At 71.2% G+C, this 112,808-nt stretch carries 103 protein-coding genes, 3 pseudogenes and 1 riboswitch (2 of these 107 cut by a window edge); of the genes and pseudogenes, 54 read left to right on the forward strand and 52 right to left on the reverse strand.

All coding sequences use genetic code 11. The annotated features are described in order from the left end of the window. Together PSH03_RS19130 and PSH03_RS19135 are read left to right on the forward strand one after the other, a co-directional pair. On the forward strand, positions 1–249 hold the end of the coding sequence (locus tag PSH03_RS19130) for an IlvD/Edd family dehydratase (protein WP_210781497.1). 1,479 nt of this gene lie to the left of the window's left edge; 249 of the gene's 1,728 nt are visible here — the last part of the coding sequence; its start codon lies beyond the left edge, outside the window; the stop codon is at positions 247–249. A 112-nt stretch (positions 250–361) separates the two neighbouring features. Beyond that, positions 362–1,348, forward strand: a complete 987-nt coding sequence (locus PSH03_RS19135) for a LacI family DNA-binding transcriptional regulator (RefSeq protein ID WP_210781547.1) — start codon at positions 362–364, stop codon at positions 1,346–1,348. 102 nt (positions 1,349–1,450) lie between these two features. Here the strand turns inward: PSH03_RS19135 and PSH03_RS19140 are convergent, their stop codons facing one another. Beyond that, positions 1,451–3,154 carry a cellulose binding domain-containing protein gene (locus PSH03_RS19140; RefSeq protein ID WP_238689940.1) on the reverse strand — a complete coding sequence of 568 codons (1,704 nt, stop codon included), beginning with the start codon at positions 3,152–3,154 and terminating at the stop codon, positions 1,451–1,453. 174 nt (positions 3,155–3,328) lie between these two features. Continuing rightward, a complete protein-coding gene (locus PSH03_RS19145; RefSeq protein ID WP_238689941.1) occupies positions 3,329–4,264 on the reverse strand; it encodes a hypothetical protein in 936 nt (311 codons plus the stop codon). A gap of 257 nt (positions 4,265–4,521) precedes the next feature. On the opposite strand from PSH03_RS19145, the gene PSH03_RS19150 reads away from it, so the two are divergent. Next, a complete protein-coding gene (locus tag PSH03_RS19150; protein WP_238690126.1) occupies positions 4,522–5,349 on the forward strand; it encodes an SAM-dependent methyltransferase in 828 nt (275 codons plus the stop codon). 73 nt (positions 5,350–5,422) lie between these two features. On the opposite strand, the gene PSH03_RS19155 is transcribed toward PSH03_RS19150, so the two are convergent. After that, the gene (locus PSH03_RS19155) at positions 5,423–5,947 is read right to left on the reverse strand and encodes a MarR family winged helix-turn-helix transcriptional regulator (RefSeq protein ID WP_210781494.1); all 525 of its coding nucleotides are present in this window, start codon (positions 5,945–5,947) and stop codon (positions 5,423–5,425) included. Positions 5,948–6,090: 143 nt separating this feature from the next. On the opposite strand from PSH03_RS19155, the gene PSH03_RS19160 reads away from it, so the two are divergent. Then, positions 6,091–8,370: an LLM class flavin-dependent oxidoreductase gene (locus PSH03_RS19160; RefSeq protein ID WP_238689942.1), complete on the forward strand. Its 2,280-nt coding sequence runs from the start codon at positions 6,091–6,093 to the stop codon at positions 8,368–8,370. On the opposite strand, the gene PSH03_RS19165 is transcribed toward PSH03_RS19160, so the two are convergent. Further along, positions 8,367–9,077: a DNA alkylation repair protein gene (locus tag PSH03_RS19165; protein WP_238689943.1), complete on the reverse strand. Its 711-nt coding sequence runs from the start codon at positions 9,075–9,077 to the stop codon at positions 8,367–8,369. The two genes, PSH03_RS19160 and PSH03_RS19165, sit on opposite strands and share 4 nt — an antisense overlap. Before the next feature lie 644 nt (positions 9,078–9,721). Here PSH03_RS19165 and PSH03_RS19170 point away from each other — a divergent pair. From PSH03_RS19170 to PSH03_RS19180, 3 genes are all read left to right on the forward strand, one after another. Further along, positions 9,722–10,255, forward strand: a complete 534-nt coding sequence (locus PSH03_RS19170; RefSeq protein ID WP_238689944.1) for a hypothetical protein — start codon at positions 9,722–9,724, stop codon at positions 10,253–10,255. A gap of 63 nt (positions 10,256–10,318) precedes the next feature. Further along, complete coding sequence (locus PSH03_RS19175) at positions 10,319–11,203, forward strand: pyridoxal-phosphate dependent enzyme (protein ID WP_238689945.1); 885 nt, start codon at positions 10,319–10,321, stop codon at positions 11,201–11,203. A 259-nt stretch (positions 11,204–11,462) separates the two neighbouring features. Further along, positions 11,463–12,092, forward strand: coding sequence for a VOC family protein (locus PSH03_RS19180; RefSeq protein WP_210781488.1), 630 nt, complete (start codon positions 11,463–11,465; stop codon positions 12,090–12,092). A 5-nt stretch (positions 12,093–12,097) separates the two neighbouring features. Here PSH03_RS19180 and PSH03_RS19185 read toward each other — a convergent pair whose 3' ends face one another. Further along, positions 12,098–12,706: a TetR/AcrR family transcriptional regulator gene (locus PSH03_RS19185; protein ID WP_238689946.1), complete on the reverse strand. Its 609-nt coding sequence runs from the start codon at positions 12,704–12,706 to the stop codon at positions 12,098–12,100. A 116-nt stretch (positions 12,707–12,822) separates the two neighbouring features. Between PSH03_RS19185 and PSH03_RS19190 the strand changes: the two genes are divergently transcribed. Then, entirely contained in the window at positions 12,823–13,833 is a 1,011-nt protein-coding gene (locus tag PSH03_RS19190) for an aldo/keto reductase (protein ID WP_238689947.1), read from the forward strand. Between the two features lie 15 nt (positions 13,834–13,848). Here the strand turns inward: PSH03_RS19190 and PSH03_RS19195 are convergent, their stop codons facing one another. Beyond that, positions 13,849–14,676, reverse strand: coding sequence for a GNAT family N-acetyltransferase (locus PSH03_RS19195; RefSeq protein WP_238689948.1), 828 nt, complete (start codon positions 14,674–14,676; stop codon positions 13,849–13,851). A 7-nt stretch (positions 14,677–14,683) separates the two neighbouring features. Then, positions 14,684–16,264, reverse strand: coding sequence for a helix-turn-helix transcriptional regulator (locus PSH03_RS19200; protein WP_238689949.1), 1,581 nt, complete (start codon positions 16,262–16,264; stop codon positions 14,684–14,686). A gap of 198 nt (positions 16,265–16,462) precedes the next feature. Between PSH03_RS19200 and PSH03_RS19205 the strand changes: the two genes are divergently transcribed. Next, a complete protein-coding gene (locus PSH03_RS19205; RefSeq protein ID WP_210781485.1) occupies positions 16,463–16,723 on the forward strand; it encodes a hypothetical protein in 261 nt (86 codons plus the stop codon). Between the two features lie 13 nt (positions 16,724–16,736). Next, complete coding sequence (locus PSH03_RS19210; RefSeq protein WP_210781484.1) at positions 16,737–17,870, forward strand: oxalate decarboxylase family bicupin; 1,134 nt, start codon at positions 16,737–16,739, stop codon at positions 17,868–17,870. A gap of 48 nt (positions 17,871–17,918) precedes the next feature. On the opposite strand, the gene PSH03_RS19215 is transcribed toward PSH03_RS19210, so the two are convergent. The 6 genes from PSH03_RS19215 to PSH03_RS19240 form a co-directional block, all read right to left on the reverse strand. After that, positions 17,919–19,394: a PepSY-associated TM helix domain-containing protein gene (locus tag PSH03_RS19215; RefSeq protein WP_238689950.1), complete on the reverse strand. Its 1,476-nt coding sequence runs from the start codon at positions 19,392–19,394 to the stop codon at positions 17,919–17,921. Between the two features lie 137 nt (positions 19,395–19,531). Continuing rightward, the gene (locus tag PSH03_RS19220) at positions 19,532–19,696 is read right to left on the reverse strand and encodes a hypothetical protein (RefSeq protein WP_210781551.1); all 165 of its coding nucleotides are present in this window, start codon (positions 19,694–19,696) and stop codon (positions 19,532–19,534) included. A 14-nt stretch (positions 19,697–19,710) separates the two neighbouring features. Beyond that, positions 19,711–20,292, reverse strand: coding sequence for a copper resistance CopC family protein (locus tag PSH03_RS19225; RefSeq protein WP_238689951.1), 582 nt, complete (start codon positions 20,290–20,292; stop codon positions 19,711–19,713). Further along, on the reverse strand, positions 20,289–21,503 hold the full coding sequence (locus PSH03_RS19230) for a Dyp-type peroxidase (protein ID WP_210781482.1): 1,215 nt from the start codon (positions 21,501–21,503) through the stop codon (positions 20,289–20,291). The genes PSH03_RS19225 and PSH03_RS19230 overlap by 4 nt, the downstream gene beginning before the upstream one ends. 23 nt (positions 21,504–21,526) lie before the next feature. Beyond that, positions 21,527–22,129, reverse strand: coding sequence for a copper chaperone PCu(A)C (locus tag PSH03_RS19235; protein WP_210781481.1), 603 nt, complete (start codon positions 22,127–22,129; stop codon positions 21,527–21,529). A 65-nt stretch (positions 22,130–22,194) separates the two neighbouring features. Beyond that, positions 22,195–24,303, reverse strand: coding sequence for a copper resistance CopC family protein (locus tag PSH03_RS19240; RefSeq protein WP_238689952.1), 2,109 nt, complete (start codon positions 24,301–24,303; stop codon positions 22,195–22,197). Positions 24,304–24,432: 129 nt separating this feature from the next. Next, positions 24,433–24,645: riboswitch (cobalamin riboswitch) on the forward strand. Positions 24,646–24,725: 80 nt separating this feature from the next. Between PSH03_RS19240 and PSH03_RS19245 the strand changes: the two genes are divergently transcribed. Next, on the forward strand, positions 24,726–25,202 hold the full coding sequence (locus tag PSH03_RS19245) for an acyl-CoA thioesterase (protein WP_238689953.1): 477 nt from the start codon (positions 24,726–24,728) through the stop codon (positions 25,200–25,202). 108 nt (positions 25,203–25,310) lie between these two features. Further along, on the forward strand, positions 25,311–26,303 hold the full coding sequence (locus tag PSH03_RS19250) for a zinc-dependent alcohol dehydrogenase family protein (protein WP_238689954.1): 993 nt from the start codon (positions 25,311–25,313) through the stop codon (positions 26,301–26,303). Between the two features lie 379 nt (positions 26,304–26,682). Here the strand turns inward: PSH03_RS19250 and PSH03_RS19255 are convergent, their stop codons facing one another. Continuing rightward, positions 26,683–27,693, reverse strand: coding sequence for an Acg family FMN-binding oxidoreductase (locus PSH03_RS19255; RefSeq protein ID WP_210781478.1), 1,011 nt, complete (start codon positions 27,691–27,693; stop codon positions 26,683–26,685). A gap of 179 nt (positions 27,694–27,872) precedes the next feature. On the opposite strand from PSH03_RS19255, the gene PSH03_RS19260 reads away from it, so the two are divergent. Next, the gene (locus PSH03_RS19260) at positions 27,873–30,209 is read left to right on the forward strand and encodes a heavy metal translocating P-type ATPase (protein ID WP_238689955.1); all 2,337 of its coding nucleotides are present in this window, start codon (positions 27,873–27,875) and stop codon (positions 30,207–30,209) included. Positions 30,210–30,457: 248 nt separating this feature from the next. On the opposite strand, the gene PSH03_RS19265 is transcribed toward PSH03_RS19260, so the two are convergent. After that, a complete protein-coding gene (locus PSH03_RS19265; protein ID WP_210781476.1) occupies positions 30,458–30,850 on the reverse strand; it encodes a PPOX class F420-dependent oxidoreductase in 393 nt (130 codons plus the stop codon). Between the two features lie 126 nt (positions 30,851–30,976). Then, positions 30,977–31,225 (reverse strand): hypothetical protein, encoded by a 249-nt coding sequence (locus PSH03_RS19270; protein WP_238689956.1) that lies wholly within the window; start codon positions 31,223–31,225, stop codon positions 30,977–30,979. A gap of 255 nt (positions 31,226–31,480) precedes the next feature. On the opposite strand from PSH03_RS19270, the gene PSH03_RS19275 reads away from it, so the two are divergent. Beyond that, positions 31,481–31,894, forward strand: a complete 414-nt coding sequence (locus PSH03_RS19275) for a hypothetical protein (RefSeq protein ID WP_238689957.1) — start codon at positions 31,481–31,483, stop codon at positions 31,892–31,894. A gap of 31 nt (positions 31,895–31,925) precedes the next feature. After that, positions 31,926–32,177 carry a DUF7710 domain-containing protein gene (locus PSH03_RS33170; protein WP_441005698.1) on the forward strand — a complete coding sequence of 84 codons (252 nt, stop codon included), beginning with the start codon at positions 31,926–31,928 and terminating at the stop codon, positions 32,175–32,177. A 186-nt stretch (positions 32,178–32,363) separates the two neighbouring features. On the opposite strand, the gene PSH03_RS19280 is transcribed toward PSH03_RS33170, so the two are convergent. The 11 genes and pseudogenes from PSH03_RS19280 to PSH03_RS19335 all read right to left on the reverse strand — a co-directional run bounded on the left by PSH03_RS19280 (position 32,364) and on the right by PSH03_RS19335 (position 40,946). After that, positions 32,364–32,933 carry a CbrC family protein gene (locus tag PSH03_RS19280; RefSeq protein WP_238689958.1) on the reverse strand — a complete coding sequence of 190 codons (570 nt, stop codon included), beginning with the start codon at positions 32,931–32,933 and terminating at the stop codon, positions 32,364–32,366. A 177-nt stretch (positions 32,934–33,110) separates the two neighbouring features. After that, positions 33,111–33,479: a cyclic-phosphate processing receiver domain-containing protein gene (locus PSH03_RS19285; RefSeq protein WP_210781473.1), complete on the reverse strand. Its 369-nt coding sequence runs from the start codon at positions 33,477–33,479 to the stop codon at positions 33,111–33,113. A 156-nt stretch (positions 33,480–33,635) separates the two neighbouring features. Then, positions 33,636–34,063 (reverse strand): annotated as a pseudogene (locus PSH03_RS33065) (aspartyl/asparaginyl beta-hydroxylase domain-containing protein). 218 nt (positions 34,064–34,281) lie between these two features. Next, positions 34,282–34,812 (reverse strand): AAA family ATPase, encoded by a 531-nt coding sequence (locus PSH03_RS19300; protein WP_238689960.1) that lies wholly within the window; start codon positions 34,810–34,812, stop codon positions 34,282–34,284. Between the two features lie 289 nt (positions 34,813–35,101). Beyond that, positions 35,102–35,680, reverse strand: coding sequence for an HD domain-containing protein (locus PSH03_RS19305; protein WP_210781471.1), 579 nt, complete (start codon positions 35,678–35,680; stop codon positions 35,102–35,104). Next, positions 35,677–35,808 (reverse strand): annotated as a pseudogene (locus PSH03_RS19310) (transcriptional regulator); the annotation flags it as partial. The pseudogene PSH03_RS19310 and the gene PSH03_RS19305, both read right to left, overlap by 4 nt. 4 nt (positions 35,809–35,812) lie before the next feature. Continuing rightward, positions 35,813–36,493, reverse strand: a complete 681-nt coding sequence (locus tag PSH03_RS19315) for an ABC transporter ATP-binding protein (protein ID WP_238689961.1) — start codon at positions 36,491–36,493, stop codon at positions 35,813–35,815. Beyond that, on the reverse strand, positions 36,490–37,494 hold the full coding sequence (locus PSH03_RS19320) for an ABC transporter ATP-binding protein (RefSeq protein ID WP_238689962.1): 1,005 nt from the start codon (positions 37,492–37,494) through the stop codon (positions 36,490–36,492). The genes PSH03_RS19315 and PSH03_RS19320 overlap by 4 nt, the downstream gene beginning before the upstream one ends. Beyond that, positions 37,491–38,375, reverse strand: a complete 885-nt coding sequence (locus PSH03_RS19325) for an ABC transporter permease (protein ID WP_238689963.1) — start codon at positions 38,373–38,375, stop codon at positions 37,491–37,493. Before PSH03_RS19325 ends, PSH03_RS19320 begins: the two co-directional genes overlap by 4 nt. Then, positions 38,368–39,387, reverse strand: coding sequence for an ABC transporter permease (locus tag PSH03_RS19330; protein ID WP_238689964.1), 1,020 nt, complete (start codon positions 39,385–39,387; stop codon positions 38,368–38,370). The genes PSH03_RS19325 and PSH03_RS19330 overlap by 8 nt, the downstream gene beginning before the upstream one ends. Further along, the gene (locus PSH03_RS19335; RefSeq protein ID WP_238690127.1) at positions 39,357–40,946 is read right to left on the reverse strand and encodes an ABC transporter substrate-binding protein; all 1,590 of its coding nucleotides are present in this window, start codon (positions 40,944–40,946) and stop codon (positions 39,357–39,359) included. The genes PSH03_RS19330 and PSH03_RS19335 overlap by 31 nt, the downstream gene beginning before the upstream one ends. A 187-nt stretch (positions 40,947–41,133) precedes the next feature. On the opposite strand from PSH03_RS19335, the gene PSH03_RS19340 reads away from it, so the two are divergent. Then, positions 41,134–41,643: a signal peptidase II gene (locus tag PSH03_RS19340; protein ID WP_238689965.1), complete on the forward strand. Its 510-nt coding sequence runs from the start codon at positions 41,134–41,136 to the stop codon at positions 41,641–41,643. Here the strand turns inward: PSH03_RS19340 and PSH03_RS19345 are convergent. The 4 genes from PSH03_RS19345 to PSH03_RS19360 are packed head-to-tail and all read right to left on the reverse strand — an operon-like array spanning position 41,632 to position 45,224. Next, a complete protein-coding gene (locus PSH03_RS19345; RefSeq protein WP_238689966.1) occupies positions 41,632–42,327 on the reverse strand; it encodes a LutC/YkgG family protein in 696 nt (231 codons plus the stop codon). The genes PSH03_RS19340 and PSH03_RS19345 overlap by 12 nt on opposite strands. Continuing rightward, positions 42,324–43,769: a LutB/LldF family L-lactate oxidation iron-sulfur protein gene (locus tag PSH03_RS19350; RefSeq protein ID WP_238689967.1), complete on the reverse strand. Its 1,446-nt coding sequence runs from the start codon at positions 43,767–43,769 to the stop codon at positions 42,324–42,326. Before PSH03_RS19350 ends, PSH03_RS19345 begins: the two co-directional genes overlap by 4 nt. Then, positions 43,766–44,476 carry a (Fe-S)-binding protein gene (locus PSH03_RS19355; RefSeq protein ID WP_238659206.1) on the reverse strand — a complete coding sequence of 237 codons (711 nt, stop codon included), beginning with the start codon at positions 44,474–44,476 and terminating at the stop codon, positions 43,766–43,768. Before PSH03_RS19355 ends, PSH03_RS19350 begins: the two co-directional genes overlap by 4 nt. A 28-nt stretch (positions 44,477–44,504) precedes the next feature. After that, entirely contained in the window at positions 44,505–45,224 is a 720-nt protein-coding gene (locus PSH03_RS19360; protein ID WP_238689968.1) for a GntR family transcriptional regulator, read from the reverse strand. A gap of 111 nt (positions 45,225–45,335) precedes the next feature. On the opposite strand from PSH03_RS19360, the gene PSH03_RS19365 reads away from it, so the two are divergent. The 5 genes from PSH03_RS19365 to PSH03_RS19385 all read left to right on the forward strand — a co-directional run bounded on the left by PSH03_RS19365 (position 45,336) and on the right by PSH03_RS19385 (position 49,349). Next, positions 45,336–46,175, forward strand: a complete 840-nt coding sequence (locus PSH03_RS19365) for a fumarylacetoacetate hydrolase family protein (RefSeq protein ID WP_210781464.1) — start codon at positions 45,336–45,338, stop codon at positions 46,173–46,175. A gap of 26 nt (positions 46,176–46,201) precedes the next feature. After that, positions 46,202–46,963 carry an SDR family NAD(P)-dependent oxidoreductase gene (locus PSH03_RS19370; protein WP_307850453.1) on the forward strand — a complete coding sequence of 254 codons (762 nt, stop codon included), beginning with the start codon at positions 46,202–46,204 and terminating at the stop codon, positions 46,961–46,963. A gap of 138 nt (positions 46,964–47,101) precedes the next feature. Next, positions 47,102–47,884: a hypothetical protein gene (locus PSH03_RS19375; protein WP_238689969.1), complete on the forward strand. Its 783-nt coding sequence runs from the start codon at positions 47,102–47,104 to the stop codon at positions 47,882–47,884. Positions 47,885–48,010: 126 nt separating this feature from the next. Beyond that, positions 48,011–49,009, forward strand: coding sequence for an RNA polymerase subunit sigma-70 (locus PSH03_RS19380; protein WP_210781461.1), 999 nt, complete (start codon positions 48,011–48,013; stop codon positions 49,007–49,009). 4 nt (positions 49,010–49,013) lie between these two features. Then, complete coding sequence (locus PSH03_RS19385) at positions 49,014–49,349, forward strand: hypothetical protein (protein ID WP_238689970.1); 336 nt, start codon at positions 49,014–49,016, stop codon at positions 49,347–49,349. 95 nt (positions 49,350–49,444) lie between these two features. On the opposite strand, the gene PSH03_RS19390 is transcribed toward PSH03_RS19385, so the two are convergent. After that, complete coding sequence (locus PSH03_RS19390) at positions 49,445–50,233, reverse strand: FadR/GntR family transcriptional regulator (protein ID WP_210781460.1); 789 nt, start codon at positions 50,231–50,233, stop codon at positions 49,445–49,447. 183 nt (positions 50,234–50,416) lie between these two features. Between PSH03_RS19390 and PSH03_RS19395 the strand changes: the two genes are divergently transcribed. The 10 genes from PSH03_RS19395 (at position 50,417) to PSH03_RS19440 (ending at position 61,902) form a co-directional block, all read left to right on the forward strand. Continuing rightward, the gene (locus PSH03_RS19395; RefSeq protein ID WP_238689971.1) at positions 50,417–51,655 is read left to right on the forward strand and encodes an ABC transporter substrate-binding protein; all 1,239 of its coding nucleotides are present in this window, start codon (positions 50,417–50,419) and stop codon (positions 51,653–51,655) included. Positions 51,656–51,730: 75 nt separating this feature from the next. Then, the gene (locus PSH03_RS19400; protein WP_210781459.1) at positions 51,731–52,684 is read left to right on the forward strand and encodes a carbohydrate ABC transporter permease; all 954 of its coding nucleotides are present in this window, start codon (positions 51,731–51,733) and stop codon (positions 52,682–52,684) included. Continuing rightward, a complete protein-coding gene (locus PSH03_RS19405; RefSeq protein ID WP_238683956.1) occupies positions 52,681–53,496 on the forward strand; it encodes a carbohydrate ABC transporter permease in 816 nt (271 codons plus the stop codon). Before PSH03_RS19400 ends, PSH03_RS19405 begins: the two co-directional genes overlap by 4 nt. Positions 53,497–53,503: 7 nt before the next feature. Next, positions 53,504–54,652, forward strand: a complete 1,149-nt coding sequence (gene dgoD, locus PSH03_RS19410; RefSeq protein ID WP_210781457.1) for a galactonate dehydratase — start codon at positions 53,504–53,506, stop codon at positions 54,650–54,652. A gap of 31 nt (positions 54,653–54,683) precedes the next feature. Then, entirely contained in the window at positions 54,684–55,913 is a 1,230-nt protein-coding gene (gene manD / locus PSH03_RS19415; RefSeq protein ID WP_238689972.1) for a D-mannonate dehydratase ManD, read from the forward strand. After that, a complete protein-coding gene (locus tag PSH03_RS19420; protein WP_238689973.1) occupies positions 55,903–56,493 on the forward strand; it encodes a gluconokinase in 591 nt (196 codons plus the stop codon). The genes manD and PSH03_RS19420 overlap by 11 nt, the downstream gene beginning before the upstream one ends. Before the next feature lie 54 nt (positions 56,494–56,547). After that, positions 56,548–58,254, forward strand: a complete 1,707-nt coding sequence (locus PSH03_RS19425; protein ID WP_238689974.1) for an ABC transporter transmembrane domain-containing protein — start codon at positions 56,548–56,550, stop codon at positions 58,252–58,254. Further along, complete coding sequence (locus tag PSH03_RS19430; RefSeq protein ID WP_238689975.1) at positions 58,251–60,077, forward strand: ABC transporter ATP-binding protein; 1,827 nt, start codon at positions 58,251–58,253, stop codon at positions 60,075–60,077. Before PSH03_RS19425 ends, PSH03_RS19430 begins: the two co-directional genes overlap by 4 nt. Before the next feature lie 170 nt (positions 60,078–60,247). Beyond that, the gene (locus PSH03_RS19435) at positions 60,248–60,826 is read left to right on the forward strand and encodes a sigma-70 family RNA polymerase sigma factor (RefSeq protein WP_238689976.1); all 579 of its coding nucleotides are present in this window, start codon (positions 60,248–60,250) and stop codon (positions 60,824–60,826) included. A gap of 17 nt (positions 60,827–60,843) precedes the next feature. Then, positions 60,844–61,902 carry a threonine aldolase family protein gene (locus tag PSH03_RS19440; protein ID WP_238689977.1) on the forward strand — a complete coding sequence of 353 codons (1,059 nt, stop codon included), beginning with the start codon at positions 60,844–60,846 and terminating at the stop codon, positions 61,900–61,902. Between the two features lie 150 nt (positions 61,903–62,052). On the opposite strand, the gene PSH03_RS19445 is transcribed toward PSH03_RS19440, so the two are convergent. Further along, positions 62,053–67,515 carry an ATP-binding protein gene (locus PSH03_RS19445; RefSeq protein WP_238689978.1) on the reverse strand — a complete coding sequence of 1,821 codons (5,463 nt, stop codon included), beginning with the start codon at positions 67,513–67,515 and terminating at the stop codon, positions 62,053–62,055. Between the two features lie 326 nt (positions 67,516–67,841). Here PSH03_RS19445 and PSH03_RS19450 point away from each other — a divergent pair, with 326 nt between their 5' ends. The 3 genes from PSH03_RS19450 (at position 67,842) to PSH03_RS19460 (ending at position 69,458) form a co-directional block, all read left to right on the forward strand. After that, positions 67,842–68,066 carry a hypothetical protein gene (locus tag PSH03_RS19450; protein WP_210781450.1) on the forward strand — a complete coding sequence of 75 codons (225 nt, stop codon included), beginning with the start codon at positions 67,842–67,844 and terminating at the stop codon, positions 68,064–68,066. After that, a complete protein-coding gene (locus PSH03_RS19455; protein ID WP_210781449.1) occupies positions 68,066–68,233 on the forward strand; it encodes a phosphodiester glycosidase family protein in 168 nt (55 codons plus the stop codon). The genes PSH03_RS19450 and PSH03_RS19455 overlap by 1 nt, the downstream gene beginning before the upstream one ends. 127 nt (positions 68,234–68,360) lie before the next feature. Further along, a complete protein-coding gene (locus tag PSH03_RS19460; RefSeq protein WP_238689979.1) occupies positions 68,361–69,458 on the forward strand; it encodes a winged helix DNA-binding domain-containing protein in 1,098 nt (365 codons plus the stop codon). A 37-nt stretch (positions 69,459–69,495) separates the two neighbouring features. On the opposite strand, the gene PSH03_RS19465 is transcribed toward PSH03_RS19460, so the two are convergent. Then, positions 69,496–70,569 (reverse strand): hypothetical protein, encoded by a 1,074-nt coding sequence (locus PSH03_RS19465; RefSeq protein ID WP_210781447.1) that lies wholly within the window; start codon positions 70,567–70,569, stop codon positions 69,496–69,498. Positions 70,570–70,766: 197 nt separating this feature from the next. Here PSH03_RS19465 and PSH03_RS19470 point away from each other — a divergent pair, with 197 nt between their 5' ends. Beyond that, complete coding sequence (locus PSH03_RS19470) at positions 70,767–71,489, forward strand: cellulose binding domain-containing protein (RefSeq protein ID WP_210781446.1); 723 nt, start codon at positions 70,767–70,769, stop codon at positions 71,487–71,489. A 55-nt stretch (positions 71,490–71,544) separates the two neighbouring features. Here PSH03_RS19470 and PSH03_RS19475 read toward each other — a convergent pair whose 3' ends face one another. The 4 genes from PSH03_RS19475 to PSH03_RS19490 form a co-directional block, all read right to left on the reverse strand. Continuing rightward, positions 71,545–72,342 (reverse strand): SAM-dependent methyltransferase, encoded by a 798-nt coding sequence (locus PSH03_RS19475; protein WP_210781445.1) that lies wholly within the window; start codon positions 72,340–72,342, stop codon positions 71,545–71,547. A gap of 128 nt (positions 72,343–72,470) precedes the next feature. Then, positions 72,471–73,127 carry a response regulator gene (locus PSH03_RS19480; RefSeq protein ID WP_210781444.1) on the reverse strand — a complete coding sequence of 219 codons (657 nt, stop codon included), beginning with the start codon at positions 73,125–73,127 and terminating at the stop codon, positions 72,471–72,473. Continuing rightward, positions 73,124–74,419: a sensor histidine kinase gene (locus PSH03_RS19485; RefSeq protein ID WP_210781443.1), complete on the reverse strand. Its 1,296-nt coding sequence runs from the start codon at positions 74,417–74,419 to the stop codon at positions 73,124–73,126. The genes PSH03_RS19480 and PSH03_RS19485 overlap by 4 nt, the downstream gene beginning before the upstream one ends. 42 nt (positions 74,420–74,461) lie before the next feature. Beyond that, positions 74,462–76,498, reverse strand: coding sequence for a serine hydrolase domain-containing protein (locus tag PSH03_RS19490; RefSeq protein WP_238689980.1), 2,037 nt, complete (start codon positions 76,496–76,498; stop codon positions 74,462–74,464). Positions 76,499–76,748: 250 nt separating this feature from the next. On the opposite strand from PSH03_RS19490, the gene PSH03_RS19495 reads away from it, so the two are divergent. After that, on the forward strand, positions 76,749–77,216 hold the full coding sequence (locus PSH03_RS19495) for a hypothetical protein (RefSeq protein WP_210781441.1): 468 nt from the start codon (positions 76,749–76,751) through the stop codon (positions 77,214–77,216). Here PSH03_RS19495 and helR read toward each other — a convergent pair. Both helR and PSH03_RS19505 read right to left on the reverse strand, forming a co-directional pair. Beyond that, positions 77,162–79,297, reverse strand: coding sequence for an RNA polymerase recycling motor ATPase HelR (helR, locus tag PSH03_RS19500; RefSeq protein ID WP_238689981.1), 2,136 nt, complete (start codon positions 79,295–79,297; stop codon positions 77,162–77,164). The two genes, PSH03_RS19495 and helR, sit on opposite strands and share 55 nt — an antisense overlap. Before the next feature lie 154 nt (positions 79,298–79,451). Then, the gene (locus PSH03_RS19505) at positions 79,452–79,832 is read right to left on the reverse strand and encodes a YccF domain-containing protein (RefSeq protein ID WP_210781439.1); all 381 of its coding nucleotides are present in this window, start codon (positions 79,830–79,832) and stop codon (positions 79,452–79,454) included. A gap of 239 nt (positions 79,833–80,071) precedes the next feature. Here PSH03_RS19505 and PSH03_RS19510 point away from each other — a divergent pair, with 239 nt between their 5' ends. Next, the gene (locus PSH03_RS19510) at positions 80,072–80,668 is read left to right on the forward strand and encodes a hypothetical protein (protein ID WP_238689982.1); all 597 of its coding nucleotides are present in this window, start codon (positions 80,072–80,074) and stop codon (positions 80,666–80,668) included. A 50-nt stretch (positions 80,669–80,718) separates the two neighbouring features. On the opposite strand, the gene PSH03_RS19515 is transcribed toward PSH03_RS19510, so the two are convergent. The 7 genes and pseudogenes from PSH03_RS19515 to PSH03_RS19545 form a co-directional block, all read right to left on the reverse strand. Further along, positions 80,719–82,635 carry a glycerophosphodiester phosphodiesterase gene (locus tag PSH03_RS19515; protein ID WP_238689983.1) on the reverse strand — a complete coding sequence of 639 codons (1,917 nt, stop codon included), beginning with the start codon at positions 82,633–82,635 and terminating at the stop codon, positions 80,719–80,721. A gap of 101 nt (positions 82,636–82,736) precedes the next feature. Further along, on the reverse strand, positions 82,737–83,474 hold the full coding sequence (locus PSH03_RS19520; protein ID WP_238689984.1) for a cellulose binding domain-containing protein: 738 nt from the start codon (positions 83,472–83,474) through the stop codon (positions 82,737–82,739). 74 nt (positions 83,475–83,548) lie between these two features. Further along, positions 83,549–83,893 (reverse strand): annotated as a pseudogene (locus PSH03_RS19525) (DUF742 domain-containing protein); the annotation flags it as partial. 13 nt (positions 83,894–83,906) lie between these two features. After that, positions 83,907–84,356, reverse strand: coding sequence for a roadblock/LC7 domain-containing protein (locus PSH03_RS19530; RefSeq protein WP_210781435.1), 450 nt, complete (start codon positions 84,354–84,356; stop codon positions 83,907–83,909). Then, positions 84,353–86,305: a sensor histidine kinase gene (locus tag PSH03_RS19535; RefSeq protein ID WP_238689986.1), complete on the reverse strand. Its 1,953-nt coding sequence runs from the start codon at positions 86,303–86,305 to the stop codon at positions 84,353–84,355. The genes PSH03_RS19530 and PSH03_RS19535 overlap by 4 nt, the downstream gene beginning before the upstream one ends. Then, a complete protein-coding gene (locus PSH03_RS19540; RefSeq protein ID WP_238689987.1) occupies positions 86,302–88,863 on the reverse strand; it encodes a helix-turn-helix transcriptional regulator in 2,562 nt (853 codons plus the stop codon). The genes PSH03_RS19535 and PSH03_RS19540 overlap by 4 nt, the downstream gene beginning before the upstream one ends. A 5-nt stretch (positions 88,864–88,868) precedes the next feature. After that, on the reverse strand, positions 88,869–90,125 hold the full coding sequence (locus PSH03_RS19545; RefSeq protein WP_210781432.1) for an Hsp70 family protein: 1,257 nt from the start codon (positions 90,123–90,125) through the stop codon (positions 88,869–88,871). Between the two features lie 302 nt (positions 90,126–90,427). Between PSH03_RS19545 and PSH03_RS19550 the strand changes: the two genes are divergently transcribed. The 7 genes from PSH03_RS19550 to PSH03_RS19580 all read left to right on the forward strand — a co-directional run bounded on the left by PSH03_RS19550 (position 90,428) and on the right by PSH03_RS19580 (position 98,784). Then, complete coding sequence (locus tag PSH03_RS19550) at positions 90,428–91,309, forward strand: IniB N-terminal domain-containing protein (RefSeq protein ID WP_238689988.1); 882 nt, start codon at positions 90,428–90,430, stop codon at positions 91,307–91,309. A 115-nt stretch (positions 91,310–91,424) separates the two neighbouring features. Further along, positions 91,425–93,281, forward strand: coding sequence for a dynamin family protein (locus tag PSH03_RS19555; protein WP_238690128.1), 1,857 nt, complete (start codon positions 91,425–91,427; stop codon positions 93,279–93,281). Further along, entirely contained in the window at positions 93,278–94,738 is a 1,461-nt protein-coding gene (locus tag PSH03_RS19560; protein ID WP_238689989.1) for a P-loop NTPase family protein, read from the forward strand. The genes PSH03_RS19555 and PSH03_RS19560 overlap by 4 nt, the downstream gene beginning before the upstream one ends. 138 nt (positions 94,739–94,876) lie before the next feature. Then, positions 94,877–95,899, forward strand: coding sequence for an ABC transporter substrate-binding protein (locus PSH03_RS19565; protein ID WP_210781429.1), 1,023 nt, complete (start codon positions 94,877–94,879; stop codon positions 95,897–95,899). A 31-nt stretch (positions 95,900–95,930) separates the two neighbouring features. Beyond that, a complete protein-coding gene (locus PSH03_RS19570) occupies positions 95,931–96,938 on the forward strand; it encodes a FecCD family ABC transporter permease (RefSeq protein ID WP_238689990.1) in 1,008 nt (335 codons plus the stop codon). A gap of 5 nt (positions 96,939–96,943) precedes the next feature. Next, a complete protein-coding gene (locus tag PSH03_RS19575) occupies positions 96,944–98,014 on the forward strand; it encodes a FecCD family ABC transporter permease (protein WP_238689991.1) in 1,071 nt (356 codons plus the stop codon). After that, entirely contained in the window at positions 98,011–98,784 is a 774-nt protein-coding gene (locus tag PSH03_RS19580; protein ID WP_238689992.1) for an ABC transporter ATP-binding protein, read from the forward strand. Before PSH03_RS19575 ends, PSH03_RS19580 begins: the two co-directional genes overlap by 4 nt. Positions 98,785–98,847: 63 nt before the next feature. Here the strand turns inward: PSH03_RS19580 and PSH03_RS19585 are convergent, their stop codons facing one another. Together PSH03_RS19585 and PSH03_RS19590 are read right to left on the reverse strand one after the other, a co-directional pair. Beyond that, positions 98,848–99,138, reverse strand: a complete 291-nt coding sequence (locus tag PSH03_RS19585; RefSeq protein WP_112678265.1) for a DUF1540 domain-containing protein — start codon at positions 99,136–99,138, stop codon at positions 98,848–98,850. Between the two features lie 136 nt (positions 99,139–99,274). After that, entirely contained in the window at positions 99,275–100,006 is a 732-nt protein-coding gene (locus PSH03_RS19590; protein WP_238689993.1) for a DUF2470 domain-containing protein, read from the reverse strand. A 41-nt stretch (positions 100,007–100,047) separates the two neighbouring features. Here PSH03_RS19590 and rpsD point away from each other — a divergent pair, with 41 nt between their 5' ends. From rpsD to PSH03_RS19615, 5 genes are all read left to right on the forward strand, one after another. Next, positions 100,048–100,656: a 30S ribosomal protein S4 gene (gene rpsD / locus PSH03_RS19595; RefSeq protein WP_210781424.1), complete on the forward strand. Its 609-nt coding sequence runs from the start codon at positions 100,048–100,050 to the stop codon at positions 100,654–100,656. 255 nt (positions 100,657–100,911) lie between these two features. Continuing rightward, the gene (locus PSH03_RS19600; protein ID WP_238689994.1) at positions 100,912–104,853 is read left to right on the forward strand and encodes a ThuA domain-containing protein; all 3,942 of its coding nucleotides are present in this window, start codon (positions 100,912–100,914) and stop codon (positions 104,851–104,853) included. A gap of 764 nt (positions 104,854–105,617) precedes the next feature. Beyond that, complete coding sequence (locus PSH03_RS19605; protein ID WP_238689995.1) at positions 105,618–106,277, forward strand: HAD family hydrolase; 660 nt, start codon at positions 105,618–105,620, stop codon at positions 106,275–106,277. 325 nt (positions 106,278–106,602) lie between these two features. Next, positions 106,603–106,950 carry a PadR family transcriptional regulator gene (locus tag PSH03_RS19610; protein ID WP_210781421.1) on the forward strand — a complete coding sequence of 116 codons (348 nt, stop codon included), beginning with the start codon at positions 106,603–106,605 and terminating at the stop codon, positions 106,948–106,950. Further along, positions 106,947–108,023 (forward strand): hypothetical protein, encoded by a 1,077-nt coding sequence (locus PSH03_RS19615; RefSeq protein ID WP_238689996.1) that lies wholly within the window; start codon positions 106,947–106,949, stop codon positions 108,021–108,023. The genes PSH03_RS19610 and PSH03_RS19615 overlap by 4 nt, the downstream gene beginning before the upstream one ends. Here the strand turns inward: PSH03_RS19615 and PSH03_RS19620 are convergent. Beyond that, the gene (locus PSH03_RS19620) at positions 108,017–108,331 is read right to left on the reverse strand and encodes a hypothetical protein (RefSeq protein WP_210781419.1); all 315 of its coding nucleotides are present in this window, start codon (positions 108,329–108,331) and stop codon (positions 108,017–108,019) included. The genes PSH03_RS19615 and PSH03_RS19620 overlap by 7 nt on opposite strands. Before the next feature lie 118 nt (positions 108,332–108,449). Between PSH03_RS19620 and PSH03_RS19625 the strand changes: the two genes are divergently transcribed. After that, entirely contained in the window at positions 108,450–108,902 is a 453-nt protein-coding gene (locus PSH03_RS19625) for a MarR family winged helix-turn-helix transcriptional regulator (RefSeq protein ID WP_210781418.1), read from the forward strand. Between the two features lie 36 nt (positions 108,903–108,938). On the opposite strand, the gene PSH03_RS19630 is transcribed toward PSH03_RS19625, so the two are convergent. After that, positions 108,939–109,403, reverse strand: a complete 465-nt coding sequence (locus tag PSH03_RS19630) for a septum formation initiator (RefSeq protein ID WP_210781417.1) — start codon at positions 109,401–109,403, stop codon at positions 108,939–108,941. A 102-nt stretch (positions 109,404–109,505) separates the two neighbouring features. Here PSH03_RS19630 and PSH03_RS19635 point away from each other — a divergent pair, with 102 nt between their 5' ends. The 4 genes from PSH03_RS19635 to PSH03_RS19650 all read left to right on the forward strand — a co-directional run bounded on the left by PSH03_RS19635 (position 109,506) and on the right by PSH03_RS19650 (position 112,701). Next, positions 109,506–110,201: a response regulator transcription factor gene (locus tag PSH03_RS19635; RefSeq protein WP_091399570.1), complete on the forward strand. Its 696-nt coding sequence runs from the start codon at positions 109,506–109,508 to the stop codon at positions 110,199–110,201. Next, positions 110,198–111,484: a sensor histidine kinase gene (locus PSH03_RS19640; RefSeq protein ID WP_210781416.1), complete on the forward strand. Its 1,287-nt coding sequence runs from the start codon at positions 110,198–110,200 to the stop codon at positions 111,482–111,484. The genes PSH03_RS19635 and PSH03_RS19640 overlap by 4 nt, the downstream gene beginning before the upstream one ends. A 28-nt stretch (positions 111,485–111,512) precedes the next feature. Further along, positions 111,513–112,067 (forward strand): DUF5872 domain-containing protein, encoded by a 555-nt coding sequence (locus PSH03_RS19645; protein WP_210781415.1) that lies wholly within the window; start codon positions 111,513–111,515, stop codon positions 112,065–112,067. A gap of 106 nt (positions 112,068–112,173) precedes the next feature. After that, positions 112,174–112,701, forward strand: a complete 528-nt coding sequence (locus tag PSH03_RS19650; RefSeq protein WP_238689997.1) for a PepSY domain-containing protein — start codon at positions 112,174–112,176, stop codon at positions 112,699–112,701. Between the two features lie 104 nt (positions 112,702–112,805). Here the strand turns inward: PSH03_RS19650 and PSH03_RS19655 are convergent, their stop codons facing one another. After that, positions 112,806–112,808, reverse strand: partial view of an ABC transporter ATP-binding protein gene (locus PSH03_RS19655; RefSeq protein ID WP_238689998.1) — the 3' end only. Its footprint extends 1,890 nt past the window's final position; 3 of the gene's 1,893 nt are visible here — the last part of the coding sequence; its start codon lies beyond the right edge, outside the window; the stop codon is at positions 112,806–112,808.

Here is a 112,808-nt window from a genome sequence, read left to right on the forward strand (position 1 = left end):
GGTGGCCCGCTCGCGTTGGTACGCACCGGCGACCTGGTCTCCGTCGACGTTACGACGCGCCGGCTGGACCTCCTGGTCGACGACGCCGAACTCGCCCGACGCCGCACCGCCTGGCAGCCTCCGCAGCCGGTGGCCGACCGGGGTTGGGTACGGCTCTACAGCGAGCACGTCCTACAGGCAGACAGCGGCGCGGACCTCGACTTCCTCGTCGGGGGCAGCGGCAGCGCGGTGCCCCGTCACTCACACTGACGGCCACGATCGGACGAGGCCCACGAGGAACTGATTCCATGGAAGAACGGACGGCCCGCCAGTGCGAGTTCACGCAAAGGCCGCTGTGACAGCGGCCGACCGGCCCCCGGTCATGGCCGACGTCGCTCGCCTGGCGGGCGTGTCACACCAGACGGTGTCCCGGGTCATCAACGGGGCACCCAGCATCAGGCGCGAGACGCGGGAGCGGGTCCTCGAGGCCATCCGACGACTCGACTACCGCCCCAACACGGCCGCCCGTGCGCTGGTGCGCGGACGGTCCGGGATGATCGGCATCATCGGCACGGCCAGGACGCTGTTCGGTCCGACGAGCATCCATCGCAGCGTCGAGGACGCCGCCCGCGCGGCCGGCTACTTCGCCACCTCGGTGAGCCTCTCCGAGGTGACGGTACGGGCGCTCAGCGACGCCACCGAACACCTCATGCGCGTCGGCGTGGAGGGCGTCGTGATGATCGCCGGCAACGACGAGGCCCTCGAGGTGGTGCGGATGACGCGCTCGGGTGTCCCCTTCGTCGTCGTGGAGGGCGACCTGTCCAGGGCCAGCGTGACAGTCGGTGTCGACCAGGTGCTCGGCGCCCGGATGGCCACCGAGCACCTCCTCGACCTCGGGCATCGAGAGATCGTGCATGTGAGCGGCCCGCTCAACTGGGCGGAGGCCCGCGCTCGCCTCGAAGGGTGGCGTCGGGCGATGAGTGCCGCGGGCCTACGCCCGCCGGAGCCGGTCGAGGGGGACTGGAGGGCGCACAGCGGCTACGCCGCCGGGCTGCGGATCGGTGCGATGCGCGCAACCACTGCGGTGTTCGCCGCCAACGACCAGATGGCCATCGGTGTACTGCGCGCGTTGCACGAGCGTGGCCGGCGGGTGCCACACGACGTCTCCGTCGTCGGATTCGACGACGTGCCCGAGGCGCCCTTCCTGATCCCGCCGTTGACGACGATTCAGCAGGATTTCGACGCGGTCGGTCGGCGGGCCATCACGGCCGTCACCCAGGCCATCGACGACACGGTGCCGCAGCGTCTGCCGCTGGTCGTTCCCAAGCTCGTGGTGCGACAGAGCACGGCGCCGCCGACCGCTACCTGAACAGCCGACGATCTGGAGCGGCCGGCCCGCCGACGGGCGGGAGCCCCAGGCGTGTGACCGGGACCCCCGCGACGTCGATGGTGCTCGGGGCGAACGAGGTGTTCAGAGGGTGAAGACGAGCGTGGAGATGCTGCGGGCGCCGACGTTGATGGTGGCCTGGCCGCCGTTCACGCTGGTCGGCTGGCTGGCCGCGTTGGCGTTCTGTGAGGTGAGATAGTGCTCGGCCCGGCTGACGTTCTGCGGGGCCTGGATCACGGCGTTGTTGACCGCGCTGTTCGAGCGGTTGAGGATCACCAGGGTGATCTTCCCGTCCCCCTGGTAGGCGGTCACCTCCAGCGGCGAGGCCTTCGAGCTCTTCGTCAGGGCAACCCGCTGGTAGCCGGGGCGGACGTACTTCGCGTACTGCGAGAAGGCGTACCCGCGCTTGAGCGGAGCGCCCGCGACGGTGCCGAACGCCGACTCGCCGTCACCGATGAAGGAGTAGTAGCGCTTGCCGTACCACCAGATGTAGGCGTTCCAGTTGGCCTCCATCGACTTGTGCACGGTGCGCATGATGTCGTCGAGGGTCTCGTTCCAGACCGCCGCGTTGGCGGGGTTGCCCCAGATGTTGGAGCCGCCACCGTCGGCGGCGTGCAGGTTCCACTCGGTCATCCACACCGGCTTGTTGTGCTGCTCCGCCAGGGAGTACGGCCGCAGTCGGCCCGACTCCTCGGTGCCGTACAGGTGCCCGCCGACGTAGCCGATGTTGTTGCGGGCGGTCGCGTCGTTGAGGGTCGGATCGGTGTAGCCGTAGTTCATGTTGACCGCCTCGGCCACCATCAGCTTGGTGTTCTGCACCTTGGTGCCCTGGTCGCGGACGAAGGTGCGCAGCTCGGTGCCGCTCCAGTCCATCGAGTCGTAGTCCGGGTGCCAGTCCGGCTCGTTCTGCACCGACGTGACATCGACGGGTACGCCCTGGCCACGCATGTACTGCACGTAGCTGTTCAGATGGTTGGCGTAGTCGTCGTAGTAGTCGGTCCTCAGTTTGCCGCCGTTGACCCGGCTGTTGTTGGTCTTCCACGCTGCCGGCGCGGTCCAGGGCGAGGCGAGGATCTTCACGTTGGACCCGTACGACTTCGCGGTCTTCAACGAGTTCACGTGCGTCGCCCACTCGTTGGATTCCGGCGACAGGCCGGTCCGCACGATGGAGAGCCCCAGCTGGTTGGCACCCATCCCGACCAGCGTCTGGGTGTCCGTCGTCGACCAGGCGCTACCCCAGATGGACTGTGCGGCCCCGAACCCGTCGACAGTCTGGTATTTGGTCGCGCTGTTCACAGTGATGTCCGCCGGCCCGTTCGGCGGCGGGGTGGTGGTGGGCGGCGGGTCCGTCGGTGGCGGGGTCGGCTCGGTGCCACCGGTGCAGCCCACGCCGTTCAACGCGAAGATGGTCGGATCGGGGTTGCTGCCGGTCCACGAGCCGTTGAAACCGAACGAGACGGTCCCGTTGGTCGGGATGGCCCCGTTGTAGCTGACGTTCTTGGCGGTGACGGCGGTGCCGCTCTGCGTCAACGTCGTGTTCCAGGCCTGCGTGACGGTCTGACCGGCGTTGTAGTTCCAGGTCAACGTCCAACTCGTCAGCGCGTCACCGAGGTTGGTGATGGTGACGTTGGCGCCGAAGCCGCCCTGCCACTGCGACGACACGCTGTAGTTCACCGAACAGCCGGCGGCTGCGGCCCCCGCCGGCATCGCCACGGCGACCGCCGCCGACGCCAGCAGGACGGCGCCGGCCGACACCAGGGCGGCGTTTGTCACTCTGCTTCTTCTCATGAAACTCCTCCTGAAGTGGTGGTGGCTTCCACGCCTCGGGAGGGCTCGTCTGCGGTGAGATTCAGCGACGGTGTGAGCGGCGGAAAAATTGGGAGCGCTCCCAGGTGGTGACTCAGAAAGCTAATTCGTATAACGAATCCTGTCAATGCAATCGGCCTGGGCGCAGTGGTGCCGTCACCGGCCGCAGGCGCCGCACTGCCTGCGAGTGCGCAGGTGGTAGTCGGTGGACGCGATCACCAGGCCCACCCCCATGACGAGGTACGCCGACATCGCCACCCACAGGAACGCGTCGGAGAACTCGCTGTGCGAGCCCGACGTCACCTGCACCATCCCCATGCCGAAGTAGGCCACGATGCCCGTGCCGAGCCCGAAGCCGGGCACCAGCAGCAGCAGACGAGAAATGGTGCGCCCGGCGAGCAGCGGCACCCACCCCGGCCAGACCTCACCCCAGTGGTACACCAGCGCCAGTGGCAACAGCACTCCTGCCAGCACCAGGCCGATCTCCAACCCGAGCAGGGAGGCGCTCTGGTCGACGCGGTCGAACCCCACCGCGAACTGGGCCGCGAAGCGGGTCACGAGACCGCCCACAGTGGCCCACGCCGCCCAGCGCGCCCACTGCGTGGGTGCCGAGCGCCGCGTACCCGGTCGGACCGTCCGGCAGCAGGCTGGGCAGTCGCCCCGGGTGCGCCGCTGATAGCGCGCGGTGGCCAGAGCGAGCAGGACCGCTCCGGTGGCACAGGTCAGCCGACTGACGAACGCCAGCGGGTCGAAGAACGGCCCGACGGCGAACAGCAGGAAGCCCACCAGCTCCGGCAGCAGGATCGCGGCTGCCGCGACCAGCGCTGCGGCGACCGTCCAGGCGAGCCCCGCAAGCGCCGGCCGCCAGGTCGCCTCCCGGTCCAGGGCAACCGCCAGCCCGCCCGCGGCCGCGCACAACGCCACCGACCACCAGCCGGTGAAGCCGAGCAGATCCAGCCCGAGCCTCCCGAACTCCGGAGCCTCGTCGACCGTCCAGGCCAGACGCACGCCCCCGTATGCCACGGCCCAGCCGAGCACTGCGTACGTCAGGCCATGGACGCCCCGCCCGACGATCCGTGTCGATGTCGTCATGCGCCGATCCTGCCGGCGTCCCCGGGTGGGCGGACCCCGCTGACAGGGGACGTCGCTCCCTCGCGGGAGGGACCGGCCGGACAGTGGGTGCGCCGAACAGGGCGCGTCAAGCACCGTGCGTCTCCTGTGGAGTGACCGGGTGTGGTGCGAATCCTCGGCCTTCTATACCGTGGCACGATCACGGGTGGCCACTTCCTCGACCGGGCCGCCCGCGACGACGTCGCGTACGCGTTCGACATGGGGGATTCGTCGTGAGCATGGAATCGCCGACGACCGGCCGGCACGAGGCCGGTGAGGCCGACGTGCAGCAGAAGGTCGACACGTCGGTGCCGCATTCGGCGCGGATCTGGAACTACTGGCTCGGTGGCAAGGACAACTTCGCCGTCGACCGCGAGGCCGGGGACCAGTATCGCCAGGTCTTCCCCGGCGTCGTCGACGTGGCCCGGGCCTCCCGGCAGTTCCTGGTCCGCTCGATCATGTTCCTCACCGCCGACGCGGGCATCCGCCAGTTCCTCGACGTCGGCACCGGGCTGCCGACCGCCAACAACACGCACGAGGTGGCCCAACGGATCGCCCCGGACGCGCGGATCGTCTACGTCGACAGCGACCCGCTGGTGCTGGTGCACGCTCGCGCGTTGCTGGTGGGCACGGCCGAGGGCAGGACCGCCTACATCGACGGTGACCTGCACGACCCGGCCGCGATCATCGCCGAGGCCGGCAAGACGCTCGACTTCGCGCAGCCGATCGGTCTCATCCTCAGCGGCGTTATGGGCCACGTGCCCGACTACGAGGCCGCCCGCTCGATCACCCGGCAGTTGGTGGCGGCGCTGCCGAGCGGCAGTTACCTCTCGCTGAACGACGGCACGAGCCTGATCAGCGCCGAGATGCAGCAGGCGCAGGACGACTACAACGACAGCGGCGCTACTCCGTACACCCTGCGCTCTCCCGACGAGATCGCCGGCTTCTTCGACGGCCTGGAGCTGGTCGAGCCCGGCGTCGTGCCGTGCCCGCAGTGGCGGCCGGACGACGCGGTCGACACGCCGGCCGACATCGACGCCTTCGGCGGGGTGGGCCGCAAGCGCTGACACTGTCGTGCGGCGGCGGTCGGCACCACTGTGGGTCGTTCCTGGTGGCTACGCCGCCGCGCGGTAAGGACGGTCAGCCGGACTGGTCGGCTGGCGGAAGGACGCTCTGCACGGCCACGCAGGGGTCCGTGGCGGGTGCGGCGGCGTGGATCGCTTCGGCGGCCCGGGCGGCGAGGTCGCGAAAGACCTCGCGCTGCTCCTCGGGTAACCCGCCCAGCACGTGGTCCTCGGCGTGGGCGACCCGCCGTTCGGCCTCGGCGAGCGTCTGGCGTCCGCGTTCGGTGCCCACGACGCGTCGGGCCCGCCGGTCCTGGGGGTCAGGTCTGCGCTCGATGAGGCCGGCGTTCGCCAGGTCGTCGATGACGTAGGTCAGTACGCTGCGGTCGATGGCCAGGCGATCGGCCAGGGCGCCCTGCGTGGGCACATCTTCGTGCACGACGACGGCCAGGATGTGGTAGCCCCGACTGCCGTGCGGCAGGTCCTTCAGTAACTCCTCGACGCGCTCGTGCCAGCGGCGCAGCACCATGCCCAGCGACCAACCGAAGTTCGAGCCGCGCTCGCGGTCGGCCGGCAGCTCGCACGGGTCGGTCACGGACATGTCCCGATGCTAGTGGCCGGTGCGTTGATCATGATCCGACATCGCGGCAGCCAGGAATGATTGGCAGCTAAGATAGGTTGCCTGACAAACGATAGATGTAGAACATCATGGGTTGATCAAACGATCGCGTGGATGGTGAAGCAATGTCGGATTACGGGCACGAACTCCGGTTTGGGTCGTTCCTGACACCCAGCGTGCACGACCCGGATCAGGTGGTGGCGCTGGCCGAGTTGACCGAGGCGGCGGGGCTGGACCTGGTCACCTTCCAGGACCACCCGTACAACGCGGAGTTCCTCGACACCTGGACGCTGCTGAGCTGGGTCGCCGCCCGCACGGAGCGGCTCCGGATCTCCGGGAACGTCCTCAGCCTGCCGCTGCGCCCGCCGGCAGTGCTGGCCCGGGCCGCGGCGAGCCTGGACCGGTTGTCGCACGGCCGTTTCGAACTGGGCCTGGGCGCCGGCGCGTTCTGGGACGGGATCGAGGGCATGGGCGCACGTCGGCTGACAGCGGGGCAGGGAGTCGCGGCCCTGCGGGAGGCTATCGACGTCCTTCGCGGCGTCTGGGACGACACCGCCACTGGGCCGCTGCGGCTGGACGGGGAGTACTACCCCGTACCCGGCATGCAGCGCGGCCCGAAGCCGGCACATGACATCGACATCTGGCTCGGCGCGTACCAGCCGAAGATGCTGGCCCTGACCGGTCAGAAGGCCAACGGCTGGCTGCCGACGCTGGAATACCTGCGATCTCCGGACCGGGTGACCGCCAACCGGCTCATCGACGGGGCGGCCATCGCCGCGGGCCGCGACCCCCGGGAGATCCGGCGGCTGCTCAACCTGTTCACTGTCGACGTCTCGTCGCGCAGCCGCGGCTTCCTCCAGGGGCCCGTCGAGCAGTGGGTCGACCAACTCCTTCCGCTGGTCGTGGAGGAGGGGTTCAGCACCTTCCTGATCGGGCGCGACGACCCACGTCTCATTCAGACCCTCGGGCAGGAGATCGCCCCCGCGCTGCGGGAGGCGGTCGCCAAGGAGCGCACCGGGGGTGAGGTCGGCACCGGGCCGGTCCGCACGACCGTCGCGCTGGCCGAGCGGCACCCCGGCCTCGACTACGACGCGCTGCCGCCGTCGCTGGCCACCAGGTCCGTCGAGCCCGGTGACCAGGAGTACGAGCGGGTACGCCACACCTACAGCTGGCACGGCTCGCCGGCCCTGGTGATCCGTCCGCGCAACGCCGCCGAGGTGGTCGACGCCGTGTCGTACGCCCGGACGCAGGATGTTCCGCTGTCGGTGCGCAGCGGCGGGCACGGCATCAGCGGCCGGTCGACGAACGACGGGGGAGTCGTCATCGACATGTCGAGGATGAACAGGGTCGAGGTGCTCGACCGGGCGACCCGTCGGGTGCGCCTGGAGCCGGGCGCACGCTGGGGCGAGGTGGCCCAGGCGCTCGCTCCGTACGGCCTGGCCATGAGCTCGGGCGACTACGGAGACGTGGGCGTCGGTGGTCTCGCCACCACCGCCGGCGTCGGATACCTGGCGCGCAAGCACGGCCTGACCATCGACCACGTCGTCGCCGCCGAGATCGTCACCGCGGATGGCCGTCTGCTCCGCGTCGACGACGAGCATCACCCCGACCTGTTCTGGGCCGTCCGCGGCGCCGGTGGAAACTTCGGTGTGGTCACCGCGCTGGAGTTGGAGGCGTACGAGGTCGACAAGGTCGTCTACGCCCAACTCGTCGCGGACGCGACCGACACCGCCCAGTTACTGCGCCGGTGGGGCCAGCTCGTCGAGGACGCGCCACGGGAGCTGACGAGCTTCCTCTCCCTCTTTCCCGCTCGCCGTGGCAGCCCACCGGCTGCCCAGGTCACGCTTGTCTACGCCGGCGACGACGTCGAGGCGGCGCAGTCCGCTTTGAGCCCGTTCCTGGAGATCGGGCCGATCCTCGACCAGCAGGCGCAGCTCGTGCCGTACCCGGCGATCGTCGTGCCGCCGGGCAACCACCATCGGGGTCAGGGGCTGCGCGACACCCGCAGCGGCCTGTTGCACCACGTCACACCGCAGGCGGCCGACCTCATGGAGAACATGATCCATTCCGGCGACGTGATGATCATGCAGCTCCGGTCCGTCGGCGGGGCGGTCAACGACGTCGCCCGCGACGCGACCGCGTACCCGCACCGGGAGCAGAACTTCTCGGTGCTCGCCGCCACTGTCCCGGACCGCCGGCCCCAACTCGACAAACTGTGGGCCGAGCTGTACCCGCACCTCGACGGCCTGTATCTCAGCTTCGAGAGCGACACCGATCCGGCTCGACTGCTGGATGCCTGGCCCGAGCCCACCCTCGGCCGGCTGCGCGCCGTCAAGGCCAGCTACGACCCGGACAACGTCTTCAACCGGAACTTCCCCATCCCACCGGCCGGGCCGGTCGGCTAGAGGGCACCGGACAGGTAGTCGCGGCGACGCTGCGGTTCGAACTTCTCGATCGCGTACCGCAGCATGACCCGTGGCATGACCCGGTAGCGGCGGGCGAGGAACTCCTCCTCCGCCGCTCTGTCCCGGTTGCCCACCTCGCGCAACATCCAGCCCACCGCCTTGCGGACGAGGTCGTGCGGGTCGTGCAGGAGCCGGTCGCCGAGTCGGAAGGTCCACTCGAAGTCACCGGCCTTGATGAAGGCGAAGGTCGCCATGATGGCGATGCGCCGCTCCCACACGAGGCTCGACTCGGCCAACCGGTCCAGGACGCTCCGGTCCCTGTCGAGCAGCCAGGGCCCGACGATGTACGGCGCGGACGAGTCCACCAGGTCCCAGTTGTTGATGCGGTCGGTGTTGGCCAGGACGATGTCGAAGATCTGACCCCGTTCCGGCTCGTCGCCCTTGACGAACTTCCGCACCAGGATGAGCAGCGCTGTCAACCGTTCCTCGTGGGCGCCGCCGGTGAGCAACTGCGTCGTCTCGGCCAGCGAGAGGTCGAGCCAGAACCGGGCGGCCACAGTGCGCTGGTCGGGCACTGAGACACCGAGGGCCCGGTCGCCCTCGCCGTACCCACCGGGGACCATCCGGAGGAACCGGCTCGACGCCTCGGCTCGACGTGGATCGGCGAGGCTGGCGAGTGCCCGACGCACGTCGACGTTGGTGGCCATGACCGTCGACGCTACCGGGGGTCAGCCGGCATGGCGGAGGCGTCCGACCTTCGGCATGGTGTGAGTGGGTGATTCAAGGGGTACGACCCTGCGATGACGCAGCCGAGGACGGATCCCGCCGACGCGTTGGCCGAGCTGGGCCGGGTCAGACTCGACGAGGTCAGCCTCGACGACATGCTGCTCCGGGTCGCTGAACTCGCCAAGGGGAGCATTCCCGGGACGAGGGAAGTGACTGTCACCCTGGTGCGGGGGTCGGGTCGGTTGGACCGGGGCATTCACCGGCGAGCTGGCCCGTCAGTTGGACGAGTGGCAGTACGAGCAGCACCGGGGCCCCTGCCTGGATGCCTCCGCCAGCGGTGACACCATCTCCGTGCCGGACATGGAGACCGAGGAGCGCTGGCCGGCATGGGCGGAGAGGGCGCGCGCCGCCGGCGTGCGGAGTCTCCCTGGACACCAACCGGAAGGTGCGCGAGGTCGCGGAGGCCCTGGTCGCCCAGGCGGTGGGAAAGTCTCAAGGGTGAGTCTCGCCCGGACCTGACCGGCGCCGCACCCACCCCGGGTGGTGGCAACCGGGCAGTCGTCCGGCGCGAAGTCCGGTGACGAGTCGCGGGTGTGGGTGCCTGAGCGGTGGGTAGGGCTGAACCATGCTGAAGCGAGCGGTGTGGCAGGGGCTGGTGGCGGGCCTGGCCGGGGCGGCGGTGATGACGGCCGCCGAGAAGATCGAACAGCGGGTGACCGGTCGGCCCGACTCCTACGTGCCGGCCCGGGTTCTGGCCAGGCTCACCGGCCTGCCGGAATCCTCCGGGCAGCAGCCCCGGTGGCAGAACCTGGCGATGCACTACGGCCAGGGCGCGCTGGTCGGCGTGCTGCGCAGCGCCATGGCGCAGGCCGGGCTGCGCGGCGCCTGGGCCTCGACGATGTTCACGGCGGTGCGCCTGACCAACGACCAGATCCTGGAGAACGCCACCGGCGTGGGGGCGCCCCCACCGACCTGGCCCCGCCCCGAACTCGCCATCGACGTGTTGCACAAGTCCATCTACGCGTTCGCCACCGGGGCGGTGGCCGACGCGCTCGCCGCCCGCGACGGAGCGGGTCCCGGGCAGCGGCACGCCGCGCTGCGTCCCGGTCGTCACTCGGACGTCGGTCCGCTGCCCGGGGCAGCAGCACGCCGGGCATAGCGGCGGAAGAGCGCCCACGGCCAGGAAGCTGCGTGCGCGGCCGGGGAGTGTTTAGCTGCACGGATGATCACACCCGTTCCCCTCGGTACCTGGCCGACGCCGTTGGAGGCCGCGCCCCGGCTCGCCGCCCGGCTGGGGCTGGCCGAGCTCTGGTTCAAGCGTGACGATCTCACCGGCCTCGGCGGGGGCGGCAACAAGATCCGCAAGCTCCGGTACACCTGCGCGCAGGCGATCGCCGACGGCGCCACCACGCTGATCACCTCCGGGGCGCCGCAGAGCAACCACGCCCGGCTCACCGCGGCCGCCGCCGCGCGGCTCGGCCTCTCCTGCGTGCTGGTGCTCGCCGGCCCGCCCCCGGAGCGTCGACGAGGCAACCTGCTGCTCGACGCACTCGCCGGCGCGGAGATCGTCTGGAGCGGAGAGCGTCCGCTCGCCGAGGTGGTGGCGGCCGAGGCGGAGCGACGATCGGCGTACGTCATCCCGTTCGGCGGCACCGCTCCCAACTCGATTCAGGGCTATGTGGACTGCGCTCGGGAGCTGCGGGACCAGTTGCCGGACGCCGACGGGGTCGAGGTGGTGGCGGCGCTCGGTTCCGGCGGGACGATGGCCGGCCTGGTGCGGGAGTTGGGCGCGCAGCGGGTCGTCGGCGTGGATGTGGGCGCCGTGCCGGACCCACGGGCGACCGTCGCCGGGCTGCTCGGCGGCGAGGTCGAACCGGACGCGCTGCGGATCGACGGCACTCAGGTGGGTGCGGGGTACCGCACGCTGACCGACGCCGTCCGGGCGGCGCTGGAGGTGACCGCGCGTACGGAGGGGGTCTTCCTGGACCCGACGTACACCGGTCGGGCGATGGCGGCGCTGCTGGCTGGCAGCTTCCCGCACGGCGACCGGGTCGTCTTTCTGCACAGCGGCGGTCTGCCGGGACTCTTCGGCCACCCCGAGCTGTAGGGGCGCCGGCCCGGGCACGCACGGCGGTGCCCTCCGGCGGAGTCGCGCCGAAGGGCACCGCGCCGAGCTGTCGACGAATCAGACGCCGGCGAAGTGCTCGCGGTGATCGCGAACGAACTCGGCGAAGGTCCGCGGCTGCCGGCCGATGATCGCCCTGTTGGGGTGCGCAGGGCCACCAGGATGGCTCCGGGCTGATGCCGGAAAGCCGCCGCCGAACAGGGGCGCAAGCAGTAGCGTGATGATCAGGAAGGGGGCGGCGATGAGCCCGAAGGTTGCCCAGGGCGACGCGAGTGCGACGTCGCGCATCGAGAGCCTGGACGTCAAACTTGAGGTGGTCGTCATCCCGGTCTCGGACGTCGACCGGGCGAAGGCGTTCTACGAACGGCTCGGGTGGCGCCTCGATCAGACCCCGCCCGGCATCGTCCAGTTGACGCCGCACGGCTCCGCGTGTTCCGTGCAGTTCGGCCCCGGGCTCACGTCGGCGGCACCCGGCTCGGCCACGGCGTACCTGATCGTGTCCGACATCGAGGCGGCCCACGACACCCTCGCCGCCGCCGGTGTCGAGGTCGGCGACGTCTTCCACGTCAGCCCGGACGGCCCGGTCGACGGGCCGGACCCGCAGCGGCGCAGCTACTTCTCGCGCGCCACGCTGCGCGACCCGGACGGCAACACCTGGCTGATGCAGGAGATCACGACCAGGCTTCCCGGACGCATCGAGGGCGGCCTCACGTCGTTCGGCTCCACGAGCGACCTGGCGAGCGCGCTTCGGCGCGCGGCCGCCGCGCACGGCGAGCACGAGAAACGTACGGGCGAGCATGACGACAACTGGCCCGACTGGTACGCGGCGTACATGGTCAGCGAGCAGTCGGGGGCCAAGCCGCCCGAGTGAGCCGGTCAGCGCAGTCCGCGGATGAGGTTGTCGACCAGGGTGCGGGCGAAGTCCTCGGTGAGCGGCAGGTCGGCGATGAGAAGCCGGTGGTAGCAGGCGCCCCAGAGTTGGTCGACGACGGATTCGGGGTCGATGTCGGCGCGTAGCTGCCCCCGGGCCATGGCCCGGGTGAGGGTTTCGACGGCGAGGGCCCGACGGGGTGCGGAGTAGCGCTCGCGGTAGGCGGCGGCCAGTTCCGGGTCGGTCTGCGCCTGCCCGATGAGTTGGCTGATGACCCGCCCGGCGGTGGTGTCCCGCACCAGGTGGACGAAGGCGACGAGTTGGTTGGTCAGGTCGGCGACGATGTCGGCGGTGTCGGCGAAGGCCAGGGTGGGCGCGACGACTGTGAAGTAGCCGTCCAGGGCGAGCGCTCCCTTGGAGGGCCACCACTTGTAGACGGTCATCCGGCTGGCTCCGGCGTGGGCCGCGACCTTCTCGATGGTGAAGCCGGCCATGCCCTCGGCGAGCAGGAGTTCACCGGCGGCCGTGAGGATCTCCGCGCGTACCTGATCGGTGGGGCGGCGGCCGCGACCACGGCGTGCTGGCGTCTGGGCATCCGGCGTGAGTTCGGCCACTGGTCCTCCCGGTTATATGGACATGCTGTCTACTTGCTGGTTATATGGACACAGCGTACACAGCGGTGCCCGCACACCGCGACGCACCGCGACGACGACCGGAGGAGACGAGGGACATGGCGGGTCTACGACGGCGACGGTTGGGTGCCTCCGGGCCGGAGGTGTCGATCATCGGGCTCGGCGCGATGGGCATGTCCGACCTGTACGGGCCGGCCGACGAGGCGGAGAGCGTCGCGACGCTGCACGCGGCTATCGACGCCGGTGTGAACCTGATCGACACCGCGGACTTCTACGGGTCAGGTCACAACGAGATGCTGATCGGCCGCGTGCTGCGGGAGCGCCGCCGGGACGAGGTGGTGCTCAGCGTGAAGTTCGGCGCACGCCGGACACCCGACGGCGGCTTCCAGGCGGCACCGTACGACGTGTCGGCGGCGGCGGTGAAGGACCGGCTCGCGTACTCGCTGCGACGGTTGGGCACCGACTACCTCGACATCTACCGGCCGTCACGGCTGAACCCGCAGGTGCCGGTCGAGGAGACAGTGGGCGCGCTGCTGGAGATGCAGCAGGCCGGCTACATCCGGCACATCGGGCTCTCCGAGGTGGGCGCGGACAGCATCCGCAGGGCCGCGGCGGTGGCGCCGATCAGTGACGTGCAGATCGAGTACTCGCTGCTCTCCCGGGGCCCGGAGGCCACCATCCTGCCGGCGCTGCGGGAGCTGGGCATCGGGTTGACCGCCTACGGGGTGCTGTCCCGAGGTCTGCTCAGCGGCCACTGGTCGGCGGACCGTGCGCTGACCGGCACGGACTTCCGGGCCAACAGCCCACGGTTTCAGGGCGAGCACCTGGCCGCCAACCTGCGCCTGGTGGACGCGCTCGGCCGGGTCGCGCAGCGGCTGGGGGCGACCACCAGCCAGGTGGCGATCGCCTGGGTGGCGGCACAGGGCGAACAGATCGTGCCGTTGGTAGGGGCGCGGCGACGCGACCGGCTGACCGAGTCGCTGGCCGCTGTCGACCTGGTGCTCGACCAGGACGCGCTGGACGAGATCGAGCGTGCCGTGCCGGCCGGCGCCGCCTCCGGCCAGCGGTACGCGACCGCCATGATGGCGCTGCTCGACAGCGAGAAGTGACAGCGGCGGGCGGGGTCAGGAAGCTGCTCGCCAGACCCAGTTGCGGCGTTCGTAGAGCGGCACCAGCCCGGCCCGGCGCATGTTGTTCAGCGACGGGTTCTGCTGACCGGGCGCGGGCTTGCCGGTCTCGGCGAACAGCCACCGGCATCCCGCCTCGGCCGCAGCTCGGGCGCGGGCGGCGATTAGCGCCGACTGCGCCCCGAGCCCGCGGTGCCCGGAGGCCGTCGCGGCGGCGTTGAGCGACGCGGCCTCGCCGTGCAGGAACAGGTTGCCGCCCGCGACCAGTTCGCCGTCGTCCCAGGCGGCGTACGGTCGCCACGCCGGCTGGCCGACCGTCGCGGCCAGCATGTCGGTGAGCCCACCGGTCGGCATGCCGAACCCGGTGAGCAGCACGTCGGCCCAGCGTCGCGCCTCGGCGGCCGGCACCGGCGCGACGTGCAGACGGGTCTGCGCCGCGGCGACGTCGCCGGGTCGGGCGGCGAGCTTGACCCAGGTGCTTCCCGGCTCGAGCCCGCGCGCGGCAGCGACCTCGTCGAAGCCCGCCGGCAGCACCGACGGAACGAGCTGGAGGACCGCCTGGTCGACGCCGTGCTCCCGGTAGAAGTCGAGCACGCGATCCAGGGTCTGCACTGTGAACGGCTCGGTGGTGCCGAAGCCGAGGGCCTTGTTCCAGTACCCGCCGGAGGGGTCGTTGCGCATGGCGAGGGCGACACCGCCGTCGATGCGGGTGGTCGCGATCCCGAGATCGGTGTACGTGGGCCCGGGCGCCTGCGACTCGTAGGAGTGCATGAATTCGCACTCCACGGCCTCGGCGAGCGGGGTCAGGTCGGCTGGCGCTGTCATCGGCTGATTATCGTCTGGTCCGTTCCCAGGCCCGCACCAACTGCATCCGATTGTGAATGCCCAGCTTGTGGTATATGGAGCGGAGTTGGGTGTCCACGGTGTGGAAGGAGACGAAGAGGCTCCTGGCCGCCTCCTTCTTCGTGGCACCTGCGGCGAGCATCTCGGCCACCCGCTCCTCGGCGGGGGTGAGCGCGCCGATGCCCCGGCTTGGCGACTCGTCGACCGGCGGCCGGTGGCGCGGGGTGGCGGCGAGGTCGGCGCAGCGCCGGTCCGCGATCGCCTGGTCCCCAGGAGCGCCGATCCGGGCGTAGAGGGCAGCAGCCTCGTGCGCGGCATCGCGCGCCTCCCCGGATCGCGCCCGAGGGCTGTTCGCGAGGTCGAGCAACGCGTCGGCCAGCGCCGGCCGCGCGGCGGTGGTGCGCAGCCGGTCCACCGCCGACCGGAGGGCGTCCGGGTCGCCGTCGCGCAACCCTCGGCTCTGGTCGGCCAGCGCGTGCCACAGCGGCACCGGGGTACGAGTGGAGACCAGCTCGACTAGTTCGGTGACCCGCCGGGCGGCCCGGGTGTCGTCGGCCGCCACCGCCGCGCGTACCAGTCGGGGGCCGAAGTGCGGCACGGGCAGAAGTGACCGGACCGACCGGTGCAGGTCGGCGACGACAGTGGTGAGCAGGCCGGCCGGCGCGCTGAGGGCGGGGTCGCGCACCGCCACACAGAACGCGAACGTCCACATCGTACGGTCGGGCCAGCGGTCCTCGGCGAGGCAGGCGCGCAGGATGGCACGGGCGTCGTCGTGTTCGCCCCGTCGGTAGCGGACCTCGCCGATCACCGCTACCAGCAGGGCACGCACCTCCCTGCTGAGGTCCGCAGAGTCGGAGCTGAGCGTCGTGACGGCCAGCGCGGCGGCCTCGGGCAGCTCTCCCACTGCCACCATGCGCAGGCAGTCCAACGCGGTCAGCCCGGTGAGTGAGGCGTCGGTCGCCTCGGGCGCCTGGCGGGTCGCGGCCCGCGCGTCCTGGTGGCGGCCCAGACCGAGCTGCACGAGGATCCGTTCCGCCCGGATGGACGGGGCGTCGGCGCGTGCCGTCCAGGAGTCCGGGTCGAGGGTCGCCAGCACGGCCTGGGCGCCCGGCAGATCACCGTGCGCGAGCGAGCGGGCGGCCCGGCCGAGCGCGAGCTGGCGAGCGGACGCCTGGTCACCCGACGCGGCGTGCGCGGTGCCCGCGTCGCGCAGTAGGGCATCGGTGTCCGGATGTCCCGTGCGGGCCGCGATCGTGGCGGTCAGGGCGAGCAGGGTGCCGTGGCTGCGGGCGTCCAGTCGGAGGTTCAACGCCTCCCGCAGGCCGGCGAGGGCGATGGTCGGCTGCTCCAGTGCCACGATCTGCGCCACTCGCCCGAGCAGGTGGGCGCGGTGGCGCTCGCCGCTGCGACTCGTGGCGATCTCCGCGGCCAGGACGTGCAGCGCCTCCATCCCGCGTCCGGCCAGCCGGAGCTGGTCCGCCGTGGCGAACAGCCGGTGCCGTCGTTGCTCGGCGTCGGTGGCGATGTCGTCGGCCGGGAGCGTTCCGGCGTTGAAGGGTGATTCGGACAATGGCGTTCTCCCCGGTTGTTACCAGGCGCGTCGAAAGGCCGTCCTGCGACCGAGCCTAGCTATGCCGCCAGGTACGGGCGAGCGGATCGACGAACCGGTGGGATTGCGCCGAATGGCCCCCGCCGTCCGGGATTTGACCTGCGGTAATGGCGCGATCACGTGATGCGACGGGCGACGTTCGGCGCCGATCATCGAATCATGGCCCAGCTCACCGAACTTCCCGGTCTGCATCGGCTCCGGGTCGTACTGCTGATGTTCGTCCTCTACGCCGGCACCGGGGCGGGTGGTCACGCTCCGGCGTGGACCCGCCTGGTGCTGATGGCGACCGCCGCGGCGATCCCGGTCGCGATCACGGTCCAGTACGGCTGGCCCGGACTGCGCGCCCTGCTGGGGATCTCGTCCCGGCTACGGCTGCGGGGCGGGTCCGTTCCCGCGCCCCGTCCGATCCAACCCGAGTGAGGAGACAGCGATCATGGCGAACAGCGATCCCGAGCCTCGGCGCGGCGGCCAGGGCGCCCCGCCCTTCGCGGGCCGCAACGTCGAGCTCGAGCGGCAGAACCCGGACCTCCTGGTTCCACCGACGACCGACAGCCGGCTGGTGCCCAACCTCAAGTTCTCGTTCTCGCAGGCGCACACCCGGGTGGAGAAGGGCGGCTGGACCCGCGAGGTAACCAACCGGGACCTCCCGATCGCCAGTCAGTTGTCCGGCGTCCAGTTCGGTCTCGAGCCGGGCGCGTACCGGGAGATCCACTGGCACCAGCAGTCGGAGTGGGCGTACATGCTCAGCGGTAGCTGCCGGATCAGCGCTGTCGACCACGAGGGCCGCAATTTCATCGAGGACGTGAAGGCCGGCGATCTGTGGTTCTTTCCGCAGGGCGTGCCGCACAACATCCAGGCGTTGGAAGACGGCGCACAGTTCCTGCTGGTCTTCGACGACGGGGCGTTCTCGGAGAACAACACCTTCCTGCTCAGCGACTTCTTCGCCCACACCCCTCGACACGTGCTGGCCAAGAACTTCGGCTGGACGCTGGAACAGATGGAGAATCTGCCCGAGCGGGAGAAGTACATCTTCCAGGGCGACGTCCCACCGCCCCTGCAGCAGGATCGGGTGGTCAGCCCGACGGGTGACATCCCCCGAAGCTTCAAGCACCGGATGCTCGCGCAGACCCCGCAGCGATTCCGCGGCGGGACGGTCCGGATCACCGACTCGACCAACTTCGCCGCCTCCGTTACCACCGCCGCGGCCCTGGTCGAGGTCGAGCCGGGAGGGATGCGCGAATTGCACTGGCATCCCACCACCGACGAGTGGCAGTACTACATCTCCGGCACCGGGCGGATGGGCGTCTTCGCATCCCAGGCCGCGGCCCGGACGTTCGACTTCCAGGCCGGCGACGTGGGTTACGTCCCGTTCGCGTACGGCCACTACATCGAGAACACCGGCGACGAGCCACTGGTGTTCCTGGAGATGTTCCGCCATCCCCGGTTCGAGGACATCTCGGTGATGCAGTGGATGGCCAACACGCCCCACGAGATCATCGCCGACACGATCAACGTGCAGAAGTCGATCGTCGACAGCCTGCCGAACACCAAACAGGTAGTGATCTGAGCGAAGCGTCCGGCCGTCCGTTCAAGCACGGACGGCCGGTCCGTTGGATCAGCTCCCCGCAGGGGCCGGGGAGGTGGGAGCCACGGCAGGTCGCCGGCGTCGAGACAGCGCACCCACCACCACGTCGATGACGAGGAAAGCGAGCAGGGTGAGCCCGAACAGGGGCAGCGTCCAGCCGATCGCCACGGTCACCGGTACGCCGATCAGCAGCGCCCAGAGCGGCAGACCGCGTACGCCGCCGCGGGCTGGCGGGGTGCCGGCGATCGCACGGCGGTCGGCGCGGGTGGGCCGGCGTTGCCACCACATGCGGTAGCCCCAGAAGATGACGCAGAGCAGGCCGAGGGCGAGCGCGGCGAGCAGGATCTGGTTGACCAGGCCGAAGAGGATCCCCATGTGGGCCTGGATGCCGAGGCCGCTCAGTTTGGCCAGCAGGGGCCAGTCGGCGAAGTCGCTGCGGGCGGTGACCGTGTCGGAGGCCGGGTCGACGGCGATGCGGTCCTTCTTGACCGGCCAGGTGTTGTCGACCTGCGTGACGGTCCAGGCGGAGCCCGGCTCCGGCGCGGGGCTGATCTCGACCGGCCCGGAGAGGCCCGCGCCGCGAGCGACCGTCAGGACCCGATCGAAGGCCGCCGACTCGACGACGCCGCCCGGCCCGGCGGCGCCGTGCTCGTGGCCCCCGCCGGTCTCGGCAGGGGCGGGGGGACCGGCGGTGAGGCTGGTGGAGATCTCCGGGGTGCGGGCGTTCAGCGCGTCGAGGCCGGCGGTGAAGTTCGCGCCGGCGTAGCGGGACCAGGTCAGGCCGGTGATCGAGAGGAAGAGCAGTCCGACGGTGAGCCAGATGCCGGTGGTGGCGTGCCATCCCCGGGTACGGCGGACACCCTTACCGGTGGACAGGTCCGGCACGAGCAGGTGCCGAGCGGCGGCTCGGGCGGCGCCGCGTCGACGCCACCAGAGGATGACCCCGCCGAGCGCCATCACCCACAGCCAGCTCGCGGCCAGCTCGGAGTAGTGCTCGCCCACGGTGCCCAGGTGCAGGTGGCGGTGCAGGTCGTCCAGCCAGGTGGTGGCCGGCGTGGACCCGAACCAGGTGGTGAGCTGCCCCTGGGACTCGCCGGTGTACGGGTTGATGTAGACGGTGTGCTGGTTCTCGCCGAGTTCGGGCAGGGAGAACACCACCTTTGTGGTCCGGTCGCCGTCGCCGGGTTGCACTGTGGTGATGCTGCCGTCGGGGTGTGCGTTGCGCGCGGCCCCGATCTGCTCGGCCAGCGGGAGCTGACGGTCACCCACCTGGGCGACGGTCAGGTGGTCGCCGTAGAGGACGGTGTCGAGTTGCGGGGTGGTGGTGAAGGCCAGGCCAGTCAGTGCGGCGACCACCAGGAACGGGGCGACGAGGATGCCGGCGTAGAAGTGCAGCCGCAGCAGCAGCGCGCCGAACGGTGACGCGCGCCGGGCGGGTCGGGCCGGTTTCTCGGTGGTAGTGGCGGGCTCCGGCGTCGGCGTGCCGGACAGTTCGGTGAGAGACATGGTGATCCGATCGGAAGAGTCGGGAAGCACGAAGGTGATTCCCGTACTGGTCTGGTCGCCCGGTGAGGTGTCGCGTCGGCCCTGACCGGTAGTCGGGGGAGAGACGCCGGTGGTTCCCGAAAATCGGATTCCCGGTGTCAGGGCTGGTCCGGCCGGACCGTGCGGCGCGAATCGCTGTCGGTCCGTCCGGCCGCGGCGAGAAACGCGTTGTAGCGGGAGAGGTCGTCCTCCGCGCCGGTGGCGTCGGCCCGGTCGGCGGCCCGGTCGAGGTGCGGTGAGGTGATGGGGCGAGCCGACCGCACGCGGGCGGGTCGGATCAGCGCCGGGCCGCCCGCCGCCACAGCAGCCCGGCCGTCAGCAGGACGAGGAGGGCCAGCGCGGCAGCCGCGACGAGTAGGCCGGCGCTCGGACCGCCGCCGGACTTCCCGGCAGCGGCGGACGGGGCGGGCGCTGACGCGCTCACGTCGGCAACCGGCGCGGCGCTGGACGTCGGATCGGCCACAGTGAACGGATAGGAACCCTGCACCGGGTGCCCGTCGACGGAGACGACCCGGTAGGCGACCGTGTACGTCCCGTTCGGCAGGGTGTCGGTCACCTGGACGGTGCTCTTTGCTCCGGTGACCACCGGTTCGCCGGTGGGAAGCTTCCGCTTGGCGGCGTCGGTGAGCACGATGGTGGTGAACGCCGGGTCGAGTCGCTGCATGAATTCGAGCGTGACCTCGGTCGGTGCGCTCGGGACTGTCGCGTCCCGAGCGGGCGTGGCCGTCTTGAGCGAGTTGTGCGCCCAGGCCGGGCTGGCCGGGATGAGTACCGCCACGAGGGCGGCGAGCACCGCCGCGCCGAGCCGGACGGCGGTGGGGCGGGACGACGGTACGGTCATGACGGTTGACGTGCTCATCCGAGCACCTGCTCGCCGATCCACCCGCCCGGTTGACATCCGGGCGGGATGGCGAAGACGGCGGACCCGATCGGCGTGGTCCACTCGTTGAGCAGGTCCCGATCGGCCAGCCGGCGCTGGATGGGCAGGAACTGTCGGGCGATGTCGGCCTGGTACGAGGCGAAGATCAAGCCGCTGTCCGCGTGGCCCTCCGCCGTCGGCACCCCGTCGTAGTTGTAGGGCCGGCGCAGGATCTTCAGCCGGTCGTCGGTGACGTGGGCGCGGGTCAGGTGCGAGAAGTCGGGGATGACGGTGAGGCCGTCGGCGTCGGTGGCGGCGAAGTCGGGTTCGTCGTGTTCGGCGGTGCCGGTGAGCGGGGCGCCGGTGTCGAGCCGTCGCCCGACGGCGAGTTCGCGGTCGGTCCGGCCGAGCAGGTCCCACGTTTCCATGTTCATGCTGATCCGCCGGAGTACCACTGTGGTGCTGTCGCGCAGCCATGCCGGGCCGTCCGGGACCCAGAGGGCGGTGTCCATGGGCGCGCCGGGTCGGGGGTTGGCGGTGCCGTCGAGCTGACCGAAGAGGTTGCGTTGGGTGTGGCCGCCCGGCTCGACACCGGGGCTGCGCCGGAAGCCCTGCTGGGCCCACCGCACTGTGGCGAACGGTCGGCTGTCCTTGACCAGGACCCGCTGGGCGTGGGCGACGGAGATCGCGTCGTCCGCGCAGATCTGCAGCAGCAGGTCGCCGCCGGACCAGGCCGGCTGAAGCCGGTCGATGCGGAACGACGGCAGGTCGGTGACCGATGCCGGCCGGCGGTCGTCGACGCCGGCCGCCCGGTACAGGCCCGGCCCGAAGCCGAAGGTCACTGTCAACCGTGCCGGCAGCAGCCCGAGTTCGGCCTCGGTGTCGGCCAGCGCGGGTCGGCCCTGGGTGAGCCGGGCGGCGTCGTCGGTGAGCAACCGCAACATCCGGCCCAGCGCGGCCCGGTCGACGCCGGCCCGCACTGTGAGTGCCACGAACGACGCGTGCGCCTGCGGTTCGGTGGCCACCCCGGCCTGCCGGGCGCCGTGGAACGGCTCGACCAGCCCTCCGACGGTCGCCACGGGCGTCGTGTCGGCGGCGGTCGCCGTCGGCGGCCCGGTCCTCCCCGCGCGGGTGCCGGCGATCGCGGCACCACCGGCCAGGGCTCCGCCGGCGGCCAGTGCTCCGCCGGTGAGCAGGCCGCGCCTGCTCACCGGCCGGACCTGTGGTGTCCGCGTCACGATGCCGGGCTCATGCTCATCTCCGGCGTGGCGCTCATGCTGGGCATCGGCTCGCCGTGCCCGGGGGCGTAGCTCTCCTGCGCGCCGGTGAACGGCTTGGCCATGGCGCGGAACTGCTGGTTCTTGCCGTCGGCGAAGGTCAGGGTGAAGGTCAACTCGTCGCCGGCCTGAACGGGCTTGGTGAGGTTCATCAGCATGAGGTGGTCGCCCCCGGGCTCCAGGGCGTGCGTGCTCTTGGCCTTGATCACGATGCCGCCCTGCTTCTGCCGCATGACCATCTTGCCGTCCTTCATGGCCATCTCGTGCAACTCCATCGGCGACAGGGAGGTCGTGGCACTCGTCACCGTGACATCGGTGTCGCCGTCGTTGACCAGGGTCCCGAAGGCCGCCGTCATGCCCTTGTCGGCCGCCTTCACCCACGGGTCACGAATGCCGAGCACACCAGCGTCCGGGTTGGCCGAGGTCGACGCGGGCGGGCCCGCCTGCGCTGTCGACGGAGAGTCGGACGAGCCGCAACCGGCGACGCCCACCGTCAGGATCGCGGCGGCGAAGATGGCGGCCGAATGGCGGCGTGAAGCGTTTGGGCTGGTGGTGCGCATGTGTTCTTCCTCCGATGGTTGCTGCTGGGAGGTTGGTCGGCCGCAGCTCGGAGAAAGTTCCGGAGTCAGGGAACGTTGATCGTGAACTCCCCGGTGTGCACCTTGCCGGCGACCTGGAAGTCGAAGAAGGCCCGGTACCGGCCTGAACTCGGCGCGGTCAGCCAGAACTTGACGGTCCCGTCGACCAACTCCTGCTCGGGGTGGACGTGCACGTAGCCGAGGTCGCCCTCACGAACCACCACCAGGTGCCCGTACGCGCCCAGGTACCGCTCCAACTGCGCCGGTACGGTCGGGTCGGCGCTGACCTGGAAGTGCATCGGCGCCGTCACCCCCACCGTCGGGGTGCCGGTCATCGACACCGCGTACGGACCAGCTGTCGCCTGCGCCTGTGCCGGCGGCAGTGCGGTCGGGGTGTGCGCGCCGGGCACCGTGTGGTCGACGCCCAGCACGAGAGGCTGCTGCCTGCCGTCGGCCGCGGTGACGGAGAAGTCGGCGTAGACGCGGTAGCCGCCGGGCCGGGCCAGCGTCAGGGGGACGCTCCAGGTGCCGTCGGGTGCCATCGTCGGGTGCAAATGCTGGTAGCCGGACAGGTCCCGGCCCACCACGATCATGTGCAACGGCTTGTCGTGGACGACCGCGAAGGTCGTTGCCGGCTGCCGGTCGGTCCCGACGATGCGGAACCGGTAGTCGGCGCGTACACCAGGGGGTTGGGACCGCTCCAGCGGCTGCAGGGTGTACCCACCGGCGCTGACCGTCGTCCCGGTCGCCAGCGTCGCGCCCGGCGCGTCGTCACCCCGATGCGTGTGCGGCCCCGTACCAGCCGGGTGTTGGTGCCCGTCGGTCGCGGAGCCCACCTGCCCCGAGTCGGACGCTCCACCGGCCGACGGTCGTGCGTTGCCGGTCGCCGGACTCTCGTCGGCGGTGCCGATACGGGCCAGCCCGAACCCGGCCAACAGGGCCACCACCAGCCCGCCGACGAACAGCGCCAGGTGGGTGTTGCTCAGCCGGGACCCAGGCGTCGCGGCGGCGAGGTCCGTGTCGGGCCGTGGCCCGGGGTCGACCGTCGGCTCGCCGTCCGTGTTGGCGAGGGCCTCGGTCACCTGATCGGTAGGCGTCGGCTCGACGGTGACGCCCGTGCGGGCCGTGACGACCGTGTCGCCCTTGCGCGCCGCCGGCACGGTGGCGGGCCGCTGCCTGTCGCTCGCGGTACGCGCGACGACGCCGGTCGCCGCGCCGGCCCTGCCCCCGCCGACCTTGCCAGCGCCGACCTTGCCCCCGACGGTCTTGTCCCCGGCAGCCTTGCCGCCGACGGTCTTGTCCCCGGCAGCCTTGCCGCCGACGGTCTTGCCAGTGCCGGCCCTGTTCGTGGCACGGGCGCCACCGCCGCGTCGACCGGAGGTCGCCGCCGAGGTACGGCCCCGGCCGGTGGGTGTGCCGGCGGATCGGCGACGCCAGACGACGAACCCGGCCACCGCCCCGACCGCCGCGACCGCCGCCGCCCAGCCGGCCCAGGCCGGTGCCCCGGGACCGCTCTCCTCGGTCGACCCGGTCGACGGGGCCGCCGCAGCCGGCGGGGTCGACGGATCGTCCGCGGTGGTCGGCACCGCCGAGGCCTGCCCGGACGTGTTGTGCTGCTCGGTGGCGGCCACCAGCGCCGGGTCCGGTTGGGTCGATGGCGGGCTCCACCCCTTCGGCGCTGCCGTCACCCGCCCGTCGTAGCGGAAGGTCAGGGTGCCCCGCACGGTGTCGCCGTCCGAGGCGACCGACAGGTAGCTCACCGAGTACTGGCCCTTTGCGGGCAGGTGGGCGACGGACACCACCGCGGGGAACCCCGTCGTGTACTCCCGTGGCTCGAACTGCCCGTTGACCAGGAAGTACTCCCGCACCGGCTTTTCCAGCGGCTTCGGCTCCCCCTGCGACCAGCCGTTGTCGACACGGGCGCCGCCCGGGGCGGTGATAGTGAAGAACGCGTTGGCGGCGGCCTTCTCGGTGAAGTACAGCCGCACCTCCGTCAACGGCTCGCGCACGGTGGCGCCGCTCGCCGGTGTGGACGTGGCGAGGGTCCCGTGCGCCGCGGCGGGCTGGGCGGACGCGAGGAGGGCGACAGCCGAGGCGAGGAGGAACGCGAGGAGGCCCGAGACCACCCGCCCGCAAGTCTGGGGGAGACGACGCATCTGGATATCCTCACCCTCGCGAGACTTTTTTCAATAGGTGGCGATCTTCTTCCTCGGACGACAAAAGTTGACGATGAGGCCGTCCGCCGCCGCGGCAGGACGCCCTCGTGGACAGATCCCCTGGCCAGCTATGCTGCCGACGGCGCTGGTTCGCCCCGTCGTGACCGGCTGGGCGTCGTAAGAGGGAACCGGTGGAAATCCGGGGCTGCCCCGCAGCGGTGAGTGGGAACGACCGCCGTCATCAGCACTGGGCCAACGGCCTGGGAAGCGACGGCCAGTAGGGGACCGGCGCGACCGGTCAGGCCCGCGAGTCCGAAGACCTGCCGGCGCCGCGTACACAACCGTGTGCGCTGCCGTCGGCCTCGCGGGTGGGCTGAGCGGGTGACGGGCCGTGCGTGTGGTGCACGGCCAGGTCCTCGCCAGTGTGTGTCCGCGACCCGGCGGTGTGGTTTCCCGACCAGCACCACACCAACCTGATGGGTACGGTGCACGGCGGCCGGATCCTCAACCTCATCGACTCCGTCGCCGGTGTGGTCGCCGCCCGACACTCCGACGGGCCGGCGGTGACCGCCGCCATCGACGAGACGGCGTTCCTCCGCGCGGTGCGGGTCGGCGACGTCGTGCACGTCGACGCCCGGATCACCTGGGCCGGCCGCAGCGCGATGGAGGTGGCCGTCAAGGTGACCGCCGACCGGTGGGACCGGGCGGTGCCTCCCACCGACGTGGCAACCGCCCACCTGGTCATGGTCGCCATCGACGACGACGGCCAGCCTCGTACCGTGCCGCCGCTGCTACCGGAGACCGACGGGGACCGCCGACGGTACCGGGAGGCGGAGATCCGCCGGAAGCACCGACTGGCGTTGCGACGCGCGCTACTCGATGGTGCCGAAGACGACTGACCCACACTCGGTCCGCCCGTCGCGGCGCCGGCGCGGTCCGAGGAACCCGCCCCGCCGCCGACCCGGTCGGATAGCGTCCACGTGAAGCCTCGATCACGGAGAGTATGGATGGTTATGCGCGCCGCGTTGTTGCGGGAGTTCGACGCTCCGCTGACGGTCGAGGAGATCGATCAACCCGCCCCCGAGCGCGGGCAGGTGCTGGTGCGGATCGTCGCCAGCGGGGTCAACCCGCTCGACACGAAGATCCAGGCAGGAAAGGCCGCGCACGCGCGTGTCGAGCTGCCCGCGGTGCTCGGCCTGGACCTTGCCGGCGTCGTCGCGGCGGTCGGCGCGGACGTGGCCGGCTTCGAGCCGGGAGACGAGGTGTATGGGCTGTGCGGGGGCGTCGGCGACCTACAGGGCTCGCTGGCCGAGTACGCCGCCGTGGACGCTCGACTGCTGGCCCACAAGCCGAGGAGCCTCTCGATGCGGGAGGCCGCCGCGTTGCCCCTGGCGGCGGTCACCTCCTGGGAGGGGCTGGTCGACCGGGCCGGAGTCCGCGCCGGGCAGAAGGTCCTGGTGCACGGAGGCGCCGGAGGTGTCGGGTACGTGGGTGTGCAACTTGCCCAGGCGCGAGGCGCCGAGGCGTACGCCACGGGCGGGCCGGCGAGCCTGCGGGTGATCGAGAGTCTGGGTGCCGTGCCGATCGACTACACAGCGAGCAAGGTCGAGGAGTACGTCGAGAGGTACACCGGCGGCGAGGGATTCGACATCGTCGTCGACAACGTCGGCGGCGCGACGCTCGACGCCTCGTTCGCGGCGGTACGCACCTACCACGGGCACGTCGTCAGCGCACTGGGCTGGGGCTCACACTCGCTCGCCCCGCTGTCGTTCCGGGGTGCGACCTACTCCGGCGTGTTCACCCTGCTGCCGATGCTCACCGGGCGGGGCCGGGAACACCACGGCGACATCCTGCGCGAGATCGCGGCGCTGGCCGATGCCGGCGCGCTGCGCCCCCGACTGGACGAGCGCAGGTTCACGCTCGACACGGTCATGGACGCCCATCGGCTGGTCGCCGACGGCACCGCCGAGGGCAAGGTCGTCGTGGACGTCGCCGGTTGAGCCGAGCCGTTCGTCGACACCGAAGTGGTCAGGGCTCGCTGCTTGCAGCGTTACTCGTGGCTCCTGGTCCCGGGTCGCTGGTCGTCGCAGTGACAGGTCGGCATCGGTCTGGTGGTGGCTGTCAATCCCAGGCAGAGCTCATCCGCACAGCGCGGAGCGCGGCCCGCAAAGCGCCGCTGTTGTCGATCAGCAAGCCACCTTGGCACAGCCCACGACAGCCCATCGAGGCTTGTCCTCACGTCTTTGAGGAGTTGGTCGATCGGCTGTCGTGGGTCATGCCCGGCCGGCATGGTTTTGTCACGCGCATCCCGTGGTGGCTTCCGCGAGACGCTCGTTTCCTGGGCTTGGCCCCCCCGGTGAGCGTCCGGGGACGGGCACGCTACCTGGTGCCGGAGTCCACCGCGGAGGTGTCGACGACCTGCTCAGTGGGCAGGCGCGGAGTGTGGGGTGGCGCGGCGTGCGCCCGGTCGGCGATCCCCAGCCGCATCGCCAGATACGGAAAGCCGAGCCCGGCCAGCATCTGGCGCAGTGTCTGCCGGGTGCCGTCGGTCTCGACCACGCCGCTGAGCGGCACCATCGAGACGCCGAGCCGGGTGGCGGTCAGCCAGGCGGCGGAGAGCCCCTCTCCGGCGCGCAGCCAGCTGTCCGGCTCGTCGTCGATGTTCCAGAGGATGGCATAGGCGGCCGCACGGTCGTGTCCGGGGCTGATCGGCAGGGTTCCGGATTTGCCGAAGTCCCGTACCGGCACGGTGGTCTGCGGGGGCTGCTCGGGCAGCACCTCGGGGGGCAATCCGGCGCCGGCTGCGGCCCGGCTGGTCCAGTACGCGAGCTCCTCCCGCAGCTCCGGCTCCTCCGCCGCGACCACCGCAGCGTGGGCCGCCGCGGCCGCCAACTCCATCACCTGGTCGGAGTCGAGCAGTTGGAGTCGGGCGCCCTGCGCGCCGGTCGACTTGACGATCTCGTCGAGTGTGCCGTTGGGCACCGGCTCGTCACTGACCGGCCGCCGGTCGGTCTGCCGAGTCCGCATGCACGGCACGAGGCGGGTCGCGTCCGCGTCCGCCTCGGTCTGCTCGAACCGGCTGAATCGGGCGAGCAGCTCAGGCTGGCCCGGGTCGGGTAGCCGCTCCACCTCTGCGGCCCAACCCTCGGCGGCCAGCGCCACGCGCGCGTGGTGCAGCGCCAGGCCGCAGCTCAACGTCACCAGCCGATTCTCCGGATCGGTTGCGGCGAGTTGCGGCTCGTGCACCATCCGCAGCTCCAGCGCGTCGGGGAGGACCGTCCAGCGCCACGGCTGGCTGTTGTGCACCGACGGGGCGAGACCGGCCGCCGCGGCGGCCTGCGTGAGTGCGGTGGTCAGCGGGCGGTCCCTGGCCGGCGTCTCGTGGCTCATCGTCACGACCTTTCGTTTTCCACATCGTGCCCCACTCCGGACCTGTTCCGGGCGGTGTTGCCGCTCCGTCCTCCGGGGATGCCGGTCAGCCGGCATACCCCGCCTCGGGGATCGTCCGGCCCGCAACGGATCACGCCGGTTCCCGCTTGCAGGGACCGGTGCGCTGAGACGATCCGCAGGTGGGAGCGGAACCGGACGAGTGCGTGCCGGAACAGCCGGTGCGGGGGCGGCGGGTGGACTGGCGGGAGTGGGCACCGCTGACCCTGATCACCCTGGCCGCCCTGCTGGGCGGCGGGCTGTGGGTGGCAGGGTTGCGGACGGCGGCCCAGCTGGTCTGGGCGGCGGTGACCCTCGTTGCGCTGGTGCCGGCCATGTGGGCGACGCTACGGCAGCTGTGGCGCCGGCAGTTCGGGGTGGACGTCATCGCGGTGCTGGCGCTGGTCGGCACGCTGCTGGTCCGCGAGTACCTGGCTGGCGCGGTGATCGCCGTGATGGTCGGCACCGGGCAGGCGCTGGAAGGCTACGCACAGCGCCGGGCCAGCCGTGACCTGCGCGCCCTGCTGGAAAGGGCCCCTCGACAGGCCCGGCGGCGCACTCCGGACGGCGCGATCGAGGTGGTGCCGCTGGACCAGGTTGCGACGGGAGACCAGCTGGTGGTTGGCCCCGGCGACGTGGTGCCGGTGGACGGGACGGTCGAAAAGGCTGCGACGCTGGACGAGTCGGTGGTGACCGGCGAGTCGCAGCTGGTCACCCGCGCCGCGGGCGAGCAGGTCGCCAGCGGCGTAGTCAACGCCGACGCCGGGTTCGGGCTGCGGGCGACGAAGAACGCGGCGGAGAGCACGTACGCCGGAATCGTCCGGCTGGCCGAAGAGGCCACCGCGCACAAGGCGCCGATGGTCCGGCTCGCCGACCGGTACGCTGCCGCGTTCGTGCCGTTCACCCTGCTGCTGGCCGGAACCGCCTGGCTGCTCACCGGCCAGTTCCTGCGGGCGGTGGCGGTGCTGGTGGTAGCCACCCCATGCCCGCTGCTGCTGGCCACCCCGATCGCGATCGTCTCTGGACTGTCCCGGGTGGCCCGGCGCGGGGTACTGGTCCGCGACGGCGGGTCGCTGGAGCTGCTGGGCCGGGCCCGCACCGTACTGATGGACAAGACGGGCACACTCACCGCAGGCCGCCCCCGCGCGACCGAGACGGTGGTCGCGCCGGGCGGCGACCGGGACGACGTGCTGCGCCTGGCCGCCTCCGTCGAGCAGCTCTCCACGCACGTGCTGGCCGCCGCCCTCGTCCGGCAGGCCAACGAGCGGGGGCTGCGGCTGGTTGAGCCGACGGATGTCACCGAGGAGCCGGGGCGCGGGGTGACCGGACGGGTGGACGGGCGCTTGGTGCGGGTGGGCCAGCTCGCCGGTGAGGCGCCCGAATGGGCGCAGCGGGTACGTGAGCGCGCCGAACTGGCCGGCCACTCCACCGTCTGGGTCAGCGATGACCGCGGCCCGCTCGGCGCGATTCTTCTCGAGGACCCGGTACGCCCCGACGCTCGGCGCACCGTGCGGCGGCTTCGGGAGGCCGGCCTCAGCCGGCTGATCATGGTCACCGGCGACCGGCCGCGTACCGCCCGGCAGGTGGCGCAGACCGTCGGCGTGGACGACGTGATCGCCCAGTGCTCGCCGCAGGAGAAGATCGACCGGGTTAGGGAGGAGTCCGCTCGGGCGATCACCGTGATGGTCGGCGACGGCGTCAACGACGCCCCGGCCCTGGCAGAGGCGCACGTCGGCGTGGCGATGGGCGCAACCGGGGCCACCGCCTCCGCCGACGTGGCCGACGCGGTGCTCACCGTCGACCGGCTGGATCGGCTCGCCGACGCCGTCGAGATCGCCCGGTACGCGCGCCGCATCGCGGTACAGAGCGCCACCGTCGGCATGGGTCTCGCGGTGGTCGCGATGGTCGCCGCCGCCGGCGGGCTACCCCCGGTCGCCGGCGCGTTCCTCCAGGAGGGCATCGACGTGCTGGTGATCGCCAACGCGCTGCGAGCCCTCCGCGGCGGCCTGCGCCGCCGCAAGGTCTCACCGGAGACCCGGGAACTGCTCGACCGGTACGCCGGCCAGCACGCCGGGGTGCGGGACGTGCTGGCCCGGCTGCGGGACACCGCCGACCTGGTAGCGACCCGCCCCGACGCGCCGGAATGCGTACCGGCGTTACGTGGGGTGCACCGCCGGCTGGTCGACGAGGTGCTGCCACACGAGGCGGCCGAGGAGCAGCGGCTCTACCCCGCGCTGGCCGATCCTCTGGGCAGCGACGAGGCGACCTCCACCATGAGCCGGGGGCACGTAGAAATCAGCCGTCTGGTGGACCGCATCGGCGGCCACCTGGCCCAGCACCCGGACGGCCGGCTGCGCCCCGACGAGGTGCCCGACCTTCTCGCGGTCCTGTACGGGCTGGACGCCGTGCTCCGGTTGCACCTCCTGCAGGAAGAGGAGGACTACTTCTCACTGAACCCCGCCGACACCCCGCAGCAGTGAACAATGACGTACGACGACATGGCCGGCGAATGGGGCCTCGGCGAAAGCCGCGACCGGCGGCCCCGACAGGCCGAGCCACCTGATCGCTCAGCAGCCTCACCCTTCGGGTGGGGACGCCGCTCGCACCCACCCCTGCCTGCGGCTCACGTTGCCGTAGGTCAGAGTCGGTGCGGCGTCCTGCTTCACACCGGAGTGCTCCGCAATTCTCCACAGCGGTCGACAACGTTCTATGTCGCCTGGCGGGGGTGCTACACCGAGTCGAGGCTAATCTCGAGTCCGACAGCCCGCCCGCCGTGCTTGCGGAGGCGACCGACCAGCGTCACGATCGTGAACCAACGGAATTTGTTTCCGTACTTTGCGGTCATCGCGCGCTTGGCGATGCGCAACTCCGACGCGGGGAGTACCCGCGCGTGGCCCGGTCGCCACTGGTCGTGAGGTTCACCGGCAAAGTTGGACGGCGCCACCTCGACTTTCGAGTTCCGCCGGATCCGCCTCACTTTCCAGGAGCGGCCGGGTGTGTACGCGTACAGGTTCCCTCCGGCTGACGCCAGCCAGACCGGCGTCGACACCGATGACCCATCCTGACGGAACGTCCGCAATGCAAAATAATCATGCCCATCAGCATTGACTTGACTTGTCATGAGGTCAGTCTTCCCGAGATCGGCTAGGGGCAGCAAGCAATCATCCGCGGCGCATCCACGCCGCGGACTCTCATGCCGCAGACAGAGCACACAGGTTCAAGGTGTTGCCCGGGACCGGGCCGATGGTCAGCCGGTGAGGATGATGTTGTGGAGGTTGGCGATGCCGGAAGCGGCGTCGGTCAATGTGTGGCCGGCGCGGCGGTAGTCGACGCTGAGGCCGTCGAGATCCTGCACGAAGGCAAATCCTCGCGCGCGGGTGGCTATCTGCAGGACAGGGCCATCCCACGACGGCTTCCAGTTGTTCGGCAGACGCGAGGCGATGGTGCCCCGCACCCGCTGGTCGTGCAATGCCCGAAGCTCGCTCCGTGTAGTCATCGGGGCGGAGCGTGGCATTGGCGCCGCCTATCGGCAAGCCGTTTCCGTCATCCTCCTCTGCCGCCGACCGTGCGCGCTGCGCCTCGGCGCCCCCGCTCGCGTTGGCCAAACGTCGGCCTCGCACTGCTCGGTGAAACGTGCCGATACGGAGCCCCAAGGCGCCTGGGCGACGTCACGCCCCCAGAGTCCGCGTCGTCAGTTGGTGGTCACGTCCGTGTCGGGGGCGCTTACAGCAACATTCTGCCGGCAGGGGCCGTGCGTGATGCCACGGCGTCCGTCTACGCCGAGATCGCGCATCGCCTCGGTTGGCTTGAGCTGGAACGGGCGCTGTCCGAGGCAGAGTATGAGCAGCTCCACGCGGACGTTAGCAGCTGGCTGTCGCGGGATCGGGCGCTGCGCGAAGTCATTGAGACGTTCGGGCCACCGTCGCTCTGGATCGGGGGAACTAACCCGTTTTACCCCAAGACGCTTGCCTACACCACGGCCGATCGTGACCGCGACCTCATCTGCATCCATAGGTGGAATGCCTTCGCGAACTCTGCAGCCGAGACGGGGCTGCGGGGCGTACACCCCGAACCGGCGCTTCTGGCCGTACGCCATCGATCGGGCAAGTTTCCCGATTCGTTCTCCATTACGCCGGAGGGCCAGCGGCGCAGGCCATACTTCTGATCAGCGGAGCCCGCTCAGGTCAACCGTCTGGATCTTCCACGGTGACTCCGCCCGATATGCCTCCGGAGTGTTCGACAACCTGGACGCTGGACTCGCTTGGGCTGCCGAGCGCCAAGTGTCTGGAATCCTGGCCGAGTACGCCATCGGGGGCGCCTACGACGCCGCAGTCAGCGAAGGCCGGTTCACGCCATCGAAAGCGCACCACGGCGCCTCGGGCCACGTCGCCGCCTTCAGTCCCTGGTTACGTCACATCCATCTGACCGGTGGCCGCCAAAGTCAATAGACATCCACTCATGCCGCCGATCGGGCGTCACAGTTCGTCACGAGCAGTCCGCGCAGCGAACACCCGGCCCTGCCGATGAGCGGGGGTGTCATCGACGGCCTGCTCGCCAGGCTTGCCATCCTGGCGTGACGGCGTGGCGACCGGATCTGCCGAGGAGTGCGTCTGCGTCTCGGCGTGAAGGCGCGGTTAACCGATGTCCCAGGACGAGAGGTGAGTTCCGCAATGCAGGCATTGGAACAGATACGCGGTGGGCTCACCGTTACGGTCGAGCCGGTGCAGGAACTCTTCGGTCTCCTCGGGTGACCAGCCGCGTTGCCGGTGGCCCGCGCGAAGCATGTTCAGGGCGTCCGGATGAGGTTCGAGATCGCGGTAGCCAACTGGGCCGAGAAAGGCCGCGCCATCGCCGCAGTGGTAGAGCCATGACTGTTGCTGCCAACCGGTGAAGCCGGGGGTCCGGCGAGTGATCTCCTCGATGACGTGATGCGGCACGTCGTCAGGTACGTCGACGGCGTCGCTAAGGTTAGCGGGCATCTCCAGGATGTCGCTGCCATCCGTGGCGGCGACGACGCCGAGTGCGCTGGAAGCCGCTCCGGAGTAGATACAGTGCAGGCAAAGACTCTCGGGTTGTCTGCCGTAGACCGGTCCCCGGTAGCGAATTTGCCGAAGTTGACCGCAGACGCTGCATTCGTGCTGAATCGGCACCGCCGAGCCCGTGGCCAAGGGATCAGGATGGTATCGAAACACCGGCTCGGTCACCAGCCCATCATGCCAACTGTTGGTCACCGGCCCGACGGCGGCTGGTCCCTACCGCCTCGCGCACGCCTTCAGGCAAAGTCGGAGGACGGCCAATTTTGATGGGATCGATGCGCCGTCGGCTTCCTCTTCTGCCGCCGTCCGAGTGCGGCAACCAGCTGGCGGCGCGTTTTGAGCCGGTCAGTTCACTGCGTGGCCGTCGAGATAGCCGACCTCGGTTGAGCACGACGCGACACGGACGTAATACCCCCAGCGTCTTAGGACCAGGGCGACCTTCGCGGCGCCGGCCGGATTGGCGGAGTGGATGTTGATGACGCCGACGTCAAAGGGGCGTTTGTCGAAGGCCGCCCGTTCCAGGACCTCCACGACCGGCCAGATCGTGTCATCCCCGCCGAGGTCATGGTCCAGCCACAGTTCATCCAAGCGCCGGCCTCGGTACCGACCGAGGAGTTCAACTCCGGCGTCGCTGGTGCGGGCCACCTCGGCGATACGGCCATCCACAAACGAACGTAGGTCATCCACCAAGACGACGGTTCGGCGGGCGTTCACACGATGATGATGCCTGGCACCGTCATGATCCGACATCCGGACTTGCCACGTACCGCGCTGCATTGAACGTGATGCCTCGGGGCGCTGCCGGCGGTTGGCGGGGTTCTCGGGACGGGAGGATGAGACGGGCCTTGGAGTGCTCTTGTGTGGTCTGGCTCATCCGCCGCGTCGTACGAAGCCGGCCACTGAGGCCGGCAGTTCATCCTGCGGCCTGTCCTCGCAGCCGGGACGGACGAAGTCGACCAGGAGCACAACGCGGTCAAGGGTGCCGTAGTTCCACGCCTCATGCGTGACGGTGTCGTCGAAGACGAGGGTTTCGCCCTCGCGCCACTGTCGAGTCTCGTCGCCCACTCGCAGCGCGCAGTCCTGCGGCACGACGAGTCCGAGATGCGCGCGTAAACGGTGGTGACCCATCCCTGATGGGGCTTGATTTGGGTGCCAGGAGTCATCCGAGAGAACCCAGCGGTCGTCAGGTGAGGGACCTTCGTCAGCGCGGAGGCAGTGTTCGGGCATGCCTCGAGCGCCTCCTCGATCCGCTCCCCGAAGGCAACGAGTCCGTAGACGCTCCAGCCCTGGCCGTACATCTCGCGTTGGACCCACGGCTGGTAGGTCTCAGGCGGGAGAGCAAGGCATTCATTAGGGGTTCAAGCCTCCGACTCACGAGCGCGTGCCCGATCCGCGCCCGATGCGGCGGTCAACATCGGCCAGCAGTGGCCCGCCCCGCCATTTGACTCGGTCGTCTGCCGCTCCACCGCCAGCAGGCGCTAAGCTCGTCCGCCCTGACTCAACCGCATTCCTCAGGTTAGACATCTGAGCCTTCCGTGGTAGCTCGGACGATCTGCACGGCGGCCTGGGCGGGAGTCAGGTTCGTAGTGTCGACGACCTCGGCCTCGGCATGTAGCCACGTGCGGGCCGCCTCGGCGTAGGGCTTGAGGTACTTGAGGCGGAACGGGGAGGGGACGGGGTGTTCCCCCTCGATACGCCCGCGGAGGGTGTCTTCGTCAGCGTGGAGAACGAAGTGCCTTACCGGGATGGCATGTTGGGCAAGGCCTGTGCTGATTTCGCGCCAGTACTGCTCGACCAGGACGGTCATGGGCATCACCAGAGTGCCGCCGGTGTAGTCGAGCACGCGGCGGGCGGTCTCGACGACGAGTTGCCGCCATGGCGGCCAGTGCTGGAAGTTGTCCGTGGCGGGTAGCCCGGGTGTGATGTCCATGAGTGTCTCGCCGACCTTCTCGGCGTCGAACACCCGTGAATCCGGTATCAGATGCTGCACGAGCGCGCTGGTCGTCGTCTTGCCCACGCCGTGGGTGCCGTTGAGCCATACGATCACGGGACACGGTAACGCGCTTGAGCAACCGGATAACGTGCACAGGACTTGTGAGCGACACGTCAGGCATCGAGGTGGCAAGAGCCGGCAGCTCGCCTCTGCATCCCTCGGCGGAGAGCGGAGCCCTTGGAGATGGCGTCAAGATCAGGCCGTCTCCAGGCTGTCTGAGGTGAACTAGCAGTGACCACCGATGACCGTCTATGACCTCTTCAAGCCCAGGTCACAGGGCGTCTCCTCCAGTTTGATCGACTACGCCCATCGCCGAGATCAATACAACGCCAAGTGATGACGCTTACTCCTGCGGCGGGGGAGTGAGCCAGGCCAGGGGTTGTCCGCTGAGGGCGGCGTCGGCAAGGCGGTGGGCGCTGGCGGTCTTCAGAGCCGCTCGTGAGCTGTCGATCCAGCGCTGCACGTTGTCGATGCCCTGGTGGCGGTACTCGACGGCTTGGACGAGGCATTCCAGCTTGTCAGCGTCACGAGCGACGACAGCTTCTAGTGTCTCGCCAGCTTCGTATTCGGCGACGGCAGCGGTGATGACGTCGGCGACGGCTGGGGGACAGTCGGCGACCTGGTCGGCGGTGACGGCGGTGTTGGGTACGGCGGTGAGGTAGCGCTTGGCGATGTGTGGGATGTCGGTGATTCGGGTTTCCTGGGTGTCGTGCAGGGCGCAGAGCATTGACACTCGGGCTGGGTCGGCGCCCTCCATGGCGGCGAGCATCATTCCGATGAGCGCTGTTCGGAAGGAGTGCTCGGCGATGGATTCGGGTTGCTTGACGCCGGCGAACCACCAGCCGGTGCGGGCGGCGCGTTTGAGGACGCCGGCTTCGAAGATGAAGTTCATCGCTCCGGCGGCGTCGTGGTCGTCGGTCATCTGCCCGTCCCTGTGCCGGTGAGTCCGTCCGCCCGCAGGCTGTAGACGATAGAGGTTAGTTCCTGCCGCGACTGCGCGGAGATCCGGTCACTGTCCAGGAGAGGGACACTGCGGTCGAGGAGCGCCCGAGGGTCAGGCGCGTGCCCCCGCTGTGGCGGCCAGGTCGACGATCCGGTCGCTCCAGCGGTCCAGCAGGGTCTGGTCGTGGGTGACGACCAGGACACCGGCGCGCTGGGTCCGCTGATAGTCGCGGATGACGGCGGCGACGTGCGCCTGGGTCGAGGCGTCGAGCATGGCGGTGGCCTCGTCGCAGAGCAGGTAGTCGGGGCGGTGTACGAGGGCCCGGGCGAGGCAGGCGCGTTGCAGTTGCCCGTCGGACACCGCGTGGGGGCGCCGGCTGCGCAGATCCGCGGTGAGGCCGACGAGGTCGGCGAGTTCGGCCACCCGTTCCCGGACCGCCGACTCGGGCGTCCGGGTGGCGCGTAGCGGTTCGGCGATCAGATCGGTGAGGCTCAGTCGAGGATCGGCGGCGGCGCGCGGGCTCTGGAAGAGGGCGGCGACGCGGGTCCGTAGGGCGACCGGCACGGCGTACCGGACGGCGTCGACAGCGGTGCCGTCGATGCTGACCCGGCCCTGATCGGGGCGGTGCAGCAGGGCCAGGACCCGGACCAGTGTCGATTTTCCGCAGCCGGACGGCCCGCGCAGCCCGACCGTCTCTCCGCGGCCGATCCGCAGTGTGACGCCGTCGAGGACGACCTGGCGGCCGTATCCGACGCTCACCTCGTCGGCGAGCAGGTGTTGCGCGCTGGTCACGTGGTGGCTCCGGTGGGGATCGGGTGGTGGCAGGCCACAGTGCCGCCACCGGTGAGCGGGGTCGACAGTGGTCGGTCCGCGCAGGTGTCGGTGCGGCGTGGGCAGCGGGGCGCGAACGCGCACCCGGGGGGCAGCGCGGTGAGCATGGGCGGGTCGCCCGGCACCGGCCGGAAGGCCCGGTCCGGCAGGGCGTCGAGCAGCGCCGAGGCGTACGGGTGGGCCGGCGCGGTGAAGAGCTGGTCGCTGGCGCGGTGTTCCACGATGCGACTGGCGTACATCACGGCGACGGTGTCGGCGACCCGGCGTGCGGCGGCCAGGTCGTGCGTGATGAGCACGACGGCCGCGCCGTTCTCGCAGCGACGGCGCAGCAGGTCGAGGGTGTGGTCCACCAGCGGCCGGTCCAGCCCGGTGGTGGGCTCGTCGGCGATGAGCAGCGACGGGTCGGGCGCCAGCGCGAGCGCGGTGACCAGACGCTGTGCCATGCCACCGGACAGCTCGTGCGGGTAGCGGTCCAGGTCCGCCGGGTCGAGCCCGACATCGACAGCGAGTTGGTCGGCATCGGCGCGGTCGCGGCCGTGCGCCCGCAGCGTCTCGGCGAGCAGTCGCCGCCCGGTGCGGACCGGGTTCAGGGCGGTGGCCGGGCTCTGCGGGACCAACCCGACGCGGCGTCCGCGTACCCTGCGGGCCAGCTGGCGTTGGCCGCAGGTGACCAGGTCGACCGGGTCGGCGCCGGGGTGGTGCAGCACGGCGTGACCGGTGGTCGTGGCGTTGCCCGGCAGGAGGCCGAGCAGGGCGTGGGCCAGGACGGACTTGCCGCAGCCGGACTCGCCCACGACGGCCAGCAGTTCGCCGGGCCGGACGGTGAGGCTGAGTTCGCTGACGGCACGCACGCGCGCGTCGCGGAGCCGGAACTCGACGCCGAGGCCGTCCACGGCGAGCAGCGGCCGAGTCACCACGGTGCGGGAAGGCACCGAAGCGGAAACGGATTCGGTGGTGGTCACAGGTGCAGCTCCGCTCGGACCCGGGGATCGAGGCGGTCGCGCCAGCGGGCGGCGAGGACCGCGATGGCGAGGGTGACGACGACGATGACCCCGCCCGGTGCCAGGCTGGCCCACCAGGCGCCGGTCAACAGCGACCCCTGCCCGTCGTTGATCATGTTGCCCAGCGAGGCGAGGTGCGGCGGCAGACCCAGACCGAGGAACGACAGGGCGGTCTCGTGCCACACCGCGTGCGGGATCATCAGGGTGGTCGCCAAAGCCAGCCGGGGCAGGACGTGCGGCAGCAGGTGCCGGGTGAGGACCCGGAGCCGGCCGGCTCCGCCGCTGATGGCGGCGTCGATGAACGGTCGGGTCCGAAGGCTCAACAGCTCGGATCGGACGATGCGGGCGGTGGAGAGCCAGTGGGTGAGCCCGACGGAGGCGATCACGGCACCGAGGCTGGGACGCAGCATGGCGACGATGAAGATGCCCAGCAGCAGGTGCGGCATCGCGGCGATGGTGTCCACGATCCGCATCAGGATCCGGTCCACCCGGCCGCCGAGCGTGCCGGCGATCCCACCGACCACGCCGCCGAGGACGGTGGCGACGAGCGCGGCGACAGCGCCCACGAGCAGCGAGACCCGCAGCCCGTAGACGGCGCGGTGCGCCACGTCGCGGCCCAGGTCGTCGGTGCCGGCGAGGTGGGTCCAGGACGGTGCCAACCGGGTCTGGTCCAGCGCGACAGCGCTCTGGTCCAGCGGCCAGACCAGCGGAGCGAGCAGCGAGCCGGCGATGGCCACGAGCAGGACCAGGCCGGCCGTGACGGCACCGGCCCGACCGGGCCGCAGCCGCATCCGCGACCGGGCGACCTGGAGCAGCGGCGGTCGGGCAGCGAGGTCAGCCATCGAGTCGTACCCTCGGGTCGGCGGCGGCGTAGGCGAGGTCGGTCGCGAGGTTCGCGGCCAGCACCACAGCTGTGGTGACCAGCGTGATGGCCGCCAGCAGCGGGAAGTCGCTGCCCAGTGCGGCGGCGACAGTGACGGCGCCGAGGCCCGGCAGCGAGAAGACCGTCTCGACCAGCACCGCCCCGCCGACCAGCTCGGGCAGGTGGGTGCCGACCAGGGTGAGGAACGGCAGCAGCGCGGTCCGCAGCGCGTGCCCGAACAGCACCGTCCGACCGGGCAACCCGCGTGCCCGCGCCGCGAGCACGTGGTCGTCGCGCATGCTCTCCGCTACCGCGTCCCGGACGAACAGCACGAACCACGGCGCCTGCGACACGGCCAACACCGCGACCGGCAGGATCAGGTGGTGCGCCACATCGGGCCAGGACGTGCTGGTCGCTGTGACGTCGGTGAGCCCGCCCGCCGGCAACCAGCCCAGGGCCAGCGCGAACACGGCGATCGCGGCCAGGCCCAGCCAGAAGACCGGCATCGACTGCACCGCGTACGCGGCCGCCCGCAACGCGCGGTCGAACAACCCACCCCGCCGGTACGCCGCCAGCGCGCCCAGCAGGAGGCTCGCGACCAGGACCAGGGCGAGGGCCACACCGATCAGGAGCAGCGTCCAACCGGCCCGGGCGGCGAGCACCGAGGCGACCGGCTCGTGGCGGCTGGTCGACCAACCCAGGTCGCCCTGGACCAGGTTGCCGATCCAGCGCAGGTACTGCACCGGCAGGGGGTCGTCGACGCCCCAGTTGGCGCGCAGTTGGGCCAGGTTCTCCTCGCTGGCGGTGAAGGCCGCCGCACCCGCGTACTGCTTCGCGGGGTCGACCGGCGAGGCGGCACCGAGGGCGAACATTCCGACGCTGGTAGCGGCGAGCACCGGCACGGCGACGAGGAGCCGCCGCCGGACCACCGCACCGGCCCCGGCCAGTCGACCGGAGCGGGTCACGACCGCGTCCAGGTGTCGATGTTCCACCAGAGGCTGTTCGCCACCCCGTGCTCGTGCGCCTCGACCCGTGGCACCACGCCCTGAACCGAGGACTTCAGCACGTAGGTGTGCCGCAGGTAGGTGAGGAACAACCACGGTACGTCGGCGGCCAACTGCTTCTGGAACTGCGCGTACGCGGCCTTGCGGAGGGCGGGGTCGATCTGGTCGCGGCCCTCCTGCAGGGCCCGGTCGGTCACCTCGGAGCGGTACGAGCCGGGGTTGAAGTAGCCCTGCCCCGCGAACCGCGAGCCGAACAGCTTGTACGAGACGAAGTCCGGGTCGTACGGGGTGCCGTAGCCCATCAGCAGGGCGTCGGACTTCATCCGCGGGTCGATGGCGTCCCAGGTCAGCCCCGCCGGAGTGACCTCGATGCCGACCTTCTTCGCGTCGGCGGTGACGGCGAGGGCCAGGTCCTTGCGCAGCGTGTCGCTCGCCGGGTACATCAGCGTGAACCGGGCCGGTCGGCCGTCCTTGACGCGTACCCCGCCGGGACCCTGGGTCCAGCCGGCCGCGTCGAGCAGCCCTTCGGCCGCTCTCGGGTCGGCGGTCGGCTTGCCGATGATCGACGGGTCGGCGAACTCGGAGGTCGGGGGGATTGGCCCGAACGCCGGTTCGCCGGCGCCACCGAGGAGCCCGGTCACCATCGCGGCCCGGTCGACGGCCAGGTTGAGCGCCCGGCGGACCGCCGGGTCGGCGAGGACCGGGTTGCCCGTCGGCAGCATCACGCCCCGGTAGTCGGCGGTCGGCACCCGCTGCACCCGGAACGTGGTGTCGGCGTCGAAACCGGAGGCCAGCTTCGGCGGCAACTCGGCGGCGTCGAACTCGCCGGCGCGCATCCGCTGGGCGCGGACGTTGTCGTCGGCGACGAACGCGACCACTACCCGGTTGTTCTTCGGCCGCCCACCGAAGTAGCGCTCGTTGGCGGTGAGCACCAGGCGGTCGCCCGGCGTCCAGGAGTCGATCCGGTACGGCCCGGTCCCGATCGGCTTGCGGTTGAACCCGGCGGTGTTGATGTCCTGCCCGCTGAGCAGTTTGGCCGGCACGATGCCGAGGGTGAGCCGCTGCACGAACGGCGCGTACGGGTAGCGCAGCCGGAACACCACAGTGGCCGCGTCGGGTGCGGTCACCGACTCCACCATGTCCAGGTCGGAGCGGAGCGTCGAGTCGACAGTCGGATCCAGCACGGCCTGGTACGTGAAGACGACGTCCTGGGCGGTCAGCGCGGTGCCGTCGTGGAACTGCACGCCGTCGCGGAGCTTCGCGGTCACCGTGCGTCCATCGGGGGACAGCTCCGGCAACGCCGCGGCCAGACCGGCGACGAGGCGGTTGTCGTCGTCCCGGCTGACGAGGCCGTCGAAGATCAGCGAGGCGCCGTCGACGCCGTAGTTGAGCACCGGGTTCAACGCGTCCGGCTCGTCGGAGGTGGCGACGACAAGCGTCGCGCCGCCGGATGAGCCGTCGGGATCGGCCGGGGCCGAGCATCCGACGAGGACGAGCATCCCCGCCGCCGCGGTCGACGCCACGAGGCGTCGGAAGGTCGGACGCATCCGGGTCACAGAAGGCTCCTGTGGTGTGGGGAGGATCGTTTGTCGGGTGGGCGCGGCGCCGCAACCGTTGATCATCACGGTGGCACAGTTGCCAGTCATTTGCAATTACCAGAGTTATGCATCATGTGGTTGATCAGGAGTCGTCCGTCGGTGGTGACGGTCACCAGTGACCGGCTAGGGTTCCGGGATGTTCCGCGCCGTCGTGTTGATCGCTGCTGTGGTGCTCGCCGCGGATCAGCTCACCAAGTACTGGGCCGAGTCCGCGCTCTCCGGCGGGCAGACCATCACCGTTGTCGGTGACCTGCTGCAACTGCGACTCCTGTACAACCCGGGCGCCGCCTTCTCGATCGGCTCCGCGTACACCTGGATCTTCGCGGTGTTCGCGGCGGCGGCGGTGGTCGCGGTGACGGTCGTCGCGTGGCGGGTCACCTCGCGCGCCTGGGCGGTGGCGTTGGGCCTGGTGCTCGGCGGCGCGACGACGCACCTGCTGGACCGCCTCTTCCGGGAGCCGGGGTTCGCTCGCGGGCACGTGGTGGACTTCATCGACTACGCCGGGTTCTTCGTCGGCAACGTCGCCGACATCGCCCTGGTGGTCGGCGTGGGCATCGTCATGCTGCTCAACGTGCGCGGCGTTCCGCTGCGCGCGACGGCGGGCGAGACCCGCAGCGACGAGCAGGTGGCGTCGTCAGGCTCCTGAGCCGCCCGCCGGGCCGACTGGGACGACTTCGTCGTCTGGGCTGACTGGGACGACTTCGTCGTCTGGGCTGACTGGGACGACTTCGTCGTCTGGGCCGATCAGGACGACCTCCAGCCGGCGCGGGCCGTGCACTCCCTCGACACGGTTGAGCTCGATGTCGCTGGTGGCGGACGGGCCGGAGATCCAGGTCAGCGGGGCGCGCGGGTCCAGTCGGGTGAGCGCCTCCGGCAGCAGACCGACCACCTGGTCGGTGCGGACGACGCAGATGTGCCGGTCGGGCACCAGGGTGAGCGCGCGTCGACCCTGCGCCGGGCCGGCGTCGAGGATGATGGTGCCCGTGTCGGCGACCACGACGGCGCAGCCGGTCAGGACCGCGTCCAGGTCGTCGAGCGCGGCCGGTGACAGCGGGGGCGCGTCGCGGTGCAGCTCCCCGGCGTAGCCGGCCAGCCAGGCGGCGGGGACGTCGGTGGGGACGGCGAGCCGGTCGACTTCGCTGAGCAGCCGGGGTAGGGCGTCGATGCCACGGTGGACGACCGCCCGGTAGTCCTCCAGGCGATCGACCAGGGTCTCGATCACGTCGGAGCGGTCGTCGACCCGGCGGTACCCGCGGGGCACCTGCACCGGCGGCGGGTTGTCGGCCAGGGCCGTTCGGAGCCGCGCCAGGATCTCGTCACGTGCGCTCACTGCTTACCCCACCATTCCCGGAAGGTCTGCGGCGCGGGCAGCGGCAGATCGCGCGACCGGGTCCACGCCGAGGCGGGCCAGGGCAGTCGCCGCAGCGTCCGAGCGCCGGTGCGCCGCTCACGGTACGCCCCGAGTGGCCCCGCGCCGGCCCGGGCCAGGCGCAGGGCGGCGGCCCACCGTCGAGGGCTGCGCATCACCCAGGACAGGACGCGCATGGTGGCCCGTTCGACGGGCGGGTGCGGTGCCTGCTGGCGGAGGTGGACCAGGATCTCCGGAATGTTGATCTTCACGGGACAGACGTCGTAGCAGGCGCCGCAGAGGGTCGACGCGTACGGCAGCGAGGCGTTGTCGGCCACGCCGGTCAGCTGCGGCGACAGGATCGCCCCGATCGGCCCCGGGTACACCGAGCCGTACGCGTGCCCGCCGGCCCGCTCGTACACCGGGCAGACGTTGAGACACGCGGAGCAGCGGATGCACGACAACGCCGACCGCCCGACCGGGTCGGCGAGCACCGCGGACCGGCCATTGTCGACGAGCACGACGTGCACGTCCTGCGGGCCGTCGCCGGGGGTGACCCCGGTCCACATCGAGGTGTACGGGTTCATCCGCTCGCCGGTCGAGGATCGCGGCAGCAGTTGCAGGAAGACTTCCAGGTCGGTGAAGGTCGGCAGCAGCTTCTCGACGCCGACGACGCTGATCAGCGTCTCGGGGAGGGTGAGGCACATGCGGCCGTTGCCCTCGGACTCCACCACCACGAGCGTGCCGGTGTCGGCGACGGCGAAGTTGGCGCCGGAGACGGCGACCCGGGCCGAGAGGAAACGCCGCCGCAGGTGGGCGCGGGCCGCCTCGGCCAGCGCGGCGGGTTCGTCGCTCAGGTCGGCCGGCGCGTCGGCCATGCGACGCTGGAAGATCTCCCGGATCTGGGCCCGGTTGTAGTGGATCGCCGGCACCAGGATGTGCGAGGGGGTGTCGTCGCCGAGCTGCACGATCAGTTCCGCTAGGTCGGTCTCGTACGCGGCGATCCCGGCGGCCTCCAGCGCCTCGTTGAGCTCGATCTCCTGGGTTGCCATCGACTTGACCTTCACGACCTCGTCGGCCCCGGTGGCCCGGGTCAACGCGACAACGATCCGGCATGCCTCGGCCGCGTCGCGGGCCCAGTGCACTGTGGCGCCGGCAGCGGTGGCGGACGCCTCGAACTGCTCCAGCAGCTCCGGCAGGCGACGTTGGACATCCGCCTTGATCGCCGAGCCGGCGTCGCGCAGGGCCTCCCAGTCGGGTACCTCGCCGACGACCCGGGCTCGCTTGGCCCGGATGGTGCGGGTGGCCCGGTGCAGGTTGGCCCGGAGTTGCGTGTCGGCGACGGCCGGCTTGGCGGCGGTGGGGAACGGCAGCGGCGTGCGGATCCGCCCGGTCCCGGTGGCGGGTGCTACCGGTGGGTTCATGAGGTGGCTCCCGTCTCGGCGAGAATCTCGGCGTAGTGCACGGCCCGTACGCCGGAGCGGTGGCGGTCGAGGCCGCCGCCGATGTGCGCCAGGCAGGAGTTGTCGGCCGCGGCGAGCACCCGTGCGCCGGTGTCGCGGACCCGGGCGCACTTGTCGGTGAGCATCGCGGTGGAGACGTCCGGGTTCTTCAGGGCGAACGTGCCGCCGAAACCGCAGCACTCCTCGGCGTCGCCCAGCTCGACCAGCTTGATCCCGCGCACCTGGCGCAGCAGGGTCAGCGGCCGGTCGCCGAGGCGCAACATGCGCAGGCCGTGGCAGGTCGGGTGGTAGGTGACCGTCTCCGGGAACTCGGCGCCGACGTCGGTGACGCCGAGAACGTCGACGAGCAACTCGGACAGCTCGTACGTGCGGGCGGCCACCGAGGTGGCGGGTGGGTGCAGGTGCGGGTACTGGTCGCGGATCATCGCGGTGCACGACCCGGACGGCGCGACGATGGCGTCGTAGGAGTCGAAGACGTCGACGTAGTTGCGCACCATCGGCAGGGCTTCGGCCCGGTAACCCGTGTTGGCGTGCATCTGCCCGCAGCAGGTCTGGTCGGCGGGGAAGTCGACGGTGTGGCCGAGTCGCCGCAGGATGCGGGTGACCGCGATGCCGGTGGCCGGGAACGCGAGGTCGTTGACGCAGGTGATGAAGAGGGCGATGCGCATGGCGGCTCCTCGGAGGTGTGGGGGTGGGTCACGCCGAGTCGCGCGGTGTTCCGGGGGTGGGGAGCTGGTCGAAGGCGGGCAGGTGACGTTCCCGGGCGGCGCTGAGGTGGGCGCGCATCGCCTCGGTGGCGGCTGCCGCGTCGCCGGCGACGATGGCGGCGGCGATGCGCTGGTGTTCGGTGTTGGTGTCCGGTGCCCCGGCGATCGGGAAGTACAACCGGTGCAGGTGCAGGTGTGAGTGCAGCCGGGTGACGGTGTCCCGCAGCAGAGGGCTGCCGGAGACCTCGGCGATCAGGTCGTGGAACTTCGCGTCCAGCGCGGTGAAGGCGGCGTGTCGGCGATAGCCGTCGCCGGCCTCCACGTCGATGCTTGCCGCCGCCTCGGCGCTGATCCGTTGGCGGGCCTCGGCGGAGGCGTGCATGGCGGCCCGTCCGGCGGTGGCGCCCTCCAGCAGTTGGCGGACGTCGAACAGGTCGTCGAACTCGGCGCGGCTCAGCAGCGGCGTGGTGGTGTAGCCGGAGAGCGGGCGTTTACGGACCAGGCCGTCGGCCTCCAGCCGGGCGAGGGCCTCGCGGACCGGGGTGGGGGAGACGTCCAGCTCCCGGGCCAGCGCGTCGATGTTGACGCGCTCGCCGGGCGGAAGGATGTGGTCCATGACCAGCGTCTTTATCGACTCGTAGACGTCCTCGGTGAGGGTGAGTCGACGGGCGGGACGGAGTCGACCCTCGCGAGGTTCCTGCTGGGCCATCTCGTCTCCTCAGCGACCCCTTGACTGTGCCGGTGTGAGCGAGTACACACGAGCGAAGCAACATCCTATAGGAAATTGGGCGTTTGGCGACCCATCGCTGGAGGTTGGTTCGTGAGACTCATTCGCGTCGGGCCCGTGGGGCGGGAACGTCCCGTGCTGTACGTCGATGGGCGGCACTTCGACCTCTCGTCGCTCACCGCCGACATCGACGGCGAGTTCCTCGCCGGTGACGGCATCCGGCGGGTCCGCGAGGCCACCGACCTGCCCGAGATCGACGTCACCGGTCAGCGGGTCGGCGCACCGATCGCCCGACCCGGGGTGGTGCTCTGCGTGGGGCAGAACTACGCCGCGCACGCCGCCGAGTCGGGTGCCGCGCCGCCGACCGACCCGATCATCTTCTACAAGGCGCCCAACACCGTCGTCGGCCCGTACGACGAGGTCCTGATCCCGCGCGGATCGACGAAGACCGACTGGGAGGTGGAGCTGGCGGTGGTGATCGGCCGGACGGCCCGCTACCTCGCCTCGCCGGCCGACGCCCTCGGGCACATCGCCGGGTACGTGCTCTCCAACGACGTCTCCGAGCGGGACTTCCAACTCGCGGTCTCCGGCGGCCAGTGGTCGAAGGGCAAGTCCTGCGAGACGTTCCAACCGCTCGGCCCGTGGCTGGTCACCGCCGACGAGATCGGCGACCCGCAGGCGCTGCGGCTGCGCTCCTGGGTCAACGGCGAGCCCCGCCAGGACTCCAGCACCAAGGACATGATCTTCGACGTGGCGTACCTGGTCTGGCACCTGTCCCAGTACACCGTTTTGGACCCGGGCGACGTCATCAACACGGGCACCCCGCAGGGGGTGGCGCTCTCCGGCCGATTCCCGTATCTGTCCGTCGGCGATGTGATGGAGGTCGAGATCGACGGCCTCGGTCGGCAGCGCAACACGCTCCGGGACGCCTGATGCGGTGTGACGGTCTCGTGGCGGTGGTGACCGGAGGTGGATCGGGGATCGGCCTTGCCTGCGTGCGGGCGTTCGCCGCCGCCGGCGCCCGGGTGGGTGTCCTGGACCTGGACCTGGCCGGGCTGCCGGAGGATCCTGGCGTACTCGGCGTCCGGGCGGACGTGGCCGACCGGTCCTCCCTCAGCGCGGCCGTCGCCTCGGTCGCGGAGGCGTTCGGCGGCATCGACATCCTGGTGAACAACGCCGGCATCTCGGCAGTGGGCACGGTGGAGGAGGACGACGACGAGCAGTGGAGCCGGGTACTCGACGTCAACGTCTCCGGCGTGGCCCGAACCAGCGCCGTCGCCCTGCCGTACCTGCGCCGGTCGTCGTCAGCGGCGATCGTCAACATCTCCTCGATCGCGGCGACCGTCGGCCTGCCCCGACGCGCCCTGTACTCGGCGTCGAAGGGTGCCGTGCACGCCCTCACCCTCGCCATGGCCGCCGACCTGGTGACTGAGGGCGTGCGGGTCAACTGTGTCGCCCCCGGCACCGTCGACACGCCCTGGGTGGCCCGCCTGCTCGCCGGCGCGGCCGACCCGACGGCCGAGAAGCGGCAGCTGGCGTCCCGGCAGCCGACCGGCCGCCTGGTGACAGCCGACGAGGTGGCCGCCGCCGTCGTCTACCTCGCCTCGCCCGCGACCGGGTCGGTGACGGGTTCGACGCTGCCGGTGGACGGCGGTATGTCCGGCCTGCGCCTGCCCGCCCCGGTCCCGCCCGCGGCCGGTACCGCCGAACGGGGCGCGTGACATGATTGCGCCATGGGGAAACAGCAGGACGTCGGCGAGGCCGACAGTCACAGCGGGTCCGGCACCACCGCCCACCGTCCGATCGGTGGCAGCGCTGACGCTCGGCTCGCCCTCGCCCAAGACCCCACAACGCCACAAATGACCCTTATCGACCTGGCGTCCGACCCATCGGAGCTGGTCCGCAAGGCGGTCGCCTCCCGGGCCGACGCACCAGCGCAGGCCCTGCGACCGCTCACCCGCGACCATGATCGTCAGGTCCGGGAGGCCGTGGCGCGGAACCCCTCCACCTCGATCGCCAACCTCATGCGCCTGGTGAAGGACGCCGATCGGTGGGTCCGCTGGGCGGTCGCCGGCAATCCGGCCTGTGACGAGTCCATCCGCCGGGTCATGGTGGAAACCTCGGACAAGGAGCTTCGCGGTCTCCTCGCGGAGAGCCGTGAGCTGGAGCCGGAACTGGCCGCCAAGCTGATCGACGACGTGTCACCCGAGGTACGGGAACGACTCGCCACGCACACCCACGACCCCGACGTGATCACCGCCTTGCTGGCCGATCGCACCGCACGCGTACGCAAGGGGGTTGCCCGCAACCCGCGGACCACCGCCAAGCAGCGCAGCGCGCTCGCAGCGGACCCGGTGGTCGACGTCCGTGCCGCGCTGGTGCGGGCCGTCGAACTGGACGAGGCGGACCTGGCCCGCCTGGTCGACGACCGCGCGGTGCAGGTCCGACTGGCGATGGCGACGTCCGAGTTCGTTCCGCCGCACATCCGGCAGGCGCTCAGCCGCGATGCCGACGAGATGGTGGCAAGCGCGGCACGGGACTACCGCCCCGGCGCCGGCAACGCCTCCGCCGTGCGGGCGCCCCGCATCGCGCACCGGCCCTCCGCCGGCGCGGGCCGACGGGGTGGCGGCACCGCCCAGTAGGACCCCTCGCTCCGCTGAGCCTGATTCCAGCACCACTCACCACCTCGATCAGACCCGAGTGATGAGTTGTCGCGTCCGCGCCCGTCATACCTAGGACAGGACATGACGAGGCGGAAGGATGACGCGATGAGTGCGGACACGCGGCTGGAGGAGCTGGGCGTGAGCGGTCTGAGCGAGGTCGACGAGCCGGCGTTCTCGGGGCTGGCGCAGCGGCACCGGCGGGAACTGCACGTGCACTGCTACCGGATGCTCGGATCGTTCGAGGACGCCGAGGACACCGTGCAGGAGACGTTCCTGCGTGCCTGGCGGCGGCGGGAGACGTTCGAGGGGCGGTCGACGTTCCGGGCCTGGCTGTACCGGATCGCCACCAACGCCTGCCTCGACCTGCTCGCCAAGCGCCGCCCGCAGCCGGCGACCGGCGGCGAGGTGCTGTGGTTGCAGCCCTACCCGGACCGGCTGCTCGACGAGCTGCCCGCGGGCGACGCGGACGAGCCGGAGACCGTCGCCGTGGCGCGGGAGACGATCGAGCTGGCGTACCTGGTCGCGGTCCAGCATCTCGCGCCGCGTCCGCGGGCCGTGCTGATCCTGCGGGACGTGCTCGGCTGGCCGGCGAAGGACGTCGCGGACCTGCTCGGCGACTCGGTCAACTCGGTCAACAGTGCCCTGCAGCGGGCTCGCGCCGGCATGCGGGAGCACCTGCCCGCCGAGCGGCAGGACTGGACCGGCGGCGAGGAGGACGCCGGCACGCGCGAGCTGGTGCGCCGCTTCACCGACGCCAGTGTGGCCACGAACGTCGACGTGCTCGCTGGCATGCTGCGCGACGACGTCCGCTGCTCGATGCCGCCCACGCCGGGCCTGCACGTCGGCCGAGACGCGGTGGTGAACAGTTGGGTCGAGGATGGCTTCGACGGCATGACGGGCCTGCGCGGGGTTCCCACCTCGGTGAACCGTCAGCCCGCCGTCGCCTTCTACCACTGGCGGAAGCAGGAGGGCGCGTACCTGCCGCTGACGATCGACGTCCTGCGCGTCACCGGCGGCAGAATCACCGAGATATTCACCTTCCACGACGACCAGTTCCCGCGGCTCGGGCTGCCGGAGCGCCTGCCGGCGGACGGCACGGAGTAGTCCGGTGTGGACGCTCACGCTGCGCGGTGGCGCGCGTGCCGCGGTGGTCACGGCGGAGTGGTACGACGCGTTCGGTGTCGTCACCAGTGGGCGGGTCCAGTTGGAGCTGCGCGACGGAGAGCCCGGGCCGGTCCTCGGACGCGATGCCGGGTTCTGGTTGCGCGGCACCGGCGTCCGCGCGCTGCGCAACCCCGGCCGTCGTACGGCGAGAGTGCGTGTCTTCACGCCCGGTGCCGTCACACGCCAGTCGACACATCCCGTACGCCAGGCTCCAGATGAGGGAGACGACATGACCAGCACCACCCTCGCCGCCGCACTGGCCCGGGCCGCTGGCGTCTAACGCGGCCACCGTAACCGCCCTCCTCGGGCTGCACCTCGTCGCCGCGGCGGTCCCCATGAGCCGGCCCTCCTGTGGCTACGTGATCCATGGCCCGCTCATCGGCTGGTCGTCGGACCGCCATCCGTGCTTCGGTCGGGTAGAGCGGTCTGCTCCCACAGCGACTTCATCTCGTCGAAGGCCTGCTCCATCAGCTGCACCATCGCCTGCCGGGCCCGTTCCCCGTCGCGCCGCTGGATCGCCTGGGCGACGTCGGCGTGCATCTGGAGAGCCTGCTCGTGCGGGTGGTGCGGCATGAGGTGGTGCTTGTGCCGGCCGGTGAGCACCTCCGCGACCAGCTCCTGGAGCCGGACGAACATCTCGTTGCCGGAGGCGAGCAGGACGCGCCGGTGAAACTCGATGTCGAGGTGCAGGAACCGCTCCTCGTCGCCGGCCTCGCCGGCGGCCCACATCTTCGCCGCCAGCCCGACGAGGTCGCTCGCCTCGTCACGGCCGATCCGGCTGGCGGCCAGGTAGGCCGCGTGCGGCTCGACGGCGGTGCGCAGCTCGGTGATCGAGCGGAGCTGGGCGATCCGGCCGGCCGAGGCGAGACGCCAACGGATCACCTGCGGGTCGAAGACGTTCCACGCGCTCGCGGGTCGGATCATCACCCCTACCCGTCGGCGCGCCTCGATGAATCCGATCGAGGCCAGCACCCGTAGCACCTCGCGGACGACCGAGCGGGACACGGCGTACCGGTCGACCAGCTCGTCGATGTTGAGGACCGATCCGGGTGCCAGCTCGCCGCCACAGATGGCCGTGCCGAGGTGTTCGAGGACGCGCGCGTGCAGCCCGGAGTCGGCGGGGCGGGCCGGAGCGGCTGCAACCTCTGGTGAGGACGGTTCCACTCAAAGATCATATCATTTGGATCTACCTCTTGAGGTAATCAGCTTTTTCGGCCTAGCATCCGGATGTTAAGCGGATGTAACGCCGAGGTAGCGGCTCTCTCGGGGGCGGCGGCCACGACAGAAGGAGAGACAAGCGTGCGACGTCGATCGATAATCGGCACTTCTCTGGCTGTGGTCGCCGCCATGAGCCTGACCGCCTGCGGCGGCGACGACGGCGGCGAGGGCTCGAAGACCGTTCGCGTGACACTGGTCAACCACGTGTGGACAGAGAACATCAAGAAGGTCCTGCCGGAGTTCGAGAAGCAGTCCGGCCTCACTGTCGAAGTCACCCAGCTCGGTGAGGACCAGCTCTCCGACCAGTACAACGTCAAGCTGAACGCCGGGTCCGACGACCTCGACGTGATGATGTACCGGCCCCTTCAGGAGGGAAAGCTGTTCGGCAAGAACAAGTACCTCGCCGACCTGAGCGAGAAGGTCAAGTCCGACAGCGCCTTCGAGTTCGCTGACTTCCAGGCCGAGCCCGTGCAGGCGACGACCTATGAGGACACGGTCGTCGGGCTGCCGATCATCACCGAGCAGGAGGTCCTCTACTACCGCAAGGACCTGCTGACGAAGTCCGGCTTCACAGCGCCGCCCAAGACCCTCGACGAGCTCAAGGCGCAGGCCGCGAAGATCGAGGCCGACAACCCGGGCGTCGCCGGCTTCGTCGCTCGTACCGGCAAGGCCGCCGCGGTCACCCAGTTCTCCAGCTTCCTCTTCAGCTTCGGCGGCGACTTCGTGGACGCCAGCGGGAAGGCCACCGTCAACACCGAGCAGGCCAAGCAGGCGTACGCCTACTACGGCGGACTGCTCAGGGACCACGGCCCGGAGAACATCAGCACCGACATGAGCTGGTCGGAGGCGATGGCGATCTTCACGCAGGGCAAGGCCGCCTTCTACACCGAGGCCAACTCGCTCTACAAGAACGCCACCGACCCGACCAAGTCCAAGGTCGTCGACTCCGTCGGCTTCGCACCCTTCCCGGCCGGCCCGGCCGGATCGAAGCCGTACAACATCCCGTCCTGGGCGCTGGGCGTGAACGACAGCTCGGAGAACAAGGACAACGCCTGGAAGTTCATCCAGTGGGCCGCCGGCAAGGAGCAGGCGCTGGCGCAGCAGACGGCCGGCGTACCCGGTGCCCGTACCTCGGTCTGGGCGAACCCCGCGAGCACCGCGACCCTGCCGAAGGACCTGGCCGAGGCCAACACGGTCAGCACCGCCAACGGCGTCGGGCACGACCGTCCGCTGGTGGTCAAGGTGGCCCAGGCGCGGGAGATCGTCGGCCAGCCGATCGTGGACGCGATCACCGGCAAGGACGCCGCCAGTTCGGCGGACGCGGCGAACGCGGCGTTCCAGAAGTTCCTCGACGACGAGGCGAAGTAACCCACGCGCCGGGCGGCGGGGCCGACCGGCTCCGCCGTCTCGCCGGGACCTGACCCCTCCAACCCGGAGATCTCAATGTCAGCCGTTCTCACCCCCCGTACCGATTCGCCCGAGGTCCCCGCGGCGTCAGTGGACACGACGTCGGCCTGGTCGCGTTGGGCCAACGAACACCGCAAGTGGCTCTTCGCGGCACCCGCCATGGCGTTCGTCGCCGTACTCATCATCTTTCCGGTGGCGTGGACCGGGTACCTGAGCCTGACCGACGCCGAGGGTTCGGTACGCGCCGAGTCCGAGTTCATCGGCTTCCAGAACTACCTCGACGTGCTCACCGACACCGACCGGTTCTGGCCGGCGGTCTGGCGCACGGTCCTCTTCACCGGCGTCGTGCTGTTCTTCGAGGTCATTCTCGGCATGGCGATCGCCCTGCTGCTGTGGCGGCCCTTCCGCGGTGAGAAGTGGGTCCGCGTCGCGATCCTCCTGCCGCTGGTGGCCACTCCGGTGGCGGTCGGCATGATGTGGCGCCTCATCTTCGACCCCAACATCGGGATGGCGAACCAGCTGCTCGGCTGGATCGGCATCGGCCCACAGCCCTGGCTGGCCGGCCAGAACTCGGCCCTGCCGACGACGATGTTCATCGACATCTGGCAGTGGACGCCGATGGTCGTGCTGATCCTGCTCGCCGGGCTGACCTCGCTCTCCGACGAACCCCAGGAGGCGGCTCGGATCGACGGCGCCAGCAGCTGGCAGCGGTTCCGGCACGTGACCCTCCCGCTGCTGATGCCCACGGTGATCGTCGCCATCCTGCTGCGCGGCATCGACGCGCTGAAGACGTTCGACATCCTCTACGCCACCAAGGGGCGCGGCGGCGGTTCCTTCCACGAGGTCGAGACCCTCAACGTGTACGCGTACGGGCTCAGCTTCGACTACAACGACTACGGCGTCTCGTCGACAGTCCTCATCATCTTCTTCCTGATCATCATCGGGGTGATGTGGGCCCTCACCTATCGCAAGAAGGGGCTGGGCCGATGAAGCCGAGCAAGCCGTACCGGGTGTTCCGCAACTCGGCTCTCGTCGTCGTGGTGTTCGCGCTGATGGCGCCGCTGCTCTGGATGATCGCCGCGTCTTTCAAGACCAACGTGGACATCTACGACACGGCCAAGGCGTTCGTCTTCTCGCCCAGCCTGAAGAACTACGAGACCGTTCTCCAGCAGGCGAACTACCTCGAGTTCATCGGCAACAGCCTCTGGGTGGCGTTCGCGGCCACCACGCTCTCGCTCCTGCTCGGGGTGCCCGCCGCGTACTCGATGAGCCGGTTCAGCATGAAGAAGTCCGCGCTCGTCGTGCTCATGGCCCGGGTCATCCCCGGCGTCTCGCTCCTGGTGCCCTGGTACTACGTCTTCTCGAACCTGAAGATGGTCGGCGGCTTCACAGTGCTGATCCTGAGTCACATGTTCGTGTCGCTGCCGCTGATCGTCTACATCATGATGGGTTACTTCGACGGCCTGCCGACCGAGTTGGAAGAGGCCGCGCTGGTCGACGGGCTGACCCACATCGGCGCGTTCCGGCGGATCACCCTGCCGCTGTCGGTGCCCGGCGTCGCGACCGCCGGCATCCTCTCCTTCATCTTCTCCTGGAACAACTTCATGTTCGCCCTGGTGCTCTCCGGATCCGACACCAAGACGCTCCCGGTCGCGATCTTCGACTTCGTCGGCTACGCCAGCATCGACTGGGGCGGCCTGATGGCCGCGGCGACAGTGGTCACCCTGCCGATCATGCTGATCGCCCTGTTCGTGCAGAAGTACGTCGTCTCCGGCCTCACCGCCGGTGCCACGAAGGGCTGACCGGCACATGACGACGATCGCGAAGGTGGAGACGTTCCTGGTCGCACCGCGCTGGCTGTTCGTCCGGATCGAGACGGAGTCCGGCATCGTCGGCTGGGGCGAGGCGACCTGCGAGGGCCGGTCCGAGACCGTGCGCACGGCCGTCCACCAACTCAGCGAGCTGCTCACCGGCCGGGACGCGCTGCGTATCGAGGACCACTGGCAGGTGCTGACCAAGGGTTCCTTCTACCGGGGCGGCCCGATCCTGGCCAGCGCGGTGTCCGGTCTGGACCAGGCGCTCTGGGACATCGCCGGCAAGCACTACGGCGCCCCCGTGCACCAGCTCCTCGGTGGGCCGGTCCGGGACCGGATCCGGGTCTACGGCTGGATCGGTGGTGACGAGCCCGCCGAGATCCGCGACCAGATCAGCGCCCGGATCGAGGCGGGCCTGACCGCTGTGAAGATGAACGCGTCCGGGCCGATGGGCGCGCTCGCCTCGGTCGCCGACCTCGACGCGGTGGTGCAGCGGGTGGCAGTCGCCCGCGAGGTCCTCGGCGACGACCGCGACGTCGCTGTCGACTTCCACGGTCGGTTCACCCTCGCCAACGTCCGGAGGGTCGCCCCGCTGCTGGAGCCGTACCGGCCGTTCTTCCTGGAAGAACCGGTGGTGCCGGAGAACTCTCACCTGATCGGTGAGGTCGTCCGCTGCACCACCACCCCGGTCTCGACGGGGGAGCGGCTCTACAGCCGGCAGGAGTTCCTGCCCGTGTTGCAGGCCGGCATCGCCGTGGCCCAGCCGGATCTCGCGCACGCCGGCGGCATCACCGAGGTTCGCAAGATCGCGACGTTGGCCGAGGTGTACGACGTGCAGCTCGCCCCGCACTGCCCGCTCGGGCCGATCGCCCTCGCCGCCTGCCTCCAGGTCGGCTTCGCCACACCCAACTTCCTGATCCAGGAGCAGAGCATCGGCATCCACTACAACCAGGGCGCCGAGGTGCTCGACTACTGCCTCGACCAGACCCCGCTGACCTTTGTCGACGGGTACGTGCAGCGGTTGACAGCGCCCGGTCTCGGCATCGAGATCGACGAACACGCAGTGCGGACCGCTGACAAGCGTGGGCACGCCTGGCGCAGCCCGACCTGGCGGCACCCCGACGGCTCCTACGCGGAGTGGTGAGACCCCGACCGGCGAGAACGAAAGGCACCCCGTGAAGATCGTCGCAGCAGACATCATCGTGACCAGCCCCGACCGGAACTTCGTCACCCTCAAGATCACCACTGATGAGGGCATCACCGGTCTGGGCGACGCCACGCTCAACGGCCGCGAGCTCTCCGTCGCCTCGTACCTGCGCGACCACGTCGCCCCGCTGCTGATGGGACGGGACCCGCACCGGATCGAGGACACCTGGCAGTTCCTGTACCGCTCGGCGTACTGGCGGCGGGGCCCGGTCACCATGGCGGCCATCGCCGCGGTGGACGTCGCGCTCTGGGACATCTTGGCCAAGGCCGCCGGCATGCCGCTCTACCAACTGCTGGGCGGCGCGTCGCGCACCGGCATCATGGCGTACGGGCACGCGTCGGGGCGGGACATCCCCGAGCTGTTCGACTCGATCCGCCGCCACCTCGACGAGGGCTTCCGGTCGATCCGGGTGCAGACCGCGGTGCCGGGGATCAACGCGGTCTACGGTGTGGCCGCGCAACCCAGCGCCACCGGCCAGCGCTACGACTACGAGCCCGCGCAGCGCACCCCGCTGCCCGCCGAGGAGGACTGGGACACCCGCGCGTACCTGCGCCACCTGCCGTCGGTCTTCGAGGCGGTACGCGGCGAGTTCGGCCCGGAGTTGCCGCTGCTGCACGACGGTCACCACCGGATGACCCCGATCCAGGCCGCCAAGCTCGGCAAGGCTCTCGAACCGTACGACCTGTTCTGGCTGGAGGACTGCACCCCGGCCGAGAACCAGGAGGCGCTGCGGCTGGTCCGCCAGCACACCACCACCCCGCTGGCCATCGGTGAGGTCTTCAACACCGTCTGGGACTACCAGACCCTGATCCGGGAGCAGTTGATCGACTACGTCCGGTCCGCGGTCACCCACACCGGCGGCATCACCGCCATGCGCAAGCTGCTCGACTTCGCCGCCCAGTACCAGATCAAGTCCGGCATTCACGGTCCCACCGACATCTCCCCGGTGGGCATGGCCGCGGCGCTGCACCTGGACCTGGCCATCCACAACTTCGGGATCCAGGAGTACATGAAGCACACCCCGCTGGCCAACGAGGTGTTCCGGCAGTCGTTCACCTTCACTGACGGCTACCTGCACCCGGGCGACCAACCGGGGCTCGGGGTGGAACTCGACGAGGAGGCGGCGGCCCGGTTCCCGTACGAGCCGGCGTACCTGCCGTTCAACCGGCTCAAGGACGGCACGGTTCATGACTGGTGAACGGCGCGGCGCCCGGCCCACCCGGCATGTCGTGGTGATGGGCGTCTCCGGGGCCGGCAAGACCACTGTGGCGCGTGGGATCGGCGCGGCGACGGGGCTGACGTTCGCCGAGGCGGACGAGTTCCACTCCCCGCAGAACGTGGCGCGGATGCGCTCGGGCGTACCGCTGGACGACACCACCCGGTGGCCGTGGCTGCGGGACATCGCCGGGTGGATCGCCGATCGCGGCGCGGAGGGCCGCTCGACGGTGCTGGCCTGCTCGGCGTTGAAGCGGTCGTACCGGGACGTGCTGCGTCAGGGCCCGCTCCGGGTGGACTTCGTGCACCTGGACGGGCCGGTGGAGGTCATCCGAGCCCGATTGGCCCGGCGCGAGGGGCACTACATGCCGGCCAGTCTGCTGGAGTCGCAGCTCGCCACGCTGGAACCGGCCGAGCCGGACGAGTCGGTGCTCGTCCTCGATGTCTCGCTGCCCCCGGAAGCCCTGGTCGCGGCGGCCGTCAAGGGTCTCGGTCTGCCCGCTTCGGTGCCGGTGGGGGAGCACCGGGACCGCGCGTCCGATCCCACTTCGGGGGCATGTTAGGTTAGCCTGCCCTAATGTAGTGGAGTCTGTCGCCGTGCCCTCATCGATCCGAGCATGACAGTCGCCGAGACCACCGGTGGCGTGGTGCTCCGTCGCGCGCTGCGTCGACAGCGCGCCCGGGTGGCCGCCGGCATCGCGCTGCTCTGCACCCACCAGGCCACCGAAGCCCTCGTCCCGGTCGCCATCGGCGTGATCATCGACCGTGCGGTGGCCACCGGGGACGTCAGCGCCCTGCTGCTCTCGCTGGCCGGCCTGGCCGCCCTGTTCACAGTGCTCGCCTTCGCCTACCGGGCCGGCGCACGACTGGCGTTCGCCGCCGTCGAACACGAGGCGCACGCCACCCGGGTCGAGATCGTCAGCAGCGCCCTCGACCCGCGCGGACGGCGGTCGGGCATGCGCGACGGCGAACTGCTGTCCGTGACGGCCTCCGACGCCGAGCTGTCCGCGCTCGTCGTGCGGGTCGCGGGACTCACCGCCGCGGCGCTCACCGCCATCGTGGTCGCGGCCGTCGCGCTGCTCGTCGTCGACATCCCTCTCGGCCTCGGGGTGCTCATCGGCGTACCCCTGCTGGTCGTCGCCCTCCAGCGGATGGCGCCGCTGCTCACCCGGCGCAGCACGTCGCAACAGGAGGCGCTCGCCGCCACGACCGCCCTCGCCGTCGACCTCGTCAGCGGCCTGCGCGTGCTGCGCGGCATCGGCGCACAGGACCACGCCGCCCGCCGGTACGCGGGAGCCAGCCGGCACGCGCTCGACGTCACCCTGCGCGCCGCCACCACAAAGGGCCTGCACCTCGGGCTCACCACCACTGTCAACGGCCTCTTCCTCGCGACGGTCGCCGGAGTCGCCGGCTGGCTCGCCCTTCAGGGCCGGCTCACCATCGGCGAGCTCGTCGCCGTGGTCGGGCTGGCCCAGTTCATCGCCGAGCCGGTGCAGACGCTCGGGTACTGCGTCCAGTTGTTCGCCATGGCCCGAGCCTCCGCGGGGCGGGTCGCCCGGGTCCTCGGCGCCGCGCCGGTCGTCCAGCCGGGTGACGCCGGGCCGCCCGCCCCGAGCCCGTCCCGGCTCGTCCTCGACGGGGTCTCGTACGCGGGCCTCGACGACGTCAGCCTGCGCGTTCGCGCCGGTGAGATCCTGGGCGTGCTCGCCTACGACCCGAGCGAGGCCGAGGCGCTGGTCGCTCTGCTGGCCGGCCGGGTGCCCCGCGCGGACCACCAGGGCACCGTCCGCGTCGACGGCGTGCCCGCCGACGAGCTGCACATCGACGCCGCGCGCGCCGTGGTCCTGGTCGAGCAGCATGACGTGGCGCTCTTCGAGGGGACGCTGCGCGCCAACCTCAGCGCCGGCGCCTCCGTCGATGACGAGGTGCTGCGTGCCGCAGTGCGGGCCGCCGCGGCCGAGGACGTGCTCGCCGCGCACCCGCACGGGTTCGACCGCCTGCTCACCGAACGCGGGGCGAACCTCTCCGGTGGGCAGCGGCAGCGGATCGGGCTGGCGAGGGCACTGGTCGCCGACCCGCCGGTGCTGGTGCTGCACAACCCCACCACCGCTGTCGACGCGGTGACCGAGGGGTTGCTCGCCACCAGGCTGGCCGAGGCGCGCGGGGCGGGCACCCGCGGCACGGTGCTGATCACCACCAGCCCGGCGCTGCTGCGGATCACCGACCGGGTCGCGGTGATCGACCGGGGACGGATCGTCGCCGAGGGTCCGCACGAGCTGTTGCTCGCCAGCGACGCCCGCTACCGGGAGGAAACCCTGCGATGACGTCCGAGCCGATCACCCGGCACCTGCTGCCGACGGCCACCGGCCGGCAGACCTGGGCCGCCCTCCGTACCGAGCTGGCGCTCCTGCCGGGGCTCAGCGCCGTCGCCGGCACGTTGCTGATCGCCGCCGCCGCGACCGGGCTGGTCGCGCCCTGGGTCCTCGGGCGCCTCGTCGACGACGTCATCGCCGGGACCGACACGCCCCGGGTGATCGCCTGGGCCGGCGTGATCGCCGGCGCCGCCGTGCTCGCGGGGCTCCTCACCGCGGTCGGAGCGGCGGTCGCCGCGCGTCTCGGCGAGACCGTGCTGGCCCGACTCCGGGAGCGGGTCCTCGACCGGGCGCTGCACCTGCCCTCGGCCACCCTGGAACGGGCCGGGACCGGGGACCTGGTGGCCCGTGCCGGCGACGACGTGGCAGTGGTGACGAACGTGATCGCCACCAGCGGTCCTGCCTTCCTCGGCGCGCTGCTGTCTGTCGTGCTGACCGCGGCGGGGCTGTTCGCCCTCGACTGGCGGCTCGGCATCGCCGGGTTGGTCGCGGCCCCGGCGTACGCGGTGGCGCTGCGCTGGTACCTGAAGCGTTCGGTGCCGTACTACGCCCGCGAGCGGGTGGCGACGGGCGAGCGCGCGCAGGCGACGGCCGAGGCGCTGCGGGGCGCGGCCACAGTGCGCGCCTACCGGATGGAGGACGCCCACGTCGCGCGGATCGCGGAGCGCTCCGGCGTCGCCCGCGACCTGTCGCTGGAGATCTTCGGTCTCTACACCCGCTTCGGGCTGCGCATCAACCGCTCCGAGTTCGTGGGGCTCGCCGCCGTGCTGCTCGCCGGCTTCCTGCTGGTCCGCGGTGACCTGGCCACCGTCGGCGCCGCCACCACTGCCGCCCTCTACTTCCACCGCCTCTTCAACCCCATCGGCCTGCTGCTGTTCGAGTCGGACTCGGTGTTGCAGGCCGGGGCCAGCCTGGCCCGACTCGTCGGGGTCACCACCCTGCCCGACACCGCGGCCCCCGCCGGCACCGAGCCCACCCGCCATGATCGGGGCGCACCGGCGGCCCTGGAGGTGACCGTCGGGCAGCACCGTTACGACGACGGGCCGGTGGTGCTGCGGGACATCGGCCTGCGTCTCGCACCCGGGGAGCGCGTCGCCCTGGTCGGCGCGAGCGGCGCGGGCAAGAGCACCCTCGCCGGCATCATCGCGGGCATCATCGTGCCCACCGACGGCGCGGTTACCCTGCGCGGCGTGCCGCTGACACAGCTCGGCGAGCACCGCCTCCGTCGCGAGATCGCCCTGATCAGCCAGGAGGTGCACGTCTTCGCCGGGCCGCTCGCCGACGACCTGCGCCTCGCCGACCCGGATGCCACCGACGCCGAGATCGCCGCCGCCCTCGACCTCGTCGGCGCCACCGAGTGGGTGCGGACCCTGCCGGACGGCCTCACCACGGCGGTGGGGGAGGGTGGGCGGCAGCTCACCTCGGCCCAGGCCCAGCAGCTCGCCCTGGCCCGCCTCGTCCTCGCCGATCCGGCCGTCGCGGTCCTCGACGAGGCCACCGCCGAGGCGGGCAGCGCGGGCGCGCGCGACCTCGACCGCGCCGCAGTGGCGGCCACCGAGGGCCGTACCACGCTGATCGTCGCCCACCGACTCAGCCAGGCGGCCACCGCGGACCGCATCGTCGTCCTCGACCAGGGGCGCGTCGCCGAGCACGGCACGCACGCCGAACTGCTCAGGGCCGGGGGCGGGTACAGCACGCTGTGGCGCTCGTGGAGCATGCCCGACCCCGTGGTCCCGCGAGAACGCGAGAGCGCGGACCAGCCCGTCGCGAGCTGAGCGGCACCGGTTCCCGTCACCTCGGACATCCGCGAGATCAGTCGAAACGTGGAACCTCGGGAACTTTTCCGGACCGGCCGGCGACCACCAGAGTGCGCGGCCGACCGGCGGCGTTCCGACGACGACCTCTCGGCATGAAGGAGCGCCCGTGGCACACAGGACGGTGGTCTGTGCGGAACGGCGTCGCTGACGACGACCAGGTGACCCGGTGGGCGCGGGAGGCGGGCCAGGGTGACCGGCAGGCCGCCACGGCGTTCATCCGGGCACTGCAGGACCAGGTCTGGCGGTTCCTGTCGCACCTGGCCGGGCCGGGAGAGGCCGACGACCTGACCCAGGAGACGTTCCTGCGGGCGATTCGGAACCTGCCCGGCTTCGCCGGCCGATCGTCGGCCCGTACCTGGGTGTTCACCATCGCCCGGCGCGTTGCCGTGGATCACGTCCGGACGGCGGTGGCCCGGCCGAGGCTGGCGTCGGTGCCGGACTGGCAGGCGGCTGCCGAGGCCGCCGGTGCGATCACCGCCGGTGCCGACGAGGGTGTGACCCTGCACCGGTTGATCGCCGGACTGACCCCGGAGCGCCGCGAGGCGTTCGTCGCCACCCAGGTGCTCGGCCTGTCCTACGCCGAGGCGGCGGACGTCTGCCAGTGCCCCGTCGGCACGATCCGTTCCCGGGTCGCCCGGGCGCGCGAGGATCTCGTCGCCGCCTGGCAGGCCGACACCGACCCGAGCCACGGGCGACGAACCGGCTGAGGGTGGATACTGCCGCCATGAGTGTGCGGCGTTCCCTCTTTCTGCACTCGGAGCTGCGCCGTCGGCCGTACGACCTGCTGCGGTCGATGCTGGCCCAGGTCGACCCGGCCACGCCGCCGAACGGACCGGACGGGCCGGTGGCCGCCCTCGAACGCCGCGTGGCATCCCTGCTCGGCACTGACGAAGCCCTGTTCTTCCCGACCGGGACGATGGCGCAGCAGGTGGCAGTGCGCATCCACGCCGACCGGCGCGGCCGGCGGGCCTTCGCCGCCCATCCGCAGTGTCACCTGGAGGTCTGGGAGCAACAGGGGTACGCCGTGGTGCACGGGCTGCGCTTCCAGCCCGTCGGCGACCGCCACCGGTTGATGACCCTGACCGATCTCGCCGCCGTCGCCGAACCGCTCGCGGCGGTGGTCTGGGAGCTGCCGCAACGCGACATCGGGGGGCTGCTGCCGGAGTGGGACGACCTCGTCGCCCAGACCGCAGCGATGCGTGAGCGCGGCGCGGCCATCCACCTCGACGGTGCGCGCCTGTGGGAGGCGCAGACGTACTACGCGCGTCCGTTCGCCGAGATCGTCGCGCTGTTCGACAGCGGGTACGTCTCGTTCTACAAGGGACTGCAAGGCGTCGGCGGTGCCGCGCTCGCCGGAGACGCCGCCCTGGTGGCCGAGGCCCGGGTGTGGCGCCGACGGCTCGGCGGCGACGTCTACGACGCCTGGCCGTTGGCGCTCACCGCGATGCACGGCCTGGACACCCTGCTGCCCCGGCTGCCGGCGCACCGGGAGCACGCGGTGGCGATCGCGGCGGCCATCAACGCCGACGGGACTGCCCGCGCCTTCCCGGACCCGCCGCAGACGCCCCTGTTCCACGTCCACCTTCCGATCGGTCCGGACGCCGCGACGCGGGCCGCCGACGCCCTGCTCGCCGCCGACGGGGTGGAGCTGTTCGGCCGCGTACGCTCCGCGCCGGCTCCGGACCGGTGCTCGTTCGAGGTGAGCATCGGTGAGAACGCCATGGACCTCGCCCCCCACGAGGTCGTCACGCTCCTTCACGAACTGCTTCGACACGCCACCTGACCCGAGGGCTGCAGCGGCACCCCGGCTCGGACACCGCCGTCGCGCTGAACGCAGCGCTCAGCCGGACCTCGCAGCAGGGCGCCACCCGAACGGTCAGCGCCACCGGCCGCAGACCGGTGGCGCTGACGTGGTGCGGGCGTATCGACCGCTCTACCCCAGGCGGGCCTCGATGGTCTCGATGATGCGCGGACGCAGCTCGGCGGCGCGGATGACGGCGTCAACCGAGCCGACCTCGACGGCGCGGTGGATGTTGTGCACCCTGTCGAACTCCGCGGCCACCTCGCTGAGTTTCTCCGCGCGCACCGACGAGCGCAGCTCGTCGAGCTCCGCGGTCAGCGCCGCGCGTTCGGTGCCGGCCGAGGCGGCCGTGCGGGTCTCCAGGTCCCGCACCCGCGGGTCGGCAGCCGTACGAGCGTTGACGTCGGCGGAGAACACCACAGCGGCGGCGGGTGCGCCACCGAGCACCGAGGCGAACGAGCCCTCCAGCGCCAGCACCGTCATGTTCGGGTTCAGCGCCTTCGAGAACACCACGAACGCACCGCCGTGGTAGCGCGAGATGACGCAGAAGACGATGGGCCCCCGGAAGTTCACGATCGCCCGGCCGATCTCGGCGCCGTACTCCAGTTGCAGCTTGCGCATCGACTCCGGTGAGCCGTCGAAGCCGGACAGGTTCGCCAGCACGACGAGCGGCCGGTTGCCGCTGGCCGCGTTGATCGCCCGCGCGGCCTTCTTCGACGAGCGGGGGAACAGCGTGCCCGCCGTGTAGGTGTCCGGGCCGTCGGTGGGCGGGAAGCCGTGCCGGGGCACCGACCGGGACTCGATGCCGAGCAGGCAGACCGGGATGCCACCGAGGTGGACGTCCTGCACGACAGCGGTGTCCGCGTCCGCCATGCCGGCCCAGCGCTCCAGCACCGGGTGGTCCTGGTCGGAGAGGGCCCGCATCACCGTACGGATGTCGAACGGCTTCTTGCGGTCCGGGTTGGACTCGACGGAGAAGATCTCCCCGACGGTGGCGAAGGAGCTGCCCGCCACGTCGTGCGGGAAGCCGGAGATGTCGCGGTCGACCGGGTCGGTGGTGACCGCCCGCCGGGGCGCGTCCTCGCCGGGCGCGACGTACGTGTGGTCGTAGTGCGCCATCACCACGTCCCGCGCGGCCGTCAGGTTCGGCGCCCAGTACTGCGCCTGCCCGTTCGGCCCCATCACCCGGTCGTAGCCGCCGATGCCGAAGTTGTCCTCAGCCGACACACCACCGGAGAAGTCGAGCGACTGCTTGCCGGTGAGCACCATCGCCGAGTCGGGCGTCATCACCAGGATGCCCTTGGTGTGCATGAGCATCGTCGCCTCGGCGTTCCAGTACGGCTGCGCGCCGACGTTGATGCCCGCGACCACGATGTTGATCTCACCGCCGGCCTGGGTGAACTCGACGATCCGCTTGAGCGCCGCTGCCACCCAGTCCATGTTCTCCGTACCGGAGGTCATCGAGATCCGGGCCCCGGCGGACAGCGCCCACCACTCCAGCGGCACCTGCATCCGCTCGGCCAGGTCCAGTGCGGCGATCACGCGCCGGCACTCCGGCTCCGACAGGGCACCCAGCGACTTCGTCGGGTCGCCGAGCAGCACCACCCGGGTGACACCCTGGGGGTAGCGCTCGGTCGGCGTCGTGACGACCCCGGCGACGATGGCGGCGCTGTTGCGCCCCTTCGGCCGGTCCACCGGCACCAACACGTGGTCGTCGTCGAGGTCGTGCTCGACGAAGTCGCCGAGGCGGCCGGTCAGCTCGTACGGGTACACGGTGTTGCGGCTGCTGGCCCGCAGCACCTTGAGCCGGTACTCGTCGAGCGGCTCGAGCGGCTCGACCGGCGGCTCCCCGACGGCCAGTTCGGCGCCGCCCGCGGCGTCGAACGAGATCCGTACGGCGATCCTGGTCAGCTCGCCGGTCCGGCGGTCGCGCTGGCGCGCGATGAACAGGATCTCCTCCAGGCCGGCGCCCGCGGTCGTCGGGCGGACCCGCCCGGCGATCATCTCCATCTCCTCGCGGGTCAGCTCGCTCGGCGGCCACACGTAGACCACGATGCGGTTGGTGTTGAAGCGCGTCTTCGACGGCCGCCGCGACTGGGCGCGGCGGATCGAGTCGAGGCAGGCGGCGATGGCGTCCTCGGTCGTCGGCAGCGCGACCAGGCGGCCGTCCTGCTCGCGAAGCTCGGTCAGGTCACGCACCTGGGCGAACGCGACGAGGCGCTCGTCGGCCCGGTTCTCCCGGGCCACGCACTGGAAGAGGTAGACCTCCTCGTCCGACGACGGCAGCCGGGTCAGGTCGAACTTGTGCAGCCGCTCCAGCTGCATGCGCTGCGCGATGTACGGGTGCAGCCCACGGATCAGCCGGTCCTCGGTCAACTGGGCGCCCGACGGGCGGAAGGTGAAGTGGTGGTGCATCACCGCTCCGCCGCGACCCGCGACTGTGGTGGTGACCCGACGGACCTGGGGTGGCAGCGGGTGCGCGGCGATGACCTCGGCCAGCGCGGCAGCCATCGCGTCGAAGTCCTCCGGCTGGTTCTCCCAGCCGAGGTAGATGTCGGCGTCCACGGCGTCCTCGCCGGTGGCCAGCTCGGCCAGCCCGCGCAGGGCGCTGCCCAGCGCGTCGAAGCTGACCGCGGCGGAGACCACGCTGGAGTCGGCGCGCTCGGCGACCACGAACGTGCAGCCCGCGACCTCGCGGGTACGCACGCTGGTGAGCGACCGGTTGCCGTAGTACCGCCGGGTCAGCACCTCCAACATGACCGCGTTGTCGAGGTGGTCGCGGACGAGCCGCTGGCCGAGCAGCCGGACCAGCGGCTCGGTGCTGCGCACCATCTCGGCGACGCGCTCGCCGCGGTCCGGGGCGTCCGGGTGCGCGTCGAGGTGCCGCAGGTGCCCACGGACCTCGGCGTAGACGCGGGCGCGGTTGCGGCGCAGCAGTGGCTGGGCGAACCAGGCGAACACCACGCCGCGGGCGAGGTCCGCGACCACTGGGAAGCGGACCTGCGTCGCGGCGATCAGCCGCTCCAGCGCGAGGCCGACCGGCTCGCGCAGCGTCTCGTCCGGCGGGGTCTCCCGCAGCCATGCGCGCAGCAGCGCCGCGATGACCTGTGCGTCCGCGGAGGCGCGCTGCTGGGCGAGGAAGATCCGGAAGACGGCGGCTTCGAGGGCGGGGGTGCGGTCCAGGTCGGTGACGCCGTACCGGCCGAGCGCCTTTCCGAGCCTGGTCTGGAAGGCGTCCGGCAGCCCGGCCCGCTCGACGTCGAGGCTCTGCAGGTAGGTGTGGAAGTACTCCCGGGCGCTGTGCACGTGGGCGGCGCCGCCGTCCTCGCCGGTCGGCCGGTTGCGGCTCAGTTCGGCGAGATCGGCGAACACCTCGATGAGGTCGAGTTCGGCGGCCAGGGGCCGCTGACCGGCTTCGGTGGCCGTCCGCCGCGCGGTGAGGTAGTCGTCGAGCACCCGGCGGTCGTCGTGCGGGTCGACGTCGAAGCCGAGCAGCAGACCCCGCAGGTCCTCCTGGCCGCGCCTGCTGCGCTCGTACGCCGGGATGTCCGCGGTGGCGGTGGGCAGGTCCAGTTCGACGGTCTCGGTGCTCGGGTCGTCAGCGGTCTCCTCGGCGTCGTCCGCGAGCGGCTCCAGGCGTAGCAGCGGCGCGCCGGCCTCCACCTGGCTGCCCACCGACACGGCGCACTCCTTGAGCCGCGCCTTGAACGGCGCCCGCAGCACCGTCTCCATCTTCATCGCTTCCAGCACCAGCACCGGCGCGCCCGCCTCGACCTCCGCGCCGACCTCCAGCGGTGTGGCGACGACCAGCGCGGGCATCGGGGAACGCAGGACGCCACCCTCGTCCCGGCTGACCCGGTGCGTCACGCCGTCCACCTCGACCAGGTGGGTCGGCCCGTACGTGCCGGTGAGCAGGCGGTAGCGGATGCCGTTGACGACGATCTGCCCGGTGTGCCGGTCGAAGCGGTCGAGCTCGACGTCGGCGGTGCGCACGACGGGGCCGGTCTCGATGCCGACCCGGAACCGGTGCGCGCCGACCCGTCCCACCCGGGTGCGGTAGCTGACGCCGCGAAGCTTGAGGTCCAACGGTCGGCCGCTGGCGTGCTGCACCTGCGGGCGCCCGCCGGCCGCCGTCGACAGCAGCCGCTGCCGCTCGACGCGCTCCTCCTCCTCGTACGCCTCGATGGCGGCGGCGGCCAGGGCGACAGCGGAGTGACGGTGGGTGACGAGGCGGCCCTCGCCGCGGACGCGGTCGATCCAGCCGGTGTCCGCGCTGGCGTCGATGACCTCGGGCTGGTCGAGCAGGTCGAGCACGAAGCTCTTGTTCGTCGCCCCACCTTCAATGATCACCGTGGTGTTCGCCATCGCCCGGCGCAGCTTGCCGAGCGCCTCGTCGCGGTCACGGCCGTACGCGATGATCTTCGCGATCATCGAGTCGAAGTCGGCAGGGATGGTGTCACCCTCGCTGACGCCGGTGTCCACCCGGATGCCGGGGCCGCTGGGCAGGTCCAGCCGGGCGATGCGGCCGGGGGACGGGGCGAAGTCGCGGTCGGGGTCCTCGGCGTTGAGCCGCGCCTCGATGGCGTGCCCGCGCTCGGCCGGCGGCGCACCTTCGAGTCGTCCGCCGGCGGCGACGTGCAGCTGCGCCTTGACCAGGTCGAACCCGGTGGTCAGCTCGGTGATCGGGTGCTCGACCTGGAGGCGGGTGTTGACCTCGAGGAAGGCGAACAACCGGTCCCCGGGGTGGTAGAGGAACTCGACGGTCGCCGCGCCTCGGTAACCGACAGCCACGGCGAGGCGCTCGGCCGACGTCTTCAGCTCGGCGGCCTGCGCTGGGTCGAGCACCGGCGACGCCGACTCCTCGATGACCTTCTGGTTGCGTCGTTGCACCGAGCAGTCGCGGACACCGAGCGCCCACGCGGTGCCCTGCCCGTCGGCGATCACCTGGACCTCGACGTGCCGAGCCCCGGTGACCAGGCGCTCCAGGAACACGATGCCGCTGCCGAACGCCCGTGCCGCTTCCTGGCTGGTGCGCTCGTACGCGTCGACCAGCTCGGCTTCGTTCCTGATCACGCGGATGCCGCGCCCGCCGCCGCCGGCGGTCGCCTTCAGCATCAGTGGGTAGCCGACCTCGGCTGCCGAGGCCCGGGCGGCGGCGAGGGTCTCGACGGCGCCGCGGCTCCACGGCGCGACCGGCACGCCGACCTCCTCGGCGATCAGCTTCGAGCCGATCTTGTCGCCGAGTTGGCGCATGGCGTCCGCGCTCGGCCCGACGAAGGTGACGCCGATCTTCTCGCACAGCTCGGCGAACGCCGGATCCTCGGCGACGAAGCCCCAGCCGACCCACGCGGCGTCGGCACCGGTCTCGGTCAGGGCGCGCTCCAGCACCGCCAGGTTGAGGTACGGGCGGGCGGACGCCGGGCCGAGATCGTAGGCAATGTCCGCTTCACGGACAAATGTAGCGTTTCGGTCGACATCGGTGTAGAGGGCCACGGTTTCAAGCTGAATGCCGGTCTCCGCGGCCAGCTCGCGGACCGCGTGGATGAGCCGCATGGCAGCTTCACCACGGTTGACGATGGCGACACGGTTGAACACCCGAAGAACCCCTTAGCTAGACCTCGACCTGCGTGCCGGGAGACGACGGCTCCCAGCAGTGATCACCTTTCCGCGTGGCGGCGGCCAGCGCTATGGCGCAACCACCGAACCCACCGTCCCTCAGTTGTAGGAAATGCACAAAACTTTTTGGCACACCCGGAGACGTGCTGACCCGATCCGGCCACTTCTGCAGTTGATCAAGACGGTGCGGGCGGTTCACGTCCGGATGATCGGCTGACCAGGAAGATCATCGCCGGCCCGGTCAACCGCCGGCCCGGCTCGACCATCCCGGCCCAGGCCAGGAACGCACCAGGAAAGGAGCGGCAATGAGGGCACTGCACCTCGTGCGCCCACGTCTGGCGCTGCTGCTCGCGGCGGGACTCACCGCGCTCGTCACGCCGGCCGGCGTCGCCCACGCCGCGACCGCCACCGTACCCGCGACGGGCACCCCGATCACGATCACCTCGACCGCGCAGCTCGCCCCCGGCGTCACGTACGGCTCGTTCGCGCGGCCAGCGCCGGGTTCACGATCGCCGAACTGGCCGACCTGATGCGCTCGTTCGGCGCGGACGCCGCCGTGAACCTCGACGGCGGCGGGTCGAGCACCGTCGCCGTTCGCGAGCCGGGCCAGACCGCGGCCACCGCCCGCAACAGCCCGTCCGACGGTACGGAGCGTCTGGTCGCCAACGGCATCGGCATCTTCGTGGGCAAGCACTGATCGGTGTCCCCATTCGAATTCGCCCCGTCCGGTGTCATCACCGGACGGGGCGAGTTCGCGTACCCGAGACGCCGGGCACCCAGACTGTCGGCCCCGGTCGGACAATGAGGTCGACCGAAGGGACCCGATGACCGTTCTCGACACCCGGGCGCTCAACCGCGCGACGCTCGCCCGTCAACTGCTGCTCGACCGGGCCGACCTGCCGCCGCTCGACGCCGTCGCCCACCTCGGTGGCCTACAGGCCCAGGAGCCGCAGGAGCCGTTCATCGGGCTGTGGTCGCGGCTGCGCGCGTTCGACCCGACGGTGCTCTCGACCCTGCTGACCCAGCGACACGTGGTGCGTACCCACCTCATGCGCCGCACCGTCCACCTGCTCGTCGCCGACGACGCAGTGGCCTGGCGCCCCCGTCACGACGGCATGTTGCGCCAACGCGTGCTCGGGGTCTACCGCGGCGAGCTCGACGGGGTGGACCTCGACGAACTCGCCGCTGCGGCGCGGGCGGTGGTGGCCGACGGTGAGCCCCGCTCGATGCCCGAGATCGGGCGGGCGCTCAGCGAGCGCTGGCCGACGCCGGGGCTGCGGGCGCTGGGCGAGATCGCTGTCGCGCTGCTCCCGATGACACAGCTGCCGCCACGTGGGGTGTGGCGGGCGAAGGGGGGCGCGCGCTACGTCCTGCTCTCCGCGTGGCTCGGCCGCGAGGTCGCCCCGCCGACCGTGGCGGGCGCCGATCCGGTCGGCCAACTGCTCGTACGCCGCTATCTGGCCGCGTTCGGCCCGGCGGCCACGGCCGACCTGCGGGCCTGGTGCGGCCTCGCCGGGCTGCCCGCCGCGGTGACCGCCATGAGGGACGAGTTGGTGACCTTCCGCGACGAGCGTGGCCGGAAGCTGATCGACCTCCCCGACGCGCCCCGCCCCGATCCGGAGACACCGGCCCCGGTGCGGTTCCTGCCGGCGTTCGACAACGCGATCCTCGGCTACGACGACCGCAGCCGGATCATCGACGACGCGCACCGTCTCCTCTCGGTGGCCGGCGAGCGCGTGGTACTTGTCGACGGCCGGGTCGCGGCGACCTGGACCGTCGAGTCGGGCACGGTGACCGTCGACCCACTGCGCGGCTTCTCCCGAGCTGACCGGGCCGCCGTGACCGAGCAGGGGCAGGCCCTGGCGTCCTTCCTCTCCGACAACGAGAGCGACCGGGTGCGGGTCGGTTCGTCTCTCCGGTGACGGGCCAGGACGGCCCGCCCCCGGGGAGACGAAGAGATCAGTCGACGGTCGGCGGAGCCGTCCGCGCCGCCTCGGCGAGCGCCGCCGCCGCGCCGGCGTACGGGTTGTAGCCGTAGGTGCGGGCCAGACCGGCCGGCACGGTGAAGTACGCGGCCGACAGTTTCGCCGGATCGCTGGCGATCTCGCCACGCGCTGGGGCGTCGTTGCCGTCGTCCCAGCCCCAGGGCGCGTTGGCCGAGTTGGTCGAACAGCTCCAGGTGCCGACGCCGCAGTCGCCGGACGTGTCCCCGGCGAACGTGCCCAGGCTGGCGAAGAGGCTCGCGTTGGACCGCTGCGCCCACAGGCCGCCGGCGGCGAAGATGTCGATCAGCTGATACCGCACGTCGCGGTCGTTGCTGCTGCTCGGCGTCTCGGCGACGGTCGACGGGTAGTAGACCAGGCCGTCGCCGTTGATGTCGTACTGCGGGTGTGCCTTGAGGCCGTGGCCCTGTGCCTCCTGCGCCGTGACCGGGTGCTGGAAACTGTCGTGCGGTGACGCCTGGAACCGCAGGGTGCCGTCGATGCTCTCCCCGCCGCTGGTCCAGGTGCTGCCGGCCGGCGTGTAGGAGAAGAAGTCGCTGTGCGCGACCGTGACAGCCGAGCGGAGAACGCCGTACGTGGAGCCGTCGCGCTCGATCGCGAACAGCGCGCCCTCACCGTCGTTCTCGTGTTCGGTCTCGAAGAACGGGTGGTCGGTCCAGTCGCGGGGGTGGAAGAAGAAGTACGTGATGTACCAGTGGGTGCTTGTCTCGACGACGGAGTAGTACACGTGCGCGGCGAGTGCGGCGCCTGTCTGGCCAGCCCGGTCCCAGTTGTCGCGTCCGTCCAGGTCGCCGTCGAAGTCGACCCGGGTGAGGTAGTCCGACTGACCGCTCAGGGCGTGGCTGCCGGTGGCATCGACGTCCTGGTAGTGGACGGGCGCCCAGCGGAGGGCCAGCTCGGCCCGGCTGACGGCGGCATCGGCGGGGGTTGGCGCGGCCAGCGCGGCGGCCGCCAACACCGCCGCCGCGCCTGCCGCGATCAGTGCCCTCACTCCCCGGGGTCGCCGGGTCGTGCTGCTTGCGTCGAGCATGGTGTGCTCCCGTGTCCGAATGGATAGACCACAATGGATCATTCGGGATTCGGGCACCAGGTGGGTGTCGCCGCGGCGACCAGAAGGCGGACGATGTTCGACGGGATCGGGATCGCCTTGTATCGATGCCAACCGACTGCCATGCTGTGGTTCGGTCGTGCTCGGGGAGCCAGCGCGCACCGACCACGGAGGTTCCGATGCTTCGCATGTTCCTCGCTGTCACGACCATGGCGCTGGCCGCCTGGACCGGAACGACCAGCGCCGCCGAAGCGACACCCGCGCCGACGCCGTCCGCGACACCGACGCCGGCCTGCCCACCAGCGATACCGATCAGCGCCAGCGTGACCGGGACCACCACCACGAGCCTGACCATCTCGTACTTCATCTTCTTCCGCCCACCCTGCGGCTACGACCCGCCGATGACCGTCAGCCTCTTCACCAGCCGTGAGGACGCCCAACAGTGGCGGGCGGCGGTCGCCGAGGGCGTCTCCGGGCCGGAGCGCAACGGCTCGGTGACCATCGACCGGCTCACTCCCGACACCGAGTACTGGTACCGGTTCACCGACGCCGAGGGCCGACGGGACCCGTACGTGATCGCCTCGGCCCGGACCGCCTCGCTGACCTCGTGCCGCGCGACGGCCACGATCGATGCCCGCTGGGGCGGCGGCTTCGTCGCGACGGTCACGGTCCGCAACACCGGGACGCTTCCGCTGGACCAGTGGCGTGTCTCCTGGCGGTGGTCCGGTGACGAGCAGGTCCAGACGGCCTGGGGTGGGGTGGCCGAGACGGCCGGCTCCGACGTCACCGTTCGCAACGCCTCCTACAACGGGACGTTGGCACTGGACGGGGCTACCACGTTCGGTCTGCTCGTGACGACCAGCGCGGTGCCGGACGGCCTGACCCTGACGTGCGCGCGGTGAACGACGTCCGCCCCGCTCCGGCGCGATGGCGGGAGCGGGGCGGACGTCGTGTCGGTCAGGGCTTGCGGGCCACAGCGCCGTAGGCGTCGATCCCGACAGCGTCGGAGTCCTCCGGTCGCCACAGCGGGATCGGCACCAGGCCCGGCTCCACCATCGTCAGCCCGTCGAAGCAGCTCTCAAGCTCCTCCGGGCTGCGCAGGATGTACGGAACGCCGCCGCTCTGCGCCAGCCGGTCAGCGCCGGAGACCACCGACGGGCTGGTGTTGGTGCCGTCCCAGAGCACCAGGTGCGAGCCGGACGGCACCGCGTCCATCGTGCGCCCGACGATCGAGCGCACCACGTCCAGGTCGGGCTCGTAACCCATCACGCCCATGTACATCACGGCGATGGGCTGGTCGAAGTCGAGCGTCTGCGCCGCCTCGGCGAGGATCTTCTCCGGGTCGTGGTAGTCGGCCGGGACGTAGGTGGTGACACCCTCCGACGTCGTGCTGGCCAGCAGTGCCCGCGCGTGCACCAGCACCATCGGGTCGTTGTCCACGTAGACGATCCGCGAGTCGGGCGCGACACCCTGGGCGACCGCGTGCGTGTTCTGCATGGTGGGCAGGCCGGTGCCGATGTCCAGGAACTGCCGGATGCCCGCGTCGGCCGCGAGGTAACGCACGGCCCGCACCAGGAACACGCGCGACTGCTGCGCCATCAGGACGATCTCCGGGTAGACCTCGGCGACAGCGTCGCCGGCCGCCCGGTCGGACTGGAAGTTGTCCTTGCCGCCCATCCAGTAGTTCCAGATCCGTGCCGCGTGCGGCACGTCGGGCTGAAGCTTCGCGGCGAGTTCGGGGTCCGGGCCGGCCATGCCTGGCTCCTATCGAGGGGTCGTCAACTGGAGGTCACCACAGCGGTACGTCCGGATCGTACTCTGGCGATGTCCACTCTCGACCGGGGGTGAACCTACCGCCACCAGGCAGGGGAGCAGGGTCGCTGTCACCGGTGGACCACCCCGTTCTGGTACGCCCACACGACAGTCTGTAGCCGATCCCGTGCGCCGATCTTGGCCATGGCGCGCCCGAGGTGCGACTTGACGGTGCTGGTCTCGATGAAGAGCTGCTCGGCGATCTCGACGTTCGACAGGCCCTGCGCGAGCAACTCCACGATCTCGGTCTCCCGCGCGGTCAGCTGGTGCGCCGCCGCCGCGTCCGAGCGGGGAGCGGGCGTACGCCTGGCGAACTCCGAGATCACCCGACGGGTGACGGCCTGGTCGACGAGCCCGTACCCGCTCGCCAGGCGACGGATCGCCTCGATCAGCTCCTCCGGCTCACAGTCCTTGAGGATGAACCCGCTGGCGCCCGACTCCAACGCGCCGAAGACGTACTCGTCGAGGTCGAAGGTCGTCACGACCAGCACCGCGGGCGGCGTCCCGGTCGCCTCGGCGACGATCTGCCGGGTCGCGGTGAGCCCGTCACCGTGCGGCATCCGGACGTCCATGCAGATGACGTCCGGTTGCAGCCGGCGGGCCAGCTCGACGGCGGCGGATCCGTTCGACGCCTCCGCCACGACCTCGATCTCGCCGGACTGCTCCAGGATGACGCGGAAGCCGGCGCGGACGACGGCCTGATCGTCGACGAGCATCACTCTGATCATGCTGGTGCCTCTTCCTTCGACCGGGATGCGGCGGGACCGTTCGTCGGGAGGGTCGCGGCGACCGACCAGCCACCGGCCGCCGTCGGGCCGGCGGTGAACGTCGCCCCGATCAGCTGGGCGCGCTCGCGCATGCCCACCAGGCCGACGCCACCGGTCCGCGCCGCCGGTACGCGTCGCGGCGCGGCGGGTTCGTTCACGACCTCCAGCGACACCGAGCGGGGTTCGAAGCGGAGCACCACCCGCGCCGCAGCGCCCGGGGCGTGCTGGCGGGCGTTGCTGAGCGACTCCTGCGCGATCCGGTAGAGCGCGACGTCGGCGATCGGTGGCACCTCGCGCTGCTCGCCCTCCCGGACGAACTCCACCGGGCCGGCGAGGTTGCCCGCGGTGTGAACGAGGTCGTCGAGCATGCCCAGTCCGGGCACCGGAGCGGCACCGTCGCCACTCTCGTGCCCGGGCCTGCCGCGCAGCACACCGACGACCAGCCGCAGGTTGTCCAGGGTCTCCTTGCCCTGGCTACGGATCCAGGCCACACCGGCCTTCGCGGCTGCCGGGTCCCGGTCGATCAGCCGCTCGACCGCCGCCGCCTGCACGACCATGCCGGAGAGGTGGTGCGCGGCCACGTCGTGCAACTCCCGGGCCATCCGGGAACGCTCCGCGCCGATCGCCGCCTGGACCTTCGTGCGCTGCTCCCGGATCGCCTCGTCCGCCCGCACCCGGACCAACTCCACGTAGCGCCGGTAGGTGGCCACGTAGCCGCCGACGAAGGTCGCGCTGGCGTAGGTCAGGGCGCTCGCCGAGACGTACGCGATGGCTGTCAGCAGATCCGGGGTCACCACGACGGCCGCCCCGATCGACTCCACCACCACGACAGCGCCGACGGCCAGCAGCGCACGGCGAACCGGCAGCAACGACCCGACGGTGTACGCCACGACGAACGGTGCGAGGCCCCGGATGGTCGCCTCGGGCAGGGAGAAGCCGATGATGGGCAGTTGGAGGCCGACGACGAGTGCGAGGCAGAGCAGTGGCCGGACCCGACGCAGGCACAGCAGCATCGCCTGCGCGCAGCAGATGGCGACGAGCAGCCAGGCCCGCGCCGGGTCGAACGACACCCCGTCCTCCGGTGCCACGAACCAGAACAGCGTGGTGAGCAGTACGAACGTCAGGACGGTCAGCACCGCGGCCAGCAGGCAGTCCCGGAGGAACACTCCGGTCACCCCGAGCCGGGTGAGCCGGCCGTCGAGCCACTTCGTCAGTCGTCGTGTGCCGATTTCGGTGTCCGTGTGGTCCCTCATGCGGTGCGCGTCCTTGCTCCGGATCGTCCCGGGTCGGGCGGGTCAGTAGGAGATGCTAGGCGCGAGCAGCTGGAACTCCACGGCGAACCAGCCCGCGCCGGCGAGAGCCGACAGGATCAGGCCGCTGCCGGTGACCCGCCGCCAGCCGACGTGGCGTCGCACGTCGTCGACCAGCCGCACCGCGGCGGGCAGCACTCCGAGCAGACCGACCAGTTGCAGCACCTGAATGGTGCGCAGGACGGGCCCGGGAACGTCCTGGAGGCTCATGATGCTGCCGACGCTCAGCACCCAACCGGCGAACGCGAGCAGCGTGCCGGCGACGGCGAGACGGCTCAGGATCCGCGCGGTGCGCCCCGCCCGCTCCCGGGGAGCGCGACCGAGTCGACGGCGGACGATCGCGCCGACCGGCCAGGACAGGACGGCGAGCAGCAGCACGACTGTCGACAGGGCCAGTACCGGAACGGCCACTGCCCAGGCGCGGGCGGGCTCGACGGGCAGCAACGCGAACGCGGAGTCGAAACTGATCGCCTCGACCCGGTCGTCGGTGGCCCGCATGGCGATCGTGCGCTGCCCGCCGACCTCGCGCCAGACCCAGGGCGCCACCTCCTCGTACAGGGCGGGGGAGTCCGACAGCGGGCCCGGCGCCAGCAGCAACCGGTTACCGTCGGCGACGCTGACAGTGGTCCGACCGACCAGGCCGATCGCCGTCAGGAAGTTGCTCCCGATCGCTCGCGAGGACCCGTACGTGCCGGCGGCCAGCGCGGCGTGCGTGGCGGTGGTCGCCGGGTCCACGCCGACGGTCGGCTGGTCGTCGCGGGCGGGGAAGTAGCGGTCGGCGAAGCCGTTCACGATCGACTCGCGAAGCTCGTGGCTGTCGAGGGCGCCGGAGCCGTTGCTGTTGAGGGACAGGAAGATGCCGGCCCGGTCGTCGGGGTAGATCTGCAGGTGGGAGTGGAAGTACTTGGTGTCGCCGCCGTGGCCGAGGATCCGGTGGCCGTTGCGGTCCTCGGCGAAGAATCCGAGGGTCATCCGGGGCCCGTCGGCCAGCGTGCCCAACGACGTCGCGTCGAGCGCCGGCCGCTGCATCAGCTCACGGGTCGGTTGGTCCAGCAGGGGTCCGATGCCCACCGGCTCGCCGAGCTGGGCGAGCATGAATCGCGCCATGTCCGTCGCCGGGGCGCTCAGCGCACCGGGCGGGGGCGTGCCGACGATCTCGAACGGCGCGGCAGGCCCGGCGGAGGTGTCGTACCCGTTGGACATCCGGTCGCGCAGCGCCGCCGGGAGGGGCTGCTCGAAGGTCGACGACGGCATGCCCGCGCGGTCCAGGACGTTGCGTTGGACGTACTCCTCGAAGCGCGTCCCGCTGACGCGTTCGACGATGTAGCCGGCGAGCGCGTTGCTGTAGTTGGAGTACGCGGGGACGGTGCCGGGCTGGTAGATCTGCTCCGGTGGGTCGGTCATCAGGGCCTTGCGCAGGTTGAGGTCGCCGGCGTCGGTGCCGATGAGGCCGGCGATCCGCTCCTCGAAGCCGGCGGTGTGCGTCAGCAGGTGCCGCAGGGTGACGGCCCGCTCGTAGCGCAGCGGCAGTTCGAAGTCGAGGTACGTCTTGACGTCGGTGTCGAGGTCGAGCTTCCCGTCCTGCACGAGTTGCAGTACCGCGGTGGCGGTGACGAGCTTCGACACCGATCCCATCCGGAACAGATGCCGGTCCGGGTCGACCGGTATGGCCGCGTTGCCGCCGGCGCCGGTGTCGGCGTACCCGTACCCCCGGGTCGTGAGGATCTTGCCGTTGTTCACGACGGCGACAGTGGCTCCCGCGATGCCGGTGCGGTCGAGCGCGGCCGGCAGCAGGCCGTCGAGCCAGGCGTTGACGTCGGCGCCGTTCAGGGCGGAACTCGCCCCGCTCGCTGCGACGGGTGCCGCCGGAGCATCGATGTGCGGTGCGGGTTCGTGCTGGGGCGCGCCGCAGCCGGCGGCGCCCACGGCGATGACGACAGCGGTCGCCAGCACCGCGCCGAGTCGGACGACCGGCCGGGCGGGTCGGGGTGAATCGGTGGCGAGATGGGAGAGAGAGCGCATCGTCTGCCAGTGCCTTTCCTGGCGAACGGGTGTCCGGAGCAGGTCCGTACGGCGTCACCCGATGCCTTGGGACAAGCCTGTTCGAGCGATCGCCCCGAGCCATCTGGCGTGAGACGGCAATGCACTTACGACTTGAGGAGGAGGGGCGGGTGCACCGATGGTGGGCAGAGGTGCCGCCCCGGTCGCGTGAACCACCGCCCGTACCGGTGCATCAAACCCTGTGACAGACCCCGCGGAGGAAGGACCACCCATGCGCGGCAACCTGCTCGTCGGTGCGATGCTCACCCTTACGTTCGTCGCCGGTTGCACGTCACCGCTGAAACGGGTCGGCGGCGACGCCGGACCCGCCGGCTCTCCGTCCACCAGCGAGAGCCGGCCGAGCCCGTCGGCGTCGAGCGCTCCGGGAGCCGGCAGCGCGTGGCCGGTCATTCTGGGCGACGATTCCAGCCCGTTGGGCGACCGGGTCATGACGTTCGTCTCGTACCGCGTGGTTGGCGAGGACGTGCAGGCCACTGTCCGCAAGCTCGACGGCGGCACCGAGACCCGTCGGTGGCGCAGGGCCGACGGAAGCGGAAACTGGGAGCGTTGCGGGGTAGTGGAGCGTTGCTCCAGCGACCGCTGGCTGTACATCATGCACACCTCACCCGGTCGGGCGGCACGCCCTCAGCCGCTGGTCAGGACCACGAGTTGCTGGGTGGCCCGGGTCATCGCGACGTAGCGGTCGACCGCCCCCGAGATGCCGGTGCCGAACGTTTCCGGATCGACGAGGACGACCAGGTCGAACTCCAGCCCCTTGGCCTGTTCCGGGCTCAGTGACCGGACCCGGGCCGTGGGCGGGAACGTCGGGTCGCCGATGACGCAGGCGATCCCGTCGGCGTGCGCGGCGAGCCAGGTGTCGAGGATCGACCCCAGGTCGGCGACCGATCCGTGGACGACGGGAAGTCCGTTGCCACGGATGGAGGTCGGCACGTTCGCGTCGGGGAGCACGGCCCGGATGACCGGTTCGGCCTGCGCCATGACCTCCGCGGGCGTCCGGTAGTTGATGCTCAACGAGGCCACTGTGACCCGGTCGAGCCCGACCCGCTTGAGGCGTTCCTGCCACGACTCGGTGAACCCGTGCCGGGCCTGGGCGCGGTCTCCCACGATGGTGAAGCTGCGCGACGGGCAGCGCGTCAGCAGCATCTGCCACTGGGCGTCGGTCAGCTCCTGCGCCTCGTCCACGACGATGTGCGCGAACGGGCCGGCCAGCAGGTCCGGGTCGGCGTCGGGCAGGGCGGACTCGTCGACCAGGACGTCGCGCAGGTCCGGTTGGCGCAGCATCGCCAGCAGACCCTCGCCGTCGTCGTAGGTGTCGGCCGCGAGCAGCTCGTCGACGACCCGGGCCATGTGGTCGCGTTCGACAGCGGCGGCCGGGTCACGCCGCCGGGTGCGTCCCGACCTCTCCGCGTCGCCGAGCCGCTGCCGTGCCGCGTCGAGCAGCGGCAGGTCGGACACGGTCCAGGCCCGGGGCTCGTCGCGTTGCAGCTTGCGGACCTCCTCGGCGGTGAGCCACGGCGCGCACCTGCGCAGGTACGCGGGCACCGACCACAGGTCACCCACGACATCGGCCGCGTCGAGCAACGGCCAGGCACTGTTGACCGTCGCCCGCAGCTCCCGGTTGCGCAGCAGCGAGTCGCGGAGCACGGCGTCCGGCTCCTCGCCGTCGTACCGGTCGATGAGGATGGTGAGCAACTCCTCCCAGATCTCCTCGCGCGCCTCGTTGTGCGGGGTGCCCGGACCCGGCGCCTGGAACGCGTCGGCCCAGTCGTGGGCGCTCAGGCGGACGTCGGAGTCGCCGACCGGGACCGTCATCGGGGCGACGGGTGGGTCCTCGTAGAACCGGACGGCCGCGTCGATCGCCCGTAGCAGCTCGGCCGAGGACTTCAGCCGGGCCACGTCCGGGTCGGCGTCGGCGGTTGCCGTGGCCCCCTCTCCGACGAGGTCGCGCAGGGTGCAGGTCTGCACGTCGTCCTCTCCGAGGCTGGGCAGGACGTCGCCGACGTAGGCCAGGTAGGGCTGGTGCGGCCCCACGAAGAGCACCCCGCCCCGGCGCTGCCCGAGGCGCGGGTCGGAGTAGAGCAGGTACGCGGTGCGGTGCAGGGCGACGACGGTCTTGCCGGTGCCCGGACCGCCGTCGACCACGAGGGCGCCGGCCGACCCCGCCCGGATGATGGCGTCCTGGTCCGCCTGGATCGTGCTGAGCACGTCGCGCATCCGGGCCGACCGGGCGCTGCCCAGACTGGCGATGAACGCGGACTGGTCGTCGAGCGCGACGGCGTGCCCCACGAACCCGTCCGGGGTGAACACCTCGTCCCAGTAGTCGCTGATCCGACCGCGGGTCCAGCGGTACCGGCGGCGGCTCGCCAGACCCATCGGGTTGGCGTGGGTCGCGCCGAAGAACGGCTCGGCGGCGGGTGAGCGCCAGTCGAGCAGCAGCCGCCGGCCCGTGCTGTCGGTCAGACCGCGGCGTCCGACGTACACCGGTTCGGGGTTGTCCGCCTCGACCACGTGGCCGAGGCACAGGTCCAGCCCGTAGCGGCCCAGCGAGCGCAGGCGGGCGGTCAGCCGGCGGACCTCCTCGTCCCGGTCGACGGCCTGCCGGCCCTTGCCGCCGGGCGCCCGGCGAGCGGTGTCCAGACGGTCGGACAGCTCGGCGCTCAGCTGCGCGAGGCCCTGCGCCATGGCCGCGAAGTGCCGCTCGTCGTGGGCGATGAGCGCCGGGTCGGCCTTGGCGGCGAGGTGATCGGGAAGTTCGAACACGGAGGTAGGCAAGGAATCCAATTCATGACTTCCATTTCGGCAGAATTTGGCCTCGGCCGACGATTCTGCGTCATAAACGGGGTCTTGCCGCAAGCCCCCCAGTGCGGTATAAGTTAGAAGTGGCGGGAGGCAGAGTGTCTCCCGTTTTCCGTGTTCAGGGCACGTCGACGACCTCGCGGCCGAGGGGCCAGAACGCGGCCGGAACGAGCTTGAAGTTGGCGATGCCGAACGGGATCCCGATGATCGTCACGCAGAGGGCGATGCCCGCGACGATGTGGGAGAGCGCCAGCCACCATCCGGCCAGCACCATCCAGAGGATGTTCGCCAGGCCGGAGCCGACGCCCGCGCCCGGCTTGGGCACCACTGTGCGACCGAAGGGCCACAGCGAGTAGACCGCGAGGCGCAGCGACGCGACGCCGAACGGGATGGTGATGACCAGGACGAAGCAGATCAGCGCGGCGATGCCGTAGCCGACCGCCAGCACGAGGCCACCGCCGAAGACGAGCCACAGCACATTCAGTACGAATCGAATCACCACTCCAGCATGAAACATGCTCGCCACCCGGTCGGCTCGTCCCGTTCCCTGCGCGGGGAACGGCCACCGCGTGGCCCTCGGGGAGGTTCCTCTCGCCACCGTCGGAGAGCTGGGCGAGGTCGATGTCACCGGCGGGGAGTCTCGGGGTTGCTCCGGTGGAAGACCTGAGACGAAAGCCAGGGCGACCCGAGGGAAGCTCCCGGAGGTCGGCCGGCGCCGGCGGCCACATGCTGGCTGGCATGAAACGCGCCGCGCTCTACGTTATCGCCGGACCGGTCGGCATCGCGGCCTACGGCCTGGTCCGGCTGTGGGCACGATCCGACGGGGTGTACGGCCCCGGGCTCGACTGGCAGGCCGCCCATCTGGTCGCTCTCGCCGGCATGGTGTGCTTCGTCCCGGGCGTGCTCGCGCTGGCCCGCCTGCTGCCCCGCAGTCCGTGGCGCACCGGGGTGGTGGCCGGCACGTTGGTCGGGCTCGCCGCGACGATGGTGCAGTTCGTCGCCGACATCGTGGAAGGGCTGCTGGCCGCGGACCGGGCGGAGATGTCGAGGCTCGGCGCGGAGTTCAAGGACATCCCCGGCGTGGAGGTCGCCTTCTACGATGTCGTACCCCAGTTCTTCTTCCTCGGTCTGCTCGTGCTCACGGGCATGCTCGCCGCCCGGCGGCGGCTGCCGTGGTGGAGTGTGCCGCTGCTCCTGGTCGGCATCGTCCTGCCGGTGGTCACCCTCGACCTGCTCCCGATCGGCGGCCTGTGCATGGCGCTGGCGTTGGCCCCGGCCCTGCCGTTGGTGCGAGAGCGGGGCGAGCGTGCCGAGTCGCCCGTCGCCGTCCACTGAGGACGCGGGATGGCGCTGGCCGTTGCGGACCAGCGCCACCCTTCGAGCCGCTACTTCAGAGCGAGGGTGCGGGCGTCGGCGGCGATGACGCTGGCGACCTCCGCCGGCACCAGCTTGCCGGCCTGCCGGTCGGCGTAGGTGGCCAGCTCGGCGTACTGGGCGTGGGCCAGCTTGGTGGTCATCGCCGAGACGGCGGCCGGGTCCGCGCCCGAGGTCAGGATCAGGTAGCCGAGGCCGGCCTGGCTCACCGTCACGGTGAAGGTGCTGGTCGCGGTGGCGGTGCCCTCGGGCCCGGTCGCCTCGGCGGTGATGGTGTGCCGGCCGGCGGTCAGCCTGGCCAGGTCGAGCTTGCGCCCGGCGGCCGACTTCTTACCGTCCAGCGTCACGGTGACCGTGTCCGCGTTGGTCGCGGCGACCGCGATGACCGGGGACTGCGCCCGGTCCAGCCGAGCCGCGTTGGCCGGCGAGGTGATCTGCACGGTCGGGTCCGCGGAGGCCCGCTGGACGAACGCCGAGTTCCAGCCGACCAGCTCCGCCGCCCGGTTGGTGATGATCGCGTCGGTGCCGATCCGCTCCAGCCGCTGCCACAGGCCGGCGGAGTCCATCGTCCAGGCCATCACGGCGACCCCGGCGGCGTGCAGCGGGGCGAGCACCTCCGGCTTGGCCAACAGCGCGTTGCCGTTCGGGTTGTACGCGGTCAGGTGCAGCTCCTTCGCGATCGCCACCGGGTCGGCGTCCAGTGTGCTGCGGAGCAGGCCGAGCGGCAGCTCGGGGGCGATCTCGTAGGTGTACTTCAGGGCGTCGACCTCGAAGCTCTGGATGAAGACCCGGCCCATCATCTGCTCGTCCCGGATCACCTGGATGATCGTGGCGACCTCGTCACGGGTGTGCCTGCCCTTGATCTCCACGAGCAGGTTGCCACCCCGGGTCCGCAGGTCGGCGAGCTGCTCGGCGAGGGTGGGCACCCGCTCGCCGACGTACTGCGGGCCGAACCAGGAGCCGGCGTCGAGCGCCTTGATCTGCGCGGCGGTCAGGTCCCGGATGTTGCCGGTGCCGTCGGTGGTCCGGTCGACGGTGCCGTCGTGCATGATGAACGGGATGCCGTCCTTGCTCGGCTGGACGTCGTTCTCGATCCAGTCGGCGCCGCCCCTACGGGCGATCTCCTGGGCGACGAGGGTGTTCTCCGGTGCGGCTGCGGACGCGCCCCGGTGGGCGATCACGGTGAATGGGCTGCCCTCCGGGCGCAGGTAGCCGTTCGGGGCCAGCTCGGTGACTGTGACGTCGTCGTACGACACTGTCGCGCCGTTGACAAAGAGCCCCTGGACGCCGTCGGCGGACCGCTGGAGGCTGCTGGTCCGCATCGCCTCCCGCCCGTCGAAGATCCAGCGGGCCTGGTTACCGTGCACCTCGACGGCGACGCGCACGTCCCGGCCGGTGCCGGCGTCGGACGGGGCGGAAGCGGTGTTCGTCACGACCCAGGCGTTGGCAGTGGTCCGCTGGGCGAATTCGAGCCCGTTGGCGGCGGTGGTCCCGCTGCGCATGGTGGCGATCCACCAGGGGGTCGCGCCACTGGCGGGGACGTCGATGCCCAGCGAGGCCCAGCGGGTGGCGGCCGAGACCGACTCGAAGCGCATGGTCGCCTCGAGGCGGAAGTCGTTCAGGTGCCGACCGAAGGTGATCTTGTTGTTCTCGCTGGAGCTGGCGGAGGTTCCGTACAGTCGGCCGTTCTCGACCTTCCAGGTGCCGTCGACCGCGTGCCAACCGGCGGGCAGCGACCCGGCCGAGAAGTTCTCCGAGACGACGACGCCGCCCGGCTCGGCGGTGGCGGGTGACGAGGTCGCGACGGCGACCGCGACGGCAGCGCCGGTGACGGCGAGAGCGGCGACGGAGGCGGCGGCCCGGGTACCCAGGGCGCCGAGGCGTGACCCGGCGCGGCGAGGCGACGGTGATGCGGGTAGGACAGTCATGGTCGCGACGGTACGAAGCGCGCCCGAACTGATGATCAATCAAGCATGGCGGCCGCCGGAACGCCGGGTGTACCACGCTTGATCGGGGCGTCCCGGATTGGTCAGTTCGGCAGGCCGGAGCAGGCGACCCCGTCGATGGTGCACGCCTCGGGGGCGGAACCGGTCAACGATCCGTTGACCCGGAACGTCACCCGGACCGAGGCGCTGCCGGGCACCTGGCCGGTGTTCGGGTCCGGCACGAACGTCCACACCGCACCGTCCCGGCTGGCCTGCGCCCCCTCGACCCCGCTGACCCCCAGCGACTCCCGGGGCAGGGTGACGACGAGCGTCCACCCCGGCGCCGGGACCGAGCCGGGATTGCTGATCGTCACTGTCGCGCCGTAGCTGAGCAGGGCGTTGTCAGTGATAGCGAAGGCCGCGCCCAGGGCCGCCGAGGTGGGCCCCGTGGTCACACCGGTCGGCGTGGGCCGGGTCGACGACGCGACGGCCGGTGGGACCGAGGAGGCCGAGGCGGACGGGGGAGCGGGCACCGCCGGGCTGGTGGCCGCCGGTCGCGCCTGCGCCCGGGGGGTAGCCGACGGCGAAGCGCCCACCTGCTCGACCGACGGCGGCGGGTCGAGGGTCACCGGCGTCAACTTCTCCGGCGTACGCAGCACCCCGACGACGGACACGGCCGTCGCGATCAGCACCCCGAGCGCCGCGACGACGGCCACCCAGGTGGCCCGCGAGACGTCCTCCCGACCGGTGAGCACCCGCCGTGTGGCCGTGACGAGGGCCACGACCCGATCCAGCAGGATGATCGCCACGGTACGGCGTGGTTGGGGTGGTGTTGCCGGCACTGCCAGTCTCTCCTTCAGTTCGTCGCCGGGTGCGCGCCCGCGAGCCGTCCGGGCCGGGGGTGGCGCCTGCCCGGTCACAACCCGCGAAGCCCGACGAGTATCGCCTCGAGCAGATCCTCGGTCGGCAGCTCCGACAGCATCGGCGGTTCGTGCGTCTCGATCAGCCCCGCCGCGAGCAGGTCACCGAGCAGCACCCGGACCGTCCCCAGCGGAAGATCCAACTCGGCACCCACCTCGGCCACCGACACTGGATGGTGACACAGCTCGACGATCCGCGCCTGTTCGGGGAAGAGCGGTGTGGGAGGCGTGACCCCCCTCCGGGCGACGACCAGCGAGATCAGGTCGAACTGGCCGCGTGCGGGCGCGGTGCGCCCCCCGGTCATCGTGTAGGGCCGGGCGACCGGGCCCGCGTCGTCGTCCTACCACGCCTCGTCAGTGGTGCCGCTGGTGTGCACCAGTGTCCCCGATCGTCACCGAGGAGGCCGGGCCCAGCGTGATCGGCAGGTGCTGCTCGGCCTGCCCCACGAAGAGCGCCACCTCGTACGCCATGTCACCGACCTCGACGTCGTCACCGGCGATCCGCACGGTGAGGATGGTCCCGTTCGGGATGGTGGCGATGAAGAGGAACGCTCGCGACATCTGCACCACTACCTGACGCAGCCGGCCCGCGTCACAGGTCCGGGTGGCGGCCAGCCCCAACGCGATCAGTCCGGCGACCACGCCGGAGATCTGCTCGGCCAGCTTTGCCCCCACCTGCCGCGAGCCGCCGAGCGGCAGCCCGTCCGGTGAGAGCACCACGGCGAACTCCGCGCCGTGCACCCGGTCGACCAGGTCGTTCAGGGCGTCGGTCAGGCCGTCCTCGGTGACCACTGCAGACGTCATTGTTGTCTCCTTGCTGTTCTGGCGACCGGCAACTCAACCGTGTCGAGGCTGGTCCTGCCGTGTTCCGGGCCGGTCGGCCCGGGGTGGCGGACCCGCGTCGGCAGCGCGCCGTTGCCGTTGGGGTCGGTCAGGTCGGCGCCGGTGCGGGCCGGTGGGTACGGGCTGTCGGGTGGTGCGCTGGCCGGTGTGCGGCCGGTGTCGGCGACCGTGATGAGCCGGGAGGGTATGAGCACGACTGCGGCCGTCCCACCGCGCCGGCTGGGGCGCAGCGAGACGTGGGCACCGCAGCGGCCGGCCAGCACGGCGGCGGCGTACCAGCCGGCGAGACCCGCGGGCGGGCCGTCCGGTGGCGGATTGCCGAGCAGGTGGTTCGCCTCGGCCAGCGTGGCGGGGTCCAGGCCGGGCCCGTCGTCGACGACGAGGACGGCACACCCCTGCGGGCGCTGTTCGCCGCTGACCCGGACGGTGGTCTCCGCCCCGGAGAAGGCCAGCGCGTTCTCGATCAACTCCGCCAGCAGGTGGATGACGTCAGTGACGGCTGGCCCCGCGAGCGACCACGGCCAGTGCGGTGCGATCAGGACCCGCTGGTAGTCCGGCACCTCGGCGACCGCGCCGCGCGCCACGTCGAGCAGTGGCACCGGGCGTCGCCAGCGGCGGGCGGGTGTCGCGCCGGCCAGGGTGATCAGTTTCTCCACGTTGCGGCGGACCCGGGTGGCGAGGTGGTCGAGTTGGAACAGCTCGCCGGTCTCCTCGGTGGACCGTTCCCGACGTTGCATCCCGTCCAGCAGGCTGAGCTGCTCGCGCAGCAGGACCTGGTTGCGTCGGGTCAGCCCCAGGAACAGCTCCCGTTCGGCGTCACCCCCCGGCGTCGCCGGTTGCTGGGTCGGGGCCGGGGGGTCCGGCACCGGAGTCGGGAGGTCGGCGTCGGTCCTGGTCAGCTCGTCGGTCAGGCGTCGGACGGTGCCCGCCCAGCTCAGCAGGAGCACGAGCACGACGATCAGGCCGAGCCCCACCACGGCCCCGGTACGCGCGATGAGCACGGCGGCGCCGGGGGTGGCCCGCTCGACGCTGCTGCGGGCGGTGTTCGTCACCAGTGTCTGCAGCGCGCCGAGGGTGGCGTCCGCCGCGGCCCGCCAGCCCTCGACGGTGAGACCGGCCAGGGCGTTGGCGGTGCCGGCCTGGAGCAGCAGCCGGTCCTCCAGCGCGAGCAGAGCCGCGAACTCGGGGCCGGCCGCGAGGCGCTGATGCTCGCCCTGGCCGTCGGGCGGAAGCCCGGCCACGGCCTCGGTGCGCGCGTTCCGCTGGATGGTGACGAGTGCGGTCAGCCGGCGCTGCTCGTCGGCGCCGAACCGCGCGCCGGTCAGGGCCGCGCTGACCACTGTGTCCTCCCGGGCGAGCAACTCCCGGGCGCGGGCCAGCGCGATCACCGCGCGGGTGTCGGCGGCCAACCCGCTCTCGTACGCGCCCCACTCCGGGCCGTACACCCGGAAGGCGACGTCGATGACCTCGTCGTACCCGTCGACCGCCGTACCCTGGTCGAGCCGGCCGGTGTCCACCTGGGATCGGGTCGTGCCCAGGCCGTCGAGCCGGCGCACCAGCTCGTCGGCCCGGTCACGGACGCTGCCGGCGCTGAGCAACCGGAGGTCCCGGCCCTTGGTGAACTCGCGGATCTCGGCGGCGGCCCGGTCGGTGCCTTCGCGGGCCCCGACCAGCGCGGGCGTCGTCTGCCCCGCCCCGGCGATCGTCTCGGCGGTGATCCGGCGTTCCGTCTGCAGGCTCAGAATCAGGCGGTCGATGGGCTGGCCCAGTGTGTCCGCCAGCGCCCGGACCCGCAGCAGGTCGACGGCGTCCTGGCCGGACACGTAGGCCGCGTACGACCAGAGCGTGACCAGCACGGCGGCCAGCACGGCCAGCCTGGTCCGGATCAGCCGAACGTCGTTGCGGGTCATCGGGTCGCCCGCTGCGGCCACGGTTGCCCGGCCGTGTCGCTGGCCCGGTCGGCGACGAGGGTGCGCAGCAACGCCAGCAGTTCGGTGCGGTTGGCGCAGTTGAGCCGGTTGCGCATCCGGGCCACGTGGTGTTCGACGGTCTTGGCCGAGATGAAGAGCCGATCGCCGATCTCCCGGTAGGTCAATCCGGCAAGCACCAGCTCGGCGACCTCGTACTCACGGTCGCTGAGACCGTGCTGCGTGGGGCCGGCGACCCGTGCCGTGCTCGCACCGGTCGTCGGTGTCTGCCCGCTCTGCCCGCCGGAGGGCCGCCCCTGCAACGCGCGGGCGCACTCCAGCAGGGTGGTCATCGCCCGCCGGTCCGCGGTACGGATGGCGGCCTGCCCGGCGAGGCGGGCGCCGTCCCAGCACAACCCGGTGTCGTGCAGCCCTCGGGCGGCGGCCTCCACCCGAACCGGGTCGACGACCCCGCGGAGCACCTCCACCCAGCTCTCCGCGGCGGAGGCGACCACTGCCGCGTACCGGCTGTGGCCAGCGGCGGCGAGCAGCGCCGTGACGTGTTCGTCGGCGATCGTCGGCTCGCCGGTCAGGATCGCGGCGTGCAGCCCGCTCCAGTGCAGCGGCACACTCCACAGAGGTGGATTGTCGAGGCGGTCGAGCAACGCGCGCCCCTGGTGCAGGTACGGCTCCAGCCGGGCCAGGTCACCCAGCCGCGCGCCCGCGATGGCCAGCTCACCCAACGGCAGCAGTGTGAACAGGTCGACAGGGTGCCGCACCACGGCCTCCAGCGCCTGCCCCCAACCCCGCTTCAGCGCCCCGAGGTCGCTGTTGCGCCGGGCGATGCCCATCCGGATCGCGGCGGCGAAGAGCTGGTCGCGTGACTCCAGTGGTCGCCCGTCGAGCGTCACGGTGGCGAGCCGCTCACCGGCCGCGTGGATCTCGCCACGGACCATCAGGATCCAGGCCTGCAACAGCCGGTGGCGGCGGGCCATCAGCGGGCCACCGACACCGGCGCCCAGGGCGCGGTGCAGCACCCGCTCGGCGATCTCCAGCTCACCGCAGTGCACCGCCGTCAACGCGGCGAGGGCCGCCGGGCTGTCCGGCAGCAGCACCGCCCGGCCGTCCGGCTCCAGCAGCGCGGCGGCCTGCACGAGCGCGGAGAGCGCGGCGGTCGGCGGGCCGGTCACGCTCTCCCGTACACCGTTGGCCATCAGTCGGGCGGCGCTGGCGTGCAGGGTCGGGGGTTCGCCGGCCGGGTCACCCGCCGGTGACTCGGTGCGGGCGGCCGGGTCACCGCTGGCCAGCCCGCCGACGATGGCGAACGCCGCCGCCGAGGCGGTGCCCGACCACCGGAACAGCTCGACGCTGCGACCGACGTGACCACGGTGGGCCAGGGCGGTGGCGGCGACCACGGCCGCCTCGGAGCGCTCCGGGGGAGCGGCGGTGGCCAGGAGTCGGTCCGCCAGCCGAAGCGCGTCGTCGAGGTCACCGGCGAGCGCGGCGGCGAGCGCCTGCTGCGCGTTGGGTGGCCGCCCGGCAGCCGTGGCCGCCGCGAACAGCTCGGCGGCGAAGGCCGGCTCGTCGGCCAGCGCCTCGTCCGCCGCGGCGGCCAGGGTCGCGGCCGGGCAGTCGCCGAGCGCGCCGACCGCGAGCAGGGAGCGGACCAGCGGCAACACCGCGCCACCCCGAGCGAGCTGCAACTCGGTGAGCCGCCGCCAGACCGCTGTCCGCTCGGTGGCGGGGCTGAGCGTCGCGACGGCCCGCCGGACGATCGGTGCGAGCCGGCCGTCCGCGCCGAGCAGCCCGGCCGCCCTGGTAGTGGCGATCAGTTCGTCCACCCCGGCCGGGTCCCGGCCCAGCAGTGCGCCGAGCATGCTCACCGGCAGCGCCCCGCCGGCCGCGACAGCGAGCAGCAGCCGTCGTACCGCGGCGGGCTGGACGTCCAGGTCCGGCCCGAATTCGAGGATGACGGACCGGGGTGGGTCCACAGTGCCGGTCCGGGTCTCCGCGCCGACCAGGCCGCGGGCCAGCCGTTCCACGTCCCGGGGTACGCCGGCGGTCTGCGTGTGGACGTAGTCGACCAGGTCGGCGGGGCGGCCCAGCTCGGGCGTGGCGGCGAGATGGGCGGCGGTCTGCTCCCGGGTGAACGGCGTGAGCGGCACGGCCTGCCCGTCGCGTCGCAGGGCGTCGACCAGTTCACTGAACGCCGCCGACCGGGGCCACGGGCGGTGGGCGACCACCAACCGGTGCCGCCGGCCGACGACCAGACGCAGCAGCGCTTCGGTCCGCGCGTCGTCGAGCAGGTGCGCGTCGTCGACCAGCACCACAGTGTCGGGGTCGACCGGCTCGTCCGGCTCCGGGGCGGCCGTGCGGACGGCGATCCCGGCGCGCTGGTGAATGCGCTCCAGCTCGGCGAGGAGCGCGGTCTTTCCGTGACCGGCCGGGCCGGCGACGCCGACGACGAGGGGGCCGGTCGGATCCTGCGCGACAGTGTCCAGTAGCGCCTGCAACCCCTTGTCCAGGGTCATCCCTGGTGCGGCGAGGTCATTCATGATCATCAGGGTTATCCTTCGCGTCCGCGGCCGCGGGCCAGCGCCAGGCGGGACGGCTTCGGCAGTTCCAGTGGGAGGACCCGGACCGGGGGCCGCGGTGGCGGATCGCCCGGAACGGTGTGATGGGCTCGGCGTGGTGCCGGGAGGGTGGCCCGCCCGGCGCCGCTGACCGGGGCCGGAACGCGGGCCGGCGGCTGGCGAGGGCGTGGTGACACCACCTGGCAAGCGGCCATCGCCGCCCCGGTGGCGGCTGTCAACTGTGCGTCCGGCTCCACCTCGACGGGCACCGGGAGGGCCGCGCCGATCAGTTCGGTCACGAGCGGGACCCGGGTGGAGCCGCCGGCCAGCAGGACGCCGTCGAGCTGCGCCGGAGTCAGGTCGGCGCTACGCACGGCCCGGAGCAGGAGGTCGACGGTGGCCTGCACCGTCGGGCGGATCATGGCCTCGAACTGTGCCCGGGTCACCGGCACCCGCGCCGGGCCGCTCGGCAGGGTCAGCACCACGTCGGCAGTGAGGTCGACGGTCAGCACCCGCTTGACCCGGTCACACTCCGCGCGCAGCCCGCGTAGCGCGACCTGGGCCCCGCGACGCCCGGTCGCGGCCAACTCCCGGGCCAGCACGGTACGCGCATGCTCGGCGAGCGCCTCGTCGAAGTCGACGCCGCCGATCGAGTCGAGACCCTGCGGGGTGCCGAACGTCTCGTACGTGCCGCGCGGGGTGCGGCGCACCAGCGCCGCCTCGAAACTGTTGCCCCCGAGGGCGTAGACCACTGCGGTGCTGCCCGCGAACCCGCGAGCGGCGTGGCTCTCGGCGACCGTGACCGTGCGGGGCAGCAACGTCACGTGCCGTAGGCCGAGGTCCGACAGGGCCCGGTGCAGCACCTCCCGTCGGTAGGGGCGCCACCCCGCCGGGTGGCTGAGCACTATCGCCTCGGCAGCCCCACCCTCCAGGGCGTGGACCCGCTCCACCACCCACGCCGCCAGCTCGGCGGTCAGCGTCTGCGGCGCGCACGGCTCGCCGCCGAGCAGCACCGGCACGTCGTCGCCGATCCGGTGGACGAAGTCCCGGGTGGTGCGGCTGCCGTCGTCGGTCACCGGCTCGCCGACGCGCAGCGAACCGTCCTCGGCCAGGCACAACACCGACGGCATGAGAGGCGAGCCGGCGCTCAGCGGGACGGCTTCGGGACGGGTCCAGGTCGCGCCGCGTCGCCGTGCGACGGCGGCGGCCGTGTTGCTGCTTCCGATGTCTATCCCCAGGACGTACGGCATCGTCTCTGTCTCTCCCCGTGAGTCGGCCGGTCGGTGGCGATGGCGTCGGCTGCCCCGACGACCCACCCCCGGCGAACCCCGCGGGCTCCTACGTTCGTACCAGAGATCAGTCCCTGGTCGGGACCCTAATCTCGCCGGGACGGTTTCCCCCTGTCCCCCTAACGTACGAGGTGGGGGAGCCCCTAGTTCAACCGGCCCGGATGCGGGCTCAGCCCCGATGCCCGGGGGCGACCCCCGGCAATAGCGTCGTCACTGTCGACGTACGACACCCCGCCAATGCCACATCCGAGGAGAACCGGCACATGGACTCGCAGCAGACGCTCCACGACTTCGTGCTCGACCTACTGACGAACCCGGACGCGCGGTCGGCCTTCGACCTCGACCCCGAGGGTGCGTTGCGGGGCGCCGGGCTCACCGACATCACCGCTGCGGACGTGCAGGACGTCGTACCGCTGGTCGTCGACTACGCGCCGGGTGCGGGCCTCGCGCCGTTGGCCTCGCCGGTCGAGCAGCTCGGGCTGGACCCGCTGCTCACCGACACCACCGACGTGGTGGGTCAGTTGCAGAGTGTGGCGCAGCAGATCAGCGTCACCAGCTCGCCCAGTGGCGTGGACGTCAAGGCCGGCGTGCTCGGCGCCATCGCTGTCGACCCGTCGACCGCCGCCGCCGGGGTCACCGTGCTGCCGGGCATCGGTCTGGGCGTCGGCCCGTACGGCCTTGACACCGACCTGGCCGGTGTCTCCGACGTGGCGCACACCCTCGACGCCGACGTGGTGCAGCCGGTGGACGCGATCGCGGACCCGGTGCTCGGTGACGTCACCGGCACCGTCGGCGACCCGGGCGGTCTGCTCGGCGTCACTGACCCGAACCTGATCGGCGGCGACCTGACCGGTGGTGTCCTCTCCGGCACCCACGGTCAGCTCGGCGGGGTCGTCAGCTCGCTGGGTGTCGACGACACCCTCAGCGGGCTGGGCCTCGGGCATGGCGACGGTGTCGTCGGCGGGGTCCCGCCGCTCGACGTGCCGTCGACTGTGGGCGGCGTGACGCACCAGGTGGACAGCCTCCTCCCCGGTGTCACCGACACGGTCGGTGACGTGACCGGTGGGGTCACCGATGGTGTGCTCGGCGACTCACACGCCTCGTCCGATCAGGGGCTGCTGGGTATCACCGGCGGTCTGCTCTGACCCGGATCTCCGGTCGGAGCGGAGGGCCGGATCGTCTCGGGCGATCCGGCCCTTCCCGGTTCCACATCCGGTCCCTCTTGATAATTAAGCCGAAATCCGCACACTTGGTGCGGTGATGGCCGGGATCTGGTTGGACGTGCTGGACGAGATCGCCCGCACGTGCACTGCACACGGTCGCGGTGACCTACTCCAGACGGTGCGGCAGAAGCGCGCGCAACTGCTGGACCCGACGCTGCGTGTCCTGGTCATCGGCGAGCCGAACCAGGGCAAGAGTCAGCTGATCAACGCGATCATCAATGCTCCGGCGTGCCCGGTCGGCGACGGCCGGACGACAGTCCTGCCGACCGTCGTGCGGCACGCCGAGGCCCCGACCGCGGCGGTGGCGCAGGTGCCGCCACCAGCCCCGGGGCACCCCACCGGCACCGCCGACGCGGTGGCCGTCGAGCGGACCCCGGTGGCGCTCAACCAGGTCGCGGCGGGCGTGGCCGGCCTGGTCGGACGTCGGCCGGGCGGCGGCCCGGCGTACGTCGAGATCGGACTGCCCCGTGCCCTGCTCGGTGCCGGGCTGGTGCTGGTGGACACTCCCGGCACCGACGAGGTCGCCGGCATCGGCGCCGCCGCTTCGGTCGCCGCACCGGCCCGCGCGGACACCGTGCTGCTGGTCTCCGACTCCACTCGGGAGTTGTCGGTCGCCGAGCTGAACATGCTGCTGCACATCATGCGGTCGCATCCGAACGTGGTGGTGGTGCAGAGCAAGACCGATCTGGTCGCGGACTGGCGTACTGTCGCCGAGCGCAACCGGCAGCACCTGGCCGAGGCGGGGGTTCCGGCGACGCTGATCCCGGTCTCGGCGGCGCTGCGACTGCGCGCGGCCGCGGCCGACGACCGTGTGCTCAACGCGGAGTCGGGTTTCCCGGCGCTGATCGCCCGCCTGCAACGCGACCTGACCGGCAAGGCCGACCACCTGGCCCGGGCGGCGGTGCAGACGGTGTCCCGGACGGTGGTGGAGCAGTTGGCCGCGCCGTTGCGTGCCGAGTTGGCGACCCAGGAGGCCGAGGAGCAGTCCGGGCCGATCTCCCGGCTGCACGCGGCGCAGCGCGAGGTCGACGAGCTGCGCCGGTGCTCCACCCGGTGGCAGAACACGTTGACCGACGAGATCACCGACCTGCTCGCCGACCTTGAGTACGACCTGCGTGACCGGACCCGACAGATCCTGCGCGCGGTGGACGAGGCGTTCGACACCGCCGACCCGTTGGTCGCCTGGGACACCTTCCAGGACTGGCTGGAGCGGAGCCTGGTGGAGGCGGCGGAGGCGAACCACGAGTGGCTGATCCAGCGCTGTGACTGGATTGCCCGGCGGGTGGCCGCCAACTTCGACAGGTACGGCTACGACGTGTTGCCGCCCTGGTCGATGACGATGCCGGACGACATCGGCGAGCGACTGCCCGAGCTGCAACGGCCGACGATCGACCGGTTCACCACCGGCCAGAAGCTGTTCACCGGCATGAAGGGCTCGTACGGCGGCATGCTGATGTTCGGTCTGGCGACCACCCTGGCCGGCATGCCGATGATCAATCCGGTCTCGGTCGGCATCGGGGCGCTCTTCGGCGGCAAGAGCATCCGTGACGAGAGCAAGCAGTTGCTCCGTCGTCGGCAGGCGACGGTCAAGACGGCCATCCAGCGGCATGTCGACGACTTCTTCGTCCGGATCATCCGAGACTGCCGCGACGCCGCCCGGCAGGTGCAGCGGATGCTGCGCGACCACTTCACCGGGCTGACCGAGGAGCTCCAGGAGGCCATCGTGCAGTCGTTCCGCAGCGCGAAGCAGGAGGCCGACACCGATGCCTCAGTGCGCGAGCAGCGGCAGCGCGAGATCCGGTTGAAGATGACCCGGTTGGCGGCGGTGTACGAGCAGGCTCAGCAGTTGACCGGTGCCCGGTCCGCCCCGCTCCTGCTGGAGCCGCAGGCATGACGGTGGGGGTGCGTCTGGACGAGGCGGCGTGGGGGTTGCTGCACCAGGCCATCGAGCTGTACCAGGACAATCCCCGGGCCGTCGCCGAGCTTCGGCAACAGGTGGCCCGGTTGGAGCAGCCACTGCGGATCGCCGTCGTCGGCCCGTGGCGATCGGGTAAGTCGACTGTGCTCAACGCGTTGATGGGCGAGGAGGTCGCGCCGGTCGAGCGGGCCGACGGGGCCTTCACCTGGTACGAGGACGGGGCCGCGCCGCGTGCCACCGCCTACCCGGTCGGGCAGCCACCGCAGGAGTTGGCAGTGGTGAAGTCGGCGACCGGGCTGCGGGTGGATCTGGGCTGGGGTGCGGGGGAGGTGCGGGACATCGTGGTGCGGTGGCCGACGCGGGCGCTGCGGCAGATCACGCTGATCGACACCCCGGCGGTCACCGGCGGCGCCGAGCAGGGCCGGGCGCCGGTGTTGGAGCGGGTGTTGCGCGACTCGGACGCGGTGTTGTACCTGACCCGCGACGGTCGCGACAGCGACCTGCGGGTGCTGGAGTCCGCACGGGACAGTGCCGTCGGACAGTCCGCCCCGGTCAACGTGATCATGGTGTTGTCCCGCGCCGACGAGACCGGCGGCGGCCGGATCGACGGTCTGCTCACGGCCCGCCAGCTCGCCCGCCGGCACTACCGCGACCCGAGGGTGAACGCGCTGAGCGTGAACGTCGTGGCGTGCAGCGGCATGATCGGCCTGGCCGGCCGGATGCTCGGTGAGTCCGACTTCGCCGCGCTCGCGACAGTGGCTCAGGTGCCCCGGGCGGAGCTGGACACCCACCTCATCTCCGCCGACCGCTTCCTCCGTGGCGAGCTGCCGGTACGGCTGGACACCGAGGTGCGCGCCGCGCTGCTGGGCCGGTTCGGGGTCTTCGGTGTCCGGCTGGCGGCCACGCTGGTGCGCAGCGGGTTCGACAGCCGGGTGAAGCTCTCCGCGGAGTTGATTCGTCGCAGCGGTCTCACCGAGCTGCGCGAGTCGGTGACGCGTTGTTTCATCGATCGCCGCGACGCGCTGAAGGCGCGGTCCGCGCTGGCCGCTGTGGAGGCGCTGCTGCGGGCCGAGCCCACCCGGGGCTCCGCCGAGCTGGTCGGCGCGGTGGAGCAGATCCTCGCCGGTGCGCACGAGTTCCGGGAGCTGCGCCTGCTGGTGGCACTGCGGAACACCCGGCTGGGGTTCGACGCGGAGTTGGCCGCCGAGGCGCAACGGCTGGTCGGCGGCGACGGGGTGGGCCTCGCGGCTCGACTCGGTGTCGAGCATGAGGCCGACGTGCGGCAGCTCTGGGAGGTCGCCTCCGACGCGCAGTGGCGGTGGCGGGACCGGGCGGAGGATCCTCTGCTCCCGCTGGCGCAGCGGCGCGGCGCTCAGGTCGTCGTCCGCAGTTGCGAGGGGATGATCGCTGAGCTGGCCGCGGGCGGGCGCTGAGCGTCCGATCGCCGTTTTCGCGGCTGTCTTTCGAGGTGGGGGGCACCCGGCGTTGGCCAAAACCGGAAGTGTTGGTTAGCCTAACCTAACTTTCGGGCCGGATGGCTCGCTTCTCTTCGAAAGATCGGGAACTTCACCATGCATTCATGGCGTCCGGTCCTGGCCGTCGCGGCGCTGAGCGCCGTGCTCGGCGGGCTCACCGGTTGTGGCAACGACACGGGCACCGGTGACACCGCCGCCGCTGCCACCGCCTCCGGTCCCTGGTCTTTCAACGACGGCTCGGGCAAGGTCGTCAAGGCCGACAAGACACCGACGCGGATCATCGCGCACGCCGGCGAGGCCGCGGCGCTCATGTCCTTCGGCATCAAGCCGGTCGGCGTCTACGCCGACGAGTCGGTCAAGACCGACCCGAACCTGAAGAACCTCGACCTCACCGGGATCCAGATCCTCGGCGAGGAGTGGGGCAAGATCGACGTGGAGAAGGCCGCCGCGCTACGTCCCGATCTGATCGTCGGCGACTGGTGGCCGGCCGAGAAGGCGCACAGCGGCATGGAGGAGGGCGTCGACGAGAAGAGCAAGAAGCTCGCCGAACTGGCTCCCGTCGTCGGTGTCACGCAGGGCAAGTCGATCGTCGCGCTGGCCGAGGGGTACGAGGACCTCGCCGAGAGCCTCGGCGCCGACGTGGCCAGCCCGCAGATCGCGGCGAACAAGAAGCGCTTCGAGGACGCGGTGACCGCGTTCAAGGCGGCCACCTCGGCCAAGCCGGACCTGACGGTCGCGGCGATGTCGCCCTCGACGGAGAAGGTCTACGTCGCGAACCCCGAGTACGCGCCCGAGCTGCTGGACCTGCAGACCTGGGGCCTGAAGGTGATCAACCCGGCCAGCCCGGACCCGGCCTTCCCGTACTGGGAGAACCTCAGCTGGGAGAACGCCGACAAGTACCAGCCGGACCTGATCCTGTGGGACGGCCGATCCTTCACGCCCACCGCCAACGCCGAGTGGACCACGAAGCAGCCGACCTGGTCCAAGATCAAGGCTGCCAAGGTCGGTGCCACCGTCTCCTGGCCGGCGTTCTGGCTGCACACGTACGGGGACTTCGCCACCGAGCTGGACAAGCTGACCCAGGCGGTCAAGGCCGCTGATCCGAATGTCGGCAACTAACCAGATCGGGACGCGCACCTCGACGGGAGGCGTGCGGCGAGCCTCTGCCCTCGGGCCGGGGCTCGCCGTCCTCTGCGCGGTCCTCGCCCTCGTCGGCTTCCTGAGCGTGACAATGGGCTCGCGTTCGATCGGGCTCTCCGAGGTGCTGCACGCCCTGTTCAGCCTCGACAGCGACGGGCCGATCAGCAGCACCGTCACGCTGGAGATGCGCGTACCCCGCACGCTGCTCGGCATCCTGGTCGGCGCCGCGCTCGGGGTGGCCGGGGCGATCCTGCAGGGCGTCACCCGCAACCCTCTGGCGGACGCGGGGATCCTGGGCATCAACTCCGGCGCCGCCGCGTTCGTGGTCCTGGCCATCACTGTGCTCGGGGTGCGTGGCGTCGGCGTCTACGTCTGGTTCGCCTTCGCCGGCGCGATCGCGGCGCTGGCCCTCGTGTACGCGGTCGCCTCGCTCGGCCGGGAGGGCGCCACCCCGGTGAAGCTGGCCCTGGCGGGCGCGGCGGTCACCGCCGGCCTGGCCTCGGTGACCAGCGGGATCGTGATGACGAACGTGGACGCCCTCAACGAGCTGCGGTTCTGGCAGGTGGGGTCGCTCGCCGGTCGGTACACCCCGATCCTGACCGGGGTCGCGCCGTTCCTGCTGATCGGCCTCGCCGCGTCGTTGGGCTTCGGGCGGGCCATCAACGGCCTCGCGCTCGGCGAGGACGTCGCGCGTGGCCTCGGCCAGGACGTGACCCGTACCCGCGTGGCCGCCTTCGCCGTGGTCGCGATCCTCGCCGGCGCCGCCACCGCGGCCTGCGGACCGATCGTCTTCGTCGGGCTCGTCGTACCGCACCTGGCGCGGTTCATCTGCGGCCCCGACTACCGCTGGATCCTGCCGTACTCGATGCTGCTGGCGCCCATCGTCCTGCTCCTCGCCGACGTGCTCGGACGGATGGCCGCCGCCCCCGACGAGGTTCAGGTCGGCGTGATCCTCGGGCTGATCGGCGCGCCCGCGTTCATCGCGATCGTGCGCTACGGCCGGTTGTCGGAGGTCTGAAGATGGTGACGACAACGACAACGAGCGACCGTCGCTCCGCCCCGTCGGGCACGGCAGCGGCGCTGCGCGCCAACCGGAGGCGTCGAGCCGGCCGGTCCGTCGTGGTGACCTGTGCCCTGACCGTGACGGTCACCGCCCTCTTCGTGCTCACCATGATGGTGGGCAGCTTCCGCATCGGCGCCGCCGAGGTGATCGCCTCGGTCCTGCACCTGTCCGACAATCCCAGCGTCGACTTCGTCGTCCGTGGCCTGCGGCTGCCGACCGCCGCCGCCGCCGTGACTGTCGGGCTCGCCCTCGGCGCGTCCGGGACGATCTTCCAACAGTTGCTGCGCAACCCCCTCGCGTCCCCGGACTTCGTGGGGATCACCTCGGGGGCAGGGCTGGCGGCCGTCACCGGGATCGTGCTCCTCCAGGCCGGCGGGCTCGTCGTCAGCGGTCTCGCCCTCGGTGGCGCGGTCGCCGCCGCCCTGGCGATGTACCTGCTGGCCTGGCGCGACGGCGTCAGCGGCTACCGCTTCATCCTCATCGGCATCGGGGTGGCGCTCTTCTTCGAGGGCCTGGTCGGCTACGTGCTCAGCCGGGCGCAGCTCTTCGAGGCCCGCCAGGCCATGCACTGGCTTATCGGGTCGGTCGGGCAGGCCAGCACCACGGAGCTGTGGGTGCTCACCGGTGCCCTGATCGTCCTGCTGCCGGTCGCCACGTTGCTGCAACGGCCACTGAGCGCCCTCGCACTCGGTGACGACGCCGCCCGGATGCTGGGTGTCCGGGCCGAGCTCAGCCGGGCCGGGCTGCTCGGCACCGCCGTCGTGCTGGTGGCCCTGGCGGTGTCGGTGGCGGGTCCGATCGCCTTCGTCGCCCTGGTGGCCGGGCCGATCGCCAACCGACTCCTCGGCCCCGCGGGCCAGGGCGTCCTGCCCGCCGCCCTGGTCGGCGCCGCGCTGCTGCTCAGCGCCGATCTCGTCGCCGTGCACGTGCTGCCCACACCGTTGCCCACCGGTGTGGTGACGGGTGCGGTCGGCGCGCCCTACCTGCTGTGGCTGCTGGCCACTACCAACCGACAAGGAGCGGGTGGATGACCCGACTACGCGCCGAGGGCCTCACCCTCGGCTACGACGACCGGACCGTCGTCGACCACCTCGACGTCGCAGTGCTCGACGGCAAGGTCACCGCGATCGTCGGCGCCAACGCCTGCGGCAAGTCCACCCTGCTCCGCGGCCTGGCCCGACTGCTGGCACCGCGCGACGGCGCCGTCTTTCTCGACGACAAACCCCTCGCTGACCTGCGCAACGTCGACGTGGCCAAGGTGCTCGGGCTGCTCCCGCAGACTCCCGTCGCGCCCGACGGCATCACCGTCGCCGACCTGGTGGCCCGTGGTCGCTACCCCCATCAGGGGTGGTTTCGACGGTGGAGCAACGACGACCACGACGCCGTCGCCCGGGCTCTCGACGCCACCGGCACCGCTGATCTGATCGACCGTCCGATCCGGGAGTTGTCCGGTGGCCAACGCCAGCGGGTCTGGGTCGCCATGGCCCTGGCACAGGACACCGACCTGCTGCTGCTCGACGAACCCACCACCTACCTGGACATCAACCACCAGGTCGAGCTGCTGCGGCTGCTGCGGAAACTGAACGCGGAGTCCGGCAAGACCATCGTCATCGTCATGCACGATCTCAACCTCGCCTGCCGTTACTGCGACCACCTCATCGCGATGTCCGGCGGTGCGATAGTCGCCGAGGGGGCGCCGGTCGACGTGGTCACCGGCGACCTCGTCGAGCAGGTGTTCGGTCTCAGCTGTCTCGTCGTACCCGACCCGATCGCCGGCACGCCGATGGTCGTCCCCGCGTAGCGGGCCTCGGACGCGGATGAGGGACGACCGTGGCGGCCGTCCCTCACTGGCGTCGCGCCGGGATCAGCGCGGTTCGTACGTCTGACAGTCCGCGATGTCCTGACCCGGACCCACCCGGATGGACGGCGCGTGGCACTCCAACTCGGCGTTGTGCTGGCAGTCGTCTCGCTTGCAGGCACCGACCTGCGCGATGACGCGGTCCAGCCCGCCCTTCGCCGAGGTGTCGATGAACGTGGCGCAGCTGGCGTTCTGCTGCCCGATGGTGATGGCGAACGCGTGGCAGCCGTCGTGGTTGTAGCCGCAGTCGGTGACTGTGCACTCGTGTACCCGCGGCATCTCCAGCATGTCGGTCATGGCGATCTCGCTTCCGTCGGTGGTGCCGGGTCACCGTGATACCCGGCCTCGACGGGACAACTCCCTATCAGCCGTCTCTTTTGGGGATGTTTTGCATAGGCCAGCCTTGCCTAACCGCCGACGAGGGCGGCGATCGTCAGCGGGCGTGCCGGGCCCGGCAGCCGCGCGCGTGCCGAAGCAGTTCCTCGACCCGCGCGCCGAGTTCGGCCGGATGCCGCAGTGGCGCCCGGAAGGTCAGCCGGACGTCCCGGTCACCAGTGCTCAGCTCCAACCGGAGTACGACACCGTGGCGGTCCAGGCGTACCGGCCGGACCTGGCGGACGCCCTGAAGGTGGCGGGCGGGTATCAGCCGGCTCAGCCCTTCGACGGTGTGCGGGTGGTGGTGGTCGAGGTGGCACAACAGATCCGCCTCGACGGCAGCCATCGGGTCGGGTTGGGCGGTCGCGAACTCGTCCGGGTCGACGCATGTGGTGCGGCCGTCGACGGTCAGTTCGGCGGTGGCGAGGTCGAGGACAGTCACCAGCTCCTGATCGCTCCCGGCCGTAGCGGCCCCGGTCGTCAGCCAGCCAGTGAGCGTGGCGCGCCCGCGCACCCGGTCGCGGACCGGGGTGGGCGCCAGGTCGGTCACCTCGACCATCGCGACGGTCTCCCGCTGGTGCGCGAGGTGTTCGACCAGGTGGCAGCCGACCGGTAGGTCGATCCGCAGCCGCCCGTCGCTCGTCACGAGGTGTCGTCCGACGACGTAGGCCTCGACGCCCGGGATGTGCAGGGTGAGGGAGTCGGCGGCGACGAGCATCGATCGGATTCGGACACCCGCGTCGTCAGTGGAGTCCGCCGTGCTGGTCGAGGGCTTGCTCAAGGCGATCATCTCCTAATAAGGTTAGCCTTACCTTACTTGAGAGGCGAAGCATGAATCAGACCCGTCCCAAGGTCAAGCGTTCCCGTGCCCTGGGCATCGCGTTGACCCCGAAGTGCGTGCGCTACTTCGAACGCCGTCCGTTCCCGCCGGGGCAGCACGGCCGGGCCCGACGCACCACCAGCGACTACAAGGTCCGGCTGCTGGAGAAGCAGCGGCTCAAGGCGCAGTACGACCTGCACGAGGGGCAGCTCCGGCGCGCGTTCGACCGGGCCGTGCGCCGGCCCGGCAAGACCGGTGAGGAACTGATCGTCGAGCTGGAGAGTCGGCTGGACGCGCTGGTGCTGCGAGCCGGCTTCGCCCGCACCATCTACCAGGCCCGCCAGGTCGTCACCCATCAGCACGTCACTGTGAACGGCCGTCGCCTGGACCGGCCGTCCGCGCGGCTGCAACCCGGTGACGTCATCGAGGTGGCGCAGCGCAGTCGGGGCAAGGCGCCGTTCGTCGTGGCGGCGGCCGGGGCGCACGCCCCGGAACGTCTCGCGCCCTACCTTGAGGTGAGCCTGCCCGGCCTGACCGCTCGGCTGACCCGGCTCCCGCTCCGCTCGGAGGTCCCGGTGGTCTGCGCCGAGCAACTCGTCGTCGAGTACTACTCGCGCTGACCGAGGGTTGGGAGGGGCCCCGAGTGCGGGCACCTGCGCCGGGGCCCTCCGCTGGTGGATCGCGGCCCGAAAACCGTTATTCGATCTCACTTCACACGGTCGCCCCTGACCTGCGGAGATAACGCTCTCACGGATGGTGGGAGAGTGCTTGACGCGCCCGTGATCCGGACGCAACGATGCATTCACATGTCTCGTCCCACCACCGCTAGGCGTGATCGGCGCACGCCGTCCCTCGCACCGCGAAAGGACCCCACTGTGCGCAGATCCCTGAGATCGTGGCTCGGCCTCGCGCTGAGCGCGATCCTCGTGGCCGGCGGCATCGTCGCCTCGCCACCCACGGCCAGCGCCGCACCGTTCACCGTGCTGGTCTTCAGCAAGACCGCCGGGTTCCGGCACGGATCCATCACCCCGGGCATCGCCGCGATCCAGCAGCTCGGTGCGGCCAACGGCTTCACCGTCGAGGCCACCGAGGACGCCGCCCAGTTCACCGACGCCAACCTGGACCGGTTCGCCGCGGTGATCTGGCTCTCCACCACCGGCGACGTGCTCAACGCCGCCCAGCAGGCCGCGTTCGAGCGCTACATCACCGGCGGCGGTGGGTACGTGGGCGTGCACTCCGCCTCCGACACCGAGTACGACTGGCAGTGGTACGGGGGACTGGTCGGGGCGTACTTCGCCTCGCACCCGGCCGAGCAGAACGTCACAGTGAAGGTCGCCGACCAGGTGCACCCGTCCACCGCGACGCTGCCGCAGCGGTGGAGCCGGTTCGACGAGTTGTACAACTACCGCACCAACCCCCGCGGCAACGCGCACGTGCTGGCCACCCTGGACGAGAGCACCTACACCGGCGGGAGCATGGGCGCCGACCACCCGATCTCCTGGTGCCAGAACTACTCCGGCGGCCGAGCCTGGTACACCGGCCTGGGGCACACCGACGCGTCGTACAGCGAGGCGAACTTCCGTCAGCACCTGCTCGGCGGCATCCGGACGGCCGCCGGCGCCGTCGACGCCGACTGTGGCCCCACCGTCACCAGCAGCTTCCAGCAGGTGGAGCTGGCCAAGGGCGCGGCCGAGACCGGTGAGCCGATGAGCCTCACCGTCCTGCCGGACCGGGGCGTGCTGCACACCTCCCGCAACGGCGTGATCCGGCACACCGACGCCGCCGGCAACACCAAGATCGCCGCCACCCTGCCGGTCTACACCGGCGACGAGGAGGGTCTGCAGGGCATCAAGGCCGACCCGAACTTCGCCACCAACCGCTGGGTGTACGCGTACTTCGCCCCACCACTGAGCACCCCGGGCGGCGGTGCGCCGGCCACCGGCACCCCGGCCGAATTCGCCGTCTGGGAGGGCGTCAACCGGCTGGCCCGGTTCACCGTCAACGCGGACAACACCATCAACCTGGCCAGCGAGACGTTGATCCTCAACGTGCCGACCAGCCGGGGCATGTGCTGCCACGTCGGCGGTGACATGGACTTCGACGCGGCCGGCAACCTCTACCTGTCCACCGGTGACGACACCAACCCGTTCGACTCGGCCGGCTTCACCCCGATCGACGAGCGAGCCGGGCGCAATCCGGCCTTCGACGCGCAGCGCACCTCGGCGAACAGCAACGACCTGCGCGGCAAGGTGCTGCGGATCAAGCCGAGCGCGGCCGGCGGCTACACCATCCCGGCCGGCAACATGTTCGCCCCGGGCACCGCACGGACCCGCCCGGAGGTCTACGCGATGGGCTTCCGCAACCCGTTCCGGATGAGCGTGGACAAGGCCACCGGCATCGTCTACCTCGGTGACTACGGCCCCGACGCGGGCACCGCCGACCCGAACCGGGGGCCGGCGGGCAACGTCGAGTTCGCCCGCATCGACCGGCCCGGCTTCTACGGCTGGCCGTACTGCACCGCCCGCAACGACGCCTACAACGACTACACCTTCCCGTCCGGGCCGTCCGGGGCGAAGTTCAACTGCGCCGGCGGGCCGGTGAACAACTCGCCGAACAACACCGGCATCACCCAGCTGCCGCCGGCCGTCTCGGCCTGGTTGCCGTACGGCGGCTCCGGCTCGCCGCCGGAGTTCACCGGCGGTGGCCTGTCGCCGATGGGCGGGCCGGTCTACCGGTACGACCCGAACAACACCTCGCCCGTGGCGTTCCCCGAGTACTACGACGGGACCTACTTCGCCGGTGAGTTCGGTCGCCGCTGGATCAAGAACATCAAGCTCGACTCGTCCGGCCAACCACTGAAGATCAACCCGTTCCCGTGGACCGGCACCCAGGTCATGGACATGGAGTTCGGCCCGGACGGCGCGCTCTACGTGCTCGACTACGGCACCGGCTGGTTCAACGGCGACGCCAACTCGGCGCTCTACCGCATCGAGTACGCCCGTGAGGGCAGAGCACCCATCGCCAAGGTGTCCGCCACCCCGACCAGCGGCACCGCGCCGCTGACAGTGGCCTTCTCCTCGGCCGGCACCCTCGACCCGGACGGCGACCCGTTCACCTACGCCTGGGACTTCGACAACAACGGCACCACCGACTCGACAGCGCCGAACCCGAGCTTCACGTACACCACCAACGGGACCCGCAGCCCGACGTTGACGGTCCGGGACACCACCGGCAAGACGGCCACCGCGAGCGTGGTCGTCACGGTCGGCAACAGTGCCCCGGTGGTCACCGTCAACACCCCGTTGAACGGGCAGACCTTCAGTTTCGGGGACGCCGTGCCGTTCTCCGTCACCGTCAGCGACGCCCAGGACGGCGCGATCAACTGTGCCCGGGTCAAGGTGAACTACGTCCTCGGCCACGACTCGCACGGCCACCAGCTCGGCAGCGTGCAGGGCTGCACCGGGGTCATCCAGACCTCGGCCGACGGCGAGCACGACACGGCGGCGAACATCTTCGGCATCATCGACGCCGAGTACACCGACCTGGGTGGAGGCGGCCAGCCCGCCCTGACCACGCACACCCAGGCGGTGCTGCAACCTCGGGTACGCCAGGCCGAGCACTTCGGTGACTCGTCCGGCGTCCAGGTCGTCGCCGGGGCGGCAGGGCACGGCGGCGCGGCGGTCGGCTACATCGACAACAACGACTGGATCTCGTTCCGCCCGTACAACCTGACCGGCGTCCAGTCGTTCAGCGCCCGGGTCGGCGCGCCGGCCGGCGGTGGCGGCACGTTGGAGCTGCGGGTCGACTCGCCCACCGGGCCGCTGGTCGGTTCGGCCACCGTGGTGCCGACCGGTGGGTACGCCAACTTCGCCACTGTGACCGGTGGGGTCACCGCCCCGACCGGCACCCGGACCCTGTTCCTGGTCTTCAAGGGCACCGGCCCGTACTTCGACATCGACGAGTTCACTCTCTCCACCAGTCCCGGCGGTCCCGGACCTGACCCGGACCCGGACCCGGATCCCGAGCCGGGCGCCAACCTGGCCAGGGGCAAGCCGGCGCGCGCGTCCAGCTTCGAGGGCGCGTTCACAGCGGCCAACGCGTTCGACGGCGTGGCCGGTACCCGGTGGGGCAGCGCCTTCGGTGACCCACAGTGGATCGACGTGGACCTCGGCGCCACGTACGCCATCAACCGGGTCAAGCTGACCTGGGAGGCGGCGTACGGCAGCGGATACCAGATCCAGACCTCACCGGACGGGGTCACCTTCACCACGATCCGTACGGTGACCGGTGGTGACGGCGGGGTGGACGACCTGACCGGGCTCAGCGGGTCCGGCCGGTACATCCGGTTGCTCGGCACGGCCCGGGGGACCGCCTGGGGCTACTCGCTGTTCGAGTTCGAGGTGTACGGAGGCACCGGAACGCCGACGGGCGGCAACCTGCTGCTGAACAAGCCCACGTCGACGTCCAGCAACGAGGGGGCCGACGTGTCCGGCGCCCAGGCGGTGGACGGCAGCCTCACCACCCGCTGGTCGAGCACGTTCTCCGACCCGCAGTGGATCCGCGTGGACCTCGGCAGCGCCACCGCGATCGGCCGGGTCAAGCTGAGCTGGGAGGCGGCGTACAGCAGCGCGTACCAGATCCAGACCTCGATTGACGGCACCACCTGGACCACAGTGAAGACGGTGACCGGGGCCGACGGCGGCGTGGACGAGCACACCGCCCTCGGTGCCAACGGCCGCTACCTGCGGATCTACGGCACGGCCCGGGGCACCGGATACGGCCACTCACTCTGGGAGTTGGAGGCGTACGCCAGCTGAACCACCACCTGAGTCCGCCCCCACCCTCGATTGGGCGGTGGGGGCGGGCTCGCCTCGATCACGTGATGTTCAGTAGCTCCGAGGGCCGTCTGACAAATACTCCTCAACGCCGTTGCGTTAGGGCTGTGGTCGGCGGGTCACCCTCTGCTGGAGAAGGACTGGTGGTAGATCAACGTGTGGCGAGCAAGAGGACCGCGTCGATCTTGCGGTTTCTGTTGTTGATATGGGTGGATGTGCCCCTTGCGTCGGGACAGAAAATGCAAGATCGCGGAGCAGGATCGGTTCGGGCTCTGCGATCATGGAGCGGTGGTGCCTGGCTTGGGGTTTTACGGGCGCTTTGTCGCCCACCACAATCCCATGATCGGCGAGGCGGGCACCAGTTGACGAACGGCCGTTCGTCCTAAAGCCAGTCGGAGATGTAGTACAGGCTCGTGCCGGCGTCGGAGTCATCTGGGCCATCGAGCTTGTTGGCTGCGTCCTCCACGGCGTCGCGGAGTCGTACGACTCCTGTGCAACGGCCAGCGTCGCGTACGCCGCGCCGTACTGGCGTAGGTCATCGGTCTCCAGCTTGACCCCGAGCTGTCGTCGCTATTCCGGTAACTCCTGGCTGAGCGGAGCTGATGCGGCGCAGGGAAGCTGATGCCGTGGATCAGTGGATGCGATGCCGCTCAAGGGGTCTGATGCGCTCGCGGCCCCTGCGCTTGGCAGCCGCCAGCATGAGGTGACTGCCCGGGAGCCCACGTCTGACGGGTACTGTCTCGGCCATGATCCGTGGAGCGGCGTTCTTTGATGTCGATGGAACGCTGACGCCGACCAGTAGCGGCCAGCACCTCGCCGAGCTCGTCGGCAATGCCAAGGAGATCGCACAAATACAAGCCGGCTACGCAGCTGGCACCTTGAGAAGTGACGAGGCGTGCGTGCTCGAAGCTCGTGGGTGGGCAAGCAGGACACCCGCTGAAGCACAGGCTTTTCTGGAGTCGTTGCCACTGGTGGACGGCATTGCGGAGACGGTTTCGTGGTGCCGGGCCCATTCGCTCGTACCGGTACTGACCACGCTGGCGTGGGACTTCGTCGGCGCCTACCTGTGCAGCCGCTTCGGCTTCGACCGAGCGTGCGGACCGCGCTTGCACATAGTCGACGGCCGCTACAGCGGCGAGGTCGCCGAGCAGTTCGACGAGCAGGCCAAGCGCGATTTCGCCATCAGGATGGCCAGCGAGCTGGGCGTCGAACTCCGGCACTGCGCGGCCATCGGTGACGGGCGCTCGGATGTACCGCTGTTCGGCGTGGTCGGCTGTGCCATCGCATTCAACGCGACCCCCGAAGCTCGTGCCGCCGCCAGCGAAACGGTCAACGGCCCTGACCTCCATGCCGTCGCGCCCGCCCTCAGCGCCTGGCTGGACACCATCGCCTTGCCCGCTAGCTGACAAGCGGATCAAACGCTGGAGAAGCGTCCGCTCGGAACTTGCGCACCCGGTACGTCAGCGAGAGAGAACACGAGACTTCCGCCGCCTGCCCTCCGAGTGCTTCCGGCGCCAGTGAGAGTCGTCAGTCGGCGAACGCCAGCCCGACCACCGCACTGATCCGGATGCGAGACACCCGGCCGGATGGAGCACCGCAACACGTCATCCGACGCTTCACGTCACTGCTGGAGCGATGCTTCCACCGACTGCGGATCTTCGTGCCGGCCGCGTTCGTCCCCCAGCTCTCGCCGTCCTTGCATATACCGGCTATCGGTATATGCTTCCTGGCATGGCTGAGTCTCCACTGCGGGAACCGACGTTCCTGGTGCTCACCGCGCTGGCGGAGGCGCCCATGCACGGGTACGCCGTCATCGAGGACGTGCTGCGCATCTCCGACGGACGGGTGCGCCTACGCGCCGGCACCCTCTACGCCGTCCTCGACCGGCTCCGCGCCGACGGCCTCATCGAGGTCGAGCGCGAAGAGGTGGTGCAGTCGCGGCTGCGCCGCTACTACCGCCTCACCGCCCTGGGCGCGCGGCGGCTCACCGAGGAGGCGTCCCGCCTCCGACACAACGCGGACGCCGCTCGGGTGCGGCTGCGCCGCAGTGGCCTCCTGACTGACGGGGGAGCGGCGTGAGCAGCGACGATCTGGAGCGCCGCTACCGGCGGCTGCTGGCCGCCTATCCGTGGGAACACCGTCGGGTGTACGAGGACGAGATGTTGGCCGTGCTCCTCGCCGGCGCGCGGCCGGGCCAGCGACGACCCGCCGCCGCCGACGTGCGGAATCTGGTCGGCGCCGGGTTGCGGGCGCGGTTGCGGGTGGGCGCACGGGGGTTCACCGAGCCAAGCTGGGCGGACGCGGCGACGGTGACCGGCCTGCTGGTCGGGGTCGTTCTGCTGGCCCTCGCCGGAAAGGCGCTGCTCGACCAGCTCGTCCTCGCGCCGAAGATGCCGCCCGCGTTCGGGTCGAGCAGCCCGGATCTCGTCGACTGGTTGCGCGTCGCCGGCTGGGCGGGTGTCTGCGCCACGGTGCTGGTCGGATGGCGTTGGGTCGCCGCCGGTCTGGCCTGGGCCGGCGTGCTCGGTTGGGGCGCGCTGGTCGCCCCGCAGACCAGTGACAACCCGACCTACGTGGTGGACACGCTGCCGCAGCTCGCCCTCGCCGTGGTGGTAGCCGCCGCGCTCACCGTGCCGGCGCCGCGCCGCCGGGCGATCACGCTGCTGGGCGTACGCCGACTGCTGGCCCTGCTGCTCGCACCGGCCGCGATCGTCGCGCTGCTGGTGACAAACCGGGTGACCAGTCCCGCATTCGTATTCGTCGGCGGAACGTCCTATCAGGTCTTCTACGACATCGAGGCGAGCAGTGAGCTGGTCCTCTGGCTCTACGTCGCGGGCCTGGCGGCCGCCGCGTCGGCCATGGTGATCGCGGTAGCCACGCTCACTCCGGAGGTACGCCGACGGGTCGTCGTCATGCTCCTGCCGGTGGCGGCCCTCGCCCTGGTGATCGACAGTGCCCTCGCCGGTTGGGTCACCTCGACCATGCACATGGGACACGTCGTCCCCCTGGTGCCGGCGCAGTGGGCGATGCTGGTGCTCGTCGCGCCGGTGACCTTCCTGGCCGGGGCGTTGCTCGTCCGCCGTCGGGAGGAGACCCTGCGCATGGTCGCCCTCGGCCGCAACGCCGACCGCGAGCAGCCAATGGGTCAGTGAAGCGGCAGACTGCTCACCCGACCGTGGGGTCTCCCATGGCCCTCGGGGAACACCGCTCGGCTGAGATAGTGCCGGGACTGCCGATCGAAGCGCCCGAGCAGATCACGGGCAGCGGGCGGGACAACGGAGGTTGACGGATCGCCGCCGGTGAAGGCTGCCACCGCGGCGAAGTCGGTGAAGGTCATGGCGGTGAGAAATTCGCTGCCCTTGGCGGGATCCAGCTCCTGCGGGGAACGACGCAGAACCCGAAGCTCCTGTAGCCCGGCCACGCGCCGGGCAAGGATCGAGGGCGCGATGTCCTGCGTCAACAACCGTTCGTAGGCGTCAGCGAGAGCGGGCTCCGTCCACCCGCTCCACAGTCGAAGAATCATGACAGTATGCTGTCAGTCTGGTGCCAGACTGTCAATGTTCGGTAACGTGCTGCCGATGACGGAACGGAAGCAGGACCGGGTCGACGCCTATCGGCTGCTGATGGCGGACGTGTACGAGCTGGCCGGCGAGTCTCGGCGCTCAAGCGAGGAGCTGGCCCGAGAAGAGGGACAGACTGCCGCCCGATGGCACGTGATGAGCGTGCTCTCCGACGGCTCCCGCACCGTCGCGAGCGCGGCGCGCAGACTTGGCCTCGCTCGACAGAGCGTGCAGCGAGTGGTCGACGACCTGGCCCGAGCCGGGATGGTGGAGTTGCACGACAACCCCGATCACCGCCGCGCGCCACTGGTGACACTCACGACAGCAGGGCTGGCCACGCTCACCGGCCTCCTGGAACGCTCGGACGCCGACCGCCGGGCCGCCGTGGACCGAGCGGGTCTCAGCCTCAGCGATCTCGAGAATGCACGCGCGACGCTCCGAAGGTTGGTGGACGCGCTGCGGAGCCGCTGAACCGCCGCGACACTCACCTCACCTGCTCTCAGGTCGTCAGTCGTCGGCGACGGCCACCGGCTCCGAGCCGATGCAGCGGACCTTCAACTCGTACTCCCGGGTCGCCCCCTGGAACGTGACCTCGACGTCGTCGTCCGGGCCCCGGTCCACGTCGCGGACCCGGTAACCCTGCGCGGGCGCCCAGGAGACGAGGCGTACGCCGCCGACGCCGCACTCGGCGACGGCCGTGCCGCCGTCCGTGGCGAACCCCCGACGGGCCCCGGCGCTCGCGCTCGGGGCGGGGCCCGTGGTGCCCGGCCCGGCCGAGGCGGTGCCCGTGGTGCCGGTGGGCACCGGCTCCGGTGCGGCGAGCGCCCGCTCGATCTCGGCCTCGCTGCGCACCCCGCCCGGGGTGCCGGTGAGGCTCTCGCCCACCAACCGGATCGCGCCCAGGCCGATCAGGGTGGCGATGGCGGCGGTGGCCACCCAACCGGTGGCGACGAGGAGCGAACGACGGCCCATCCCCTGACTATCCCCGATCCGTCCTTGTCGTTTGCACATCCGTTCGCTAAGGCGTGGTTAACGTGCGCCGCACTGCCGGTGGCAGCGGTTAGCCTGCCAGCTGTGGCCCGCCTGTTGCTCATCGAGGACGACCTGACGATCCGTACCCCGCTGATCCGGGCCCTGCGCGAACGCGGCCACGCGGTGGCGGCGGCCTCGACCGCGATGGCCGGGCTCCGCGACGCGTTGGAGGACCGACCCGACCTCGTCGTGCTCGACCTGGGCCTGCCCGACCTGGACGGCCGTGAGCTGCTGCGGATGCTGCGCGCGGTCAGCTCGGTGCCGGTCATCGTGGCCACGGCGCGCGACGACGAGACCGAGATCGTCCGGGTGCTCGACGCGGGCGCCGACGACTACGTGGTCAAACCGTTCACCGCGGCGCAGCTCGACGCCCGCGTCCGGGCGGTGCTGCGGCGCGGTCCCTCCGGCGCCGACGGGCAGGTCCCGGCGCTCGTTGTCGGCGGGCTCCGCGTCGACCCCCGGGCGCGGCAGGTGACCCTGGACGGGGTGGCGGTCGAGCTGACGCCCCGTGAGTTCGATCTGCTGCACCACCTCGCCGGCCGACCGGGTCAGGTGGTCACCAAACGTGAGCTGCTCACGGAGGTGTGGCAGATCCCGTACGGCGGCGCCGACAAGACCGTCGACGTGCACCTGTCCTGGTTGCGCCGCAAGTTGGGGGAGAACGCCCAACAGCCTCGCTACCTGCACACCGTACGTGGTGTCGGGGTGCGTCTGGAAGCCCCGGCGGCGCAGCCGTGAGGGCACGTCTCGCGCTGCTGGTAGCCGCGGTCAGCGTCCTCACCCTCATCGCGTTCCTGGTGCCGTTGGCGCTGCTGGTGCGCACCGTCGCCGAGGACCGGGCCACCGTTCGGGCCACCGCCGACGCGCAGAGCCTGGTGCCGGTGGTCGGCACCGCCGACGCGGCGACCATCCGGCTCACCGTCGAGCAGCTCGCCGTGGACTCCGGTCGACCGGTGAGCGTCTTCCTACCCGACGGCACGGTGCTCGGCGCCCAGACACCGCGTACGCCCGCGGTGGCCCTCGCCGCGCGCGGACAGAGCCTCACCGGTGAGTCGGCGGCCGGCCGGGAGGTGGTCATCGCCGTGCAGGGCCGGGCGGACGGCACCGGGGTGATCCGGATCGCGGTGCCGCAGCACGAGCTGACCGCCGGGGTCACCCGGGCCTGGTTGGTGCTGGCGCTGCTCGGCGTGATCCTCGTGCTGATCGGGCTGCTGGTCGCCGACCGGCTGGCGCGCACCCTGGTCCGGCCGATCAGCGACCTCTCGGCCGTCTCACACCGGCTGGCCAACGCCGAACTGGACGCCCGGGTCACGCCGGCCGGTCCGCCCGAGCTGCGCGAGGTGGCCGGCGCGCTCAACCATCTCGCGACCCGCATCCAGGTGCTCCTGGTGCAGGAGCGCGAACAGGTGGCCGACCTGTCCCACCAGCTGCGTACGCCGCTGACCGCGTTGCGGCTGGAGGCGGAGTCGTTGCGTGACCCGGACGACGCGGCCCGGATCACCGCCGCCGCCGACGGGCTCGAACGCGCGGTCACCGGGCTGATCCGGCAGGCCCGGTGGCGGCACGCACCGGCGCAACCGGCCTCCTCGGACGCGGCCGCGATCGTCGCCGACCGGGTCGCGTTCTGGTCGGTGCTGGCCGAGGACACCGGCCGGGCCGTCACCCTCGACCTGACGCCCGGCCCTCTTCCCGTCGGTGTGGCCGCCGACAACCTGACGGCGGCCGTGGACGCTCTGCTCGGCAACGTCTTCGCGCACACCCCCGACGGGACGCCGTTCGCCGTCCGGCTGGCCCGTGAGGCGGGCGAGGTTGTCCTCACCGTCGCCGACGAGGGCCCGGGCATGCCCGCCGGCGCGATCCGGCGGGGCGCCAGCGCGGCCGGGTCCACCGGCCTCGGCCTGGACATCGCCCGACGCGCGGCGCAGGCCGCCGGCGGTCGACTGGAGTTGCGGGCCGGCGCGCAAGGCGGCGCGCAGGTGGTGCTCCGGCTCGGGCCTGCGACGTCGCCGCGGGACGCATAGGCCCTGCGGTGCCGGGTAGCTGCCAGTCATGGCGCGGTATACGAAACCCGAGCTCAGAGAGCAGATCAAGGAAGAGATCAAGGCTTCCGACAAGGGCGGCCGGCCGGGGCAGTGGTCGGCGCGCAAGTCACAGTTGGTCACTCAGGAGTACAAGAAGCGCGGCGGCGGATTCCTGGGCGAAAAGGACGAGCGGCAGAAGTCTCTCCAGCGCTGGGGCAACGAGAAATGGCAGACGAAGGAGGGCGACACCCGTGCGCGCAAGGGCGCCACGACGAGTCGCTACCTGCCCAAGAAGGCATGGGAGGAGATGTCGGAGAACCAGAAGCGCGCGACCGACACGAAGAAGCGCGAAGCGTCCCGATCCGGCAAGCAGTATGTCGCCAACACCGGGCCGGCCAAACGGGCGCGTCGGGACGCCACCACGGCCGGACGGATGACGGAGATGTCGGTCGCGGAGGCGGCCAAGCTGGTCCGTGGCCTCGACACGCGCCAGCTCAAGACCGCGCTGCGCAACGAGCGCGCCAGCAAGGACCGCAAGACGCTCGTCCAGCGGCTGGAAGCGGAACTCAACCGGCGCGGCTGACCCGGCCCCCGACCGCCTTAACCCGCCGTTAGCGTCTGGACAGCGCGGTGCTATCCCGATCTGGCCGATCCTCGAAGTCGACAACCGAGGAAAGGTGGACACCACGATGAAGCGCACCAATCTGCTCCTGGCGTCGGTCGGCGGGTCGGCGGTGCTGGCGGTGGCCGGGGTCGCGCTCGGCGTCAACGCCGCGAACGACTCGCGGACCGGCGGCACGGCACTCGCCGCGGCGACCGTCGCGCCGACGGCCACCGACGCGCCGGTGGTCACCAGCTCGCCGTCGGCCGGAACCCCATCTGGTACGCCGTCGACCGGTACGCCGTCGACCGGCAGCGCGCCCGCGGGTAGCGCTGTCGACGAGAAGCGCGCCGGTGAGATCGCGCTCGCCAAGGCCGGTGGCGGTCAGATCGTCGAGGTCGAAGCCGAGCAGGAGAACGGCCGACCGGTGTGGAGCGTCGAGATCGTCGTCGGCGACACCGAGCACGAGGTGGACGTCGACCGGGACAACGGCTCGGTGGTCAAGGCCGAGCAGGAGCCGGTCGACGACGACGACAACGACGCCGATGACGCCGACGACGCTGACGACGCTGACGACGACGACGACAAGGACGACGACGACAACGACAACGACTGACCGCGGTCGCCGCTCACCCCGGGTGCTTCCCTTGGGGTGAGCGGCGGCGCGCTGCGACGCGGTGGTCGGGCTGTCCCTCGTGAGCGGACCGACCACCGCGGGCGTCA

The sequence above is a fragment of the Micromonospora salmantinae genome, from assembly GCF_022230905.1.
GTDB lineage: Bacteria > Actinomycetota > Actinomycetes > Mycobacteriales > Micromonosporaceae > Micromonospora > Micromonospora salmantinae.

Excerpts from the sequence above, each read along its gene's own strand:
- PSH03_RS19325 (WP_238689963.1), bottom strand. The coding sequence starts at position 38,375 with ATGGCTGACCTCGCTGCCCGACCGCCGCTGCTCCAGGTCGCCCGGTCG.
- PSH03_RS19350 (WP_238689967.1), bottom strand. The coding sequence starts at position 43,769 with ATGAACCCACCGGTAGCACCCGCCACCGGGACCGGGCGGATCCGCACG.
- PSH03_RS19625 (WP_210781418.1), top strand. The coding sequence starts at position 108,450 with ATGACGGAACGGAAGCAGGACCGGGTCGACGCCTATCGGCTGCTGATG.
- PSH03_RS19475 (WP_210781445.1), bottom strand. The coding sequence starts at position 72,342 with ATGGCCGGCCCGGACCCCGAACTCGCCGCGAAGCTTCAGCCCGACGTG.
- PSH03_RS19145 (WP_238689941.1), bottom strand. The coding sequence starts at position 4,264 with ATGACGACATCGACACGGATCGTCGGGCGGGGCGTCCATGGCCTGACG.
- dgoD (WP_210781457.1), top strand. The coding sequence starts at position 53,504 with ATGACGACGATCGCGAAGGTGGAGACGTTCCTGGTCGCACCGCGCTGG.
- rpsD (WP_210781424.1), top strand. The coding sequence starts at position 100,048 with ATGAATCAGACCCGTCCCAAGGTCAAGCGTTCCCGTGCCCTGGGCATC.
- PSH03_RS19190 (WP_238689947.1), top strand. The coding sequence starts at position 12,823 with ATGGCGGGTCTACGACGGCGACGGTTGGGTGCCTCCGGGCCGGAGGTG.
- PSH03_RS19440 (WP_238689977.1), top strand. The coding sequence starts at position 60,844 with ATGAGTGTGCGGCGTTCCCTCTTTCTGCACTCGGAGCTGCGCCGTCGG.
- PSH03_RS19250 (WP_238689954.1), top strand. The coding sequence starts at position 25,311 with ATGGTTATGCGCGCCGCGTTGTTGCGGGAGTTCGACGCTCCGCTGACG.
- PSH03_RS19650 (WP_238689997.1), top strand. The coding sequence starts at position 112,174 with ATGAAGCGCACCAATCTGCTCCTGGCGTCGGTCGGCGGGTCGGCGGTG.
- PSH03_RS19455 (WP_210781449.1), top strand. The coding sequence starts at position 68,066 with ATGCGCTCGTTCGGCGCGGACGCCGCCGTGAACCTCGACGGCGGCGGG.
- PSH03_RS19565 (WP_210781429.1), top strand. The coding sequence starts at position 94,877 with ATGCATTCATGGCGTCCGGTCCTGGCCGTCGCGGCGCTGAGCGCCGTG.
- PSH03_RS19305 (WP_210781471.1), bottom strand. The coding sequence starts at position 35,680 with ATGACCGACGACCACGACGCCGCCGGAGCGATGAACTTCATCTTCGAA.
- PSH03_RS19540 (WP_238689987.1), bottom strand. The coding sequence starts at position 88,863 with ATGATCATGAATGACCTCGCCGCACCAGGGATGACCCTGGACAAGGGG.
- PSH03_RS19470 (WP_210781446.1), top strand. The coding sequence starts at position 70,767 with ATGCTTCGCATGTTCCTCGCTGTCACGACCATGGCGCTGGCCGCCTGG.
- PSH03_RS19335 (WP_238690127.1), bottom strand. The coding sequence starts at position 40,946 with ATGCGTCCGACCTTCCGACGCCTCGTGGCGTCGACCGCGGCGGCGGGG.
- PSH03_RS19395 (WP_238689971.1), top strand. The coding sequence starts at position 50,417 with ATGAGCCTGACCGCCTGCGGCGGCGACGACGGCGGCGAGGGCTCGAAG.
- PSH03_RS19590 (WP_238689993.1), bottom strand. The coding sequence starts at position 100,006 with ATGATCGCCTTGAGCAAGCCCTCGACCAGCACGGCGGACTCCACTGAC.
- PSH03_RS19265 (WP_210781476.1), bottom strand. The coding sequence starts at position 30,850 with ATGACAAGTCAAGTCAATGCTGATGGGCATGATTATTTTGCATTGCGG.
- PSH03_RS19210 (WP_210781484.1), top strand. The coding sequence starts at position 16,737 with ATGGCGAACAGCGATCCCGAGCCTCGGCGCGGCGGCCAGGGCGCCCCG.
- PSH03_RS19465 (WP_210781447.1), bottom strand. The coding sequence starts at position 70,569 with ATGCTCGACGCAAGCAGCACGACCCGGCGACCCCGGGGAGTGAGGGCA.
- PSH03_RS19585 (WP_112678265.1), bottom strand. The coding sequence starts at position 99,138 with ATGACCGACATGCTGGAGATGCCGCGGGTACACGAGTGCACAGTCACC.
- PSH03_RS19545 (WP_210781432.1), bottom strand. The coding sequence starts at position 90,125 with ATGCCGTACGTCCTGGGGATAGACATCGGAAGCAGCAACACGGCCGCC.
- PSH03_RS19240 (WP_238689952.1), bottom strand. The coding sequence starts at position 24,303 with ATGCGTCGTCTCCCCCAGACTTGCGGGCGGGTGGTCTCGGGCCTCCTC.
- PSH03_RS19340 (WP_238689965.1), top strand. The coding sequence starts at position 41,134 with ATGTTCCGCGCCGTCGTGTTGATCGCTGCTGTGGTGCTCGCCGCGGAT.
- PSH03_RS19360 (WP_238689968.1), bottom strand. The coding sequence starts at position 45,224 with ATGGCCCAGCAGGAACCTCGCGAGGGTCGACTCCGTCCCGCCCGTCGA.
- PSH03_RS19195 (WP_238689948.1), bottom strand. The coding sequence starts at position 14,676 with ATGACAGCGCCAGCCGACCTGACCCCGCTCGCCGAGGCCGTGGAGTGC.
- PSH03_RS19180 (WP_210781488.1), top strand. The coding sequence starts at position 11,463 with ATGAGCCCGAAGGTTGCCCAGGGCGACGCGAGTGCGACGTCGCGCATC.
- PSH03_RS19490 (WP_238689980.1), bottom strand. The coding sequence starts at position 76,498 with ATGCGCTCTCTCTCCCATCTCGCCACCGATTCACCCCGACCCGCCCGG.
- PSH03_RS19610 (WP_210781421.1), top strand. The coding sequence starts at position 106,603 with ATGGCTGAGTCTCCACTGCGGGAACCGACGTTCCTGGTGCTCACCGCG.
- PSH03_RS19215 (WP_238689950.1), bottom strand. The coding sequence starts at position 19,394 with ATGTCTCTCACCGAACTGTCCGGCACGCCGACGCCGGAGCCCGCCACT.
- PSH03_RS19165 (WP_238689943.1), bottom strand. The coding sequence starts at position 9,077 with ATGGCCACCAACGTCGACGTGCGTCGGGCACTCGCCAGCCTCGCCGAT.
- PSH03_RS19485 (WP_210781443.1), bottom strand. The coding sequence starts at position 74,419 with ATGAGGGACCACACGGACACCGAAATCGGCACACGACGACTGACGAAG.
- PSH03_RS19580 (WP_238689992.1), top strand. The coding sequence starts at position 98,011 with ATGACCCGACTACGCGCCGAGGGCCTCACCCTCGGCTACGACGACCGG.
- PSH03_RS19170 (WP_238689944.1), top strand. The coding sequence starts at position 9,722 with ATGCTGAAGCGAGCGGTGTGGCAGGGGCTGGTGGCGGGCCTGGCCGGG.
- PSH03_RS19480 (WP_210781444.1), bottom strand. The coding sequence starts at position 73,127 with ATGATCAGAGTGATGCTCGTCGACGATCAGGCCGTCGTCCGCGCCGGC.
- PSH03_RS19605 (WP_238689995.1), top strand. The coding sequence starts at position 105,618 with ATGATCCGTGGAGCGGCGTTCTTTGATGTCGATGGAACGCTGACGCCG.
- PSH03_RS19235 (WP_210781481.1), bottom strand. The coding sequence starts at position 22,129 with ATGCGCACCACCAGCCCAAACGCTTCACGCCGCCATTCGGCCGCCATC.
- PSH03_RS19425 (WP_238689974.1), top strand. The coding sequence starts at position 56,548 with ATGACAGTCGCCGAGACCACCGGTGGCGTGGTGCTCCGTCGCGCGCTG.
- PSH03_RS19375 (WP_238689969.1), top strand. The coding sequence starts at position 47,102 with ATGACCCTTATCGACCTGGCGTCCGACCCATCGGAGCTGGTCCGCAAG.
- PSH03_RS19450 (WP_210781450.1), top strand. The coding sequence starts at position 67,842 with ATGAGGGCACTGCACCTCGTGCGCCCACGTCTGGCGCTGCTGCTCGCG.
- PSH03_RS19515 (WP_238689983.1), bottom strand. The coding sequence starts at position 82,635 with ATGACTGTCCTACCCGCATCACCGTCGCCTCGCCGCGCCGGGTCACGC.
- PSH03_RS19630 (WP_210781417.1), bottom strand. The coding sequence starts at position 109,403 with ATGGGCCGTCGTTCGCTCCTCGTCGCCACCGGTTGGGTGGCCACCGCC.
- PSH03_RS19355 (WP_238659206.1), bottom strand. The coding sequence starts at position 44,476 with ATGCGCATCGCCCTCTTCATCACCTGCGTCAACGACCTCGCGTTCCCG.
- PSH03_RS19560 (WP_238689989.1), top strand. The coding sequence starts at position 93,278 with ATGACGGTGGGGGTGCGTCTGGACGAGGCGGCGTGGGGGTTGCTGCAC.
- PSH03_RS19495 (WP_210781441.1), top strand. The coding sequence starts at position 76,749 with ATGCGCGGCAACCTGCTCGTCGGTGCGATGCTCACCCTTACGTTCGTC.
- PSH03_RS19160 (WP_238689942.1), top strand. The coding sequence starts at position 6,091 with ATGTCGGATTACGGGCACGAACTCCGGTTTGGGTCGTTCCTGACACCC.
- PSH03_RS19255 (WP_210781478.1), bottom strand. The coding sequence starts at position 27,693 with ATGAGCCACGAGACGCCGGCCAGGGACCGCCCGCTGACCACCGCACTC.
- PSH03_RS19175 (WP_238689945.1), top strand. The coding sequence starts at position 10,319 with ATGATCACACCCGTTCCCCTCGGTACCTGGCCGACGCCGTTGGAGGCC.
- PSH03_RS19380 (WP_210781461.1), top strand. The coding sequence starts at position 48,011 with ATGAGTGCGGACACGCGGCTGGAGGAGCTGGGCGTGAGCGGTCTGAGC.
- PSH03_RS19530 (WP_210781435.1), bottom strand. The coding sequence starts at position 84,356 with ATGACGTCTGCAGTGGTCACCGAGGACGGCCTGACCGACGCCCTGAAC.
- PSH03_RS19550 (WP_238689988.1), top strand. The coding sequence starts at position 90,428 with ATGGACTCGCAGCAGACGCTCCACGACTTCGTGCTCGACCTACTGACG.
- PSH03_RS19400 (WP_210781459.1), top strand. The coding sequence starts at position 51,731 with ATGTCAGCCGTTCTCACCCCCCGTACCGATTCGCCCGAGGTCCCCGCG.
- PSH03_RS19405 (WP_238683956.1), top strand. The coding sequence starts at position 52,681 with ATGAAGCCGAGCAAGCCGTACCGGGTGTTCCGCAACTCGGCTCTCGTC.
- PSH03_RS19460 (WP_238689979.1), top strand. The coding sequence starts at position 68,361 with ATGACCGTTCTCGACACCCGGGCGCTCAACCGCGCGACGCTCGCCCGT.
- PSH03_RS19205 (WP_210781485.1), top strand. The coding sequence starts at position 16,463 with ATGGCCCAGCTCACCGAACTTCCCGGTCTGCATCGGCTCCGGGTCGTA.
- PSH03_RS19155 (WP_210781494.1), bottom strand. The coding sequence starts at position 5,947 with ATGTCCGTGACCGACCCGTGCGAGCTGCCGGCCGACCGCGAGCGCGGC.
- PSH03_RS19555 (WP_238690128.1), top strand. The coding sequence starts at position 91,425 with ATGGCCGGGATCTGGTTGGACGTGCTGGACGAGATCGCCCGCACGTGC.
- PSH03_RS19420 (WP_238689973.1), top strand. The coding sequence starts at position 55,903 with ATGACTGGTGAACGGCGCGGCGCCCGGCCCACCCGGCATGTCGTGGTG.
- PSH03_RS19225 (WP_238689951.1), bottom strand. The coding sequence starts at position 20,292 with ATGAGCACGTCAACCGTCATGACCGTACCGTCGTCCCGCCCCACCGCC.
- PSH03_RS19140 (WP_238689940.1), bottom strand. The coding sequence starts at position 3,154 with ATGAGAAGAAGCAGAGTGACAAACGCCGCCCTGGTGTCGGCCGGCGCC.
- PSH03_RS19135 (WP_210781547.1), top strand. The coding sequence starts at position 362 with ATGGCCGACGTCGCTCGCCTGGCGGGCGTGTCACACCAGACGGTGTCC.
- PSH03_RS19150 (WP_238690126.1), top strand. The coding sequence starts at position 4,522 with ATGGAATCGCCGACGACCGGCCGGCACGAGGCCGGTGAGGCCGACGTG.
- PSH03_RS19430 (WP_238689975.1), top strand. The coding sequence starts at position 58,251 with ATGACGTCCGAGCCGATCACCCGGCACCTGCTGCCGACGGCCACCGGC.
- PSH03_RS19535 (WP_238689986.1), bottom strand. The coding sequence starts at position 86,305 with ATGACCCGCAACGACGTTCGGCTGATCCGGACCAGGCTGGCCGTGCTG.
- PSH03_RS19510 (WP_238689982.1), top strand. The coding sequence starts at position 80,072 with ATGAAACGCGCCGCGCTCTACGTTATCGCCGGACCGGTCGGCATCGCG.
- PSH03_RS19645 (WP_210781415.1), top strand. The coding sequence starts at position 111,513 with ATGGCGCGGTATACGAAACCCGAGCTCAGAGAGCAGATCAAGGAAGAG.
- PSH03_RS19270 (WP_238689956.1), bottom strand. The coding sequence starts at position 31,225 with ATGACTACACGGAGCGAGCTTCGGGCATTGCACGACCAGCGGGTGCGG.